General features: G+C 33.2%; 107 protein-coding genes and 1 tRNA gene (2 of these 108 running past the window's edge). 44 read left to right on the top strand and 64 right to left on the bottom strand.

Annotated features, from left to right (window positions below; all coding sequences use genetic code 11):
- From T410_RS04540 to T410_RS04500, 9 genes are all read right to left on the bottom strand, one after another.
- On the bottom strand, positions 1–496 hold the 5' portion of the coding sequence (locus tag T410_RS04540; RefSeq protein ID WP_035669016.1) for a F0F1 ATP synthase subunit B. 5 nt of this gene lie to the left of the window's left edge; 496 of the gene's 501 nt are visible here — the first part of the coding sequence; it begins with the start codon at positions 494–496; its stop codon lies beyond the left edge, outside the window.
- Between the two features lie 86 nt (positions 497–582).
- The gene (gene atpE, locus T410_RS04535; RefSeq protein WP_007136870.1) at positions 583–774 is read right to left on the bottom strand and encodes an ATP synthase F0 subunit C; all 192 of its coding nucleotides are present in this window, start codon (positions 772–774) and stop codon (positions 583–585) included.
- 91 nt (positions 775–865) lie between these two features.
- A complete protein-coding gene (atpB, locus tag T410_RS04530; protein ID WP_035669014.1) occupies positions 866–2002 on the bottom strand; it encodes a F0F1 ATP synthase subunit A in 1137 nt (378 codons plus the stop codon).
- 120 nt (positions 2003–2122) lie between these two features.
- Positions 2123–2515, bottom strand: a complete 393-nt coding sequence (locus tag T410_RS04525; protein WP_035669012.1) for a hypothetical protein — start codon at positions 2513–2515, stop codon at positions 2123–2125.
- Between the two features lie 110 nt (positions 2516–2625).
- Positions 2626–2853 carry an AtpZ/AtpI family protein gene (locus T410_RS04520; protein WP_035669011.1) on the bottom strand — a complete coding sequence of 76 codons (228 nt, stop codon included), beginning with the start codon at positions 2851–2853 and terminating at the stop codon, positions 2626–2628.
- Entirely contained in the window at positions 2822–3229 is a 408-nt protein-coding gene (locus T410_RS04515) for a polymer-forming cytoskeletal protein (protein ID WP_035669009.1), read from the bottom strand. Before T410_RS04515 ends, T410_RS04520 begins: the two co-directional genes overlap by 32 nt.
- 2 nt (positions 3230–3231) lie before the next feature.
- Entirely contained in the window at positions 3232–5859 is a 2628-nt protein-coding gene (locus T410_RS04510; RefSeq protein WP_035669008.1) for a tetratricopeptide repeat protein, read from the bottom strand.
- Between the two features lie 269 nt (positions 5860–6128).
- The gene (locus T410_RS04505) at positions 6129–6824 is read right to left on the bottom strand and encodes an ABC transporter ATP-binding protein (protein ID WP_035669007.1); all 696 of its coding nucleotides are present in this window, start codon (positions 6822–6824) and stop codon (positions 6129–6131) included.
- Between the two features lie 64 nt (positions 6825–6888).
- Positions 6889–8358, bottom strand: a complete 1470-nt coding sequence (locus T410_RS04500; RefSeq protein ID WP_035674092.1) for a DUF5687 family protein — start codon at positions 8356–8358, stop codon at positions 6889–6891.
- A 123-nt stretch (positions 8359–8481) separates the two neighbouring features.
- Here T410_RS04500 and T410_RS04495 point away from each other — a divergent pair, with 123 nt between their 5' ends.
- On the top strand, positions 8482–9534 hold the full coding sequence (locus T410_RS04495; RefSeq protein ID WP_035669006.1) for a ferredoxin--NADP reductase: 1053 nt from the start codon (positions 8482–8484) through the stop codon (positions 9532–9534).
- Between the two features lie 47 nt (positions 9535–9581).
- Here the strand turns inward: T410_RS04495 and T410_RS04490 are convergent, their stop codons facing one another.
- Both T410_RS04490 and T410_RS04485 read right to left on the bottom strand, forming a co-directional pair.
- A complete protein-coding gene (locus T410_RS04490; protein WP_035669005.1) occupies positions 9582–10592 on the bottom strand; it encodes a glycosyltransferase family 9 protein in 1011 nt (336 codons plus the stop codon).
- A 43-nt stretch (positions 10593–10635) separates the two neighbouring features.
- Entirely contained in the window at positions 10636–11241 is a 606-nt protein-coding gene (locus tag T410_RS04485) for a DUF4254 domain-containing protein (protein WP_035669004.1), read from the bottom strand.
- Positions 11242–11327: 86 nt separating this feature from the next.
- Here T410_RS04485 and upp point away from each other — a divergent pair, with 86 nt between their 5' ends.
- Positions 11328–11981 (top strand): uracil phosphoribosyltransferase, encoded by a 654-nt coding sequence (gene upp / locus T410_RS04480; protein WP_035669003.1) that lies wholly within the window; start codon positions 11328–11330, stop codon positions 11979–11981.
- On the opposite strand, the gene T410_RS04475 is transcribed toward upp, so the two are convergent.
- A complete protein-coding gene (locus T410_RS04475) occupies positions 11976–12905 on the bottom strand; it encodes a DUF6427 family protein (RefSeq protein WP_035669002.1) in 930 nt (309 codons plus the stop codon). The two genes, upp and T410_RS04475, sit on opposite strands and share 6 nt — an antisense overlap.
- 145 nt (positions 12906–13050) lie before the next feature.
- Between T410_RS04475 and T410_RS04470 the strand changes: the two genes are divergently transcribed.
- Positions 13051–13281, top strand: coding sequence for a hypothetical protein (locus T410_RS04470; protein ID WP_035669001.1), 231 nt, complete (start codon positions 13051–13053; stop codon positions 13279–13281).
- Positions 13282–13313: 32 nt separating this feature from the next.
- On the opposite strand, the gene purD is transcribed toward T410_RS04470, so the two are convergent.
- Complete coding sequence (gene purD, locus T410_RS04465; protein WP_035669000.1) at positions 13314–14588, bottom strand: phosphoribosylamine--glycine ligase; 1275 nt, start codon at positions 14586–14588, stop codon at positions 13314–13316.
- Positions 14589–14721: 133 nt separating this feature from the next.
- Here purD and T410_RS04460 point away from each other — a divergent pair, with 133 nt between their 5' ends.
- Positions 14722–16029, top strand: coding sequence for a phenylacetate--CoA ligase family protein (locus tag T410_RS04460; RefSeq protein ID WP_035668999.1), 1308 nt, complete (start codon positions 14722–14724; stop codon positions 16027–16029).
- Here the strand turns inward: T410_RS04460 and T410_RS04455 are convergent.
- From T410_RS04455 to T410_RS04385, 14 genes are all read right to left on the bottom strand, one after another.
- Positions 16013–16795: a glycosyltransferase family 2 protein gene (locus tag T410_RS04455; RefSeq protein ID WP_035668998.1), complete on the bottom strand. Its 783-nt coding sequence runs from the start codon at positions 16793–16795 to the stop codon at positions 16013–16015. The genes T410_RS04460 and T410_RS04455 overlap by 17 nt on opposite strands.
- 1 nt (position 16796) lies before the next feature.
- Entirely contained in the window at positions 16797–18290 is a 1494-nt protein-coding gene (locus T410_RS04450) for an undecaprenyl-phosphate glucose phosphotransferase (RefSeq protein WP_369793012.1), read from the bottom strand.
- Between the two features lie 318 nt (positions 18291–18608).
- Positions 18609–19592, bottom strand: a complete 984-nt coding sequence (locus T410_RS04445; RefSeq protein WP_035668997.1) for a UDP-glucuronic acid decarboxylase family protein — start codon at positions 19590–19592, stop codon at positions 18609–18611.
- Positions 19593–19620: 28 nt separating this feature from the next.
- Positions 19621–20769: a glycosyltransferase gene (locus T410_RS04440; protein ID WP_035668995.1), complete on the bottom strand. Its 1149-nt coding sequence runs from the start codon at positions 20767–20769 to the stop codon at positions 19621–19623.
- Positions 20756–21934, bottom strand: a complete 1179-nt coding sequence (locus tag T410_RS04435; protein WP_035668993.1) for an O-antigen ligase family protein — start codon at positions 21932–21934, stop codon at positions 20756–20758. The genes T410_RS04440 and T410_RS04435 overlap by 14 nt, the downstream gene beginning before the upstream one ends.
- Complete coding sequence (locus tag T410_RS04430; RefSeq protein WP_035668991.1) at positions 21931–22728, bottom strand: glycosyltransferase; 798 nt, start codon at positions 22726–22728, stop codon at positions 21931–21933. The genes T410_RS04435 and T410_RS04430 overlap by 4 nt, the downstream gene beginning before the upstream one ends.
- The gene (locus tag T410_RS04425) at positions 22721–24100 is read right to left on the bottom strand and encodes an O-antigen ligase (protein ID WP_152556929.1); all 1380 of its coding nucleotides are present in this window, start codon (positions 24098–24100) and stop codon (positions 22721–22723) included. The genes T410_RS04430 and T410_RS04425 overlap by 8 nt, the downstream gene beginning before the upstream one ends.
- A gap of 10 nt (positions 24101–24110) precedes the next feature.
- Entirely contained in the window at positions 24111–25193 is a 1083-nt protein-coding gene (locus T410_RS04415; RefSeq protein ID WP_051929349.1) for a glycosyltransferase, read from the bottom strand.
- Between the two features lie 8 nt (positions 25194–25201).
- On the bottom strand, positions 25202–26488 hold the full coding sequence (locus T410_RS04410; protein WP_081897802.1) for a flippase: 1287 nt from the start codon (positions 26486–26488) through the stop codon (positions 25202–25204).
- 68 nt (positions 26489–26556) lie between these two features.
- On the bottom strand, positions 26557–27102 hold the full coding sequence (locus T410_RS04405; protein ID WP_035668984.1) for a hypothetical protein: 546 nt from the start codon (positions 27100–27102) through the stop codon (positions 26557–26559).
- 109 nt (positions 27103–27211) lie between these two features.
- Positions 27212–28201 carry a hypothetical protein gene (locus tag T410_RS04400; protein ID WP_035668983.1) on the bottom strand — a complete coding sequence of 330 codons (990 nt, stop codon included), beginning with the start codon at positions 28199–28201 and terminating at the stop codon, positions 27212–27214.
- A 9-nt stretch (positions 28202–28210) separates the two neighbouring features.
- Positions 28211–29890: a hypothetical protein gene (locus tag T410_RS04395; RefSeq protein WP_035668981.1), complete on the bottom strand. Its 1680-nt coding sequence runs from the start codon at positions 29888–29890 to the stop codon at positions 28211–28213.
- 37 nt (positions 29891–29927) lie between these two features.
- On the bottom strand, positions 29928–31412 hold the full coding sequence (locus tag T410_RS04390) for a GH3 auxin-responsive promoter family protein (RefSeq protein WP_035668980.1): 1485 nt from the start codon (positions 31410–31412) through the stop codon (positions 29928–29930).
- Between the two features lie 14 nt (positions 31413–31426).
- On the bottom strand, positions 31427–31942 hold the full coding sequence (locus T410_RS04385) for a hypothetical protein (protein WP_035668979.1): 516 nt from the start codon (positions 31940–31942) through the stop codon (positions 31427–31429).
- A 213-nt stretch (positions 31943–32155) separates the two neighbouring features.
- Between T410_RS04385 and tatA the strand changes: the two genes are divergently transcribed.
- Positions 32156–32332 (top strand): twin-arginine translocase TatA/TatE family subunit, encoded by a 177-nt coding sequence (gene tatA / locus T410_RS04380; RefSeq protein ID WP_035668977.1) that lies wholly within the window; start codon positions 32156–32158, stop codon positions 32330–32332.
- 42 nt (positions 32333–32374) lie between these two features.
- Here tatA and T410_RS04375 read toward each other — a convergent pair whose 3' ends face one another.
- Complete coding sequence (locus T410_RS04375; RefSeq protein WP_035668975.1) at positions 32375–34498, bottom strand: Tex family protein; 2124 nt, start codon at positions 34496–34498, stop codon at positions 32375–32377.
- Positions 34499–34617: 119 nt separating this feature from the next.
- On the opposite strand from T410_RS04375, the gene T410_RS16670 reads away from it, so the two are divergent.
- Positions 34618–34914, top strand: coding sequence for a DUF1294 domain-containing protein (locus T410_RS16670; RefSeq protein WP_081897801.1), 297 nt, complete (start codon positions 34618–34620; stop codon positions 34912–34914).
- On the opposite strand, the gene T410_RS04365 is transcribed toward T410_RS16670, so the two are convergent.
- The 3 genes from T410_RS04365 to T410_RS04355 form a co-directional block, all read right to left on the bottom strand.
- Positions 34893–36035 (bottom strand): ATP-binding protein, encoded by a 1143-nt coding sequence (locus T410_RS04365; RefSeq protein ID WP_035668972.1) that lies wholly within the window; start codon positions 36033–36035, stop codon positions 34893–34895. The genes T410_RS16670 and T410_RS04365 overlap by 22 nt on opposite strands.
- Positions 36036–36164: 129 nt before the next feature.
- Positions 36165–36593: a ribose 5-phosphate isomerase B gene (gene rpiB / locus T410_RS04360; protein ID WP_035668971.1), complete on the bottom strand. Its 429-nt coding sequence runs from the start codon at positions 36591–36593 to the stop codon at positions 36165–36167.
- 724 nt (positions 36594–37317) lie between these two features.
- The gene (locus tag T410_RS04355) at positions 37318–37551 is read right to left on the bottom strand and encodes a hypothetical protein (protein WP_035668970.1); all 234 of its coding nucleotides are present in this window, start codon (positions 37549–37551) and stop codon (positions 37318–37320) included.
- Positions 37552–37670: 119 nt separating this feature from the next.
- On the opposite strand from T410_RS04355, the gene rnr reads away from it, so the two are divergent.
- Genes rnr through T410_RS04340 form a run of 3 tightly spaced genes read left to right on the top strand, consistent with a single transcriptional unit; the run spans position 37671 to position 41234 of the window.
- Positions 37671–39863 carry a ribonuclease R gene (gene rnr, locus T410_RS04350; protein WP_035668968.1) on the top strand — a complete coding sequence of 731 codons (2193 nt, stop codon included), beginning with the start codon at positions 37671–37673 and terminating at the stop codon, positions 39861–39863.
- 5 nt (positions 39864–39868) lie between these two features.
- Positions 39869–40537, top strand: a complete 669-nt coding sequence (locus tag T410_RS04345; protein ID WP_035668967.1) for a head GIN domain-containing protein — start codon at positions 39869–39871, stop codon at positions 40535–40537.
- A 19-nt stretch (positions 40538–40556) separates the two neighbouring features.
- Entirely contained in the window at positions 40557–41234 is a 678-nt protein-coding gene (locus tag T410_RS04340) for a LysE family translocator (RefSeq protein WP_035668966.1), read from the top strand.
- Positions 41235–42142: 908 nt separating this feature from the next.
- Here T410_RS04340 and T410_RS16885 read toward each other — a convergent pair.
- Both T410_RS16885 and folB read right to left on the bottom strand, forming a co-directional pair.
- Positions 42143–42213 (bottom strand) — tRNA-Cys (locus tag T410_RS16885).
- A gap of 104 nt (positions 42214–42317) precedes the next feature.
- A complete protein-coding gene (gene folB, locus T410_RS04335; RefSeq protein WP_035668965.1) occupies positions 42318–42677 on the bottom strand; it encodes a dihydroneopterin aldolase in 360 nt (119 codons plus the stop codon).
- Between the two features lie 105 nt (positions 42678–42782).
- On the opposite strand from folB, the gene T410_RS04330 reads away from it, so the two are divergent.
- The 4 genes from T410_RS04330 (at position 42783) to T410_RS04315 (ending at position 46191) form a co-directional block, all read left to right on the top strand.
- Positions 42783–44885 (top strand): glutamine--tRNA ligase/YqeY domain fusion protein, encoded by a 2103-nt coding sequence (locus T410_RS04330; protein WP_035668964.1) that lies wholly within the window; start codon positions 42783–42785, stop codon positions 44883–44885.
- Between the two features lie 306 nt (positions 44886–45191).
- Positions 45192–45524 carry a YtxH domain-containing protein gene (locus T410_RS04325; RefSeq protein WP_035674084.1) on the top strand — a complete coding sequence of 111 codons (333 nt, stop codon included), beginning with the start codon at positions 45192–45194 and terminating at the stop codon, positions 45522–45524.
- A gap of 39 nt (positions 45525–45563) precedes the next feature.
- The gene (locus T410_RS04320; RefSeq protein WP_035668963.1) at positions 45564–45914 is read left to right on the top strand and encodes a phage holin family protein; all 351 of its coding nucleotides are present in this window, start codon (positions 45564–45566) and stop codon (positions 45912–45914) included.
- 4 nt (positions 45915–45918) lie between these two features.
- Complete coding sequence (locus T410_RS04315; protein ID WP_035668962.1) at positions 45919–46191, top strand: DUF6327 family protein; 273 nt, start codon at positions 45919–45921, stop codon at positions 46189–46191.
- Between the two features lie 30 nt (positions 46192–46221).
- Here the strand turns inward: T410_RS04315 and T410_RS04310 are convergent, their stop codons facing one another.
- The gene (locus T410_RS04310) at positions 46222–47211 is read right to left on the bottom strand and encodes an SPFH domain-containing protein (protein WP_035668961.1); all 990 of its coding nucleotides are present in this window, start codon (positions 47209–47211) and stop codon (positions 46222–46224) included.
- A gap of 77 nt (positions 47212–47288) precedes the next feature.
- On the opposite strand from T410_RS04310, the gene T410_RS04305 reads away from it, so the two are divergent.
- Positions 47289–47930 carry an outer membrane beta-barrel protein gene (locus tag T410_RS04305; RefSeq protein ID WP_035668960.1) on the top strand — a complete coding sequence of 214 codons (642 nt, stop codon included), beginning with the start codon at positions 47289–47291 and terminating at the stop codon, positions 47928–47930.
- A gap of 84 nt (positions 47931–48014) precedes the next feature.
- Here T410_RS04305 and gltX read toward each other — a convergent pair whose 3' ends face one another.
- The gene (gene gltX / locus T410_RS04300; RefSeq protein ID WP_035668959.1) at positions 48015–49526 is read right to left on the bottom strand and encodes a glutamate--tRNA ligase; all 1512 of its coding nucleotides are present in this window, start codon (positions 49524–49526) and stop codon (positions 48015–48017) included.
- A 154-nt stretch (positions 49527–49680) separates the two neighbouring features.
- On the opposite strand from gltX, the gene T410_RS04295 reads away from it, so the two are divergent.
- From T410_RS04295 to T410_RS04270, 6 genes are all read left to right on the top strand, one after another.
- Positions 49681–52983, top strand: coding sequence for a glutamyl-tRNA synthetase (locus tag T410_RS04295; RefSeq protein ID WP_035674081.1), 3303 nt, complete (start codon positions 49681–49683; stop codon positions 52981–52983).
- The gene (gene ybeY / locus T410_RS04290; RefSeq protein ID WP_035668958.1) at positions 52980–53399 is read left to right on the top strand and encodes an rRNA maturation RNase YbeY; all 420 of its coding nucleotides are present in this window, start codon (positions 52980–52982) and stop codon (positions 53397–53399) included. The genes T410_RS04295 and ybeY overlap by 4 nt, the downstream gene beginning before the upstream one ends.
- 152 nt (positions 53400–53551) lie before the next feature.
- Positions 53552–55423: a tRNA uridine-5-carboxymethylaminomethyl(34) synthesis enzyme MnmG gene (gene mnmG / locus T410_RS04285; protein WP_035668957.1), complete on the top strand. Its 1872-nt coding sequence runs from the start codon at positions 53552–53554 to the stop codon at positions 55421–55423.
- A gap of 156 nt (positions 55424–55579) precedes the next feature.
- Positions 55580–56428 carry a bifunctional 2-polyprenyl-6-hydroxyphenol methylase/3-demethylubiquinol 3-O-methyltransferase UbiG gene (locus tag T410_RS04280; RefSeq protein WP_035668956.1) on the top strand — a complete coding sequence of 283 codons (849 nt, stop codon included), beginning with the start codon at positions 55580–55582 and terminating at the stop codon, positions 56426–56428.
- A 289-nt stretch (positions 56429–56717) separates the two neighbouring features.
- Positions 56718–57284 carry an OmpH family outer membrane protein gene (locus T410_RS04275; protein ID WP_035674079.1) on the top strand — a complete coding sequence of 189 codons (567 nt, stop codon included), beginning with the start codon at positions 56718–56720 and terminating at the stop codon, positions 57282–57284.
- 284 nt (positions 57285–57568) lie between these two features.
- Positions 57569–59839: a helix-turn-helix domain-containing protein gene (locus T410_RS04270; protein ID WP_035668955.1), complete on the top strand. Its 2271-nt coding sequence runs from the start codon at positions 57569–57571 to the stop codon at positions 59837–59839.
- Positions 59840–59880: 41 nt separating this feature from the next.
- On the opposite strand, the gene T410_RS04265 is transcribed toward T410_RS04270, so the two are convergent.
- Entirely contained in the window at positions 59881–60828 is a 948-nt protein-coding gene (locus tag T410_RS04265; RefSeq protein ID WP_035668954.1) for an SPOR domain-containing protein, read from the bottom strand.
- Between the two features lie 200 nt (positions 60829–61028).
- Here T410_RS04265 and dprA point away from each other — a divergent pair, with 200 nt between their 5' ends.
- Entirely contained in the window at positions 61029–62129 is a 1101-nt protein-coding gene (dprA, locus tag T410_RS04260) for a DNA-processing protein DprA (protein WP_035668953.1), read from the top strand.
- Positions 62130–62212: 83 nt separating this feature from the next.
- Here the strand turns inward: dprA and trpS are convergent, their stop codons facing one another.
- On the bottom strand, positions 62213–63190 hold the full coding sequence (gene trpS / locus T410_RS04255; protein WP_035668952.1) for a tryptophan--tRNA ligase: 978 nt from the start codon (positions 63188–63190) through the stop codon (positions 62213–62215).
- A gap of 136 nt (positions 63191–63326) precedes the next feature.
- Between trpS and T410_RS04250 the strand changes: the two genes are divergently transcribed.
- On the top strand, positions 63327–64082 hold the full coding sequence (locus T410_RS04250; protein WP_035668951.1) for a 1-acyl-sn-glycerol-3-phosphate acyltransferase: 756 nt from the start codon (positions 63327–63329) through the stop codon (positions 64080–64082).
- On the opposite strand, the gene T410_RS04245 is transcribed toward T410_RS04250, so the two are convergent.
- The 7 genes from T410_RS04245 to T410_RS04215 all read right to left on the bottom strand — a co-directional run bounded on the left by T410_RS04245 (position 64066) and on the right by T410_RS04215 (position 69906).
- Positions 64066–65502 (bottom strand): outer membrane beta-barrel protein, encoded by a 1437-nt coding sequence (locus tag T410_RS04245; RefSeq protein WP_035668950.1) that lies wholly within the window; start codon positions 65500–65502, stop codon positions 64066–64068. The two genes, T410_RS04250 and T410_RS04245, sit on opposite strands and share 17 nt — an antisense overlap.
- Positions 65499–66041, bottom strand: a complete 543-nt coding sequence (locus tag T410_RS04240) for an RNA polymerase sigma factor (RefSeq protein WP_035668949.1) — start codon at positions 66039–66041, stop codon at positions 65499–65501. The genes T410_RS04245 and T410_RS04240 overlap by 4 nt, the downstream gene beginning before the upstream one ends.
- Positions 66042–66058: 17 nt before the next feature.
- Positions 66059–66472, bottom strand: a complete 414-nt coding sequence (locus T410_RS04235; RefSeq protein ID WP_035674076.1) for a hypothetical protein — start codon at positions 66470–66472, stop codon at positions 66059–66061.
- Positions 66473–66604: 132 nt separating this feature from the next.
- Positions 66605–67612 (bottom strand): recombinase RecA, encoded by a 1008-nt coding sequence (gene recA, locus T410_RS04230; protein ID WP_035674074.1) that lies wholly within the window; start codon positions 67610–67612, stop codon positions 66605–66607.
- Positions 67613–67816: 204 nt separating this feature from the next.
- Positions 67817–68326 (bottom strand): acyl-CoA thioesterase, encoded by a 510-nt coding sequence (locus T410_RS04225; protein ID WP_035668948.1) that lies wholly within the window; start codon positions 68324–68326, stop codon positions 67817–67819.
- A gap of 43 nt (positions 68327–68369) precedes the next feature.
- Entirely contained in the window at positions 68370–68753 is a 384-nt protein-coding gene (locus tag T410_RS04220) for a DoxX family membrane protein (protein ID WP_035668947.1), read from the bottom strand.
- A gap of 4 nt (positions 68754–68757) precedes the next feature.
- Positions 68758–69906, bottom strand: a complete 1149-nt coding sequence (locus T410_RS04215) for a DNA polymerase III subunit delta' (protein WP_035668946.1) — start codon at positions 69904–69906, stop codon at positions 68758–68760.
- Between the two features lie 698 nt (positions 69907–70604).
- Between T410_RS04215 and pgk the strand changes: the two genes are divergently transcribed.
- The 4 genes from pgk (at position 70605) to T410_RS04195 (ending at position 75488) form a co-directional block, all read left to right on the top strand.
- Positions 70605–71792 carry a phosphoglycerate kinase gene (gene pgk / locus T410_RS04210; RefSeq protein ID WP_035668945.1) on the top strand — a complete coding sequence of 396 codons (1188 nt, stop codon included), beginning with the start codon at positions 70605–70607 and terminating at the stop codon, positions 71790–71792.
- A 318-nt stretch (positions 71793–72110) separates the two neighbouring features.
- Positions 72111–73967, top strand: coding sequence for a LysM peptidoglycan-binding domain-containing protein (locus T410_RS04205; RefSeq protein ID WP_035668944.1), 1857 nt, complete (start codon positions 72111–72113; stop codon positions 73965–73967).
- Positions 73968–74012: 45 nt separating this feature from the next.
- Positions 74013–74993, top strand: coding sequence for a DUF4837 family protein (locus tag T410_RS04200; RefSeq protein ID WP_369793011.1), 981 nt, complete (start codon positions 74013–74015; stop codon positions 74991–74993).
- A gap of 48 nt (positions 74994–75041) precedes the next feature.
- Positions 75042–75488: a GNAT family N-acetyltransferase gene (locus T410_RS04195; protein WP_035668943.1), complete on the top strand. Its 447-nt coding sequence runs from the start codon at positions 75042–75044 to the stop codon at positions 75486–75488.
- Here the strand turns inward: T410_RS04195 and T410_RS04190 are convergent, their stop codons facing one another.
- The 3 genes from T410_RS04190 to T410_RS04180 all read right to left on the bottom strand — a co-directional run bounded on the left by T410_RS04190 (position 75489) and on the right by T410_RS04180 (position 78475).
- Positions 75489–76295, bottom strand: a complete 807-nt coding sequence (locus tag T410_RS04190; protein ID WP_035668942.1) for an OmpA family protein — start codon at positions 76293–76295, stop codon at positions 75489–75491.
- Positions 76295–77932 carry a S41 family peptidase gene (locus tag T410_RS04185; protein WP_035668941.1) on the bottom strand — a complete coding sequence of 546 codons (1638 nt, stop codon included), beginning with the start codon at positions 77930–77932 and terminating at the stop codon, positions 76295–76297. Before T410_RS04185 ends, T410_RS04190 begins: the two co-directional genes overlap by 1 nt.
- 105 nt (positions 77933–78037) lie before the next feature.
- Positions 78038–78475 (bottom strand): ribonuclease P protein component, encoded by a 438-nt coding sequence (locus tag T410_RS04180; RefSeq protein WP_035668940.1) that lies wholly within the window; start codon positions 78473–78475, stop codon positions 78038–78040.
- A gap of 125 nt (positions 78476–78600) precedes the next feature.
- Between T410_RS04180 and T410_RS04175 the strand changes: the two genes are divergently transcribed.
- The 3 genes from T410_RS04175 (at position 78601) to T410_RS04165 (ending at position 81066) form a co-directional block, all read left to right on the top strand.
- On the top strand, positions 78601–79335 hold the full coding sequence (locus T410_RS04175; protein ID WP_035668939.1) for a 1-acyl-sn-glycerol-3-phosphate acyltransferase: 735 nt from the start codon (positions 78601–78603) through the stop codon (positions 79333–79335).
- Positions 79336–79345: 10 nt separating this feature from the next.
- Entirely contained in the window at positions 79346–80332 is a 987-nt protein-coding gene (locus T410_RS04170; protein WP_035668938.1) for an acyl-ACP desaturase, read from the top strand.
- 80 nt (positions 80333–80412) lie between these two features.
- Complete coding sequence (locus T410_RS04165; protein WP_035668937.1) at positions 80413–81066, top strand: HD domain-containing protein; 654 nt, start codon at positions 80413–80415, stop codon at positions 81064–81066.
- Between the two features lie 93 nt (positions 81067–81159).
- On the opposite strand, the gene T410_RS04160 is transcribed toward T410_RS04165, so the two are convergent.
- The 7 genes from T410_RS04160 to T410_RS04130 all read right to left on the bottom strand — a co-directional run bounded on the left by T410_RS04160 (position 81160) and on the right by T410_RS04130 (position 87819).
- Positions 81160–81564 carry a hypothetical protein gene (locus T410_RS04160; RefSeq protein ID WP_035668936.1) on the bottom strand — a complete coding sequence of 135 codons (405 nt, stop codon included), beginning with the start codon at positions 81562–81564 and terminating at the stop codon, positions 81160–81162.
- A 59-nt stretch (positions 81565–81623) separates the two neighbouring features.
- Positions 81624–82406, bottom strand: coding sequence for an enoyl-CoA hydratase/isomerase family protein (locus T410_RS04155; protein WP_035668935.1), 783 nt, complete (start codon positions 82404–82406; stop codon positions 81624–81626).
- 10 nt (positions 82407–82416) lie between these two features.
- The gene (locus T410_RS04150; RefSeq protein WP_035668934.1) at positions 82417–83889 is read right to left on the bottom strand and encodes an ATP-binding protein; all 1473 of its coding nucleotides are present in this window, start codon (positions 83887–83889) and stop codon (positions 82417–82419) included.
- Between the two features lie 2 nt (positions 83890–83891).
- On the bottom strand, positions 83892–84446 hold the full coding sequence (locus tag T410_RS04145) for a CopD family protein (RefSeq protein WP_035668933.1): 555 nt from the start codon (positions 84444–84446) through the stop codon (positions 83892–83894).
- Positions 84433–85788, bottom strand: a complete 1356-nt coding sequence (locus T410_RS04140) for an MATE family efflux transporter (RefSeq protein ID WP_035668932.1) — start codon at positions 85786–85788, stop codon at positions 84433–84435. The genes T410_RS04145 and T410_RS04140 overlap by 14 nt, the downstream gene beginning before the upstream one ends.
- Positions 85789–85824: 36 nt before the next feature.
- Complete coding sequence (gene hemH / locus T410_RS04135) at positions 85825–86844, bottom strand: ferrochelatase (RefSeq protein WP_035668931.1); 1020 nt, start codon at positions 86842–86844, stop codon at positions 85825–85827.
- A gap of 99 nt (positions 86845–86943) precedes the next feature.
- Positions 86944–87819, bottom strand: coding sequence for a helix-turn-helix transcriptional regulator (locus T410_RS04130; RefSeq protein WP_035668930.1), 876 nt, complete (start codon positions 87817–87819; stop codon positions 86944–86946).
- 228 nt (positions 87820–88047) lie between these two features.
- Between T410_RS04130 and hemA the strand changes: the two genes are divergently transcribed.
- The 11 genes from hemA (at position 88048) to T410_RS04075 (ending at position 97848) form a co-directional block, all read left to right on the top strand.
- Complete coding sequence (hemA, locus tag T410_RS04125; RefSeq protein ID WP_035668929.1) at positions 88048–89304, top strand: glutamyl-tRNA reductase; 1257 nt, start codon at positions 88048–88050, stop codon at positions 89302–89304.
- Positions 89304–90221, top strand: coding sequence for a hydroxymethylbilane synthase (gene hemC, locus T410_RS04120; protein WP_035668928.1), 918 nt, complete (start codon positions 89304–89306; stop codon positions 90219–90221). Before hemA ends, hemC begins: the two co-directional genes overlap by 1 nt.
- Positions 90221–90904: a uroporphyrinogen-III synthase gene (locus tag T410_RS04115; RefSeq protein ID WP_035668927.1), complete on the top strand. Its 684-nt coding sequence runs from the start codon at positions 90221–90223 to the stop codon at positions 90902–90904. The genes hemC and T410_RS04115 overlap by 1 nt, the downstream gene beginning before the upstream one ends.
- A gap of 22 nt (positions 90905–90926) precedes the next feature.
- Positions 90927–91952, top strand: a complete 1026-nt coding sequence (gene hemE / locus T410_RS04110) for a uroporphyrinogen decarboxylase (protein WP_035668926.1) — start codon at positions 90927–90929, stop codon at positions 91950–91952.
- Between the two features lie 12 nt (positions 91953–91964).
- On the top strand, positions 91965–92345 hold the full coding sequence (locus T410_RS04105) for a hypothetical protein (protein ID WP_035668925.1): 381 nt from the start codon (positions 91965–91967) through the stop codon (positions 92343–92345).
- Complete coding sequence (hemF, locus tag T410_RS04100) at positions 92345–93247, top strand: oxygen-dependent coproporphyrinogen oxidase (protein ID WP_035668924.1); 903 nt, start codon at positions 92345–92347, stop codon at positions 93245–93247. Before T410_RS04105 ends, hemF begins: the two co-directional genes overlap by 1 nt.
- Positions 93248–93327: 80 nt before the next feature.
- Positions 93328–94320, top strand: a complete 993-nt coding sequence (gene hemB / locus T410_RS04095) for a porphobilinogen synthase (protein ID WP_035668923.1) — start codon at positions 93328–93330, stop codon at positions 94318–94320.
- 92 nt (positions 94321–94412) lie between these two features.
- Positions 94413–94829: a c-type cytochrome gene (locus T410_RS04090; RefSeq protein ID WP_035668922.1), complete on the top strand. Its 417-nt coding sequence runs from the start codon at positions 94413–94415 to the stop codon at positions 94827–94829.
- Positions 94830–95064: 235 nt separating this feature from the next.
- Complete coding sequence (locus T410_RS04085; RefSeq protein ID WP_035668921.1) at positions 95065–95535, top strand: methylated-DNA--[protein]-cysteine S-methyltransferase; 471 nt, start codon at positions 95065–95067, stop codon at positions 95533–95535.
- A gap of 81 nt (positions 95536–95616) precedes the next feature.
- A complete protein-coding gene (locus T410_RS04080) occupies positions 95617–96330 on the top strand; it encodes a 3'-5' exonuclease (RefSeq protein WP_035668920.1) in 714 nt (237 codons plus the stop codon).
- A gap of 78 nt (positions 96331–96408) precedes the next feature.
- Positions 96409–97848: a nucleoside recognition domain-containing protein gene (locus T410_RS04075; RefSeq protein WP_035668919.1), complete on the top strand. Its 1440-nt coding sequence runs from the start codon at positions 96409–96411 to the stop codon at positions 97846–97848.
- Positions 97849–97981: 133 nt separating this feature from the next.
- Here the strand turns inward: T410_RS04075 and T410_RS04070 are convergent, their stop codons facing one another.
- The 6 genes from T410_RS04070 to T410_RS04045 form a co-directional block, all read right to left on the bottom strand.
- Complete coding sequence (locus T410_RS04070; protein WP_035668918.1) at positions 97982–98641, bottom strand: CoA transferase subunit B; 660 nt, start codon at positions 98639–98641, stop codon at positions 97982–97984.
- Between the two features lie 2 nt (positions 98642–98643).
- A complete protein-coding gene (locus tag T410_RS04065; RefSeq protein WP_035674070.1) occupies positions 98644–99345 on the bottom strand; it encodes a CoA transferase subunit A in 702 nt (233 codons plus the stop codon).
- A 115-nt stretch (positions 99346–99460) separates the two neighbouring features.
- Complete coding sequence (locus T410_RS04060; protein WP_035668917.1) at positions 99461–101773, bottom strand: penicillin-binding protein 1A; 2313 nt, start codon at positions 101771–101773, stop codon at positions 99461–99463.
- 9 nt (positions 101774–101782) lie between these two features.
- On the bottom strand, positions 101783–102262 hold the full coding sequence (locus T410_RS04055; RefSeq protein WP_035668916.1) for a gliding motility lipoprotein GldH: 480 nt from the start codon (positions 102260–102262) through the stop codon (positions 101783–101785).
- On the bottom strand, positions 102246–103577 hold the full coding sequence (locus T410_RS04050; RefSeq protein ID WP_035668915.1) for a regulatory iron-sulfur-containing complex subunit RicT: 1332 nt from the start codon (positions 103575–103577) through the stop codon (positions 102246–102248). The genes T410_RS04055 and T410_RS04050 overlap by 17 nt, the downstream gene beginning before the upstream one ends.
- A 186-nt stretch (positions 103578–103763) precedes the next feature.
- The gene (locus T410_RS04045; protein WP_035668914.1) at positions 103764–105119 is read right to left on the bottom strand and encodes a rhodanese-related sulfurtransferase; all 1356 of its coding nucleotides are present in this window, start codon (positions 105117–105119) and stop codon (positions 103764–103766) included.
- Positions 105120–105552: 433 nt separating this feature from the next.
- Here T410_RS04045 and T410_RS04035 point away from each other — a divergent pair, with 433 nt between their 5' ends.
- Positions 105553–108093 (top strand): PAS domain S-box protein, encoded by a 2541-nt coding sequence (locus T410_RS04035; protein ID WP_193743721.1) that lies wholly within the window; start codon positions 105553–105555, stop codon positions 108091–108093.
- An 80-nt stretch (positions 108094–108173) separates the two neighbouring features.
- On the opposite strand, the gene T410_RS04030 is transcribed toward T410_RS04035, so the two are convergent.
- From T410_RS04030 to T410_RS04020, 3 genes are all read right to left on the bottom strand, one after another.
- A complete protein-coding gene (locus tag T410_RS04030; RefSeq protein ID WP_035668910.1) occupies positions 108174–108584 on the bottom strand; it encodes a BrxA/BrxB family bacilliredoxin in 411 nt (136 codons plus the stop codon).
- A 109-nt stretch (positions 108585–108693) separates the two neighbouring features.
- Positions 108694–109845: a lycopene cyclase family protein gene (locus tag T410_RS04025; RefSeq protein WP_035668909.1), complete on the bottom strand. Its 1152-nt coding sequence runs from the start codon at positions 109843–109845 to the stop codon at positions 108694–108696.
- Positions 109846–109897: 52 nt separating this feature from the next.
- A complete protein-coding gene (locus T410_RS04020) occupies positions 109898–110650 on the bottom strand; it encodes a transporter (RefSeq protein ID WP_035668907.1) in 753 nt (250 codons plus the stop codon).
- Between the two features lie 85 nt (positions 110651–110735).
- Here T410_RS04020 and T410_RS04015 point away from each other — a divergent pair, with 85 nt between their 5' ends.
- The 3 genes from T410_RS04015 (at position 110736) to T410_RS04005 (ending at position 113910) form a co-directional block, all read left to right on the top strand.
- Entirely contained in the window at positions 110736–112607 is a 1872-nt protein-coding gene (locus T410_RS04015; RefSeq protein ID WP_035668906.1) for an Nramp family divalent metal transporter, read from the top strand.
- Between the two features lie 192 nt (positions 112608–112799).
- A complete protein-coding gene (locus T410_RS04010; RefSeq protein WP_035668905.1) occupies positions 112800–113453 on the top strand; it encodes a metal-dependent transcriptional regulator in 654 nt (217 codons plus the stop codon).
- Between the two features lie 40 nt (positions 113454–113493).
- Positions 113494–113910: a hypothetical protein gene (locus T410_RS04005; RefSeq protein ID WP_035668903.1), complete on the top strand. Its 417-nt coding sequence runs from the start codon at positions 113494–113496 to the stop codon at positions 113908–113910.
- A 100-nt stretch (positions 113911–114010) separates the two neighbouring features.
- Here the strand turns inward: T410_RS04005 and T410_RS04000 are convergent, their stop codons facing one another.
- Positions 114011–115343, bottom strand: the 3' portion of a protein-coding gene (locus tag T410_RS04000) for a PAS domain S-box protein (protein ID WP_081897799.1). It continues 1121 nt past the right edge of the window; only the last 1333 of its 2454 coding nucleotides appear in the window; the start codon falls outside the window, past its right edge — the gene reads right to left on this strand; it ends in the stop codon at positions 114011–114013.

Here is a 115343-nt window from a genome sequence, read left to right as displayed (position 1 = left end):
TTAACTTTACGTCGCCTAACATTTTCTCAACTAATTTAGTTTGAGCTTCTTTGTTAGATAATTCGTCTTTCAATATTTTTTCTGCGATACTCAATGATAAAGTTGAAACTTGTAATTTCAATTCAGCCATTGCTGCATTTTTTTCACTTTCAATTGCTGCTTTAGCTTGCTCAATCATTTTTAAACCTTGAGCCTGTGCTTCGTTTTTAGCATCAGCAACCATTTTTTCTTTCATTTCACGAGCGTCTTTAAGCATGTTGTCACGCTCTAATCTTGCCTCTTGTAAAATACGTTGGTTATCTGCCTGAAGGTTTTGCATTTCCTTTCTTGCATTTTCAGCTGAAAGCAATGCGTTTTTAATACCCTCTTCTCTATCATTTACTGCATCAAGAATTGGTTTCCAAGCGAATTTTTTTAATAAGAATATTAATCCAACAAATATAAAAACTTGCCAAATAAACAAACCAAACGAAAAATCATTTATTAACTTATCCATTGTATATAATTATAATTTTTTAATGTTTTAATTTTAAAAACAATAGTCACAACCAACCGTTGTAACTATTGCTTTTTGTGTTTTAATTAAGATGCGAATAACGCAGCGAAACCAATACCCTCAATAAGTGCAGCTGCGATAAGCATAGCTGTTTGGATTTTTCCAGAAGCTTCTGGTTGACGAGCAATAGCGTCCATTGCTGAACCACCAATTCTACCAATACCTAAACCTGCTCCGATTACAATTAATCCTGCTCCTACAATAGTTGGAATTTGCATAATATATATATTAAAAATTAAACATTCTTATTAATAGTCTAATGTCATAAAGTCAAGCTGACTTTTAAACTTTCGACGTTTCACTTTCGACTTAATGGTGAGCCTCTTCGTGATGATGCTCCTCGTTACCTGCTCCAAAATATAGTGCAGATAACATAGTAAAAATATAAGCTTGTAAAAAAGCAACCAATATTTCAAGTATAGAAAGCGCAAACGCTAATCCAAAAGATAACGTGCTTCCAATCCAGCTTTTAAAGATAAACATTAAACCAATGATACTCATCAAAACTACGTGACCAGCTAACATATTAGCGTACAAACGTATCATTAATGAAAATGGTTTGATTACTGTTCCTAACAATTCTATTGGAGCCAAAATAAATTTCATTGGAGTTGGCACACCTGGCATCCAGAAAATGTGTCCCCAATAATTTTTATTAGCTGTTAATGTTGTAATGATATAAGTTAAAATTGCTAACGATACTGTAATAGCGATATTTCCAGTTACATTAAATCCAAGTGGCATCAATCCTAAAATATTAAGAAAAAGAATAAAGAAAAATATCGTAAGCAAATAGCTCATGTATTTTTTGTAATTTTTTTCTCCAATATTTGGAATTGCAATTTCATCACGTACATACAAAACTAGAGGTTCAAAAATACGTCCTACTCCTGAAGCGATTCCATTATTTTTAGCATATGATTTTGCCAAACTTGAAAACAACAAAAACATAAACAAAGAAACTAGCAAAATACCAATAACACTTTTAGTGATTGAGAAATCTATAGGCCTAACATTAGTAGGATGACCGTGTTCTCCTTCTGTTAAAGTCCCAGAAGCGTCCGTTTTGTATATTTTTTCATGGTGCAACACATAGTAATTACCATTATGTTCCGCTGTTTCTTCACCATGATGAAATTTTGAAGAAGAAAAAACTTGAAGACCATTATCCCACAGAATAATTGGTAATGAGAAACCATAATGTTCGCCTGTTTCTTCATCTACATTAAATGTAAAATCATGAGCATCCAAAAGGTGATGATTGATAAATTCCTTGATTTTAGATTTTACATCTGTTGGTTCAGCATGAGCTTCTTCTGATACCTCATGAGCAACTTCTGTTTTTACTTTCACAGTATCCACTTCAGGATTTGCAAAACTAATTAATGGAAGACATGCTACTAAAGCTACTAATATAAATCTAAGTGGTTTGTTTGAAATCACCATAACAGTTAATTATCTTAATTTATTACGTTTCTGAAATTTGGTGCAAATGTACATTTTTTATTAATATTCAAAAGCATATAAAAATTTATTTTTGGAGTATTTGACGCATAAGTAACATTTTTATTGCTTTTCGTTTAATATGCGTATCGTTAGAATGGTTTCAATTGCTAAAAAGAGAATAAACATCACAAAAAAATTCTTTTTCTCTATTGTACCGCTATGATTAGAAACCTGTAATAAAGGTCTTAAAATCAAATAGCAAAAAATCATTTTAATACTAGTGCTCAATAGAAATGACATTCCTATGTTATCAAAACTTCGCTCTTTGACTTTCAACAGAACAATAAAGACTGTTATTGACAGCCCTGAGAACAGTAAATATAGCGTTTCTATCGAATAGTGAAAAGCTTTGTCATTAATGTCAAAAAAATAAAAAACAACTTTGTGAAGGATGTAAGCTAATCCGGCAACTGTAACTAGGTTTAAAAGCGGTTTGTAAATTTGTAATTTCATCGGGTTAATTTTTTGCCGCAAATGCAGGACGCAAAGTTATTTATATATAGTTTATTTAAACCCAAAATTGCCAACTTTTGATTCGCACTACTCTTTAATAGTTAAAAAAATTATTTCGATTTATTGATTTCGTTAACTTGTCTTATCACATTATACAGCGCTAAAAAAACACCAACCATGACTAAAATTTTATTGTAATATACTTTTGGACTGGGATGATTTTCGTCTAACCAATTTCCCAAATAGGAAAACAAAAAGATGATTACTCCCATTTGAATTGGGATATTAATCAAGGCGAGCCATTTACTAGCTTGTTTTTTGTTGGGTTTGTTGTCCATCGTGCGGCATTAGATTTTTTATATTGGTCTTCATTGTACAAGAAGCGCTAAAATCAGCACCGGGTTCTACTGATAGTTTCCCTACCGAAACTTCGCCATGAATACTAGCTTTTGACTTTACATTTAGTATTTCAGCAACATGAATTTTGCCGTTGAACTTTCCTTCAATATCAGCATTCTTACAAACAATATCACCGGTAACGCTTCCAGCTGGTCCTATAACAATTTTTCCACTGGATTGAAAATTACCAATTAATTCTCCATCTAATCTAAAATCAGCCTGAGAAACAATATCACCTTTTATGGTGGTTCCCTCAACTATTCTATTGGTTTTACCCAAAAGATCCGTGTATGATTTTGGCTTTTTATCAAACATGATTATTGGTTTTTAGGTGCTAAATACGCTTCTAAATTTTTCTTGATTTGAATTACTTTATAGTTTTCATCAGAAACCACTATTGCAGGTTCATCAATTTTATATTTGATATTCTCTTTCATTGTTTGTGCAATATCTTTTGCATAAATCTCCGAATTGATTCCGTGAATAGTAATAAAATTTTCCTTTTCGGTATAAATATCAAAGGAATAGGTTAGTTTTTGAATGTTTTCACCAGCAATAAATAGCTTGATTTTTTCTTCGATTGCCTTTGTAGTTTTATCTTCTCTTGATATTGCTTTATAAAGAATTTTCCAGTTTTTATTGTCAACATCACTAAAGTTCTTCTCTTCTAAAAACGGTATTTGAGTTGTTAGAATCTCAACAGCTTTTTTGCCTTCTTCGCTGTTAGGATAATTATCCGCTAATTCCTGTAACCCATTTTTATAAGCTATTAATCCTCTTAGTTTTCCAAGAGTAGTTGCTTTTAACAGTTCAAATTTAGGAGCGATTTCATCCCCTGAAAACTGATTAATCAAATCATCCATTTTTGCTAACACAACAGCATATTGCTCCTCTTGATACAATTTATACCATTTATTATAGACTTTCTCCGGTGATTCATTATCTACAGCTACTGAGTTTGTATTGTTTATTATTTGTGCATAACGAGAATTTGGATACTGAGCCGAAATTCTGTTCTTGATTTCTTCTGCTTTACCAGCATCCGTAATTTGATAAATTTTATATAAATTATAGAGTGCGGGAAGAATGAATTTTTCTTCAGGATTATTTTTTAATAACTGTTCCAGTTTAGCACTAGCCAATTCATATTCTTTGAATTTTTCTTTATAGATAATTCCAAGCTGGTAATAGGCAAAATTACGCTCTTTGGCAATGCTGTCAATTGCGGTTAGCTTTGTAGGAAGCTGTTTTAGGTAAAAGTCCGTAGTGTATTTTTCAACCGGTTTATCAGTTGCTAATTTATCTTCCACTTTTGCTTTGTCTGCTCCAATGGAATCATTTGCAACAAAATCAGTCTTGTTGGCTGATAATCTCCAATTTCCGGTTGAAGATCGGTCTCCCCATGTTTTTTTAAATTCTAATTTTCCAAAAGCAATGGTCGTAGGATTATAAAAATAGAAAACACTGGCTGACTCCTGCCCAGAATTGCTGGCCATAGTAGGTGGAGCTAATGACGATTTCCTTGCCGGTTTTCCTGGTTCCTGATTAGGAGAAGCCGGATCAATTGAAGCCGTTTTACTGTTCCTTTCTATATTTTCTTGTTTATTTTTGAGTGCTTCTTCCACAACTTTTTTGGCCTCATCTTCCTTTTTTAACTTTTCAATATAATTTTCAAAATACAAAACCCGGTCTGTTTCTGACAAAGCTACTACATGTAAAATACTGTCGTTGGTTTTAGCAATTGCTTCGAGTTGTATTACTTCGTCTAAATCTTTTCTGGTTTTTTGAATGTGAATGAATTCTCTGGTTTTAACATCCAACTTCACTAAAGTACTGTCATAATACTTAGCTGCTACTGGATAATCGGCATTTTTAAAATACATATTACCTAAATCCCTGTAGTTTGAAGCTATCAAATATTGGTCTGTTGTTGCTTTTTTTAGCGAAGCATTGTAAAAATTTAAAGCTGTTTTTTGTTTGTTGTTTTTATCATAAAACACTGCCTTTTCTCTATAAATTACATCCAGAAACGGCCTGTTTTCTCTGTCGGCAATTAGTTTGTTAAATGTTTTTAAAAACGCAGTGCTGTCTCCCGTTTTGTAATCAAATAATTGTGCTTTTTTGGCATAAGCATGAATAACATATTTCCTTTCGGATTTTCTATTCATAGCTATCACAGATTCATAGCTTAAAATAGCGCTGTCTTTTTTCCCTAATTCCTCGTACAATTGCCCAAGAATAAAACGATATCTTGCTCTTTCAGTATTTACTTTCGTGTATTTCTGAGCTATTTTTAATTTTGCTAAAGCGCTGTCTTTTTCTTCTAAGTTTAAAAATGCTTCAGACAAAAGGGCATTTGCATCTGCATAAACTTGTTTTTTCAGTTCTTTCTCCTTTAGCATTTTGGTCATGTTTTTCACAACCAAAGCATCGTTTCCAAGTCGCATATTGGTTTTTTCACGCCAAATTTTAGCTTCATAAATTCGGCTGCTGTTGGGATATTTGTATAAAATATAATTGAATGCATCTAGTGCTGGAATGAATCTTTGATCATAATAACGAGATTTACCAAGTAGTAAATATGCTTCGTCTATCTGGCTGTTTTTTTCTCTTCCTCCAATGTTCATGGAGTGTTTTTGAATTGCCTTTGTAGCTTTGGTCTCGGCCAATTCAAAATCAGCATTTTTAGGTTTTCCATCGGGAGAAATATCTTCCTCCATTTGCATCCTTTCGACAGGCAAACGCTTCCAAAAATTATCTTTACTATTTGCTTTTATACCATTAACGCCTTTATCTAAACCTATTTGCCCGTTATATAAAATATTATATTTTGTGCTCAAAGCATGGGATTTTCTGGCCAAAAAAGTGTCCTTTTTAGTAGAACACGCTACCAAAAAAAATAAAAATCCTAGCGTAAATATATGTTTGAATGTATTAGTTTTCAATGGTAAACAGTTTTTATCAATTAACTACTAAAAATACTTTTTAGTATAATGACTTGTAAAAATACGTTTCTTTTTGATATCGTGGAAATTATTAGGTTCCTTTTTGATTACCGGTTTTGCTTTTGCTTGAGATTTGAGATTAAGAGGAAAACAGCCAGTGGCTGTAAGGTATTATTATTGCTATTTGAGGTAAGACCCCTCATTATATTTTATTTGAAACTAAAGTCCTACCCTGAATTTTTCTTTCAGGACCACGACCAAATTAAATTTTAAACTGCAAAAAACAGTTCTAACTCCTGCAGTGTCTCTCTTGATGTTTGAATATCTTTTACAATTTCGCCTTTGTTTAGTGCCACAATTCTATCGCAAACCTCAACAGTATGCATTAAATCGTGACTGGAAACCAGCACTGTAACATTTGGATTTTCGGCTAATTCCTTGATGATTTTTTTTAATCTGTTAACCGTTGTCGGGTCTAGATTAGCAAAGGGTTCGTCAAGAATTACTACTTGGGGGTTACCAATAAGTGTAGCGATAATACCTACTTTCTTCTGGTTTCCTTTGGATAAATCACGTAAATACTTTTTGTTTTTTAGGATTTCACCATTAAAAAACTCCTCGTGTTTGATTAACAAAGCATCAACATCAGCTTTGTTTTGTCCTCGTAAATCACCTATAAAATAAAAATATTCTTCGGGGGTTAAGTAGCCAATTAAAAAGCTTTCGTCCAGAAAAGAGGCGGTGAACGGTTTCCAGTTTTCGCTGGTGTTTACCTGAACGTCATTGTTGATAATATTTCCGGTTGAAGGCTGGATTAAATCCAATAAAAGACTGAAAAAAGTAGTTTTTCCGGCACCATTATTCCCTACTAATCCAAAACTTTGTCCTTTTGGGATTTCCAGATTTTCAATGTTTAGAACTGTGGTTCCGTTATATGTTTTTGAAAGATCGTTTACTTGTATCATTTTTAAAAAAGTTTAATCGGTTATTTGTTGATTTGGTTAATCGCTTTATAAAAATTGACAACTATTAACTCTTTTGTTTGTAAGCTGCAATGGTTTTGTATTTCTCCGTTTTATAAATTTTCTCAATTTGTGTGAAAACTTTATCTCTCAAAGCAAAACCTATTATTCCAGCAATTGCGACCATTGCTAATCCTAAATTAGGACTCATTAAAATAGAACCAATCCAATACAGCCCTACCGGCAATAATAATTTTGGCAACGAAATCAACATGGTATTTACATTAAAGGCTTTTTTATCTCCAAAAGCGCCTTTGCTGGAATCTAAATCTATAGGTGTTTTTGTGTAAGCACCCGCAAGAAGCACCAAATGGGAATTCACTCCAATATTATAAACAGCGCCCACCACAATGGTAAGATACACGTGCCATCCAAAATACAAATAGAATGAAGCTAAAATCGTAGAAATAACGGTTGCAATAACAATAAGCCACCACTTAGAACTCAAATATCCTCGATACGGAATATTTTGTGTCATCATTAACTGGTAATAGGAGCTGTCCCAACTGGGCACAAATTGACCGAAGGTGAATAAAAAACCACCAGAAACAAAAATGCCTGCGAAAATGTGCATTATGGGATTATTGTAGGCTGCGATTTTATTGGTAAAGAATAAGAAACCATAGAATAAAAACACAACGCTCATAATCACTGTAGTTTTAGATCGTTTGTTTCTTTTGATGAGTTTAATGTCATTCTTCAAGAATGTCCCTAAAGTTCCAAACTGGTTCAACCACGTTAAATCCTCGGTTTTGGCGATTTGGTGTTTATTTGAAAGCCCCGAATCAAGGTATAAGTTGTTTTTGAAATAGGTAAACGTAACATAATACAACGCGATTAAAGCCAAAATTGGCAGTAAAAACATCCATTTTGTGTGGAATAAACCCTCAAAGAAAATGGTGGTATAAGTAGTAACATCAAAAACATGATAATACTGACAGCCACCTAAAACAAGAATAATTCCTACGAAAATGGCAAACAAATTGTCTTTATTGTTCAATACGATATTTAGAAAATTGTTAATGTAAATTATCGAAATCATGGCTAAATGCCAAAGCAAAACGCTCACCAAATCATATCCTTCAATAATTAATACAACCGAAAAAGGCAAAAAGAAAAAAGCATGCGCATAATTAAAAAAAGACAACATGGTTTTGCCTAATGAAAAATGAACAATTGTTGGTTTCTTAAACGGTAAAACCAATAAAGGACGAATGTTCATTACCGGAATTTTTTGCAAGAGCAAACGAATAATTAAATCAAATAAAAAGTAGTAAATCAGGAATTTATTAACGGTAACCAATGGTTCCAGATTCATTTTCTTAATAATATAAAAGGCTCCAATTCCCAAAGCCACAAAAACTAAAGCAAAATAAATAGCCACAAAAAGCATCAAGATTTTTAAACCTAAATTTGTTGCGAAGGAAGCTGATCTAGTGAAAGCCTTCCATTCGAGATAGATAAATTTTTTGAACATGGTTCGTAGTTTGATTGTAATAGGTAGTTGAATTCTTGAAATGTTACATCTAATATAAAAAAAATAGGCAATTATAATCTTCATTTATTTGTCGTTTCCTACTTTTGTAAAAAAAATAATCACATGCCTTCATTCAAAAAACTTGTCATCAAAGAAGTAAAACGGGAAACCAAAGATGCGGTTTCCATACTTTTTAATGTTCCCGAGGAATTAAAACCAAACTATACTTTTGTTGCGGGTCAATATATTAATCTTAGACTTACTTTAGACAATCAGGAAATTCGCAGAGCGTATTCAATTTGTTCTGCTCCGGAAAGCGGTGAATTACGAATTGCAGTAAAAGCGGTGAAAAATGGACTTTTTTCGCAGTTTGCCAATGTAAAACTGAAAGCCGGTGATGTGCTTGAAGTAGGAAAACCAGAAGGAAAATTCACTTTTGAACCACAAGCTGACCGACAAAAAAATTATGTGGCTTTTGTAGCCGGTAGCGGAATCACACCTGTACTTTCTATCCTGAAATCAGTATTGAAAAGTGAACCTAAAAGTTCTTTTGTCCTTGTTTACGGCAACAAATCTCCCGAAGAAACGATCTTTCACCAAGAATTGCATGATTTGCAATTGCAATATGTAGGCCGTCTTTTTGTACATTATGTTTTCAGTCAAGCCAAAGCAGAAAATGCATTATTTGGTCGAATAGACAAATCAGCGGTGAATTTTGTTTTGAATAACAAACATGCGGCATTAGAATTTGATAAGTTCTACTTGTGTGGACCAGAGGAAATGATTACTACCGTTTCGGGTGTTTTGGCAGCAAAAAACATCAAAGAATCAGCTATAAAATTTGAATTGTTTACAACTTCTTCCAAAGAACATAAAATCGAAAAATCATTAGAAGGCCATTCGAAAATTACTGTTATGGTAGATGATGATGAAACGACTTTTGAAATGTCACAAAAACAAACCATCCTTGAAGCAGCTTTAAAACAAGGCATAGATGCGCCCTATTCTTGTCAAGGCGGAATATGCAGCAGTTGTCTGGCTCGTGTTACCTCAGGAACTGCCGAAATGACCAAAAACTCTATTCTTACTGATAAAGAAATCGCCGATGGATTGATCTTAACCTGTCAAGCACACCCAACATCAGAAACTATTTATGTAGATTATGATGACGTTTAGAAAACGTTTCAATTATAATGAAAACTTCTCTGAAAAGGGAAGTTTTTTTATTTTAGGGAGGTTTTGATTTTTTCTACTATTTTTTCCGCTGAAATCGTTCGCATGGCATCTTCATACCCTTCGACTATTTTATTTCCATACACCGAAGTGGGTAATTTTGGAAACTGATTTCTATCTGAAACCAAAGCATTTTCTATAGGCTGATTGAAAGGTGAAAATCCAGCATAAGGATGTGTTGCGCCCCAAAGCGTAATAACTTTCACGCCAAGCATTGCTGCAATATGTGCATTCCCTGAATCCATCGAAAGCATAACATCAAGATTACTGATGAGTTGTAATTCCTGCTGAAATTTGAGTTGCCCCGCCATAGTAATGACATTTTCTTTGTTGGCTGAAAGTGAATTTAAGAGTTCTATTTCTTTTTTTCCTCCACCAAAAAGCAGTATTTTACAGTCTGGATTTTTGGATAATTGATTGATGACTTCCTGCATCAGATCCAACGGATACACTTTGGAATCATATTGCGCAAAAGGAGCAATTCCTATCCATTTTTGGGTTTTTTGTCCAGTAATTTTTATGATTTCAGCATTTAAAACTGCTTTTTCAGGAAAATCTGGTTGCGCTAAATCAACTGCAAAACCAAGTTGTTCAAATACTTTGCTATGTCTTTCAAACATCGTTGGCAGTTGTTTGAAAACTTTATTTTCGGATTGGGTTAATGCTTTTTTCTCTGCTCTTCCTTTATCTACCGATGCCACTTTTTTTCCGCTTAAAGCAAAAAGATTTCTGACGATTTTAGACCGCAAAACATTATGCAAATCGGCGAAAGCATCAATATTAAGTGCTTTTAAATCATGGAACAAACTCAACAATCCCATGAATCCTTTGTGTCGTTCCTTTTCATCGAAAACAAAAAAAGAAACGTTGGGGATGGAATCAAAAAAAGGTTTGAAAAACGGTCTGGAAACGACAGTGATTTTAACTTGAGGATGCTGGTTTACAAAAGCGCGTAAAACAGGAACCGTCATGGCGACATCTCCCATTGCAGAAAGTCTCATGACGGCTATATGTTTGATTTTTTGGGTCAATTAAAAAAGAGAATTACTTCTTGTTTTGGTACAAAACAGGATTCAAATCATCATCATTGTACATTTTCATCTGCTTGTAGACTTTCATGAATTTATCTCCATTTTCAATGTCTTTTAACAAGTCGCCAATTGCTGTTGACAAATCAGTTCTTTGCTCTAAAAGAATATTTAATTTTGTCTGGCATTTATCTCTGTGATCTTGTGAAGCTTCAGCACGAGTGGCTTCTTCTTTCATGTGATAAATTTTCAAGGCTAATATAGACAGTCTGTCAAAAGCCCAAGCAGGACTTTCTGAGTTAATTTTTGCGTTGTCTTTTACTACAACATGGCTGTATTTTTGAAGAAAATAACTGTCAATATATTCCACCATATCCGTGCGTTCTTGATTAGAGGCATCGATTCTTCTCTTCAAAGTCAAAGCTGCAACCGGGTCAATATTTGGATCTCGGATAATATCTTCAAAATGCCATTGCACCGTATCAATCCAGTTTTTATGATACAATAAATGTTCAAATTTATCCTTTGGGAAAGGATTATTTATAGGCTGATCTACATTATCAAATTGATGATAATCTTTAATACTTTGTTCGAAAACTGAATAAGCTAATTTTGAAAACATATCTTTATATATTAAAAGGCAAAGATACTTTTTTATACTTTTATAGATAAAAAAAACTTTAGAAGTTTAATTCCAAAAATAAAACCATGCAAATCCATATTTTATCAGAAAACAATAGTGTTCTGAACCATTTTTTAGGACAAATTCGAAATGTGAATGTTCATAACGACAGCATGCGTTTTAGAAGAAATATTGAACGTATTGGTGAAATAATGGCTTATGAATTAAGTAAAGAATTGCACTATAAAAACATCGAAATTCAAACGCCACTTGGCATCAAGAAAACTACCGAAATTGAAGATCAATTGGTTTTGTGCTCGATTTTACGTGCAGGATTGCCTTTGCATTTGGGTTTTTTGAATTATTATGACAATGCCGAAAACGGTTTTATTTCGGCCTTCAGACACCATCCTAATACTGATGATTATTTTGAAATTGTGGTTCAATACCAAGCAATTGCCGATATTAATGGCAAAAATGTGCTGTTAATTGATCCCATGCTTGCTACCGGACAATCGATTGTTGCAGTTTTTAAAAAATTAATGGAAAGAGGAACTCCAAAGGAAATTCACATTGCAGTTGTAATAGCTGCGCCAGAAGGAATTGAACATCTTAAACAGCATTTACCCGATACATGTCATCTTTGGATTGCTGCATTAGACGAAAAACTTAATGAACATAGTTACATTATTCCTGGGCTTGGCGATGCAGGAGATTTAGCTTTTGGGGAAAAATTATAGTTGTGAGAAAAAGGCAAAAAGACTGCATAAAATAAAAACAAACAATACGATTTCCTGTTTCAGTTTTAGCTGCACAATTTCAATATGACTTGTCGCCATAATTGCTAACGGTGCAAAGGTAAATACTAACAAGTCATTACTTTTATTAGATGAAATCAAGAAGATTACTATCCCAATAAAGAATGAAGCGATAATTTTTTTGAAAGAAACGTGTAAAAGCTGAGGCCTGCTTGACAATGTTGCAAACATAGAAATAACGAAAAACAAAGCGATTGTAGCATATATCGAAAAAGCGGCGTTTTGATAATTATTAGTAAAATAATCAATCCTAAAATCCATCCTTACACTCGTAGTTATGTATTCTATAACGTTCACATTGAATATTGCAGCATATAACAAGAAAATAATTGCTGTGGTAAAAAAGGCAATAAACGGCAAAAACCAGTTTCTATAATCTCTGGAAACGTGGAAGATTATTGATATGAAAACCAATATTATAAAAATAATACTCCAAAAATGAAATAACGAAGCTAAAAAAATCCATAAGGAGGCATCAAATATTTTTTCTTTGGAAGCTTTGAGAGATTGTAATGAAATCAATCGGCGAAGTGCTAATAGTATAAAGAAATTTGAAACAATTAAATTGATATTATTTAAAACTGAAGGAAAAAATAGCAACAATAAAAAATAGAAAAAAACGGTGTAGGTACTGTCTTTACTGAGTCCGTTTTTCTTTACAACAAAATTTGTAATAAAAACAGAAGCCAGTAAAATACAGAACAATGCTACTTTTTTTAAAATCAAAAAAAGGGAATCAGTCCAGGAAAAATCCTGAAATTGGTATATTAAAAAGAAAACCAGCATTAAAATTACGACCAATGAAAAATTTAATGGTGTAGATTTTTTAAAAACACTTGTTATCATAAGGATATTTTATACTTTTGTGTTTGTAAATATAATACTTGTTTAAAAAGGAAACCCTGCAAGTTCAAAAAGATTCTTACTAAATAAGACCTTTTACTATTTAAGAGCCTTTTAAAAACAACTAATAAAATTAATTTTATACATTATGAAAGCATTTTTCGAAGGAATACAATACTTATTTGTAAACATTTTATTTGCTCCTCTAGACTTTTTACGCTCTTTAGAGCTTAAGTCATGGTTTGCAGCTAATACTATCAACTGGATTTTCATGATTATTTGTGCATCTGCAATGGTATATTGGATCAAACAATTGAGAATTTTTGACGCAAACGGAACAGAAAATCAAGATACTACCGCTCACTCTTTCTTAAAATAATATTTTAAAAAAAAGTGAACGATAATTAGAAACTATTTTAAATCGTTTCCAATATCTTTTCTAAAATACATCTTATCAAAATTTAGTTTATCTATGTTTTGGTAAGATTTTTTTATGGCCTCTTCGAAATCATTACCATAAGAAGTTACGGTTAAAACCCTTCCTCCATTTGAAACTACATTTCCATTATCTAGTTTAGTTCCTGCGTGAAAAACAATCGAATCCTCAATAGTATCTAATCCTGATATTATTTTTCCCTTTTCAAAATCTTCAGGATAACCACCAGAAACTACCATAATTGTAGTAGCACTTCTTTCATCAACTTCCAATGTTATTTCATCGAGTTTTTCATTGGCAACAGCCAAAAACAATTCGACTAAATCCGTTTTCAATCTTGGAACAACCACTTCCGTTTCTGGATCGCCCATTCTTACATTGTATTCAATTACGATTGGTTCATTATTCACATTAATCAATCCTATAAAAACAAATCCTTTGTACGGAATTCCATCTTTCTGGAAACCATCAATGGTTGGTTTTACGATGCGTGTTTCGATTTTCTCCATCAAAACGGCGTCAACATACGGAACTGGGGAAACTGCTCCCATTCCGCCTGTATTTAATCCCGTATCCCCTTCGCCAATGCGTTTGTAATCTTTGGCTGTTGGTAAAATTTTATAGCTTTTTCCATCCGTAAGAACAAAACAACTTAATTCTATACCGTCAAGGAATTCTTCGATCACCACTTTAGAACTGGCATCACCAAATTTTTGGTGTACTAACATGTTTCTTAATTCTTCTTTGGCTTCCGCCAAATCGTGAATAATCAAAACACCTTTACCTGCTGCTAATCCGTCTGCTTTCAAAACATAAGGCGGTTGCAGTGTTTCTAGAAATTCACATCCTTTTTCAACAGTTTCGGCAGTAAAACTATCGTAAGCAGCTGTTGGGATATTATGTTTAATCAAAAATTCTTTGGCAAATTCTTTACTTCCTTCTAATTGGGCACCAATTTTTGATGGTCCAATAACTGGAATCTGTTTTAACTCGGCATCATTTAAAAAGAAATCGTAGATGCCTTTTACTAATGGATCTTCTGGTCCTACAACAACCATTTCTACTTTTTCCTGGAGAACAAAAGCTTTTATAGCATCAAAATCAGTTGGACTTATATCAATATTGTTAGCTATTGCTGCTGTTCCTGCATTTCCTGGTGCTACAAAAAGTGTGTCGCAAAGCGGACTTTGAATCATTTTCCATGCAAATGCATGCTCTCTTCCGCCTGAACCTAGTAGTAAAATTGTCATGGTGTAGTTATTAGTTGTAAACCGCAAAAATAATTGCTTTTGAACTTAAAAAATAATTAATTTTCAAAAAGTTGTTGGTTCATGGTCATTAGTTCTACGTAAATATTATTTTTGATGAAATATCCCCTTAAAAATGTTTCCACTTTTCGACTTAACGCTGCAAATAAATGGTTTCCCAATGAAGGAAGCTAAAGCCGAATTGCAAAAAATTGTTTCTTTATCTGAAAAAGAACACGAAGATTTTATTGAAAATAAAAAATTAGAAATTGTTGATTTTCATTTGCAAAACAATCCTTTCTATAAAGAATTAATTGGTTCAAATGCTTCCAATTGGGATGATTTACCCATTTTGAATAAAAAAAACTTACAAAAACCATTACTGCAAAGACTTTCAAAAGGGTATTCTCCAAAAAATAGTTACATCAATAAAACCTCCGGTTCCAGTGGCGATCCGTTTATTTTTGCCAAAGACAAATACAGTCATGCTTTGACTTGGGCTTCTAATATCTATCGTTTTGGTTGGTATGGAATTGATTTCAATAGTTCCTATCAAGCGCGTTTTTATGGGATTCCGATGGATTTTATTGGACACAAAAAAGAACGCTTCAAGGATTTATTGAGCCATCGGTTTCGGTTCTCTATTTTTGATTTATCGGATGTGGTATTAGAAAAAATTCTGAAGAAGTTTCAGCATAAAAAATTCGATTATATCAATGGATATACGAGTTCGATTGTTTTGTTTGCTAAATTTTTACAGAAGAGAAATATTGTTTTATCAGCCATTTGTCCTACTTTAAAAGTATGTATGGTAACTTCAGAAATGCTTTTTGAGGATGATAAAATTCTTTTAGAACAACAATTTGGAATACCAATTGTCAATGAATACGGTGCTTCAGAATTGGATTTAATCGCTTTTCAAAACACAAATGGCGAGTGGCAGCTAAATTCAGAAACGTTATTTGTTGAGATTTTGGATGACAATAATCAAGCCGTTCCAAATGGTACTTCGGGCCGAATTGTGATTACTTCCTTATTCAATAAAGCGCATCCGTTTATACGCTATGATATTGGTGATATTGGAATTTTGGACGAAAAAAGCACATTGAAAAAGCCCATTCTCAAGAAGTTAATCGGTAGAACAAATGATGTGGCACTCTTACCAAGCGGAAAAAAATCGCCTGGATTAACGTTTTATTACGTCACCAAAAGCTTTATCGAAGACGATGGAAACGTAAAAGAGTTTATTATTAAACAAACAAAGATTGATTCTTTTGAAATTGAATATGTCAGTGAAAATGAATTAAATTCGGCACAAATTAAAAAAATAGAAGCTGCAATTGCTTTGTATCTGGAACCCAATTTGAACTTTAAATTTACAAGAAAAGAAACATTAGAACGAAGCAATCGTGGAAAATTAAAGCAGTTTAAATCGATGCTTTAATTTTTTTAATACAAAGTCGTTTAATGATTAATTGCGTGAATAAAAACCCTGCCATACACAATATTGAAACAATTGTATTAAACCCGTGAAAGGTTCGATAAACTGCAAAATTATGCTTCAATAAATCAAGTTTAGAAGCTGAAATCGAATTTTCTCTGATTCTATAAAAAGCAAGACTTTCAGGAATAGGTTGTGCCGTTTTTATTTTTTTTAGAATTGTAAGCCATAGCATCCAATCCTGGCGTTTACGGATGGAAGAAATAGCAATTTTCCCAAAATAATCCACATCATAAATGCCGGTAAGATTCCCAACATAATTGCAAAAAAACAGTTGCCGATAGGAAAGATTTCTCGGTGCTTCCACAGTTCTATTTAATGATTTCCCCTCTTCATTGATACAATCATAGAAAGAGAAGGTAAACGGTAAATTATTGGTTTTAAGAAAATCAATTTGTCTCTCCAGTTTTTGTGATTTCCACAAATCATCGGCATCCAAAAAAGAAATATACTTTCCCTTACATTTAGTTACTGCTGTGTTTCGTGCAATACCGGTTCCTAAATTTTTTTTGGATTGAAAAAGTTGGATTCGATTATCTAAAAGCGCCATTTTTGTAACAATAGATACTGTTGCATCTGATGAACAATCATCTACTATAATAAGTTCCCAGTTTTTGTAAGTTTGATTCTGAACAGATTGAATGGTTTCAGCAATGAATTTTTCAGAGTTAAAAGAAGGGGTTATAATTGAGACTAATGGTGTTTCCATTTTAATATGCTTTTTCTTCTCCCTTGAAAATATTAACTACCGTTTGAGAAATTATTTTTAAATCTAATATTAGTGACCAATTTTCAATATAAAAAATATCAAATTTTATTCTATTAATCATATCATTATCCGTCTCTATTTCACCTCGAAAACCACTCACTTGAGCTAATCCTGTAATTCCGGGTTTAACAGAATGACGCACCATATATTTTTTAACTTTATTTCCATAGACTTTATTTTGTGCCCAGAGATGAGGCCTCGGACCTACAACTGACATTTCACCAAGTAAAACATTTATAAATTGAGGCATTTCGTCTAAACTTGTCTTTCTCATAAATTTACCTATTCTGGTAACACGAGGATCATTTTTTGATGCTTCTATTTCAGTTGTTTTATTGATTCTCATAGAACGAAGTTTATAGCAATAAAATTCATTCTCATCAATTCCAGGTCTTCCTTGTTTAAAAAAAACGGGGCCTGAAGATTCTAATTTTATTAAAATAGCTAATAAAGGAATCAACCAAGATAGAAGTAATACAATAATTATAATAGCAAAAACAATATCAAATGTCCTTTTGAATACTTTGATTGCTGGATCATGCAGAATTGTTTTTTTTAAAGATAGTACAGGGAAAAATTCGTAATAATCTATTTTTAATTTTTTTGAAAAAATTTCTTTAGTATCAGGAATGAATTTTATTGTTTTATTATTTTCATCAGCAAAATCTATTAAATCTTTCAAATGCTCATTGGAGATTTCATTCAATGAACAATAAATTTCATCGACACAATTTTCAATTACAAAAGGTTTCAAATCTGCCAATTTTCCTTTAATATTTTGATTTGATTTCTTATCTGAAAAATATCCCAAAAAACGATAACCATAATCATTTCTTGTTTCGAAAAGATCTTTTAATCGAATTGCTTCGGGAGTATAACCAATGATTACAGCACTTCGATAATTGCTTCCCGTTATTATTCTGTATTCCTTTAAATAATAAAACAATAAAAATTTCGAAACAGTAATCAATACTATTACTGCTGAAATAAAAAGAGCAATCACTGTTGCGTTAAAAACAACATGTTTTGAAAACGGAAAAAAAGCAATGATTATTAAAAGAAATAAAATCCCCTGTTTGACTATTTTCGAAATAATTTCAATTGGTTTTGTAAAGCGATAAACATCGTAAAACTTGATTGAAAAAGCAGCTGTAGTCCATCCAATTGTTTGATAAATAAGATAATGCTCAATATTTAAATTGAGGTCTTCAAGAAAGAATAAGCCTAATATTGAAATAACGATCAAATCAATTAAAACACTAATAGGCCTTATGTATTTTGAATATCTTCCTGTTTGAGATGCCGTCATAATTAACGAATATAACCAGTTTGGTTTTCTATCGGTCTTTTTAAAAAAATTACTATCACTATTAAATTGAAATAGTCGCAGGTAATATTCATCATTTCTAATTGGTTTACTTTGGCTATCCAACATATCATCTGTTTTTACTTTTGGTTAGCCGCTTGTAATTGAAAAAAATAACAAACAGACAAAACGGATAAAATTTACTTTATTGTTCTTACTGTAGGTTTGTTTTTAACTACTCAATAGCCGTACAAAATCTATTGCAGTAAATGTGTTACTATTTTTTTATTCTTTATTAAATTGAAAGTATATTAAAACTATACAATCCCTTATAAACCCCAAATTAATTCCTAATCCATTAATCTTTATGCTCTTTATAAGAAAAATATAGAATTTATAGCTATTAATCCTGTAATACGAACATAAAAAACGAAAAGGAAAATTTCTCTACTTTATATAACCCGAAAAATCTTTATGTTCTTCTTTAGAAAGTTCTTCTTTAGATAATGATTTAAAATAGTCGTAAGTGATTTTCATTCCTTCGGCACGATTTACTTTAGCTTCCCAACCCAGCAATTTTTTTGCTTTTGTAGTATCTGGCTGACGTTGCAAGGGATCATTTATTGGTAAAGGGAAATAAACCACTTTCTGATTGGTTCCTGTCAGTTTTATGATTTCTTCAGCAAAATCTTTAATGGTGATTTCATCCGGATTCCCAATATTTACCGGTAAAACATAATCAGAATGCAATAATCTGAAAATACCTTCCACCTGATCATCTACATAACAAAAAGAACGTGTTTGCATACCGTCACCAAAAATAGTTAGGTCTTCACCACGAAGCGCCTGACCTATAAATGCTGGAATAACGCGACCGTCATTGAGTCTCATTCGTGGACCGTACGTATTGAAAATTCTAACAATTCTGGTTTCTACACCATGAAAAGTATGATACGCCATAGTGATGGATTCCTGAAAACGTTTGGCTTCGTCATAAACACCTCTTGGGCCTATTGTATTTACATTTCCGTAATATTCTTCAGTTTGTGGGTGTACCAATGGATCTCCATAGACTTCAGAAGTGGATGCAATAAGAATTCTGGCTTTTTTTACTCGCGCCAAACCTAAAAGGTTGTGTGTCCCAAGTGACCCTACTTTTAATGTTTGTATTGGGATTTTCAAATAATCTATTGGACTTGCAGGCGAAGCAAAATGCAAAATATAATCTAATTGACCTGGAACATGAACAAATTTGGTGATATCATGATGATAAAATTCAAAATTTTCCAATTTGAATAAATGTTCTATGTTTTTTAAATCTCCAGTGATAAGATTATCCATTCCTATAACAAAATAGCCTTCTTTAATAAAACGGTCACAAAGATGTGATCCTAAAAATCCAGCAGCACCAGTGATAAGTATTCTTTTCATAAACGTTGTTTGTTTGGGCAAAATAAGACTATTTATGCGACTTTTTATATTTTAAATTTGATTGTTTTAGATAAATAGTTTCCAGATCCACGATTTTTTTTAAAATATTATAATCTTGTTCGAATGAATTTTTGGCGTTTTTTGAAAATGTTGCATGTAATTCCTCTTCGTTCAATAATTTAATACATTTTGCCGAAAAATCTGCTATATCATTTTCTTTAACTAAATAGCCATTAAAATTATTTGTTATCAAATCTCTATTGCCATCGCAATCCGAAACTATGCACGGAGTTCCTAATGTCATGCTTTCGATTATAGAGTAAGGCAATCCTTCATATCGCGCAGTTGAAATATAAAATTTTGCATCATTAATGATATTAAAAACATCGGTTCTCTTTGTCCAGTTTAAAAGGGTGATATCAGTTGACATATCAAGCTCGATTATAAGATTTTTAACAGAATCCAAATTATCCGAAACTGGGCCTACTCCCATTATAACTAAATGAATATTTGTAGTTTTCTTTATTTCGTATAGAACTCTTATCATGAATTCAATATTTTTTTGATAAGACGGACGCCCAACGGTACAAATATAATTATCAGGCCACGTTTTTTTTATGGATAGTGAATCGATTTTATCAATAGGTCTTATTGCATTATTGAAAAGCAATACGTTTTCTTCTTTAAATCCTACTTCTTCAATTGCTCGCTTCATTTCAGACTTGGAACAAGCTAAAAGAGTTACGTTGCCTTTGGACAATAATTTTTCAATAAACAGAAAAACTGATCTTTTAAAGGTATCATCTGTACTTAAATAAGAGAATGCCTGCGGAGTATACAGAACCGGAGTTCCTGTTAAAATTGCAACTATCCTACCAATTACACCTCCTTTTGCACTGTGGCAGTGAATTACATCCGGTTTTTCATTTTTTAGTATTTGGTATGTTTTTATTATTGAAATAAGATCATTTAAAAATGTTATTTCTCTGGATATTGGTAATTTAAACTCCTTGATAATGACTTTATTTTTATCATAAAAGCTTTCCGTTGTGTCAACAATTCCATGGATTACTATATTTTCAAATTGTGATGGATTGCTGTTTTCAAGAATGAGTCGCAAGGAAACATCAACACCTCCTACAGAATGGAGAACGTGGGCAATTTTAATTTTTTTCATCTCTATATTTTGCGGTTATAGAAAACACGATTGCCGTTAAATAACAACCAAATTGCCTGTGCAATACATTTTCCATCAAAAAAAATAATGTTAAAGAAACAACAATCGAAAAAAAGTAAAAATTTCCCAAAGAATTTTTCATCATTGAAAAAATAAAAAATAGAAACAGTCCCAATCCTAAAAAACCGCCAATTAGAAATAAATCAATAAATTGGTTATGAGAATTATATTTTATAGCTAAAAACCATGCTTTTTTACTTTCATTTGTAATAGAATCAGCATAACATTGAACATATTGTTCCTCCATCCAATTGAAACTTTTACTTCCAAAAATGAAATTAAAATCAGAGGAACGAATTATCTCAGATGCACAACTCCAAATTACAACTCTTGGTTCATAATCTTTCATCGTTTGAAAACTATCGGTAACAAAAAACCTATTTGACAAATTCTTATAACTCAATAAAGCGGTAAATACGGCTATAAAACAAACTGCAATAATGATTGCTTTTTTTATAACTGAAAAACCCGAATAGAATAAAAGATAAATTATAGCGACTCCAATTAAAGTGATTAAAGACAACCTTGCCGCAATAAAAAAGATAAAAATTCCAAAAAACAAACCCAAAGCAAATAATGCTTTTTTAAATTTAGGATATTCTTTTGCCATGAATAGGCATAAAATTAATGCTACAAGACATATAAATCCCATATAAGGCCTTTCTACTATCAAAATCCTATTGACATCTTCTCCAGTATTGAACGGAAGTATTTTATTGTGTAAATAATAAATGGAAGTATGAATTAAGGCAATACTAACGGCGATAAAAACCGATGCTATAAAACCCCAAATTATTTTATTTTTTGGAACGGGAATAAATAATATGGGAAGTATAATTACAACTAAAAATCGACTGAATACATTTATTTCGTTACCAATCGATGAATTAAAAAAAGACTTAATCAGGAGATACAGGAAAAGTATACCAAATGCATAAAAATAATGTCTTTTAGGGAAAACTATTTTTTTCTGATAAAACAATACAGCATAAAATAACAGAGCAACCCCTAAAATAATATTGGGGATTGATTTTGAAAAAGACAACGCCAATATTAATAAAAGAATAATATTGCTATAGCTTTCTTTCTTTGAAAATATATTCATTCTTTGAGCCTTTTTATTTTTTGAATGATTGAATGGGGTAAAACATACAAAATCAAATTTCTTGTAATTCCATAAACTGGCCAAAAACCAAAATAAAAATTATCCTTAATAACCCTTATTCTGCTCCAGACTTGTTCTTTCCTTTTTGAAAAGGAAATCCCTGATGGATTAATTTCATATTGCAGCAAAAATTCTGGCAGATTAGCCGTTTCGAATTTATTTACAATTTTAAAGAAAAAAGCATAATCCTCAGCTGCCTTATAATTTGTGGGATACTTCCCCACAATAGCTATAATTTCTTCTGCAAACATAACCGTTGGATGAAGAAACATAGCATTATTAAACATTTTATTCTTTATTACTTGGTTCTTTTCTGGAAATAAAGTCTTGTATAAAAAAGTACCCTTTGGGTCCACCGCAATAGCATTCGAACCCACTAATTTTATTTCAGGATTTTCAACCAGAAATTTTTCTTGTATTTCAAATCGCTTTCCAATGCAAGTGTCCCCACAATCCAATCGAGCAATAAAGTGATATTGATTTGTTTTAACAATATAATCTAAGCCATGGTTCAGCGCAGATTCAATGCCTTCGTTTTTTTTTAAATAAATATACTTGATTTTTCCTGTTGCTTTGAAAGCCTGGTTTGTGGTTATTTCGTTAATTCTTTCCGTGATGCTCCCATCATCCACGATGAGGATATCCAATGTTTCTGAAGCTTCTATTGATGCCACAGATGCCATTAGTCCAAGCGGATTATTATAGTGCGGAATTAATAGAACGACCTTATTCATTTGTAATCATTTTTTCTTGAGACAATCGCATCAAAATAGCTAACGAAAGCCAAATCCCATAAATCCTAAAAGTATCTATTTGCAACCAATTAATAAATAGCCCTGACAACGAAATTAATAGTATATAAGACAAAATTTTCTTCTCACCAGTACTGTTCTTTATGAATATTTTTGTTTGCTTTATAGAATAATAAATTAATGCCAATAGAATCAAAAACCCTATTATACCTGTTTCAGCCAATAATCTGGTATAAAGATTATAGCCTGGAGGGAAGGATTTTACATTCTTATTCTTATACATTAAATCAAACTCATAATTATCTTTTGTAGCCCAAGTTGGATAATGCGTTCTACTGTGATAAGTCTGTTGTCCAAAACCAACCCCAACAATAGGATTTTCCTTGAAAACTTGTAACGAAGCATATTGCAACCCAAGCCGAGATTGATTAGACTTATTGCTTTTTAAATTTCCTATAAAATCGAATGAGATTATTTTTTCTGAAATGGCGTTTACTGTTTTTTGTCCATTAAAAATAAGCAATACCGCAAATAAAATTAAAATTCCATAAAAGGATTTTACAAAATAATTTCTATTTTTTTTGTCTTTATAAACTATCGTCGCAAAAACAATTAATTGAAAAAGAACAACCATTAAACCTGTTCTTGATCCTGAAAAAAAGGTAAGTACTAAAACCAAAATGGCAGGTAGAAATTTCCAACTTTTTTTTTCAGTCAAAATATAACTAAACATCCAACCGGCAATAGTGATTAAGTAAATTGCAAAAAATGGTGGTTCATAAGCAATGGAAGAAATACGTCCTTTTTCATGTATGGAAACTTCTAAAAAAGGAAAATAATCAAATAATTTTAAAATTGGATACAAGAATAAATAACCAAAATAAGAGACTAAAATTTCCAAAAAACCATAGATAGAAGCCACTATTAAAGACCAGAAAAACACTTTTCTTATTTTAAAAAGAAGGTCTTTTAATTCCATTTTTCGGATAACATTATAGTAAAAAAGGAAGAAAATAATACTCGAAAGTAACAAGGCAAAATACTGTCTGATAAATCTGTTTATACCTCCAGTATGCTTAAAATAATTAGATTCAACAGTTTCAATGTTTAATACTGTAGTAATGAAACACCAAAATAGAAAACTCAACATGATTTGAAAAATGGGGTTTTTCAAAGGAATCACAATTTTTTTGGTAAAACCAGATTCAAAAATCAATAGTAAAAAGCCCAATAAAAAGAAAACTGCACCCGCCTCACTTTTAAACTCTCCAAGTATTGGCAGACCTTCATATTCGTTAAACGAAAAAAAGAAAAGGCCTAGAAAAAAAAGGATCGTATATAATTTTCTGAGCAATTTTTTATTTTTAAGTGTTTTGAATTCTTGGATTATTTAAAAACCTAATAATTTCTGAAATTTTAGGATGATAAACCGTTTTAATTGATAAAACTAATAAATATAAACCAACAATCGTCTTGTTTTTTATAATTTTCAAAACAAGAAATTCGTATTTCCCTCTATTATACAGTATCTCATCCTTATATTTATTTGATATAGAAAAAACTGTTGGGTGAAAAACCATGTTTTTAATATAGCCCATTTTTTTGTCGAAAGAAGTTTCAGCCGTGGCACATTTATATACTAAATAACACACTCTCCTTATGAAACGAATGGCTTTTAACTTTTCTAATTCTTGATAGGTAATGGAAAGATCATATTCCTTTTTATAATCAAAATTGAATTTTTGCAGTGCCTTATCAAAATAATCGTTTTCAATCGTTTTTCTGGATTCACTCGAACCTACTTCTCGGTAGAAATAACCGCTATAGTCTATAAAAATCACTTTAGTAGCCTTATTAAACGCTTGAATGTTAAACATATTGTCCTCTTCAATAACCCTTGTTTTTGGGAATCGAACTTGCTGCTGAAACACTAAACTACGTTTGTAAATTTTATTCCAAACGGCAAATAAATCTTCCTCACGCAATAAACTTGGAATAATATTTTTCTGGATAAACTCCTGCTCATATATATTTTCAACAGGAAAAACAGCTTGTTTAATAATATACTTATTATCTCTACCTAAAATCGTTTTTGAAACTACAATATCAAGATCATTTATTATGGCATTGTTATATAACGTTTCAAATAGGGTTTCTTTTACATAATCATCATTATCAACAAACCCAATATAGGTCCCTTTTGAGGCTTCAATTCCTGTATTTCTGGCCCCACTAATGCCTTTATTCTCCTGATTAATTAGGATAATCCTATTGTCTTTTTCCTGGAATTGCGCTATAATTTGTTGGCTGGAATCTGAGGAACCGTCGTTGACAAAAATAAACTCACATTCCTGTAATGTTTGACTTATCAACGATTGAATACAATCAACCAAAAATCCTTCTGCATTGTATACAGGAATAATGACGCTTACTTTAATTTGTGTCATGGCTCTTTTTATTGACAGAATTTATCCGTTTCTTTTTTTGCATAAAACCACATTCCTAATACGATAAAAATTTGCGTAATAATAAGTGCAATAGCTGTTCCAAGCTCTTTATAAAAATAGGTTAATCCTAAATTTATACTGATATTTAAAATTGTTGCCCATAAAATGACACGAAAATACAAATTATCTTTCCCTAAATTTAATAAAATTTGTTTACCAAACATTGTATCTAAAAATGATGCAAGGGGAATAATGATTAATATTTTAAATAAAACGATGGTTGGATTCATAGCTTCTCCATAAACTAATGTTATAATTTCTTTCGAAAAAAAGAATCCTAACAGCACTAAAATCGAAAAAAATAATGCGCCAATTATTGTAATCTTATTTATCTTCTTAATCGTCTGAATTTTATTTGAAATCATTTCATTGGCCAAAAAAGGAAATAAGGCATTCGAAATTGGTGTTTGCAAATTTCCAATTGCTCTGGCTAATTTTTCTGCAGCACTAAAGTAACCAACTGCTTGATTGCCTACAAAAATCCCTAATATCAATGTATTGGTATTGGTAAATAAAGAAATTTTTAATTCGGATAAAAACACATACTTCCCTTTAACTAATTGGTTTTTAATTCTTTCAAAGGATTGCAATTTTAATTGTAAATCAAAGTGCTTCTTCACAAAATAAAAGGATAGAATTCCAGCTGTTATAAACCCTAAAGCATTGAAAATAGGGACTAAAAAATAATCTTCTCGTTGTTTAACAAAAACAAAAATTGCGATTGTGAAAATGATTTTTGTAAATAGATTCAGATAAGTAATATACCGCATCTTTTGCATTCCTTGGAAAAACCAAACTGGAAAAATAGCCTGACCAAGAACGGATCCAAAAGAGAAAAAATAAATTTCCCAATGATTCCTGAATATTTCAAAACTAAAAACGATAATTGACATCAAAAGGAAACACAAAACAAGCAAAAATAATTTTGTAGACATTACGTCATTAAAAATATCTTGTTGCCTTTTTTTATCATCGATTGCAACCGAAATATCTCTGGTAGCGATTGAGTTGAATCCAAAATCAGTAATAATCTGAAAATAAGTAATTAATGCCAATGAAAAAGACAATAATCCAAAGTTTTCTATGCCCAAAACTCTTACTAAATAAGGGAAGGTAATTAAGGGTAAAAGTAAATTTAAAGCTTGGAGTATAGCAAGGTAAACAAAATTAGAAACTAATGTTTTGTGCTTTTTATCGTATAGAACTTTATTTAAAAAACTAAACATGTATTTCATGTATTTTTTATAAAAATAAGGCTACACCTTATTAGGAATAGCCTTTTGAAAATTTAGTTTATTATGAACTATAATTTAACTCCTCTAACTTTTTCTAACTCTACGTAAACTGCTGGTTTTGTATTAAAAATTGGGTCGTATTGATCTCCTTTTGGAATAAAAGTCGCTGTCGACGAAGCTTCATCAAATGTTATAAATTCATTCGGTGTAAAATATTTCAGTAAATCTTTTTGATCAACTCTGAATGTCCTTCCTTCAAAACTTAAAGTTATGGAGTTAATTTTTACCGGTTCTTGATCTTTTTTCGAACTTATATCAAAACGAATATCATTTGGTAAAACTCCTTCAGGAATGCTGAATGTTATAGTTTGAGGCTCTTGTTTGCCTTTTATACCATAATAAACGGTATTTTTTTCGTCAAAATAATTAATCGACGGATCTTTATAAAAAAGAATTAATTCGTCATCTTTTTTAATCACCAAATCAACAATAACATCAAATGTATTTGCTTTTACTTCTTCAACTGGGGCAGCTACTTCTTTCTTATCTTCTTTTTTACAAGAAACTAATGCCAATGTTAAAAATAAACTTGCTGCTATTAATTTAATTTTCATCTCTGTTTTTTTTTACAAAAATATATTTTATTTCTTAAAAATATATTTGTTTATATGTTTATCTGCTCTTAAACTCTTTTTTATTTTACAATCGTTTTTACCCAAATAATTATCTGTTTTGCAATGCTTTTAAAGATTGTTTTCTATAAAAAGCAATAAACATTTGAAGTAGAATAAAGCATAGAATAAATAAAATTGGCAAAACAAATTTTAATTTTCCATTGACTGAACTGCTATTTTTAATATTTAATGTTGAACTATTCTCTTTTATAATTTTATCTAAACTAATGAGGCTAAGTCTATTGGTTCCTTGTTCATTAATTAGCCCCTCTTTAGTCTTTATAATATCATTTAATTGTGTATTTTCATTATAATAAACCAGTTTATCACTTTTTGTCGCACCATTCATCCTGTTAGAAAATCCGTTTAAAACTGCATTTATTTGTGAAATTATGGAGTCATTTTGAACCATCTTAATTTGAATATTGTTCACTACTCCTTTCTGAATTTTCTTGTAATAATCAGTATTGTTCAAAAAGTTTAATAAAGGCTCAACTGTTTCATTATTGCTGGTTAATTTTCCTGTGATAAATGATAACTTATGGAACGTATAATTTTTACTGGTCAAATTATCCTCGACGGTCTTTTTAATATCTCCATCTTCTGCTATCAACTTAATTAGTTCAAAATTTTCTGGCTTATTTTCAATAAATTTATAAACATCCACTATTGGATTGATTTCTATTTTCGTAATTTGTTTCGGCTTTTTTATCCCGACAACTTCTTTTAAAAAAACAGTGTCTCCTTCCTTAATTTTAGATTCAATTAATTCAATTTTTGAATATAAATAATCCGTGCTTCCAAAATTTGGCATTACTATAATTTGATGATTATAGGCTTTTTGTGTATGGTCTAAAAATATTCCTAGTGAAACTCCAACTAGTGCCAAAATTGAAACCACAATTGCATTTTTTACAAAAAACTGAATACATCTAAATAAAAAAGTATTAAATTCCTGAAAAAGAATTCTAATTTTCTTAGAAATTTGTGATAAATCAATTTCCTGATCCTCTTGATTATTGGGTTCGTTTTTATTCATGCTATTCTTTTATTTTACGTTGAAAATTTGTTCCAATATTTTAATGGTAATCAAATACGTTGGTTTTACTCCTGTTGTTCCCAATCCTCCTGAAGCTAATGTGCTTCCTGTTTCCAATGGATTATCCGAAGCATAATACGCATATCTTACTTTGATGTCCAAAGGAACGCTTTTTCTGATTTTGGAGGCAGATTGAATGGCTTTTTGATAATAAGAACCTTCCATTTCTAATCCAATTACACCCCAAGTCGATTCGTGAAAAAACTTTAATAAATCCCGGTTTTGCAATGATGTTCCCAGTACAGTAACCATTGGGCCGGCAAAAACTGCAATATCATTCCCTTCAAACATATCAGGCGTAAGTTCGTTATGGAAAAAATAATTATCAGCTGTTCCCTCATTGATGTGCGCATTCGGAATCATAATATCTCCTTTTCCACCTTCCAAGATTCCCGCTTTTCCCATGATCGAAACTGATTCCACATTCAATAAAGTCTCTTTTTTGTACGGTTTCAATAATTCGTCAATTGTTTCATACGCTTGCTCGCCAAAAGCGTAATCCATCACGATTATTACCGGTTTTATATCTCCTGTATTTGCTTTTGGAAACGAGGTTTTAGCCCAGTCAATTTTTGCAGTATCAAAAATTTGCACGTCAATATTGGTTCCTGAAGTATCCGGCAACGAAATCATTCCGTATTTCAAAGCCACGTCTTCCACTTGATTGCGAACTTCATTGGCACCAGACTTACTTAATTCTTCATAAATAAAGAAATCAGATTTGTCTTTGAACTTTGTTTTTAAAACTGGCGTTGCAAAAATAGAGTTCATTACACTATGCATATTGGCACTAATCACATGAATAGGTCGGTCTAGAAGCTGATTCTCTTTCAAAACCTCCTTGATGTTCGTAGCCCAAATTTCGCCATGAATATGATGTCCTAATCGTTCTCTTAGAATTGGGCTGAATGTGATGGTTCTTTTATTATTCTCAACCACTTCCTCAATGGCTAATTTCCCCAACCAAAAAATAACATGCAAGAAACGATCTGGCGATGTTACGGAACCAAAAGCATCATAAATCTCTAAAACTTCCTCAAATGTTCTTCCCAGAATGTTTGAAGCATGCGAAATTGCTTTCTCTTTTTCAACCAGAGTTAGTTTTTTATTTTGGGAAACCGCTTGTTCCAGTTTGAACCAATCCCGCGAAACTTCGCCTGCATCATCCAGTAAAACCCTGTTTCTTATTTTATGGGATTCGATGAAAATGAACGTCAAATGCGTCAAAATATCATAAATATCCGAACGTCCACGTGTAATCTCCACATTCATTTGTTCTTCGTCAATTCGATAACAGTTACGGCGTCTTTTTGGTGGAACAATCGCTTGAAAGTGGGATTTAGAATACCCTTCATCCGAAGTTAAATTAATGAATCTACATTCTTCAATTCCTACAGGCAAACGCTCAATAACATACAAAAGACCATTCAATTCGACTTTTTCTTCGCCAATATTACCGTAAATTTCCGGGCGTAAAGCCAATAGAGCTTCTCTCAAAGTATCACCGGAAATTCCCATTGGTTTATAAAATCCTCTATTGAATAAATGACGCATCGTAATGTACATTTTTTCAATAGCTGCCGATGATTCCTGTGCTCTGGAGCGTGATATGTGTTTAGTATCTTTCATTATTTTTATTTTCTAAAACTCAAATGTAACCCTTTTGTTATTTGTTTAATAAATCTACAATGGCTCTGTCATTAGAAAGTCTGGGGATTTTGTTTTGTCCACCCAGCTTGCCTATCGATTTCATATACTCCTGAAAACCGTTTTTGGCCACTTTTGTAATCACAACTTTTCGCAATACGTGTCCGACAATCAAATCGTCGTAATATACGTTTTGCTTTCTCATGGCATTGTCTATCGCTTCCGCAAAAGTGACGCTGTCTTCTGGTTCGTTCTCAAATTCAATGAACCATTCGTGATACGGTAGTCCTTCCGTCGGGGTGATTTGTGGTGCTACAGTAAATTCATTAATCCGAATAGCTGTTCCAATTATCGCTTCCTGCAACGCACTTTCTACTTCTTTTCCAATGACATGTTCTCCAAAAGCCGAAATATAATGCTTGATTCTGCCTGAAACAATCACTCTATACGGTTTTAATGAAGTAAACTGAACAGTATCACCAATATTATAACTCCAAAGTCCTGCATTGGTAGAAATAATCAACACATAATTTATTCCAAGTTCCACTTCACCTATCGTATAACGTCTTGGATTTTCCGTATAAAATTCGTCACTTTTTATAAATTCATAGAAAATACCCGAGTTCAAAAGCAGTAACATTCCTTTCTCCTTTTGAGAATCCTGATACGCAAAAAACCCTTCCGAAGCTGGGAAAAGTTCAATGCTGTCTACTTTTCGACCAATTAAATTTTCGAATTTAGCGCGATACGGCTCATAATTCACCCCTCCGTAGATAAATAAATTGAAGTTTTTGAAGATTTCTCCCACTGGCTTCCCTCCTTTTTGCTGCAGTTTTTCAAAGTACATTTGCACCCAAGATGGAATTCCTGAAATCACCGTCATATTTTCGTTGAATGTCTCTTCGACAATCGCATTTACTTTGGTTTCCCAATCTTCAATACAATTCGTTTCCCAAGAAGGCATTCGGTTTTTCTGTAAATATTTTGGAACAAAATGAGCTACAATTCCGGATAACCTACCCAACTTAATCCCATACTTTTCTTCCAAAATTGGGCTTCCTTGCAGGAAAATCATTTTTCCGTCAATAAAATCAGCTTTACCGGTTTCGTGAATATAATGCAAGATCGCGTTTCGAGCCGCTTCAATATGAAAAGGCATGGATTCCTTGGTCAACGGAATATATTTAGCCCCAGATGTTGTTCCCGATGTTTTGGCAAAATACAATGGTTTTCCTTTCCAAAGAATATTTTCGGCTCCTTTTACCACCTTATCAACATACGGTTTTAAAGCTTCATAATCCCGAACGGGTACATTTTTTGCAAAATCAGCACTTGATTTTATGGTATTAAAATGATGGTCGATTCCAAATTGAGTTTCCTTAGCTTCTTTTATTAATTCTTGTAAAACTTTATTTTGGGTTGCAACAGGATTATTGGCCCAAGCCTGAGTCTTTTTATAAATTTTAAGTGCAAATAGCTTTGCAGCAATTGATTTTATTGACATTATTAATTATTATTTTACTTTTTTGATTTTATTTTTCTTTCCTTCGGAGAGGCAGGAACAGATTTTTGTTCTTCTTTCGCTACTTGTTCCCTTAATTCTATTTCCTTTTTTGAAGCTGATAAATTTACTGGGGACGGAACTTCTTCAATTGCTGCAAGAATCGAATCTTTATTGAATTTTGCATATTCCAATTCTCCCGTTAAGACTTTTTGAATGGATTTAATATAGGCTTCATTTTTCTTTAAGGCAAACGACAAAGAATCGGCTTTTAAAGCCAGTTGCGTGGCATCTTTTTTAAGTTTAGAAGATGAATATCCCGGTATAAATTCCCGTAAAGGTGTAAAAGCAATGATAAAAGTGGTAACTGTGATAATAATAATAGTACTCAAACTGACAAATACAAAAACATTCATCAAAGTAAGTTTTAATGAAAATGTTTCTTCAAAAGTATCTTCGTTTAAAATTATTAAACGTCTTTTATTGAATAAATTTTCCTTAAGTTTTTTTCGTTTCTGTCTTTTCTTGGACATACAATTTGATTATTGAACAAATATAATCAATTTATAGTAGGGATAGTATTCCCTTCTATTCGACACTTTTTAATGATTGTAAATATGTTTTAATAAATTTTTAACGTTATTGAAACCAAATAATTGCCTTAAAAAGAGTTTCTGTTAAGTTATTCTAATTACCTTTGTAGACAGTTTTATTACAAATTTGCTTCGGCAATAAATTATTCAATCATGGGAAGATTAGGTGTTACAGAAATCCTTGTTATATTGGCCGTTGTTTTATTACTTTTTGGAGGTAAAAAAATTCCGGAATTAATGAAAGGTTTAGGAAGCGGGATCAAAGAATTCAAAAACGCTGCCAAAGATGACAGTCAGCCAGCTGATAAGAAAGAAGAAGAAACAAAATAAAAAAAAGGCTTTTCATAGTTTGAAAAGCCTTTTTTTTGGGAATTAAATAACCATCGTCAACTGAATTCTCTTTCTGTCTTCATCTACTTCCGTCACTTTGACTTGAACATGTTGGTGCAGTTTCACCACTTCGTTTACATCGCTTACAAAACCTGCTTTGAGTTGCGAGATGTGAACCAATCCGCTTTCTTTTACTCCAATATCAACAAAACAACCAAAATTAGTAATGTTGTTGACAATTCCAGGCAAAATCATTCCTGATTTTACATCTTTTATGGTTTTTACGTTGGGGTCAAATTCAAATACTTTTGCTGATTTTCTAGGATCTAATCCAGGTTTTTCGAGTTCTTTGATAATGTCTTTTAAACCTAGTAACCCTATTTCCGGCGTAATGTAATTTTCTGGTTTTATTAAGGCTGTTTTTTCTTTGTTGGCAATCAAATCATTCACTGTCAGTTTCAAATCTTTAGCCATTTTTTCCACAATTCCATAGGCTTCAGGATGCACTGCTGAATTATCTAATGGATTTTTTGCATTCGAAATTCGGATAAAAGCAACTCCTTGTTGGTATGCTTTTTCACCTAATCTCGGCACTTTTTTGAGTTGTTTTCTATCTTGAAAAGGACCGTTTTCAGAACGGTATTGTACAATATTTTCAGCTAGCTTCTCTCCTATTCCACTCACATAACTCAACAAATGTTTACTCGCCGTGTTGATATTTATCCCAACGGAATTCACGCAGCGAATCACTGTATTATCTAATTCTTCTTTTAACTTGTTTTGATCCACATCATGTTGGTATTGGCCTACGCCAATGGCTTTCGGGTCAATTTTCACTAATTCAGCCAATGGATCACTCAATCGTCTCCCAATAGAAACCGAACCACGAACCGTAACATCATAATCCGGAAATTCCTCTCTCGCAATTTTCGATGCAGAATAAACCGATGCTCCAGCTTCTGAAACGATGAAAACCTGAACCGGTTTATCAAACGCTATTTTCTTGATGAAGAATTCCGTTTCACGAGATGCCGTTCCGTTTCCTATTGAAATTGCATCAATTTTATACGAATTCACCATCGAACGGATTTTTTTCATCGCCATGGCTTCCTCTTTTTGAGGCGCGTGTGGATAAATGGTTTCATTGTATAGTAAATCTCCTTTTTCGTCCAAACAAACGATTTTACAACCACTTCTAAAGCCCGGATCAATCGCCAAAATTCGTTTTTCACCCAAAGGCGGCGCCAACAATAATTGCCCTAAATTATTGGCAAAAACCTGAATCGAATTGGCATCAGCCTTAGCTTTGGCTTCTTGCAACGCTTCATTTGAAATTGCCGGATTCAACAATCGTTTGAAACTGTCTTCAATAGCTAATTGTACATGTGGCGTAGTTTTATTTTGACCTTTTAGAACTAAAGTATCAATAATATCATAGGCTTCGTCAATATCTACTTCAACTTTAAACTTGATAAAACCTTCATTTTCGGCACGAAGCATCGCCAATAATCTGTGCGAAGGTGCTTTTGTCAACGGTTCTGACCATTCAAAATATTGATTAAATTTTTGTGCCGCTTCTTCGTCTTTTTTAGCTTTTACTACTTTGGTAGTTATGGTTGCTTTGCGTTCGTACAATCGTCGGAGTTGTTTTCGAACATAAATATTTTCATTAATCCATTCGGCAATAATATCTCTGGCGCCTTGTAAAGCAGCGTCTTCATTGATAACATTTTCGTTCAAATATTGACTTGAAATAAAATCGATATCATCATTATTTTGTGCCATGATAATTTTTGCCAAAGGCTCTAATCCATTTTCACGAGCGACATCAGCTTTCGTTTTTTTCTTCTTTTTGAATGGTAGATAAAAATCTTCTAATTCCTGCAAATCGAAACTTAGCTGTATTTTTTTTTCTAATTCTGGACTAAGTGCATTTTGTTCGGCAATGGATTTTAAAATAGCTTCTTTGCGTTTTACAATCACTTCGTATTCTTTTTGAAGCTTTGCAATTTGTTCTATTTGCACTTCATCTAGATTTCCTGTTGTATCTTTTCGATACCGGGAAATAAATGGAATGGTACAATCTTCTTGTAATAATTTGACTGTATTTTGAATATTAATTACTGCTGTTGCTACGGATTTAGCTATAAATTGTATATTAGTCATCTTTTAATTAGGTAATTTTAAATGTGTTAAACCAAAAAAAATTTAATTAGAAAAAAATGAAATCAACTAATTAATTTTTAGCTAAAATAATAGCTTTAAACTTGAAATTTATATCATTTATGACTTTATTATATTGTTTTTTTACCTTGAATATTTTATCTTTTATAATTACAGCGTACGATAAACGATTGGCGGTTACCCATAAAAAAAGGATTTCCGAAGAAACCCTTTTATCATTTGCTGCCATTGGTGGCACAATTGGTTCAGCATTGGCCATGTACCTTTTTAAGCATAAAACTTCTAAGAAATACTATCTTTTTAAATTCTACAGAATTGTATTTATCCAAATTGTAATTGCTACTGGATTATTTTATTTTGGATTTTTTGATGAAAATTACATTATAAAATCTAAATAATTACTCTTATTGATTACTTTAAAAGTAGCTTCCGGATAGGCTTTTGCAAAAGCAGTTGGAATTTTTGCCTTTTTATTTTCATTCCATTTAAACTCAAAACCAGCCAAAGCGGTCGCTTTTTCCTCTAACCAATCTAATTCCTGTTGATCGTAAGTACGCCAGAAGTAATTATTTGTTTTCGTTTTTTGATAATTTTGCTTTTTTATCCGCTCCGAAGCGAGATAATTTTCCCATAAATCTCCAACATCATTTCTTGAATCCAAGCGGTTAAAATTATTGATAATGCCGTTTCTAATACCATTATCATAAAAATACCACCGACTGGATTTAACAATTTCCTTTCGAAGATTGCGACTAAAGCCTTCTACTTTAAAGATAATAAAAACTTTTGAAAGTAAATCTAAATAATTAGCAACCGTATTTTTAGACATTTGTAACTGATTTGCTAATTCCTGCAACGAAACTTCTTTTCCTAATTGATACGCTATCAAACGCAGCAAATCATAAATTTTATCAGAATGTTTAATACCTTCAAAAACCAAAATATCTTTCAGTAAATAGGAATTAATAATTTCATACAAATACTCTTTTTTATTCTCCCAATCTGAATATTGTATTAGTTCCGGATAACTTCCAAAAAGTAATCTTTCCTCTAATTTTTCAGTAGTTTGCTTGTAATTTTCGTATTGGGAATATTCCATTTGTGCTAATGGAAAAAGATATAAAGTGTTTTTTCGTCCCACTAATGGTTCACCAAGATTATTGTTTAAATCAAATATAGAGGAACCTGTCGCAATGATTTTGATTCCTTCTATAGAATCCACAATTAGTTTTAGAATAAGTCCAATATCAGGAATAGTTTGCGCTTCGTCAATTACTAATAAATCTATATTTGACAATAATCGTTTGTAATTAGCTACGGAACGTTCTTTAAGTAAATTAGCGTCATTGATATCTTCTCCGTTCAGTTGCAAATAACTTCCGTCAGGAATCGTTTGAAGGTAATTTTTTATTAATTCGGTTTTTCCAACGCGACGAGCGCCCAGTAAAATCAATACTTTGTTAGGAAGTACTTTTTTACTAAAATCTTGAAAAAGTGCTCTTTTTAAATAATTTTCCATTCTATTTGATTTAGAAATCTAAACCAAATATAATCAAAAAATAGTAATTCGGTCAATGCACTGACTGAATTTACATTAATTCAGTCAGTGCATTGACCGAATTAATGTAAATTCAGTCATAAAAAGTTTCTAACAAGAAATTTTGTCCACTCTTGTTTGGTGTCTTCCACCTTCAAATTCAGTATTTAAAAAAGCATCTACCATTTCAACCGCTTGAGGAATTGAAGTATAACGGGCAGGGATACTAATTATGTTTGCATCATTGTGTTGACGTGCTAATATTGCTATTTCTTTAATCCAGCATAAAGCAGCACGTACTTTTGGATGTTTATTAACCGTCATAGAAATTCCGTTTCCGCTTCCGCAAATAACAATTCCTAAATCAGCTTTTCCTTCAGAAACATCATTTGCTACTGGATGGCCAAAATCAGGATAATCTACGCTATCTGCTGAATCCGTTCCGTAATTAGTTACTTCGTGTCCTTTTGCTTTAAGCATTTCAACAATTGCTTTTTTGTATTCTGGTCCAGCGTGATCGTTTCCTATGGATATTTTCATTTTTACTATATTAAGTTGTATGCTGCAAATTTAAATAAAGAAATTTAGTTTTGTAGAATTTAAATTTCGCTTTCTTTAATAGATTAATTCAATCCTTAGTAACGATAAAAAACCGACGTAAATCATAGCTTCTATAACTATCAGATTACTATTTGATTAACGGTTATCAACAATTTTAATAAATCTATAAATTGCTGTAAATCAATGTCTATTTTATATTTAAAATGTTAATTTTTTACATTGTTAATAGCAAAACGCAATTGCTTGATATTCAGTTAACTTTAAATTAACATAACTTGTTCATAACTTTGGATAGAAAATTAGAAGTTTTTTTTGGTTGTGAGCAAAAAATAAGTAATCCAAAACCCACATTAGAAATCCAAATATTGTTTGGTGAATTTTTAGAATAGTTATTAATATTAAAAAGGGGTTTATTAACAAATTTTAAAAAAGTACTTATTTACAAAATCAATTCCATTTCAATTATTAACCATTGTTAATTAAAATTCAAAAACTCTTTAAAACTAATCTTTTACCTTAAAATAGCATTGTTAATAAGTCGGTATAACAACTTTAAACTTCATTTCAATACCTTTTAAAATAAATTTATTGCGGCTATTAACACACTATAATAACAACCAAGAAAGAATTTAAATTTAATTTTTCTTTTTGTTTATTTAAATATATGTTGACAACTTTGAAAAAATAAAAAATAAAAATTGAATTAAACGATGGTTAGATTGTTGTTCAAATGATCTAAAATTTGCTGAACCTTTTCAAAATCGTTAAAGTGTACTTTTAACTTAATTCCGCCTAAAGCATTTGAGTAAAAAGGAACAACAGCTAATGTTATTTCATTTTCAAAAAAATAAGGAATTTCTTCTTGATCTAAAATGTGCTTCAGAACAACAATTTCATGCGAGTAATTGAAAATAGCAATAGTTTGAAAATCTTCCATTTTAATTGTTTTTATAAAGATACAACTATTCTATAAAGTTATATTTTGTTTAAAACTGCTAGCCATTTATTGATAACGATTAACTATTTCGTAATTTTATGCGCTATAAGAAAAGATGTATGAGTAAAAGATTAAGAAAGCCGATAAAAAAAGAGAAAGATTTCTCCGATAAAATAATAAAAATATTGTCGCAAAGTGCTAATAAAGCATTCAACTATAAACAAATAGGGGCTAAGTTAGAACTCGATGATACCCAAAGCAGAAATCAAATTATAAAAGATTTGAAAATTCTGGCTTCCCAAAATAAAATTATAGAATCAGAACCTGGAAAATATTTAATAAAAGCAATAAGCAAAGATTATTACGAAGGTAAGATTGATATGACCGGTCGTAAAACGGCTTATTTTGTATGTAAGGAATTAGAAGAAGATGTCTTCATTCCCACCAATAATTTAAATCATGCCCTAGATAAAGATATTGTAAAAGTCTATGTTTACAATCGAAGAAAAGGGAAAAGACCTGAAGGTGAAGTAATTGAAGTAATTGAAAGAAATAAAACGGATTTTGTGGGTGTTATTGATATCCAAAAAAATTTCTCTTTTGTTTCTACTGCCAATCCAAAAATGTATACCGATATTTTTATTCCAAAGGACAAAATAGGAGAAGCGGAGCAAGGTGACGTAGTTTTAGTTCATATTGAAGATTGGCCAGACAGAGCTGATAGCCCTTTTGGAAAAGTAATCAAAGTTTTAGGGAAACCTGGAGAACACGATACTGAAATACACGCTATTCTTGCTGAATATGGTTTACCGTCAGAGTTTCCTATTGAAGTAGAAACCTTTGCACAAAAAATTGATACATCGATAGAAGCAAGTGAAATTGCAAAGCGTCGGGATATGCGGGATACGTTGACTTTTACAATTGATCCAAAAGATGCTAAAGATTTTGATGATGCCCTCTCATTCAAAAAATTAGAAAATGGCAATTACGAAATTGGTATTCATATTGCCGATGTTTCGTATTATCTTGAAGAAGGAACAATTCTAGATGATGAAGCGTATCAAAGAGCAACATCCGTTTATTTAGTGGATAGAGTAGTGCCAATGCTACCGGAAGTATTATCAAATTTTGCTTGTTCGTTACGACCAAATGAAGAAAAATATACATTTTCGGCAATATTCGAAATTACTGAAAAATCACAGGTTGTCAATCAATGGTTTGGTAGAACTGTAATTTTCTCTGATCAAAGGTTTTCTTATGAGGAAGCGCAATACATCATAGAAACAAAAGACGATGTGATTCCGGAAGAAATTTCTATAACTGGAAGTTCGTATCAAGTTTCATCAGCAATTGTCGCTGCGACGCTTAAACTGGATGAATTAGCTAAAATTTTTAGAAAAAAGAGAATGGCTGAAGGCGCAATTTCTTTTGATAAAGTAGAAGTGAAATTTAATTTAGATGAAGCCGGAGAACCACAAGGCGTTTATTTTAAAGTTTCTAAAGATGCCAATCATCTGATTGAAGAATTTATGCTTTTGGCCAATAGAAAAGTTGCTGAATATATTGGAAAACAAAAGAAAACCTTCATTTACAGGATTCATGATGAGCCAAATGAAGATAAATTAATTGCCATGCAAACGGTAATTGCCAAGTTTGGTTATAAAATTGATTTCCGTAATAAAGGTGATATTTCTAAATCATTGAATGCCTTAATGGAAGAAGTAAACGGTAAAAAAGAACAAAACTTAATTGATACTCTTGCGATTAGAAGTATGAGTAAAGCCAAATATTCTACAGATAACATAGGACATTACGGTTTAGCTTTTGATTATTATTCGCATTTTACCTCACCAATTCGTCGTTATCCGGATGTAATGGTGCATCGATTGTTGCAACATTACCTTGATGGAGGAAAATCAGTAGATGAAGAAACGTATGAAACAAAATGTTTGCATTCGTCAACAATGGAAGGTTTAGCAACGAATGCGGAACGAGATTCTATCAAATATATGCAGGTAAAATATATGCAGGATCATCAGGATCAGGAATTTTTAGGAGTAATTTCTGGTGTGACAGAGTGGGGAATTTATGTAGAAATTATCGAGAATAAATGTGAAGGAATGTGTAGAATTCGAGATATAAAAGACGATTATTACACCTTTGATGAAAAACAATACGCACTAACCGGCGCAACTTCAGGTAAATTATTACAATTAGGAGATGAAATTTACGTTAAAGTAAAAAATGCCGATTTAGTTAAAAAACAACTGGATTTTAATTTTTTAAGAAGAATTGAAGAACCAATAAAATAAAAAAAATGAATAAAATAGTTATTATTGCAGCAGTTTTATTAGCACAAGTTGGTTTTTCTCAAGTCACAAAAAATGTGGGAGATTTTGATAAAGTTACTGGTTTCGACAAAATTGAGATTAAATTAGTAGCAGCAAATGAAAATAAAGTAGAACTAAAAGGTAAATTTGAAGCTGAAGCAGAGGTTATTAATAATAATGGCGAGCTTAAAATAAGACTTCCTTTAGGTAAATTTTTGGATGGAGATGATCTTTTAGCAACTGTTTATTTTAAAAAAATAGATGCAATAGAAGCTAATGAAGGCTCTTTTATTTCAAGTGATACTGATTTAAAAGCCTTAGATTTTAAACTTATTGCTAAAGAAGGATCTAAAATTGAAGCAACAATTAATGCTAAAAAAATCACAGTTATTAGTTCGAGTGGAGCTGTAATTAATTTGTCTGGAAAAACACAAAATTTAGATGTTGTGACTAATTCTGGAGGAAAATTTGAAGGTAAAAATTGTATCTCTTCACAAGTAGCAGTATCGGTAAATGCGGGTGGATTTGCAGATGTTTATGCAACTGATTTAGTAGATGCAAAAACTAGAGCAGGTGGAACTATAACCATTTACGGGAAACCAAAACAAATTAATCAGAAGACAGTTTTAGGCGGAACAATTAAAGAAAAGGAATAAAGAAACAATTATATTTTTAATGATAAACGATATTTTATCCGGTATTCCTTGGGGAATTTTTTTGAGTTTTATGGTTGGTCCTGTGTTTTTTATATTACTTGAAACGAGTATTATAAAGGGATTTAGAGCTGCTTTAGTTTTTGATTTAGGGGTTGTTTTAGGTGATATTGTATTCATAGGAATAGCTTATTTAGGCAGTTACAGATTAATTCAAAGTTTAAAAGATAAACCTGCTCTTTTTATTTTTGGTGGAATTTTGATGTTAGTTTATGGTCTAATTTCTTTTGTCAGATTAAAAAAAGAAGAGAAAATTAACACTGAAGTGATAGATAATGAGATTATAAAAAAGAATTATTTAAGTCTTTTCATAAAAGGATTTTTCTTAAATATTATCAATATTGGAGTTTTAGGATTTTGGTTAGCTATTATTATTTCGATAGGACCAAAACTGGAAATGCAAACATCCAGAATGTTAACTTTTTTTACAACTGTAATTCTTTCGTATTTATTCATTGATTGTATTAAAATACTATTAGCGAAACAGTTAAAAACTAAAATGACTCCAACAAATATTCTTAAAATTAAAAAAGGAATTAGTGTTGTTTTGATGATTTTCGGAATAGTTTTAATCACTCAAGGATGGTTTCCAAAAGAAAAAGAAATGGTTAAAAAAGCATTTGAAAAGATTGATAAATAAGTAAATACGTTTTTTATTTTTGAAATAAAAAAGTCTAAATCTGTTAGTAATATTCAGATTTAGACTTTTTTTTATTCTAAAAAATGGAATAATTAGAGTATTTCTTACTATTTTGAAAATTATAAACCAGTTAAGGATTATAAGTTCATTTAAGTTTTAATGAATTAAGTTTAATTAAAAAAAATCTGTGTCAATCCGTTTAATCTGTATTATCTGTGTGCTATTTTAGCCTTAATGTAGCATTAAATTAAGCCATAAAAACTTCTAAATTACTTTGAAAGTTTCAGCCGAATTATCCGGATTCGAACTATAATTTTAATTAATTTTTCTTAAAAATTAGGCATAAAAAACCTCTAAATTGTTTTGAAGGTTTCAGCCGAATCGTCCGGATTCGAACTGTAACTTTAATTAATTTTTCTTAAAAATTAGGTATAAAAAAACCTCCAAATTGTTTTGAAGGTTTCTGCCGCATCGTCCGGATTCGAACTATAATTTTATTTAATTTTTCTTAAAAATTAGACATAAAAAAACCTCCAAATTGCTTTGAAGGATATGATTTCCGTCCGGATTCGAACCATAACTTTATTTAATTTTTCTTAAAAATTAGACATAAAAAAACCTCCAAATTGCTTTGAAGGATATGATTTCCGTCTGGATTCGAACCATAACTTTATTTAATTTTTCTTAAAAATTAGACATAAAAAAACCTCCAAATTGCTTTGAAGGATATGATTTCCGTCCGGATTCGAACTGTAACTTTAATTAATTTTTCTAAAAATTTAGGCATAAAAAAACCTCCAAATTGCTTTGAAGGATATGATTTCCGTCCGGATTCGAACCATAACTTTATTTAATTTTTCTTAAAAATTAGTCATAAAAAAACCTCCAAGTTTCCTTGAAGGTTTTAGAGGCATCGTCCGGATTCGAACCGGAGTAGGAGCTTTTGCAGAGCCCAGCCTAGCCGCTCGGCCACGACGCCGTAGTTGAACGGATGGCAAAAGTAACTAAAAAGTTTAATGTTTAAAAGTATAAAGTTTAAAAATTTTAAAAAATATTTATTAAACCCTTTGAAATATTTTTAATTTAACTTCTATATTCTTCCATTTCTATTGTAACCGCTTCAACGTCACCACCAATAGGAGGATTTAATTTTGAAACTCCCAAAATAACTCTTGAAATGGTTGGAACTTCTTTCATAATTCTGGTAATGATACGTTGTGCAACATGCTCTAATAAGTTGGCTCTGATAGCCATTTCTTCTACTACAATTTGGTTCAACAACACATAATCAACCGTGTCAACCAGGTTATCAGTAACAGATGATTTTCGCAAATCTGTTTTTACTTTTAAATCAACTGAATAATCTGAACCAATTTTTCCTTCTTCAATCAAACAACCGTGGTAGGAGTAGGTTCTGATATTTTTTAGTTTTATAAATCCCATTTTTTAATTTTTTGTTCAAAGTTTTTTAGGTTTAAAGCCATCTCTTTAACTTTAAACAGTAAACTTTAAACCATTTATTTATCTTTGCTAAAATTAAACAAAAAAATGTCAACCGAAGAAAAATCACTCCATTTTATAGAACAAATCATTGAAGACAGTTTAACCAATGGTTTTCCACAAGATAAATTACGTTTTCGTTTTCCGCCAGAACCAAATGGGTATTTACACATTGGTCACGCCAAATCCATTTGCTTAAATTTTGGTTTAGGATTAAAGTACAATGCGCCAGTTAACTTGCGTTTTGATGATACCAATCCAGCCAAAGAAGAACAGGAATATGTAGATGCAATCAAAGAAGATTTGAAATGGTTGGGTTTTAATTGGACCGAAGAATTATACTCTTCTGATTATTTTCAGCAGTTATATGAATGGGCGGTTGCCATGATTAAAAACGGTAAAGCCTATGTTGACAGTCAATCTTCTGAAGATATGGCAATTCAAAAAGGAACGCCAACACAACCTGGAGTTGATGGACCTTATAGAAACCGTTCTATTGAAGAAAATCTTACTTTATTCGAAGGAATGAAAAATGGTGATTTCCCGGAAGGAAGCCATGTTTTACGTGCAAAAATTGATATGACTTCAAAAAACATGTTGATGCGTGATCCATTGATGTACCGTATTTTACTTCGTCATCATCACAGAACAGGAAATGATTGGAATATTTATCCAATGTATGATTATGCACACGGAGAAAGTGATTATTTAGAGCAAATTTCGCATTCTATTTGTACACTTGAATTTGTGATGCACCGTGAATTATACGATTGGTTTTTAGACCAAATTTATGATCCAAATACAGTAAGACCACATCAATATGAATTCGCTCGTTTGAACTTGAATTACACCGTAATGAGCAAGCGAAAACTATTGCAATTGGTTCAGGAAAATATAGTAAATGGTTGGGATGATCCTAGAATGCCAACTATTTCAGGATTAAGAAGAAGAGGATATACAGCTGCTTCAATTCGTAAGTTTTGTGATATAATTGGTGTTGCCAAAAGAGAAAATATAATTGATTTTTCACTTTTGGAATTTTGTTTGCGTGAAGATTTAAACAAAACAGCGCCCAGAGTTATGGCAGTTTTGGACCCAATAAAATTGATTATCACCAATTATCCAGAAGATAAAGAAGAATGGCTTGAAGCCGAAAATAATCAGGAAGATGAAAGTGCTGGATTTAGAAAAGTTCCTTTTTCAAAAGAATTATACATTGAAAGAGAAGACTTTTTAGAAGAAGCTCCAGCTAAATTTTTCCGATTGAGTTTAGGAAGAGAAGTGCGTCTTAAAAATGCTTATATCATTAAAGGAGAAAGTGTTGTAAAAGATGCTGCAGGAACTATTACTGAAATTCACGTGACTTATGATGAAGACAGCCGAAGCGGAAGTGGGAGTGAAGCCAGTCAAAGAAAAGTGGCAGGAACCTTGCATTGGGTTTCTATACAGCATGCTTTAGAAGCAGAAGTTCGTTTGTATGATCGTTTGTTTATTGATGAAGCACCAGACAGTCATAAGGAGAAAAATTTCTTAGAATTTATGAATCCTAATTCGTTACAAATTGTAAAAGGATTTGTAGAACCAAGTTTAGCAACTGTAAAATCAGATGAAAAATTCCAGTTTCAACGTTTAGGATATTTCAATGTTGATAAAGACACAACCGAAGATAAAATTGTCTTTAATAAAACCGTTGGATTAAAAGATGCTTGGGAAGAAAAAGGCAAAAAAGAAGAAAATTTATTGATGAATACCCAAAAAGAAATCAATAAATACGTGAAGGAAAAGGATGAAAATAATGCTGTTTTGATTCTAAATAACATTGTTGATAACATAAAAAGTATTGATAACTATAGTTTAATTATTCAGACAATTGTCAAAAACATTAAAAATGATAATAACTCGTTGTTATTTTCTAATTTGATTTTGCATTATTCTGATAAAGTACAAGTAAAAGATATCGAAGAAGAGTCATTGACAAAATTGTATACGATGTCATTAAAAAGTCAAATGGTTGCTGTTCGAATTTTGGCTATTCAAAATTTACAAAATGATTTAAATAATTTCAGTCTTTTTGAAACACAGCTTTCAGAATTAATAAAGAATGAAAAAAACGAAAAAGTTTTAGAATTATTAAAGGAACTGAAATTTTAGAACTAAATCTTTAGTATAGATTTTATTGATTAAAAGCGCCTTTTATAAGGCGCTTTTTTTATTATAGTATATTGATATTGTAATTTAACTTTTGATAAGATTTACTAATTAAAAACGACTTATATAAACTTGATTTAAAGCCTTTTTTTTAATTTTATGAGTTCTATTATACCTAGGTTTTATTTATTTAAATAGCGTGTTTTATATTGATTTTTAGCCTTGTTTAAAATAAATTAACGGCTTGTTAACAGCGATATGTTAATAAAATCCGTAATTTTAATAAATAACATTAAAAAATTAAAAATCATGTCGAATAACTCAGGAAACACAATATTGGCTTTATTAACTGGTGCAGCAATTGGAGCAGGGATAGGAATTTTATTTGCTCCGGATAAAGGTACGAGAACAAGAGAAAAATTTAAAGACGGTTATGATGATGCCATAAAAGATTTAAAACATAAATTTGAAACAGCATCTGATGAATTGAAAAGTAAATTTTTGGACAGTAAAAAACAAAATCTGCAAGAAACATACGAAGACTTAATTTCTAATGTAAGTCATAAAACGGAAGATGTGATTTCTTTTTTAGAATCAAAGTTGGCTGATTTGAAAGAACAAAATGCTAAACTTCAAAAATAATATTGGTTACTTACTAATTGATATTAAAAACAAATAAATATGGCTTTTGAAGAATTAAAAGAAAACACCGAAGATATTCAGGATCAAATCCAGGAATATTTAAAAACCAATAAGGCTTATTATAAATTATGGGGTTTCAAGGTAGCAATGAAATCAACCACGATGATTCTTAAGTTTTCATTGATTTTTTTATGTTTCAGCATGGTTTTATTATTTTGCTCTGTAGCTGCTGCTATGGCAATAGGCAATTCTTTAAATAGTTATCCACTTGGATTTTTAATTATTGGAGGAATCTATCTTGTAGCAACCGTTCTTTTGTTTTTAATTAAAGACAAAATAGTTGAAGGCCCAATATTAGAGAAATTTTCAGAAATATTTTTTAACGACTAGAATTATGGAAACTAAAAAATATTCGTCCTATGCTCAAATCGAAAGGGAACTTGAAATACTAAAGATTGAAAAAGAAATCAGTTATCAAAAATTGGTTTATGGCATTAAAAAAACCAAAGAAAGCTTTACGCCGCAAAACATAGTAAGTGATTTAATAGGTAATTATGGTTCTGCTTTACCCTATGGAAGTATTGTATCAACGGCAGTTCCATTTTTAATAAATAAAGCAATTCCTTTTATAAAAAATTGGTTATCTAAAAGAAAAAGAGGCAATTAAGCCTCTTTTTTTATTTAAAAAATTATAGAATTATATTTCTATTTCAGGATTTTCTGGTGGTTGTGGCGCTTGATAATCAGTGTGATGTTCCTCTGTTTTTGTTTTTAACTTCTTGTTGTTTTTCTTCATCATTTCACCCACTTGATTAGATGCACTAAATGAGGCCACCATATTATTCAGCATATCACTTCCGGCTTGAGGAGAATTAGGTAATAAAATTAAATTAGAGTTAGCGTCTGCGCCAATGGCTTGTAGCGTATCATAATGTTGTGTAACCACAATTAATGCCGAAGCTTCTTGCGAATTGATTCCCACACGATTTAAAACTTCTACACTTTCTACTAATCCTCGGGCAATTTCACGTCTTTGATCAGCAATTCCTTGTCCCTGTAAGCGCTTACTTTCTGCTTCTGCTTTGGCTTTAGCCACAATTCTGATTCTGGAACTTTCCGCTTCAAATTCGGCTGCTGTCTTTTCTCTGTCGGCAGCATTGATTCTATTCATAGCGTTTTTTACTTGAATATCTGGATCAATATCGGTTACTAATGTATTGATGATATCATACCCATACGTAGTCATCGCTTCATTTAATTCTCTTTTTACAGCAATTGCAATATCATCTTTTCTTTCGAAAACATCATCCAGTTTTAATTTTGGAACTTCGGCACGAACTACATCAAATACATAAGCTGTAATCTGATCGTGTGGATATTCCAGTTTATAAAAGGCATCGTACACTTTCTCCTGAATCACTTTGAACTGAACAGAAACTTTCATTTTTACAAACACATTGTCTTTGGTTTTAGTTTCAATGATAACGTCTAATTGTTGAATTTTTAGATTGACACGTCCTGCAATTCGGTCAATCAATGGAATTTTTAATTGCAAGCCTGAATTTCGTACACTTAAGAATTTACCAAACCGCTCAATAATAACTGAGGATTGTTGTTTTACAGTAAAGAAGGAAGAAAGAAAAATAAATAACCCAAATACAAGAAAAATAATCAATGGAATGTCCATAGTATGAATAATTTAGTTAAAAAATTAACGTTAAATTACAAAAAAACTTTAGGTTTGTCTTCGTTTAATTTAATTTTATGAAAAGGATATATTTTACTTCGGTTTTTATTTTAATTACTCTAACTGCTTTTGCCCAATATGGATATAGGGATTCTAACAGAATCGGTATCAGTTTAGGTGTTAACCAATTTACATTGAACACTACTAATTTCCACACCAAACCTTCCACAGGCTGGAATGCCGGACTTTCGATGCGAGGAAATTTCTATGACAATTGGGATATGGTTTACGCAATGCAGTTTAGTGAAAACAATTTTTCAGTAGCTACAAAAACTCTTTTTTTAGGAAATAAAGATGTAAATTATACATTATCATCTGCTCAAATATCGTTGCAGTTGAGTTATAAATTTATCGAAAATCATTTAAGTGTTGAGTTTGGTCCATTAGTTCAAGTAAATGGAAAATTGAAAGTGGATAATCAAAACGAAAATAACATCATTTCAGGAACTACTTTATTAGCAAAAGACATAGTAGACATTTCTAAATTTAATTTTTATCCTACGGTAGGGATAACTGCCGGAGTACGTCATTTTAGACTTAATGTTTCCTATCAATATGGACTTAACAATATGCTGGGTAACTTGAACACGAAGAATTTAGGCGTAAATTTCAAAGGAAATCCAGGAATTATCAATGGAGATTTGATTCTTTATTTATAAAAAAAGCTTCTAATCCAGATTCCGGATTAGAAGCTTTTTATTATTAAACCCTTTCAGACTTTTAAATTTTGAAAGGGTTCTTTTTTACAAAGTAGCTATTGCTTTTTGAAGTCTTTTGATTGTTTCTTCTTTTCCAAGTACTTCAACAATATCAAATAGGTGAGGGCCTTTGAGTGCGCCAACCAAACTCAAACGGAAAGGCTGCATTACTTTACCCATTCCAATTTCGTTTTTCGTCATCCAATCTTTTACAATAGTTTCAATAGTAAGGGAAGTAAAGTCGGTTATTTCTTCTATAACAGAAATTAATTCTTCCATCAATGTTGGCGTTTCTTCTTTCCAGTTTTTCCTTGCTTTTTCATCATAGGTTGTTGGTACCATAAAAAAGAAATCACTTAATTCCCAAAATTCAGAAACAAAATGCGCACGTTCCTTGATTAATGAAACAATCTTTGTCAGTTCTACTAAAGAGTAATATCGGTTAACATTTTTACATTCAACAATAGGTGCAAAGGATTTTGCTAAATCGACATCTTTTTGTTTTACTAAATATTGGTGATTGAACCATTTGTTTTTTTCTGGATCAAATTTAGCTCCGGATTTATGAACTCTGCTCAAATCAAAAGCTTCAACTAATTCTTGCAGTGTGAATAATTCTTTTTCGGTTCCGTCATTCCAGCCTAATAAAGCTAGGAAGTTAACAACTGCTTCTGGAAAAAATCCTTTTTCTCTGTAACCTGATGAAACGCCTTCTTCGGTTTTCCAATCCAATGGAAATACTGGAAATCCCATTTTGTCACCGTCACGTTTGGATAATTTTCCGTTTCCAACAGGTTTCATAATCAATGGCAAATGTGCAAATTGGGGTGCTTCCCAACCAAATGCTCTGTATAATAAAACGTGTAAAGGCATTGACGGCAACCATTCTTCACCACGAATTACGTGTGAAGTTTCCATTAAATGATCATCTACAATATTGGCCAAATGATAGGTTGGCATTCCGTCACTTTTGAACAATACTTTATCATCTAAAAGACTCGTTTCAAACTTTACGTCTCCACGAATGATGTCATGCAAATGTAAGGTTTCGTTTACTGGAGTTTTAAAACGGATTACATAATGTTCTCCATCAGCGATTCTTCTTGTGGTTTCCTCATCAGAAATTACCAAAGAAGTGTCAAGTTTTTCTCGGTTATGGTGATTGTATATAAAGGTTTTTCCTTGTTCTTCTTCCTGTTTTCTTGCTGCGTCCAAAGATTTAGCGGTGTCAAAAGCATAATACGCATTCCCGGAATTGATTAATGCATCAGCATATTCTTTGTACAAATCTTTTCTTTCGCTTTGACGGTAGGGACCAAATTTTTCATTCTTTCCAATGGTTTCATCAGGAGCAATTCCTAGCCATTCCAGTGCTTCCATAATATATTCTTCAGCACCGGGAACATAACGGTTTTGGTCAGTGTCTTCAATTCTTAGAAAGAAAACTCCATTGTTTTTTTTGGCAAACAAATAATTGAATAATGCGGTACGTACTCCGCCAATATGTAAAGGTCCTGTTGGACTTGGTGCAAAACGCACTCGAACTTGTTTAGACATTGCTGTAAATTTTTTGCAAAGATACAAATTCGATTACTCAATTGGATTATTTGAAAATGAGTTAATGTAAGATTAATCAGTTTGATGATTTTTAACATTTCTTTGTTCATATAAATTATTACTTTTATTGGTTACAACAAACAAAGTTTACGTTTTGGAAAATCAAAATTTTATTTATCAGAAACTGGAAGCTTTTATCCGAAAGTTTTATACCAATGAATTGATACGAGGAATCATTTTCTTTATTGGTTTAGGATTGTTGTATTTTCTATTCACGCTTTTTGTCGAATATTTTCTTTGGCTTAAGCCAATGGGAAGAACGATTTTATTTTGGGTTTTTGTGGGAGTAGAAGTGTACTTGTTGTCCCGATTTATTTTATTTCCAATATTTAAATTATTCAAACTCAAAAAAGGTATTGATTACAATCAGGCTTCGGCTATTATTGGAAATCATTTCACGGAAGTGAGCGACAAGCTGACGAATTTTCTGCAACTGGCGGATTCTGATAACCATCAGAATAAATCTGAATTGTTACTCGCATCAATTGCACAAAAAGCCAATGCGTTACAACCAATCCCTTTTGGCAATGCTATAAACTTTAATACAAACCAAAAATATTTACCGTTAGCATTTATTCCTATTTTGTTTTTTGCTGTCTTTTATTTTTCCGGTAACAGCAATGTGATTTCGCAAAGTTTTAATAGAGTAGTGCATTTCAATTCGGCTTTCTTACCGCCGGCTCCTTTTAAGTTTGTGGTTTTAAATTCAAACCTGCAAACCGAACAAGGAAAAGATTTTATACTTCGAGTTAAAACAGTAGGTAAAGTTGTTCCTGAGAATGCCATGATTTTCATTGGTGACGAAAGTTATTTTATGGAAAACACGAAAGCAGGGGAGTTTGAATTTAAAATTTTAAAGCCTTCTGCAGCTGTTTTGTTCCACGTGGAGGGAAATACTGTTTCTTCATCGGATTATGAATTGAAAGTAATTACGGTGCCGGCGATTGCTAATTTCGAAATGCAATTGAACTTTCCTTCCTACTTGAATAAAAAATCGGAAACAATCAAAGGAAGTGGTAACGCCATTATTCCCGAAGGAACTCGTGTAACTTGGAAAATGGATACCCAAGCAACACAAAAAGTAGATTGGATGGACGGAAAGTCTAATATTCCCTTTTCGAAAACTGAAAATAGCTTCACTTTATCTAAAAATATACTTCAAAATACAGATTATCAAATTCTTACTTCGAATGATAAGGTAAAAAACTACGAAAAACTGAATTATCAGCTTACAATTGTCAAAGATCAGTTTCCAGCAATTACTGTAAACAATGTGCCAGACAGTTTGAAGGCAGTAAGAAACTATGTTTTAGGCCAAATCTCTGATGATTATGGATTGTCTAAACTTCAGATTGTCTATTACGAAAGAAACAAACCACAATCTGCTAAACGTGGAACAATTGCTGTTAAAAAAGCAGCAGTCGATCAATTTGTATTTTCGTTCCCAAGTAATCTTCCAGTTGAGCAAGGAGTGTCGTATGATTATTATTTTGAAGTGTATGACAACGATGCCATTCATTATTTTAAAAGCACAAAATCTTCCGTTTTCTCGAATCGTGTTTCTACGGACGAAGAGAAAGAAGATGAAGTTTTACAACAGCAAAATGATAATATTAATGGTTTAGAGAAGTCCTTAAAAAATCAAGACAAGCAAATAGCCGAAATTGAAAAAATACAAAAAACAGGAAAAGAAAAAGACAACCTTGAATTTAAAGATCAACAAAAAGTAAATGATTTTATCAAACGCCAAAAGCAACAAGATGAAATGATGAAACAGTTTTCGGAGAAAATGAAAGATAATTTAGATAAATTCAAAACGGATGAAAAGGATAAGCTAAAAGAAGAATTGCAAAAACGAATTGATAAAGCCGATAAAGATTTGAATAAGAACCAAAAATTATTGGATGAATTAAAAGAATTGAACGATAAAATTAAAAACGAAGAACTACTTTCTAAGTTAGATAAATTTAAACAAAACAGTAAAAATCAAATTAAAAATTTAGAACAATTAGTTGAGTTGACTAAGAAGTATTATGTAGAAAAGAAAGCGGAACAATTAGGTGATAAGTTGGACAAACTTTCTGAAAAGCAAGATATATTATCCGATGATGAAAAGGAAAACAAATCGGATAAACAAGAAAACATCAATTCAGATTTTGACAAGATTCAAGAAGATTTAAAAGATTTAGAAAAGGAAAATAATGAATTAAAATCACCGATGGATCTTCCTAAAGATGCTGCTAAAGAAAAAAGTATCGATGAAGATTTAAAGAAGGCTTCTGAAGAATTGAAGAAAGACAATAAAGCGAAGGCTAAGCAAAATCAAAAAAGCGCCTCGAAAAAAATGAAAGAGATGGCGGCGAAAATGGCACAAACTTTGGAAGGAAATGAGAAGGAAGAACTGCAAGAGGATGTTGCTATGTTGCGACAGATTCTGGATAATTTATTAGCGTTTTCTTTGTCACAAGAAGATTTAATGAATCAGTTTATAGGGCATAAAGCAGGTTCTCCCGGCTATAATAAAAACATAAAAATCCAGCAGGATTTAAAACAGCACTTCAAACATGTTGATGACAGTTTATTTGTAATGTCCTTAAGAAACCCTAAAATTGCTGAAGAGGTGACTAAAGAAATCGGTAATGTACATTACAATATAGATAAATCGTTAGAGAGTTTATCTGATGCTCAAGTTCCAAAAGGATTATCTCATCAGCAATATTCGATAGCTGCTGCAAATAAATTGGCAGACATGCTTAGCGATATGTTTAACACGATGCAAATGTCATTGTCTGGTATGGGTTCTGGAAAGCCGAAACCGGGTCAAGGACAGGGAATGCAATTGCAAGATATTATTAAAAAGCATGAAGGATTGGGGGAGAAGATGAAAGAAGGAATTAAAAAAGGCCCAAAACCTGGTGATGGCTCAAAAGGGGAAAGCGGTAAAGACGGAAAATCTAGTAAAGGGGAAAGTCAGGATGGAGATGGAGAAGGTGATGCCCAATCTATAATGGAAATTTACAAAGAGCAAAAACAGCTGCGAGAGTCTTTGCAAAATGAACTTAACAAGCAGGGTTTCGGTGGTAATGGGCAAAGTGCTTTGGAACAAATGAAGCAAATCGAAAAGCAATTGTTAAACAAAGGGTTTAAAAACGAAACGCTCCAAAAGATTCTAAATGTGAAGCAGGAATTATTAAAATTGAATACGGCTTTGCAGCAACAAGGGGAAGAAAATAAACGCCAATCAGAAACCAATAAAAAGGAGTTTAATAATCAATCTAATGCACTGCCAGCTGCTTTATTAGATTATTTAAATAGCATAGAAATATTAAATAGACAATCCTTACCTTTGCGCTCGAATTTTAATCAAAAGGTTCAAGAATATTTTAATAAAAAATGATCAATTTTAATTACGAAACCGACTTTACTTTAGACAATGAAGAAGCTGTTGCTTTGTGGCTGTCTAATGTTATTACTTCAGAAAACAAGAAAGAGGGAGAGATAAACTACATCTTTTGCGACGATGAGTATTTGCATAAAATCAATCTGGAATATCTTAATCACGACACATTAACTGATATTATTAGTTTTGACTACACGATGGGGAATGAGTTAAGCGGCGATGTTTTTGTTTCTATCGAAAGGGTAAAAGACAATGCCGTTGATTTTAACGTGCCTTTTGAAGAGGAATTGAAGCGTGTATTAGTTCACGGTGTTTTGCACTACTGTGGATACAAAGACAAAGGTGAGACCGACGAACTTTTAATGCGCAGTAAAGAAGACGAAAAATTAGCACTGTTCCACGTGGAACAGTAAGTCTGTTTTTAATATCAAAAGCCAAAGTGTTTCACGTGGAACATTTTTATATTTAGCAGAATTGACAATGCAATGTTTCACGTGGAACAAAATAAAATAGATTTCAAAATTACAATCCGGAACACAAGTGAAGGATTAAATCATACAAGAAGATGTTTCTAGATGAATATGATGTGATAGTTGTTGGCGCAGGACATGCAGGTTCTGAGGCTGCTGCCGCTGCTGCAAATTTGGGTTCGAAAACTTTATTGGTAACAATGAGTTTGCAGAACATTGCCCAGATGTCATGCAACCCTGCGATGGGCGGAATTGCCAAAGGGCAAATTGTGCGCGAGATTGATGCGTTGGGTGGATATTCTGGAATTGTTTCAGACAGAACTGCTATTCAGTTCAAGATGCTGAACAAGTCCAAAGGACCTGCAATGTGGTCGCCGCGTGTTCAAAGTGACCGTATGCGTTTTGCTGAGGAATGGAGAATGATGCTGGAAGGAACTCCAAACCTTGATTTTTATCAAGAGATGGTAAAGGGGTTGATTATTGAAAACGGAAAAATAAAAGGGATTCGCACTTCGTTAGGAGTGGAGATTCGTTCAAAAGCTGTTGTGTTAACCAATGGAACTTTTCTAAACGGGTTGATTCATATTGGCGAAAAACAATTTGGTGGAGGAAGAGCAGGCGAGAGTGCTGCTTATGGAATTACCGAAGATTTAGTGAATGCCGGTTTTCAAGCAGGAAGAATGAAAACAGGAACGCCCCCGAGAGTCGATGGACGTTCTTTAGATTATTCGAAAATGAACGAAGAAAAAGGAGATGCTAAGCCAGATAAGTTTTCGTATTCAGATGTAACGTCACCGTTGGTTATTCAAAAATCGTGTCACATGACGTATACGTCTCTCGATGTTCACGACATTTTGAGAGAAGGTTTTGATCGGTCTCCGATGTTTAACGGCAGAATAAAAAGTCTTGGTCCAAGATATTGTCCTTCAATTGAAGATAAAATTAACCGTTTTGCTGATAAAGAAAGACACCAATTATTTGTAGAACCAGAAGGATGGAATACGTGCGAGGTTTATGTAAATGGTTTTTCTACATCTCTTCCTGAGGATATTCAATTCAAAGCGCTGCGTTCTGTAGTAGGTTTTGAAAATGTAAAATTTTTTAGACCAGGTTATGCAATCGAATATGATTATTTCCCACCGACACAATTGAAACATACTTTGGAAACAAAGCTTGTTGAAGGATTGTATTTCGCTGGACAAATAAACGGAACAACCGGATATGAAGAAGCAGCTTCTCAAGGATTGATGGCTGGAATAAATGCGCATTTAAAAGTACATGAAAAAGCACCGTTAATTTTAAAAAGAGACGAAGCGTATATTGGAGTTTTAATTGATGACTTAATTACTAAAGGAACAGAAGAGCCTTATAGAATGTTCACTTCTCGTGCAGAATACAGAACGTTGCTTCGTCAGGATAATGCTGATTTTAGATTAACGCCAATGTCGCATGAAATTGGTTTGGCTTCTGAAGCACGTTTGCGCAGAATGGAGCACAAACTAAATGAATCCGAAAAAATGGTGGCTTTCTTCAAAGAAACGAGTGTTTCGATTGCGGAAGCAAATCCTATTTTAGAATCAAAAGATACGGCGCTGATTACTCAGGGAGATAAGATGTTCAAAGTTTTTTCTCGTCCGCAAATTGATTTGGAAGACATCATGAAATTCGAAAAGGTAGCAGCTTATGTTGCGGAGAACAACTTGGATCAGGAGATTTTGGAACAAGCCGAGATTCAAGTAAAGTATTCGGGTTATATTGAAAAAGAAAGAAACAACGCAGATAAATTGACACGCTTGGAAGATGTAAAAATCCCTGAGAATTTTGATTATAATAAAATTAAATCAATGTCAATTGAAGCAAAACAAAAATTAAGCAAGATTCGTCCCGTAACTATTTCTCAAGCATCAAGGATTAGCGGTGTTTCACCAAGTGATGTGTCGGTGTTGTTGATTTATATGGGACGATAAGATCTATAATCTTAAATCAATTTGTTCCACGTGAAACTATGGTGTGAAGCCTAGCTATACTTGAAGAATCACAAAATAAAGAATTTCAACCCTGAAAGTATCAAAGTTTACTTTCAGGGTTTAGTTTAAAAATAAAATTTAAAGCAGCATTAATTGATGGATATTTCAAACAAAAAGCATTTTTTAAACGTTAAAGATTATTCCGTTTCTCAAGAAACATTTGATTTATATCATGACGAAGAATTGGATATGTTAATCACGTATCCACAACCTAGTTTAGAAAACTTAGGGAAGTATTACGAAAGTGTGGATTATATTTCCCATACAGACAGTAAACGTTCTTTGTTTGAAAAAGCGTATCATTTTGTGAAAAGTATTGCACTGAAAAACAAATTGAATTTAATTAATTCTTTGCAACCCAGTAAAGGCAGCATTTTAGATATTGGTGCAGGAACAGGGGATTTTTTATCAGTCGCCAAAGAAAACGGTTGGCATGCTATAGGAGTAGAACCAAGCGATAAAGCTAAAGCGATTGCAAAACAGAAAGGAGTTTCATTTGTTGGAGAAACCAGCGAATTAGAAAGTCATTCTTTTGACATCATTTCGATGTGGCATGTTCTAGAACACGTTCCGGATCTTGACGAGCAACTAAAAGAATTAAAACGATTATTAAAACCAGGCGGAACTTTAATAATAGCGGTTCCAAATTTCAAATCTTTCGATGCTAAATATTACGGAAAGTTTTGGGCAGCATATGATGTGCCGATTCATTTTTGGCATTTTTCGAAAAAGGCAATAAAAATGCTTTTCGAAAAAAAAGAAATGAAATTGGTAAAAGTACTTCCCATGAAATTTGACTCTTTTTATGTAAGTCTACTTTCCGAAAAATACAAAACTGGGAAAATGAATTTTTTTAAAGCCTTTTTTATTGGATTGCAATCTAATTGGGAGGCAACGAGTAAATTTGAGTATTCTTCACACATTTACATCCTAAAAAACAGTTAAAAACTATTTTAAGCTTATTTAAGCAGTCTTTTTAAGGTAATTTGATGTGTTTGTCAGGTTTTAAAATTAATTAGCTTAAATAAAAGATATGAAGCTTGTTTTTAATAGTAACAAATTATACATTTATCAATCATAATAATAAAATCTTATAGCATAAATATTTTGCATTTTTAAAACTTTATGTCAATGCTATCTATTTTTTTATATTTTTGTCAACCATACATAAAACTAGAAATACAACAAAATGAAATCGAAGATTAACCTATACCAAAAAATAAATATTAAAAATATGAGTAAAAAAGCATTAGTAATTATCGCACTTTCAATTTCAATTTCATTTGTATCTTGTAACAAACCAGCAACGGAAGTTAAGGAAGTAAAAACAGCTTACGTAGATACTTCAGTATTGATGAAAGAATATACAGAAGCAAAAGATTTAGAAGCAAAATATAAAGCAAAAACAGAAGAGAAAGGAAGACAACTGGAAGCTGAAATTAATCGTTTCAAACAAGAAGCAGCAAGTTTTCAGGCACAAGCGCAGGCTAACGGTCAAGCATGGGCACAACAAAAAGGAGCTGAATTGCAAAAAAGAGAACAACAATTGGGTGCTGCACAACAACAATTAGCTCAAGAATTGCAACAGGAAAGCGGTAAAGAAATGGATTCGTTGGTTAGCGGTGTAAAAAAATTCATCAAAAATTACGGTAAAGAAAAAGGGTATTCTTATATCTACGGAACAGGCGATGCAGCTTCAATTTTGTATGCTGAAGATAAATATGATATTACAAAAGAGATCATTAAAGAATTGAACGACAAATACAAATCAGCAACTCCGAAAGAAGAAGCTAAAAAATAATTTTTATATTAATTCAAATGAATGCCTTCGTCTAAAGTTTAGATTGGAGGCATTTTTTTTTGAAGCAAATTCCCAGTATTTGCTGTAAACATCGTTCACTGAACTCCAATTAATATAAAAGTATAGTGAAGTAATCCCTCGTTTAGAAAAAATCACTTTCTAAATCTCGAGAATTTCAGCTGCTATCAGAGCTAAAAAACATTGAAATTACGACATAAATTATCTTCCCAAAATTATAATATTAAACCTATTTTCAATACTTTAGCTTTATATATACACGCCTAATGCAAACCATTTCTGAAGCCGCTGCCTACACCTTACGATTCATCAATCAAACCCACCGATCTGTTTTCCTTACCGGAAAAGCAGGAACTGGAAAAACCACCCTTTTACGCGAAATTATCCAAACTACGCACAAGAATACCGTTGTTGTTGCGCCTACGGGAATTGCCGCGTTAAATGCGGGCGGTGTAACGATACATTCCATGTTTCAGTTGCCGTTTGGAGGATTTATTCCCGATAATTCTTCCCCTCAGTTTTCAGAAAGTACGAAATTTGAAACCAAAGCTACTTTGCGCAGGCATTTCAAAATGAGCGGTTTGAAGAAATCTGTGATTCGGAATATGGAGTTGTTGATAATTGATGAAGTCAGTATGCTTCGCGCGGATTTATTGGACGCCATGGATTATATGATGCAAACCGTCCGTAAAAAAAACACTCCTTTTGGTGGCGTTCAAGTATTGTTTATTGGTGATTTATTACAGTTACCTCCTGTAATTCGGGATGAAGAATGGAGAACTTTGAAAACGTATTACAAAGGAAAATTCTTTTTCCATTCCCATGTCGTACAGCAAAATCCACCGTTATATATTGAGTTATCCAAGATTTTTCGCCAGACCGATGATACTTTTATTGCTGTTTTAAACAACCTGCGAAACAACCAAATTTCTCAAGAAGACATACAAACTTTAAATCAATACGTAAAACCGGATTTTGATTTAAAAGCCAATAAAGGATACATTACTTTAACCACGCATAACAACAAAGCGGATTCAATGAATGCACAAGCTTTGCAAGATTTAGAGGGAAAGTTGGTGATTTATAAGCCGGAAATTGTAGGTGATTTTCCTGATAAAATTTTCCCGGTGGAAGAACAGTTGCAGTTGAAGGTAGGCGCACAAATCATGTTTGTCAAAAATGATTTGTCCTTTGATAAAAACTATTTCAACGGAAAAATGGGGATTGTAAAATCACTTTCCAGTCATGAAATTCTGGTTCATTTTCCGGAAGAAAATAAAACGATTGAAGTCGAAAAGTACGAATGGCAAAACATTCGGTATAAAGTAGACGAAATGACCAAAGAAATTGAAGAGGAGGTTTTAGGGACTTTTGTACATTATCCGATAAAATTAGCTTGGGCGATAACAGTTCATAAAAGCCAGGGATTGACTTTTGACAAAGCTGCGCTCGATGTTTCGCAAGTTTTTCTTCCAGGACAAGCATATGTAGCATTATCCCGATTACGCTCGTTAAATGGGCTTATTTTGCTTTCTCCGTTACGTATGAATGGAATTTCTAATGATCAGGATGTGATGGATTATTCACTCAACAAAGCATCGGATTCATTTTTAGAAAATGCGCTGCACTTTGAAACCAAAAATTTCATCCATAATTATCTGATTAACACTTTCGATTGGGGTGATTTGGCTCAGGAATGGCGCAATCATAGATTTAGTTATTCAGAGAAATCAGAAAGTTCAGAGAAATCCAAACATGCGGTCTGGGCCAAAAAGCAAACGGAGGTCATCGAACAACTTTTAGATCCATCCAAAAAATTCATATCTCAATTGAATAAATTATTTAGTCAGGAAACGGCCGATTTAAACCATATTTCAGAAAGAATTCAAGCGGCATTTGGTTATTTTCTGGAGCCAATGGATGATTTAGTTTTTGAAATCCTTTGGAAATTGGAAGAGGTAAAGCGCATCAAGAAAGTAAAAGCGTTTTATGATGAGTTAATCGTTCTGGAAGAATTGCAAACCAAAGCCGTTTTGCGATTAATGAAAGCCAAATTATTGATAGAAACCGTTGTTGCAGGTGAAACCATCTCGAAAGAGAAACTGACTTCATCAGAAATTAAAAACTACATCAGCCGAAAAACGGAAGCCATTCAAAATCAGTTCAAGAAATTAAATATCACTTTGATTGATGATGATAAAGATATTGAGCGTTATACTTCAAAAAAGAAATCAGATACAAAAGAGCCTAAGAAATCTACCGTGCAGGAAACCTATGAATTGTGGTTGGAGAAGAACTCAGTTGCCGAAATCGCTGCCATCAGAAAACTGACGATACAAACTATCGACGGACATTTAGTTAGGCTTATTCAAGCAGGAACCATTGCCATTAAAGATGTTTTACCCGAAGACAAACTACGAGAACTCGCAGAAGCTTTTAGAGGCTATAAAGAGGAATCTTTGAATAATTTGAAGGAACAAGTAGGCGAGAAGTTTACTTGGGATGAATTGAAAATGTTTAAAGCTAGTTTGAATTAAAAGCTAAAAAAAACCTATTCGTTTAAGAATAGGTTTTTAAATTATAGTGATTCAATCAATATCCAAGCTTCGGGATTATGATTTTTTTGAATTTCAGATTGTGCTTTTTGCGCTTCCGAATAAGTAGAATAGCTTCCGTAAAGTACAGGAAATAATCCGTGTTTGTTAGGCGCAATGCGACGGGCTTTGTATCCTAAATGAATTAACTGATTATATGTTTTATTTGCATTTTTCTCTTCTCTGTAAACCCCAGCCATAATGTGGTATGGCATTTTTACTTCCTTAACGGCTGACTTAACGGATAATGTTACTGCAGGAACAGGACTTTTGATAAAAAAAGTAGCTTCTTGAATTTTATTTTGTACTTGTTTTTGAACAGCAGTTTCAACGATAAGAGTTTGTGTTTCTATTTGATTTTGGTAAATAGAATAGCCAATACTTCCTGTAAGACCTAATCCTAGTACTAAAATTGCGGCATATTTCAAATACGGACTTCCTGTTCTTATTTCAGGAATAAATTGAATTGTTTCTTTTTCTTCGATTGCTTCTACTTGTTTTTCGAAGATTTCTCTTTTTACAAGTGGAGAAACAAAAGGTGCTAAACCAAAAGAACTTGCTAAATAATTAGTTTGATCGTAAGGTGTGAATACCAAATTATTATCTGCATTCAAACAAAGATCACCTATGTTTTTTATTGAAAATACGTTGTTTTCTTCTAATGTTTTTTTCCAAGTAAAAACTTCATATTGAATAGCGCTTACGGCATATTCATAAGATGTTTTTTCAGCTTGAGCAATATGATTGGCTAATAATCCATCATTATTCTTTAGATTAGCATTGAAAGAAATCATTTTTTTGGGTGGAGAAAATGAATTCTTGCTTTCATTGAGTTGAGCCGACTGAGTTTCGGTCAAAAAAGCTCCGAATCCAGGAACGGTTACACATTGATAACGGTATAAAAGTTGTGCGATGTAAAGTTCGATTTTCATACTTACAAAGTTATACAACGAAAATAGTTATCAAAATTTTATTCACAATTTTTATTAACAATCCGCTTTATATTTTATACATTTCACTCACAAATGATTAGCATGAAATAGCCATGTTTAATCGTTAGACAAACATAAATAAAGTTTTTTTTTAAACTGGTGTATTCCATATTCCAATAAAAAACAAGTATTATCTGCATATGAAAGAACAAGATTTATTTTATTTATTGGCATTGCAAAGAGTAGAAGGAGTGGGTGATATTATGTCCAAAAAACTGATTACGCATTGCGGAAGTGCCGAAGAAGTGTTCCATACAAAAACTGGACAACTCTCTGCCATTGATGGTGTGGGTTCTATGTTGCTGAAAAATTTTAAGGAGAAATCGGTTTTCGAAAAAGCCAATCAAGAGCTTGAATACATAAAATCCAATGACATTAATGCTGTTTATTTTCAAGATGAAGAATATCCGGAACGGTTGAAACATTGTATCGACGGACCACTTTTGTTATTTACTTCGGGAAATATCAACTTAAAAAACAAAAAGATAATCAGCATCGTTGGAACGCGCCAAATTACATCTTACGGTATAGAATTCTGTAGGAAACTGATAGAAGATTTGGCACCGCTGGATCCCATAATCGTGAGTGGCTTTGCTTACGGCGTTGATATCGTGGCGCATCAACTGGCAATGGAAAACAATTTGCAAACGATAGGCGTTGTTGCGCACGGTTTGAACCAAATTTACCCCAAAACCCATAAAAAGTACGTCGCCAAAGTAGAACAAAACGGTGGTTTTATGACCGAGTTTTGGAGCAGCTCGAATCCAGATAAAGAAAATTTTGTTCGAAGAAACAGAATCGTTGCCGGCATGACCGAAGCCACTATCGTAATTGAGTCAGCCGATAGAGGTGGTTCGTTGATAACGGCTAACATGGCCAATGATTATAACCGTGATGTTTTTGCTGTTCCGGGCCGTGTTACGGACAAATATAGTCAAGGTTGCAACAACCTCATAAAAACCCAAAAGGCAAATGTGCTCACCAGTGCGGCTGATTTGATTTATATCTTGAATTGGGACCTTCAAAAAGAAATTAAACCGGTACAAAAACAATTGTTTGTAACTTTGGAAGAAGATGAACAAAAAGTATATGATTATCTCTTAAAAACAGGAAAAGAGTTAATGGATATTATTGCCTTGCGTTGTGATTTTCCCATTTATAAAATTTCAGGAATGCTTTTGAATATGGAACTCAAAGGGGTAATTAGACCTTTGCCGGGGAAATTGTTTGAGGCGATTTAGTAAAAACCGCAGATACACGGATTAATTAAAATCTACTAATCTGCGGTTGTCATTTTATAAGTTTAAGAATTAAAACTAAAGTCTTAATTAACCTCAAACCCCAATTTTTCTCTCACTCTGTTCAAAACACCATTGGCAACAACGGTCGCTTTTTCTGCTCCTTTTTTGAGTAAAGCGTCTACTTCATCAAGGTTATTGATGTAGTAATTGTATTTTTCTCTTTCGGTTTTGAATGTCTCTGTTATCAATTCAAATAAGGCTTGTTTGGCGTGACCGTAACCGTAATTTCCACCCAAATAATTGGCTCTCATAATGGCTAGTTGTTCTTCATTTGCTAATAAAGAATAAATAGCAAAAGCATTACAGGTATCTGGATTCTTAGGTTCTTCAAGCGGGGTGCTATCCGTTTCAATACTCATCACTTGTTTACGTAAGGCTTTGTCGTCCAAGAAAATATTGATAATATTATTGGCAGATTTACTCATTTTTCCACCATTGGTTCCAGGAATAAGCATGCTGTCTTCTTGAATTTTGGCTTCAGGAAGTACAAAAGTTTCTCCCATTTGGTGGTTGAAACGAGACGCTACATCGCGTGTAATTTCAAGGTGTTGCAATTGGTCTTTTCCTACGGGAACAAACTCGGCATCGTATAATAAAATATCGGCAGCCATCAACATTGGATAGGAGAACAAACCGGCATTTACATCTTCCAGCCTGTCTGCTTTGTCTTTGAAAGAATGCGCTAATGTCAAGCGTTGAAAAGGGAAAAAACAACTCAAATACCATGATAATTCCGCCGTTTGTGGCACATCAGATTGTCTGTAGAAAACTACGTTATCCACATTCAAACCACAAGCCAACCAAGCGGCAGCCGTACTGTAGGTATTTGTTCTTAAAGTTTCCCCGTTTTTTATTTGTGTAATCGAATGTAAATCGGCAATGAAAAGAAACGATTCATTTTCGGGATTATTGGATAATGCTATTGCTGGAATGATTGCGCCAAGTAAGTTGCCTAAATGTGGTGTTCCTGTGCTTTGAACACCTGTAAGTATTTTTGCCATTATGATTTTATTTACCGCAAAGGTTGCAAAGTTTTTCGCAAAGTTCACAAGGTTTTTTAAGTTTTTATAGTATTAAATCGTTTTCAAATTTAATTTTTTTAATAATAGTATCATATGATTCCTTATTTTTGATCTTATGAGAGGAATAAAAATTATTTTTTGGTCGTTATGGCGCGTTTGGTTTTATGTTTTGATGGCCATTCCAATAATCGTAATGTTTCCTTTTTTAGTACTATCAATCTTGACGGAAAGCGGGTATCCCTATTTTTTTAAGATGGCTCGTATTTGGGCAAAATTTATTCTTTTTGGAATGGGTTTTTATTATAAAATAGATAAAAACCAAGCATTAGAATCTCATAAAAGTTATATGATTGTTGCCAATCATACCTCAATGGCCGATATTATGCTGATGCTTGCCACAATTAAAAACCCTTTTGTTTTTGTTGGCAAAAAAGAATTATCAAAAATTCCTTTGTTTGGATTTTTCTATAAAAGAACCTGTATTTTGGTGGATAGAAGTTGTTCTAAAAGTAAAATGGAAGTTTTTAATCGGGCACAAAAAAGAATCAATCAAGGACTGAGCATCTGTATTTTCCCCGAAGGTGGCATTCCGGACGATGAATCTGTTTTGTTGGACTCTTTTAAAGATGGCGCTTTTAGATTGGCAATTGAACATGAAATTCCAATTGTTCCCGTTACTTTTGCAGACAATAAAAAAAGATTTTCCTATACCTTTTTCAGTGGAGGTCCGGGACTTATGCGAGTAAAAGTTCATTCGCATGTGGACACTTTAGGCAAAACGGGATTGGATAGAAAAGAAATTCGTGAGGAAGTACGAGAAATAATTTATAACCAATTAATCGCTTTCGATTCCATTAAAAATTATAAATAATCCCGGAATACAGTCCAATAAAAACGGGTTTGTAATCTCCATAGTCTTTGGAATAAGTATTCAATTGATACTTTACCATGGGTTCAAAATTAATTTGAAATGCTTTCACCAATTGGTACTTAAATCCCATCCCAAGATTGGTACTAAAATGAATTTCGTTCAAATTTGTAGCTTCTCCTAATTTCAAATTAGTGTCTGAGGAAACTAATGATATTTTATTCTGATTTAGAAATAACGTACTAATTCCTCCGATTATGTTAATACCAAATTTCTTGTCTAAAAGGGCGTATGAAAGTTCCAGTGGTACTTCATAATAGCCCATTTTTTGATTTAATGAACCTGTATTTGTTTTTTGTATGCCTTTTTCAAAATTGATTAATGTATTCAGGGAGGTTTCGGTTTTAATTTCGATTAATTGGTTTGAACTATAACTAATATACGTCAAACTCTTGTTTAACAATCCGGCTGAATAGACGACGTTATTAGTGTTGTATCCTAACGTAAGTTTGTTAATCCCTGATCGTAAGGCAATTTTTTTCGAAACAGCATAATTTACCCCGATACCAAAACTTAGGTTGTTATCGGCCGTTTTTTGATTTTTTGTGAATTGAGGATCAATAGCTGACCCAACTGAACTTGAGTTCAGATACACTGCGCCTACATTAGGGACGATTTGCCATTTGTTGTTGTTAAGAACTACCGTTTGTTTTTCGGTCGCTTTCTTTTTTAGAATTTCCTCTAATTCGTTTGGAGATTCCAGAATAATTGAAGGCTGTTTTTTAGATTCGGTTACCACCGTTTTAGCTTCCTGATACGCTTGTGGAACTTTTTTTTCTAAAACCTGATTTTGGATGTTCTCAAACGTGTTAGGGTTTACTACACTTTTTTTATCCGCAATTAATGAGCTGTAATTGCTTGCCTCTTTCTCTGTTTTTGGTCGTTTTAGCGGTGAATGATTTTTTGAGAAATAAAGGTTAGTATTATTTTGATTTTTCTTTTTGTCAGCAATGGTTTTTGATGGAGTAAAAGTTGTAGTTTCTTTTTCATGGTTTATAACGATTTTGGGGTTAGTTATTACTATTTGTTGACTATTTTTTATCTCGAATGGTTTTCTCTCTTTTTCAATTTTATTTGGAATTAACTTATTTTGATTGGATTTTTTGTCTAAAGTTTTTGTGTCTAAAACGATACTGTTTTTAGTTTCAGTATTCGTTTTGAAGACCATCTTTAAAGCAAATAAGCCTAAAATAAAGGCAGCAGCAATTCCTGAAAACTGCATCCAAAACGGAATTATTTTTCGTTTTTTTTCCTTTTCCTTCAAGGCCGCTTGTATGTTGATCCAAACCTCATTGTTTGGTTCTCCTTCAAAATCCTTGAATCTTTCTTGAAACAGTCGGTCTATATTTTTTTTATCGTTCATTTTGCCAATGACTTTATTTCAATTCTTGTATATGCTTCTATTTTCTCTTTTAAAATCAACCGTGCCCTGGCAAGATTGGATTTTGTGGTCCCTGTTGTTATTTTAAGCATTTCTGCAACCTCTTTATGAGAATAACCATCGAGAACATAGAGACTGAATACTAATCTATATTGATCAGGTAATTCTTGGATAATTCGCATTAAATATTCAATTGGAATATTCTCGTCGTCAATTTCAATAATTGTATCAGGAATATTTTCATTGATAATCTCCATATACCGTACCCCTTTGTATTTTTGGAGTGCATTGTTTATCATTATTCTTTTGGCCCAGCCTTCAAAAGACCCTTTGCCGCTAAACTGTTCTATTTTTTTGAAAATAATTAAAAAACCATCTTGTAAATTGTCTTGGGCATCAGCATAATTGCTGGAATACTTCAAGCATACTCCAAAAAACTTTTTAGAAAACAATTGATACAATTGTTCTTGAGCTTTGGAGCAATTTTTTTTACAGTCATTAATTATTTGATCTAATCCCACAGAATTTGTTCTATTTGTTAGTTGACTACAGGAATTTCTACTTCTTTAAAAAGTTCTGTACCAGCGGCATCTTTTCCTTTATAAAATTTAAAAATATAAGAACCAGTATTTGTTACATAAAAATTAAAAGATACCTCTGATGGCACCGGTATTGATTGCGTGCAAACTTGATTGTTGTTTAGAGCTGTTTGGATCGCTATGGTTCGTATATTGAGGTCTTTATTATAATAAATACCTTGAAAAAGATGACATTCAGTAGGTTTTGTGTATTTTAATTTTATCTCATACGTATTTCCCAAGATAAATTTTTCGGGTAGGGTATAACTATCAACAGGAAGGACTTCATAAGTGTAGGAATCTTGATTGTCATCCTCAAGGGTACATCCTGTCAGGGTTGTAATTAACAGAATAAACAGGGCAAATTTTTTCATTTTTTTCATTTTTTAAATTTAAAACAATCAGCTTCATCAAATGAAGTTGAGGTTGTTTTTTAATAGATATAAATTTTTGAAAAAGGTTGCGTGTAAAAATAAAAAAACCCGAAATTATTCGGGTTTTAGTTTTTATGCTTCTGCTAATTCTTTTATTCTGGCTTTAATTTTTTCTTCTAATTCATCCGCTAATTCCGGATTGTCTTTTATTAAAGACTTAACAGCATCACGGCCTTGCCCTAATTTAGTTTCACCATAACTGAACCAAGATCCCGCTTTTTTGATGATTTCAAATTCTACTGCAAGATCTAAAATTTCTCCTGTTTTTGAAATTCCTTCGCCATACATGATGTCAAATTCGGCGATTTTAAATGGCGGAGCGACTTTGTTTTTCACCACTTTTACTTTGGTTCTGTTTCCAAGTACGTTATCACCATCTTTTATTTGGGTTGAACGACGGATGTCTAAACGAACCGAAGCGTAAAACTTCAATGCATTTCCTCCCGTTGTAGTTTCCGGATTACCGAACATTACTCCAATTTTCTCTCTTAACTGGTTAATAAAGAAAACGGTACAATGCGTTTTGCTGATGGTTCCTGTTAATTTACGCAATGCTTGAGACATCAAACGTGCATGAAGCCCCATTTTAGAATCTCCCATTTCACCTTCGATTTCACTTTTTGGAGTCAAAGCAGCGACCGAGTCAATAACAACAATATCAATAGCTCCTGAACGAATCAAGTTTTCGGCAATTTCTAGTGCTTGTTCCCCATTATCTGGCTGAGAAATGATTAGGTTTTCAATATCTACACCTAATTTCTCTGCATAATTTCTATCGAAAGCGTGTTCTGCATCAATAAAAGCAGCTATTCCACCTGCTTTTTGAGCCTCAGCAATAGCATGAAGCGTCAAAGTTGTTTTTCCAGAAGATTCTGGACCGTATATTTCAATGATTCTTCCTCTTGGGTATCCTCCAACCCCTAATGCTAAATCGATTCCTAAAGACCCTGAAGAAATAGTTTCTACTTCCTCAATGGCTTTATCCCCCATTTTCATTACGGTTCCTTTTCCGTAGGTTTTGTCTAGTTTGTCAAGCGTAAGTTGTAGCGCTTTTAATTTAGATTCTTTCTCTGTACTCATCTTCTCTTTTACCTTTTCTTTCATCTATTTGTATTATTTTATAACTGTAAGAAACTGACAGAATGACTAATTATCCTGAAAATTTCGTTTATGTAAGAACATTTATTTTCGTAAAAATACTTCTTTTTTCAATGTAAATTTTCTCTTTCAAGAATATTTTCAAATCTAAATTTTAATAAAAAATAACAAGCTAATATAAGATTGTTACGCGAACAATGCCTTCAATTCTGTAGCGTCGTGAGGGTTCATTTTCCCGGCTAAAACTAAACTCAGCTGTTTGCGTCGTAATGCTGCATCAAAACGTTGTTTTTCCAGATCAGTTTCTGGGACTATTTGGGGCACTTCAACAGGTCTTCCGGTATCATCAACGGCTACAAAAGTATAAATGGCTTCATTGGCTTTGGTACGGTTTCCTGATTGTCTGTCTTCTACCCAAACATCAATAAATATTTCCATTGAACTTTTGAAAGCTCTGGAGACTTTGGCCTCCACATTTACCACACTTCCCAGTGGAATAGCTCTGTTAAACGCCACGTGATTTACGGATGCGGTCACAGTTATTCTTCGGGAATGTCTTCCGGCTGCAATACTCGCTGCGCGATCCATACGGGCTAACAATTCGCCACCAAAAAGATTATTCAAAGGATTGGTTTCGCTCGGTAAAACCAAATCGGTTAATATCGTCAGGGATTCTGAAGGATGTTTTGGAGTCATTTTTTTGTATAAAAAGTAAGTGTTTTTTTTAAGTAATGCAGTTCTAGTTTAACCAGTAAACGGCTAATATGGCGGGTATGAAATAGATAACAATCGTTCTGGCACCGTCATAATCTTTGGCTAACCGTTGTCCGAAAAGCAGCATCAATAAAGTGATACAGGAGAAAACCGCTCCGTAAAACCCAAAGATTCTTCCATTGTTTACCAATAATTCGATACAGCCAACCACGCATAAAATACCGGAGATTAATTCTAAAACTAAAATATTCAGTAATGCCAGAGGCACTTGATTTTTTAATTGTGTTTTAGCAAAATGACCTTTTAACCAATCTACATTATCTTTCCAATAAAAGAGTTTGTCGTAACCGGATTGCAGAAAAGTAATTGCCAGAAAAATCAAAATTAAAATAGAAGTAATGTTGTTCATGTTTTTATTTTTTGTGAATTAAACGGGTAAGTTTTATAGATAAATCGGTTAAAATAATTTTTGCGTTTCCGTTGCGTTCAATGTGATACATGGCATCCGAAAGTTCTTTAAAAATATCATTTATATTGTTGCCATTTACAAAAGGTGCAAAATTCTCCAGTTTGAATTTCTCCACTTGTGGTTCCATGTAAACCAAACTTGCGGTTTGATAATTCAATAACAAGGCTTGACGAAACATATCGATACAAAAGTGTAAAAATTTCTTTTGGGTTTCTCTTCCTAAACTGGCAATTTGCTCGCTCCATTGAATCAAATCTTGAATGGCCGCTGCATTTCCTTTGGCTCTAAAAGCGGCTCGAACCCAGTCAACAAACCATTTTTCAAAAAAAACAGATTCACTGTCCGGTTGCAATAATTGTAGTGCTTTGTTATAATTCCCTTGTGCTTGATGCGCTATTTTTATAGCCGTTTTAGATTCTATATTTTCTCTTGATACTAAAGCTTCTGAGATGACTTTTTCGCTCAAACCGTTAAAATGTAACACTTGGCATCGGGAACGAATGGTTTGAATTATATCTTCTTCATTTTCTGAAATCAAGATAAAAACCGTTCTGTCCGTAGGTTCTTCGAGTAATTTCAATAATTTATTTGAAGCGGCAATATTCAATTTATCCGCCATCCAAATAATCATTATTTTGTATCCACCTTCGTAGGATTTTAAAGCAAGCGATTTTAAGATTTCCTGGGCATCGTCAACCCTTATTTCTCCTTGTTTGTTTTTAACGCCCAACATTTGATACCAATCAAACAAACTTCCGTATGGATTTTGGGTTAAAAACTCCCGCCATTCCGTGATAAAATCAATACTTTTTGGTTTTGTTTTTACATCTTCAGTACTTACGGTAGGATAGATAAAATGCAAATCCGGATGGGACGTTTTTTGGAATTTGATATTACACGCTTCGTTTGAACCCGTGTTTTCTGAGCTTTGATTGCTGCAGATAATGTATTGTGCATAAGCAATCGCCATGGGCAAAGTACCACATCCTTCTGGACCAACAAATAATTGTGCATGGGGAATTCTACCCAAATCAGCACTTTTTGTCAAATGACTTTTAATGTGTTCTTGTCCTAAAATTTCTGAAAATTGCATGAAGCAAAGATAGCAGAAAATGGTTTAGTCTAAAATTTTAGGATGCAAAGTTTCATCTTAGAAAGTTTGCAAAATGATTCTTAAAAAGGTGTTGAATTTTATAATCAAATACCATATTTGTTTAAGATAATTTGAAATTACCTCAGTAATTAACGTTTTCACCGTAATAATTTGAACGGTTAAGTTTGATTTATGAAAAAAGATATTTCCTTTTATGTGTTGCATTTTTGCTTGTGCTTAGCTTTTCTGCTTTTACCATATGCATTTACTTCGTCAGGAAGTGTTTTTAGTTTACCTAATTTAGCAAGTAATGGTCACGATAGAATTTATTTTCTGATCTATTTTCTGTTATTGCTTTTCTTTTACTTCAATTAACTCGTTGGGTGTAATTATGGTGCTTTCGAAGTCGAAAATCGGTTGTTAGAATCAAAAGACGGATTAAGTTTATCTGGAATTGATTCCTTTGAATGGGAAGCGTTATCTCAAAATGCACTATTGCTTGTTTTAGAAATTCCGTAAAGTAAAGATTTTAGTGAAGACTGTTCTTTAAAATTAATCCTAAAAAACAAATAAATTGATACAATTACAACGTTTTCGTTAGTGGATTTCCCTAATTTTCAAACTATTCTTATTTTTTAGTTCCTGAAAAGTTCTATATTTGTTATTCTTTCAAAAAAAACAAACTAAAAATATACTTAATGAAAACTTTAAACGATTTTAATTTTAAAAATAAGAAAGCAATTATTCGTGTTGATTTCAACGTGCCTTTGGACGAAAATTTCAATGTAACGGATACCACTCGTATTGATGCAGCAAAACCTACAATCGATAAAATTCTTGCTGACGGCGGAAGCGTAATTTTGATGTCACATTTAGGCAGACCAAAGGGTGTTGAAGAAAAATATTCGTTGAAACATATCCTGAAAACTACTTCAGAAATTCTTGGAGTACCAGTTCAGTTTGCTTCAAACTGTGTTGGTGAAGAAGCTACAACTGCTGCTGGAAAATTACAAGCTGGAGAAGTTTTATTATTGGAAAATTTACGTTTTCACGCTGAAGAAGAAGCGGGAGATGTTGCTTTTGCAAAAGAATTAGCGTCACTTGGTGATATTTATGTAAATGATGCTTTTGGAACGGCTCACAGAGCACATGCTTCGACTACAATTATTGCTCAGTTTTTTCCGAATGAAAAATGTTTTGGTTTATTATTAGCTAAAGAAATAGAAAGCTTAAATAAAGTTTTGAAAAACAGTGAAAAACCAGTAACAGCTGTTCTTGGCGGATCTAAAGTGTCTTCTAAAATTACTGTTATCGAGAATATTCTTGATAAAGTAGACCACATGATTATTGGTGGGGGAATGACATTTACTTTCGTGAAAGCATTGGGAGGTAAAGTTGGAAATTCTATTTGTGAAGATGACAAACAAGAATTGGCATTGGAAATATTGAGATTGGCTAAAGAAAAAGGGGTTCAAATTCATATTCCTGTTGATGTGGTTGCTGCAGATGATTTTTCAAATACTGCAAACACTCAAATCGTTGATGTAAGAGAAATTCCTGATGGATGGGAAGGACTTGATGCTGGACCAAAATCATTGGAAAACTTCAAAAAAGTAATTTTGGAATCTAAAACAATACTTTGGAATGGTCCATTGGGGGTTTTTGAAATGGAGAGTTTTGCAAATGGAACGATTCAATTGGGTAATTTTATTGCTGAAGCTACTGCAAACGGAGCATTCTCACTTGTAGGTGGTGGAGATTCAGTAGCAGCGGTAAAACAATTTGGATTTGAAGATAAAGTAAGTTACGTTTCAACTGGCGGAGGTGCTATGTTAGAAATGCTTGAAGGAAGAGTATTGCCGGGAATTGCTGCAATACTTGATTAATACATTGCTTTGAATTGCTTTGAATTGCTTTGAATTGCTTTGATTTTAAGCTGTAATCCAGTTTAAAAAAAGACTTAACTATACTAATTAAGAAACCTTAGTGATAAACTTTTTGTTGCTAAGGTTTTTTTAATTTTTAAAATTTGATGAATTGTATTTTAAAAGAAGTTTTTACAATGAAACCACGGAAAATTCTTCATAATTCAACAAAATATTGCATTTTTAACAATATTTAAAGAAATTTTTAGTTTCAACCTATTAAGTTTGTAAAAATTAGATTTGTAATCATTTGTAATATAGGTCGTTGATCATAAAAATATGAATATAAAAAATACCGCCTTATCGTTTTTTCTATTGCTGTCAATAACTGCGTTTTCGCAAGAACTTGTTGAAAATAAAGATATTGTAAAAATCGAACCAAAATTATCCTATTTAGATTCTATCAAGAAAACTTTCGTGAAAGATGATATGGCCACTTGCGTTGATAGCTTGTGGATGAAGGAATTGACCAATTTAGATTTATACAACAATATAACCGACGATATAAAAAACATTAATATTGACGAAAAAGTGGATTATGAATTACCTACAGCTCTTTTAAAAGAAAGACTGGCGGCAATGGATGCAAAATCACCTTTCAATATTGAGTATAATCAAGGTCTGGAAAATATCATCAAATCATTCTTGAAATATAGAAAGAAATCTTTTGAACGATTGATGGCAATTTCAGAGTATTACTTCCCGCTTTTTGAAGAAGCGCTGGCCAAACAAAATGTTCCTTTAGAAATAAAATACTTAGCAGTTGTAGAATCTGCGTTAAATCCAAAAGCAGTTTCAAGAGTTGGCGCAACAGGTCTTTGGCAATTTATGTATCAAACCGGAAAGCAATATGGTTTGAAAATCGATTCCTATATTGATGAACGAAGCGATGCGCTTAAAGCTTCTGAATCGGCAGCACAATACATGTCTAATATGTACAAGATATTTGGCGATTGGGACTTGGTTTTAGCCTCATATAATTCTGGACCTGGAAATGTTTCTAAGGCGATCAGACGTTCTGGCGGTCAGCAAAATTATTGGAATATCAGAAAAAATCTTCCAAAAGAAACGCAAGGCTATGTTCCTGCTTTTTTAGCAACAATGTACATTTATGAATACCACACAGCACACGGTATCAAACCGGACAGAGCGATAATTAAGAATTTTGCAACGGATACAATCCTGATTAAAAAGCAAATGTCGTTCAAACAAATATCTGATTTATTGGATGTTCCAATGGCGCAATTGCAGTTGTTAAATCCGTCGTATAAACTAAATGTGATTCCATTTTATCATGATGAAAACCATTTCTTGAGATTACCACAAGAAAAAGCAGCCGTTTTTGTTTCTAATGAAGACCGAATTTATGCATACGCGGACCACGAATTAAATCTTCGGGAAAAACCATTTCAGGTTACAAAACCTATTTTTAAAAGAGATACTGTTAATTATGCTGTACAGCAATTAAAACTTCCTAAAACTTCCTATTATAAAGTGTTACGCGGAGATAACCTGAGTGAAATTGCTGATAAATATGATGTTGCTGTTTCTGATTTGAAAAAGTGGAATAAACTCCGAAGCAATTCAGTCCCATATGGTAAAAGTTTAAAAATCATTACGGAACAAAGTATTGTAAGAACGGTTAAGAAAGAACCTAAAGTAGAGGAGGTCCCTACTGAAGCTGTTTCGGAAAATCAAAGAGTTGCAACTTCTGAAGTTAAAGTTAATAAAGAAGAAGAATTAGCATCTAATCCAGAGCGAAAAGACATAGAATATGTCGTTCAAAAAGGGGATAATCTAGGGAATATCGCTAAGAAATTTGGAGCTACTTTAACGGATTTACAACAATGGAATAATTTACCGAACCATACTATAGCTTTAGGAGCTACTTTGATTGTAGCTAAGAATGAAATAGCAATTGCAACTGATAATGCAACATCTGATTCCTTCAAGAAAAAATCAAATTTGGCGGCAATAGCCAAAAAAGAGTCAGCAGAATATTATGTCAAAAAAGGAGACTCTTTATTTAGCATTGCCAAAAAATATCCTGGAGTATCTATCTCGGATATTAAAAAATGGAACGATATTCGCGGGGAAGGTATTAAACCCGGAATGAAGTTAAAAATAAACGGATAATACGATAAACTTCTATAAATTTGGGTTTTATTTCAGAATTAAATTATGATGAATAAAACCCATTTTTTATTGCTTCTAGTTTCCCTTTTAGTTTTTTCTTGCGAAAAGAAGAATGATGATTTGCATCGTAAAACGACCGGAAAAATCAATACCATTTCCGTTATTATTGATGATCAGTTGTGGAATGGTGAAATAGGGGACAGCATTCGAAATAAGTTTGCATCACCAGTCATTGGATTGCCGCAGGAAGAACCACTTTTTACCATAAATCAATACCCGGTTAAGCTTCTGGAAGGCTTCATGACGGATACCAGAGCCATTATTGTGGTAAAGAAAGAACAGCAAAATAAATTCGAAATAAAGAAAAATCAATATGCATCACCTCAAAATGTGTTTCATATTTCAGGAAAGACCGGTGCCGATATTATTGCATGTCTGGAAAAAAATGCACCACAGATGATCCAATTGATTAAGCAGATGGAAATTGCCGAAAGCCAGAAAATTAACAATCAATCATTACTGAATCCCCAAGTAATCGACAATAAATTTCACATCTCCATAAAGATTCCTACCGGTTATACGTATGTACTTCACAAAAGTAAATTTATGTGGTTAAAAAAGGAAATCAACGGTGGAAATACAAGTTTGTTAATTTATCAGGTTCCTTTAAATTACATTAAAAAAAATCCAAGCCTTATTTCCAATATCATAAAAATGCGGGATTCAATAGGTAATTTATATATTAGCGGGACAGAACCCAATACTAATATGATTACTGAAGAAGCCTATGCGCCCTACCTTTCAAAGATTACCCTTGACGGAAAAGATACTTATGAGACTAAAGGAACTTGGGAATTAAAAAATGATTTTATGGCAGGCCCGTTTATCAATTATGCAATTATAGACAAGGAATACAGTAGAATTTTGGTTTTGGAGGGTTTTTGTTATGCACCGTCAAAGGAAAAACGAGACCTGATGCATGAATTGGAATCTATTATAAAATCAGTTGCAATTGAAAGAAGGTAATATCTAAATTACTTTAAATTAAAAATTAATATAAAAAAGGAATAATCTATGGCATTAGAATGGAAAATAAAGCCCTTTGAGGCGCTTACGGTTCATGAACTATATGATATACTCAAACTAAGAAGCGAGATCTTTGTAGTGGAACAAAATTGTGTTTACCTTGATCTTGACGGAAAGGACAAAGTCGCTTTGCATCTCTTTGGAGAATTTGAAGGTGAAATTGTGGCTCATGCCCGACTTTTCAAAGCAGGAATCAGTTTTGATAACGCTTCAATTGGCCGCGTAACCGTTGCCACAAATTACCGTGACAGGAAATGGGGACATGACTTAATGCGGGAAGCTATTGCAGGTATTTTATTTCATTTTGGCGAAAGCAAAATTACCATCGGAGCTCAATTGTACTTAAAAAAATTCTACGAAAGCCATGGTTTTGTGCAAACCAGCGAAATGTATTTAGAAGATGATATTCCACATATTGAGATGCAGAAAGTATAGTTATATTTTTAAAATAAGAAACTCAACCCTTCGATCCAGCGCATCGCCTTTTCCTAAAGGAAATCTATTTCCGCAACCTTTGTAAGACATTCGTTGCGGATTTATTTTTTTTGACATAAGGTAACGATAGACGTTTCGGGCACGATTCAATGAAAGTTTTCTTTCATGACTGGCTTCATCTATTGCATCCTCATAATAACTTGGAGTACAGCATACGTGTCCTCTAACTTCAAATTCTAGCTTTTCGTTTTTCAGGAGTATTGCTGCAATTTTGTCTAATTCTTTTTTAGATTCTAATGGCAAGTTGCTGCTCCCAAATGCAAATAAGATGTTTTCTAGATAAACACGATCGCCAACTTTATGTTTTTCCTGAAACGAATTGTAAATGCCATTTCCAAAACTATTTTTTGGAACTATAAATAAATCGACACGCCTGTTTTTAGAACGTATTTCGGTTATGTTTTCTTCATTCTCGTTGGTCAAAATAATACGTCCTTTTCCTTCGATAATTACAATTTTATTTTTACTGAAACCATTTGCAGTAAGAATATCCTGAACTGTTTGTACACGATTTTTTGATAATTCATAATTATAATCATTATCGCCTCTGTCATCACAATAGCCATAAATTTGAATTGATTCAATTTTTGTAGTGTCTGCTTTTTTTGCAAAATCGATTACACTCTTGATTTGCGCCTCATTAAGTGCATATTTGTCAAAATTAAAATAGACAGTTTGTATTGGTTTTTTTTGTGCAGAAAGGTATCCGAAAAACAAAAAAAGAACGATTTTAAAATAATTTTTCATTACAGCTTTAAAATGGATTTGTATTCTGGAGTATTGTTTAAAATACTTATTGCTTTCTTAATTTCAGAATTGTTTTTTATGTAATATTGATACAAACCTTCTTGGTATTGGTAACGTTTGATGATTTCTTCTAAAATTAAATTCTTGATTTCTTTTTGATTTTTATCCAATAAAGCATCTTCACTTTTTTGTAAAGCTGAAAGCAGTTGTTGGTATTCGTCAGTGATTGAACCATCTATTTTTTCTTTTTTGGCAATAGCCAAAGTGTTTTTTAAAGCTAACTCTGTATCCGTGTCAAAAGAGAATTTTTGTGCTTTTAAAAACTGTTTAAAGTCTAAATAGTCCGCATCAGAAATCGTTGGGATAGTATTGCCTAAAGTTGGATTTTTGTAATAATAACGCGTCACATAATTAAAAATCCCATCATTTTTGACCAATGCATTGGTTATTGGACTTAATTTTGTTTCCTCAAGCTCCACATCCGGCTGAATGCCTCCGCCGTCATAAACCGTTCTTCCTTTTCGGGTTTTAAAAGCATTGTAATTCTTCTCTTCAGTTTTTATAGCCAAACCATTTTTGTCTTTATGGGCATAATCCAAAGCTTGAATGCATCTTCCAGAAGGCGTATAATAACGAGAAATAGTAACTTTTAGTTGCGTTCCGTACGTTAAATCTATAGGGCGTTGTACCAATCCTTTTCCAAAACTTCTACTTCCCAAAACTACAGCGCGATCTAAATCCTGCAAAGCTCCTGAAACAATTTCTGAAGCCGAAGCACTTTTTCCATTTACGATAATAATCAAAGGAATTTCAGTATCAACGGGTTCTTTGGTCGTTTTATAGGTATTGTTGTATTTTTCAATCTTTGATTTTGTAGTAACTATAATTTCATTTTTTGGTACAAAGAGATTGCAAATATTTACGGCTTCGTTCAAAAGTCCTCCAGGATTGCCTCTTAAATCCAAAACAATTCTTTTGGCACCTTCGTTTTTTAATTGTTCCAATGCCATTTTGGTTTCTACAGAAGCCTTGTTATTGAAATGGGACAAAACGATATAACCGGTTTCGGCATCTATTTTACCAAAGAAAGGAACCGATTTTATTTCTACTTCATCACGAACGATTTGTGTAGTATACGGTTTTCCCTGACGAATGTATTTGATGTCAATTTTAGTGTTTTTTGCACCTTTGAATAATTCTGATGCATCATCTTTAAAATCAGATAAAAGAATATCGCCCACTTGAGTGATTTCATCACCGGCTTTAAGTCCCGCTTTATCAGCCGGAAAATTTTTGTATTGCTCTTTTACGATCAGTTTGCCTTCTTTTCTAGTTAATAAAGCGCCTATTCCAGTATATTCGCCCGTATTGTTTATTTTAAAACTGACCACATCTTGCTCGTTAAAATAAACAGTGTAAGGATCTAAACTGGCTAGCATGCCTTTAATAGCTTTATCCATTAAGTCACCAGGATTGGTTTCATCGACATAATTCTTGTTCAATTCCTTGAAAAGGGTGGTGAAAATCTCTATTTGTTTAGCGATTTCAAAAAAATCATCTTTGAAACTCACACCAACATACAGAAATGCCGAAGCGACAATAGGAATTATGATTTTTTTTCGGAAAAAGGAATTCATGGCTTTTAGGACTAAATTTGAGATTACTAAATTAAGAATAAATCACCAAATAATTATATAGGATAAAGTGTAAACGCAATTCTAAGGTATTTAGTAAATTAGTAATTATTTGTTTTCTAAATTTGAGTCGCTTTCAGGTAAAGGCTTTTTAATATTTTGTGCAATAAACTTCTCAAACAGTTGAATGGTTTTGGTATTGATTTCTTCATAACTCAACCGATCCTTACTTTGGTAAAAAAACATAAAAGCATGAGGCTGTTCCAGATTATCGATCAATAAGTGTTTATTAAGACGGTAGGTTTCGCGCAACACACGTTTAAAATAATTGCGGTCAACGGCTTTCTTAAAGTGTTTTTTAGAAACGGAAACACCCATTTTAATTTTTTCGTCAGTCTCTAAGTTTCGGGATTCAGGATTGCCCAAAGCATTAGAATAATAAACCAATCGCAACGGATATTTTGAAACTGATTTTCCTTCAGAAAACAATAATCCAATGGTAATTTTACTTTTTAGTTTTTCGGTTTTTGGATAAGTAAAGCTCATTTATAGAAAAAAAGACAAGGGTTTTGACCCGCAAAGTTACAATTAAACGTTGAGTCCATAGATTGTTTCGGATTTAAAATCGAGCTAAAAATATATTTCTTACTTTTGTCGCAAATTTTTAAAGCATGCAAAAACTAATTTCGTATCCCATATCCATAATTTATTATTTATGTTTTGGTCTTACCTTGGTTATTTTTCACCCAATCCAATGGGTTTGCTTTCATGTTTTTGGCTATCAAGCGCATAAAATAAGCGTTGATTACCTGAATTTTTTCTTGTTAAAATGTACCAACCTTTTAGGAACAACCTATAAAGTTGAAAATATGGAAAGTATTCCTAAAAATGTTCCTTTGATTTTTGTTTCTAATCATCAAAGTATGTACGATATTATTGCTATGATTTGGTTTTTTCGCCGATTTCATTGTAAATTTGTTAGTAAGAAAGAATTAGGAAGTGGCATTCCTAGTGTCTCTTTTAATTTACGTCACGGTGGTTCTGTTCTTATTGATAGAAAAGATCCAAAACAAGCTATTCCGGCCATCAAAGGATTGTCAGAATATGTTGAAAAGCACAACCGTACGGCAGTTATCTTTCCGGAAGGAACGAGAAGTAAAACAGGGAAGCCAAAAGAATTTGCTCAAAGCGGATTTAAAATTTTGTGTAAATATGCGCCATCGGCATATGTGGTTCCAATAAGTATAAACAACTCTTGGAAAATGGTTAAATACGGATTTTTTCCTTTAGGTTTAGGAAATCATCTTACCTTTGTAGTACACAAACCTTTAGCCGTTAAAGAGTATGGTTTTGCTGAATTAATGGAAAAAACAGAAACAGCAGTTGTTCAAGGAATAAAAATTTAATTTATATATAATGTCAATAAAAAATATTCGATTAGAAGTAATGCAATTTTTAGAAAATAAGGTTGACGGTTTTGTTGATCAATATCTAATACCTGTAGAACAAATATGGCAACCTTCTGATTTTTTACCAAATTCAGAAAGCGATAATTTTTTAGAGGAAGTTAAAGAATTACGTGAAATATCTAAAGATCTACCATATGATTTTTGGGTAGCAATGGTAGGTGATATGATTACCGAAGAAGCTTTACCAACCTATGAAAATTGGTTAATGGAAGTGGAAGGAGTAGATAATCTTGAAAGAAACGGTTGGTCAAAATGGGTACGTCAATGGACTGGTGAAGAAAATCGTCACGGAGACTTATTGAACAAATACTTATATTTATCAGGTCGTGTGAACATGCGTGAAATCGAAATGACAACGCAACACCTTATCAATGACGGTTTTGATATTGGCACAGGCAGAGATCCTTATAAGAACTTTGTATATACCAGTTTTCAAGAATTAGCAACATATGTTTCTCACAACAGAGTTTCGCAATTAGCCAAAAGTTACGGAGATAAGAAATTATCAAAAATGTGCAAAATGATTGCCGGGGATGAAATGCGTCATCATCATGCTTATAGCGAGTTTGTGACTCAAATTTTTAAAGTTGATCCAAGTGAAATGATGCTTGCTTTTCAATATATGATGAAAGCTAAAATTGTTATGCCAGCGCATTTCTTGAGAGAATCTGGAGGGAAAATTAGCAGTGCTTTTGAACATTTTTCTGATTCAGCGCAACGTATTGGTGTTTATACTGCAAATGATTATGTGGATATCATGCAAAAACTGATTGACAAATGGGAAATTGACAAAATTTCTGGATTGACCGATGAAGCAGAAAAAGCTAGAGATTATTTGATGAAATTACCAGCTAGAATGGCTAAGATTTCTGAGCGATTGGTGATTCCTAAAGAATCATTTCAATTTAAATGGGTAGAACCTGCCAGACTTTAAAATTTTTGATTTAAGATTAATTGATGTTGATTTTTAAAGCTCGTCTTTGAAAATCAACATTTTTTTTACAAAATATAACAATGAACAACGCCGATTTAATTAGTAAAACTATTCTTTTTGTAAAAACAAAACTAGAAAATGCCGAAGGCGGACACGACTGGTTTCATATCGAGAGAGTGTATAAAAACTCCCTTTTAATTGCTAAAAATGAAATTTGCGATACTACTGTAGTTCAATTAGGCGCTTTGCTGCATGACATTGCTGACAGTAAGTTTCACGACGGTGACGAAACGATTGGTCCAAGAATAGCAAGGGAATTCTTAGAATCTGAAAAGGTTGACCAAGAAATCATTCTTCATGTTAGGAATATCATTGAAAATATATCTTACAAAGGGGGGAATTTCGAAAAGAAATTTTCTTCAATAGAACTCGATGTCGTTCAGGATGCGGATCGTTTGGATGCGATTGGTGCCATTGGAATCGCTAGAGCATTCAATTATGGCGGATTTAAAAATAGAACGCTGTATGACCCTGAAATTGCCCCAAATTCAAACATGACAAAAGAGGAGTACAAGAAGAACGATTCGCCAACTTTGAATCATTTTTACGAAAAATTACTACTTTTAAAAGATAAAATGAATACCCAAACCGGAAAACAAATTGCACAGGAAAGACACCGTTACATGGAAGGTTTTCTCGCTCAGTTTTATGCGGAATGGGAAGGAGAGAAATGAGATTTTTGATTGCAGATTAACGATTTTAAATTTCAGATGTTTATTGATTGCTGGTTTTTTAATTCAAAAATCAGCAATCGTTAATCAAAAATCTTAAATAGAAATTCCTTTTTCTTTCATTTCCAGAATTACATCCGAAGCATTCTTGAAAGTTGGTGCTTGTTCTATAATGCTTCCTACTCTTTTTTTGTTAAGTTTAAAGGTGACATCGTTCTCTGTTGTAAACAGTAAAGCGGTTAAAAACGGGTTATTCATATAAGGAGCCAAAACAAAAAAAGCTTCTTCCAAGGAATGGAAACTTTCAATTTCTTCGGTTTTGTAACGCGCCGTAACTGAAAGACTGAAAACGTCATTTTCTAATAAAACAGGACGCACATAAATGTTTTTCAATTCAGTGTCGCCTATGGTTTTTGCCAAAGTTAATTTGGCGTAGGTTTTATTTTCGATACTTTCTTTTACTTTTCCCCAAAATTGGGCAAATACAGGCTGGAAGGACATAATTATATTTTAGATGTTGTATTGAATTTTTAAAATTCTGCAAATTTGCTTATTTTTTCTTATTTTCCGGTAAAAACTGCTTTTCTTTTCTCTAGAAATGCGGTTGTCCCTTCTTTAAAATCTTGGGTTCCAAAACATTTTCCAAAAGCTTTTATTTCGGTTTCATAGCCATTTTTGCCTTCTTTAAAACTGGCATTAACTGCTTTTACAGCTTTGCCAATAGCGTAAGGCGAATTCTTTATTATTTTATTTGCTACACTTATACAGTAATCTAAAAGTTCTGCTTCAGGTACGACGTGATTCACCAATCCTGTTCTGTAGGCATCTTGTGCAGTTACCATTCCTGCGGTCAGGATCATTTCCATGGCGCGTCCTTTTCCTATCAATTGTGGTAAACGTTGCGTTCCGCCATAACCAGGAATAAGTCCTAGAGAAACTTCAGGCAAACCCATTTTTGCATTTTCTGAAGCGACTCTGAAATGACATGCCATTGCCAATTCTAGTCCGCCACCCAATGCAAAACCATTGATTGCTGCAATTACAGGAGTTTTAAGGTTTTCGATAAAATCAAATAATTTTTCCTGTCCTTCAGCGGCTAACTGCATTCCTTCTTCGATAGAAAAATTAGCAAATTCAGCAATATCAGCTCCGGCTACAAAAGCTTTTTCGCCACTTCCAGTTAGAATAATAGCACGAATTTCATTGTTTTTACCTAACGTTTTGAATGCTTTGTACAAATCAGTAATAGTAGCTTTGTTTAAGGCATTGAGTTTTGTTGGACGATTTATGGTAATCGTTGCAGTATTATTCTCTGTTGTAATTAAAATAGTATCGTAATTCATGATTTTAATTTTAGGAATTAATTATTGGAAGTGAAACCGTGAAAGTGGTTCCTTTTCCATATTCAGTATCAAAGGTAATCGTTCCTTTATAATTTTCGATAATGTTTTTAATAATACCAAGACCAAGACCCATTCCGCTACTTTTGGTGGTGAATTTAGGTTCAAATATGCGGTCAATATCTTTAGTTTGAATACCAATTCCATTATCGGCAAAAGTAATCAAGACATTATCTGATACTTTTTTTATAGAAACAAGTATTGATTTTTCTTCTTGATTTTCAGGAATGGACTGAATAGCATTTTTAGCTAAATTTGTAATAATTCGAATGAGTTGTGTTCGGTCAATTTTCGAAATAATTTCAGGCGAATCACTTTGGAACACAATATAGTCTTCATTAAAAATATCCATGGCAAGTTCTACAACTTCCACCACATTCAACGTTTCATTTTGTTGTGCGGGCATAGAAGCAAAATTCGAAAAAGCCGAAGCGACGGCACTCATCGTATCAATTTGTTGTATTAAAGTCTCTGAGTAGTCCTTCATTTTTTGTTTGACATCAACATCATTTGGGTCAAATTTTCTTTGAAAACTTTGTACCGTCAGTCGCATTGGCGTAAGTGGATTCTTGATTTCATGTGCCACTTGTTTTGCCATTTCGCGCCAAGCTTCTTCTCTTTCGCTTTGGGCTAATTTTATGGCACTTTTCTCTAATTCGTCCACCATTCCGTTGTATGCCTTTATCAATAAATTGATTTCTTTACTGCTGGCTTCTAATAGGATTTTTTCGTTTTTTTGATTTAAACTCGTTTCACTAAGTTTATCAGAAATTGTTTTTAAAGATTTTGTGATGTAAGTAGATAGGAAATAGGCCAATGCGAATGCAACAATCAACATAAATGAATATACTTGTCCCAGGCGGATGAGGAAACTGTTTAATTCATTTTCATAAAAACCGTCATCTTCTACATAAGGTAAATTTAAAACACCTAAAGGCTTGAATTTATCATCTTTAATTTGGCTGTAGGAAGAACGGTTCTTGATTCCATCGATAGTTTTAATATCAACGTATCTTTTTTCTATGGAAGATCGTACCAGTTTAAGAATGTATTTTGGTATCGGTGGGGAGACTTTGTCTACTGAAAAGGATTCTTTGGATGATTTTAGCAGTTTCCCGTCAAGACTGTAAATATTGATTTCAATATTGTGAATTTGCGCTAATTCGTGAATTTTGTCTTTGAAGATTAAACCTAAATTCTTCGTTGTTAATGGATATGTTGTAGTAGAAAGTACATAATTGATATGTTCTTTTATAGCATCTTCTTTTCGTTCTAAACGTTCTTGATGGTATTCTTTAGCTTCATTTTTAAATTGAATAATAGAAATAGACGCTAGTAATATAGATGCCATAACTATCAATACAATCATCGAAAGGAAAATCCTGATTCGTAAAGAAAGCATCGATATTTTGAAGTTTTTGAACATAATTAAGATTGATTTCGCTCCCGAATTCGTTTATAAAATCTAAATCCAAGCATGATCAATACAGAGAATAGAATAATTCCTATTACCCCATAAATCCAGTTAAAGGCATTTTTTAGAATAACTAAAAAAACCACCGAAAAAAGTATTATAGTTGCTCCTTCATTCCATAAACGCATGAAATTTGTCGTGTATTTTATTTCGTCGTTCTGCAATTGTTTGAATATTTGCTGGCATTTTCCATGATACAAATACAGTACAAATACGAAGCCAAGTTTTACGTGCATCCAAGGCATTTGCAACCAAGCATGACCTAAATCAGTAAATAACAACATCCAAAAAGCAAATATACTTGCTAAAACTGCCGATGGCCAAGTAATGATATACCACAGGCGATAGCTCATTATTTTGTATTGTTTTTGCAGAATTTCCTTCTCTGGAGATGGTTTTTGAGCCGCTTCTATTTGGTAAACAAATAAACGAACAATGTAAAAAAGTCCTGCAAACCATGTGATTACAAAGATGAGGTGTAAAGATTTCAGGTAATTATAGTATTCCATCGTTTTTTTGAATCAATTTTGTGTTCATTTCTTTTTTTAGAAAATAACCAGTGAGTATTGTTGAAAGTACATCGGCAATTGGGAATGCAATCCAGACTCCAAAAATACCTAAAAAATTTGGTAGAATCAGCACTAACGGAATCAGGAAAAATCCTTGCTTACTCAAAGTCAATAGTAAGGCTTTTTTAGCTTTTCCAGCAGCTTGAAAATAAGCTGCACCAATGAGTTGAACGGCAATAATTGGCGAAGCTGCAAAAACCCAACGTAAAGCTTCAGGAGTTTGAGCAATTACGAGTGTGTCTGTAGTAAAAATAGCGACTATAGGTTTGGCAAAAATTAAAATAACCACAAAAATCAGCGAGGCTAAAACTGCAGCGTATTTTATCGAAAGTAGTACGCTTTCTTTAACTCTTTCATAATTCATTGCTCCATAATTGAATCCAGCAATAGGTAGAAAACCTTGCGTAATTCCTAATATTGGAAACAAAGCAAACATCAGCATTCGGCTGATAATTCCATAAATTGCAACAGAATGTTCGCCTCCGTAGGTATATAAAGTATGATTTAAAATTATGGATAAAATACTCACCACTCCTTGTCTGGAAAAGGTGACGAAACTTAATTCCGTGATTTCTTTTACAATTGGAAGTTTAAACTTAAAATGTCGCGCTCGGAGTTTTAATTCGCTTTTAAAAACAAAAAACCAAAGGACAAACAAAAAGCACATGAAATAGGAAATCGCCGTTGCCATTGCCGAACCGAACATTCCTAAATTCATCACTTTTATAAAAAGAATATCGAGTGCAATATTGACAAAAGCAGGTATAATCATGGCAATCATGGCAAATTTAGCTTTGCCTTCTGCACGGATAATATTGTTGCCCATCATGCAAAGTGCAAGAAATGGAACTGATAGAATAATGGGAAAGAAAAAGTCCTTGGCAGGTTTCATTATTTCGCCTTTGGCGCCAAAAAGTAGTAGCATTTCATCACTAAAAAATACACCAAAAATCACAAAAACAGAGGACAATAAAAACGTCATCATGATTTGATTTCCAAAAGTGTGCAATGCTTTTTCTTTATGATTGGATCCTAAAGCTCTAGAAAGAACAGAACCTCCGCCCACACCAATTGCCATTCCCAATGATGAAATCAAGAAAGTAATGGGCAATACAACGGTTACCGCCGCAATAGCTAAAGAACCAATCCATTGTCCAACAAAAATGGTGTCAATCAAGATGTTGACTGACATGAATAAGATCCCAATAGAAGACGGAACTGCTTGTTTTATCAAGAGTTTTTTGATGTCCTGAGTTCCTAGTTCATCGGCGGTAACAGCCATTTAAGCCTTTATTTTTTCAGAGTCAACTTTAACAGATTAAGATGCGTTTGACCAATTCGTAATCCAATTGCTTACTGTTTTACACCAATCGTCGCTGTCGTTCAAACAAGGAATTGCTAAAAATTCCTCACCACCATGAGCTTTGAATTCATGATTGGCTTCCATGGCAATTTCTTCCAAAGTTTCCAAACAATCAGATACAAAGGCAGGCGTTACAACGGCCAATTTTTTAATTCCTTTTTCGGGCATTTTATTCACTTCAACGTCCGTGTATGGTGTCAACCATTTATCTCCCGCTAATCGAGATTGAAAAGTCTGGCTGTATTTTCCTTCTGGAATTCCCAGTAATTTCACCACTTGTTTTGTGGTTTCGTAACATTGATGGCGGTAACAAAATTCATGCGCCGGTGAAGGCGTGTTGCAACAAGAACCGTCAATTTTACAATGTGATTTGGTGATATCCGTCTTACGAATGTGACGCTCCGGAATTCCGTGGTAGGAGAATAACAAATGATCGTAATCAAAACCTTTTAAATGACCTTTGATAGAATCGGCTAGGTTTTTTAAATAATCGGGTTTGTTATAAAATGCGGGAACGATCGTAAATTTCATTTCCGGAAAGTGCTTTTTACGCAAGTCTTCGGCTAATTCCAGAATGGTAGTCGTAGAAGCCATCGCATGTTGTGGATACAATGGAAAAAGCAATACTTCATTTACCCCTTTATCATGTAATTCTTGTAAACCAGACAATAAAGATGGATTTCCGTAACGCATTGCTAAGGAAACAGGAATGTCAACAAGTTGTTTTACTTTGGCGTGCATTCTTTTCGAAATCACGACAAGCGGAGAACCTTCGTCCCACCATATTTTTGCGTAAGCGGCAGCTGATTTTTTAGGTCTTGTTTGTAAAATTATTCCACGAACCAATAGGGCTCGTAACAAAAACGGAACGTCAATTACGTATTTGTCCATTAAAAATTCATCTAAATATGGTTTTACATCTTTAGGAGTTGGACTTTCCGGAGAACCTAAATTAACTAATAATACACCTTTCATGTTGTCTTTTTTTGTTGGTACAAAAGTAATTAAACTTACTTTTTTATAAATTGCGATTAACTATTTTTTATTTATTGTTTAATATACGAAATCAATTGTTTACTCCATATTTGGGTTTATTGACATCAAATATTTCTTTGGCGTAGTGGCAAATTTCTTTTTGAATGCTGCGATGAAATGGCTTCCGGTACTATACCCAATTTTTAATCCCACTTCGTTTACGTTATAAGAGCCGCTGTCGAGTAATTTTCGCGCAAAATCCATTTTGTAGTCAAATAGAAAACCATAAACCGTATCGCCATAAATTTGTTTGAAACCCATTTTTAGTTTCTTTAAATTCAAACCTATTTCATCCGCTAATTCCTGTAAACCGGGTGGTTCAGCCATATTGGCAATGATAATTTCTTTGGCTTTTTTTATTTTTATCACATTATCTTCATCAATTAAAAACGGACATTGTTCCGCGTTTGGATCTTCAGTTCGGTTAAAATACAAACTCAATAATTCGTATCCTTTTCCTTTGTAATAAAGGTTTTTTATAGAAGGATGCAAACTGTAATGGAACAATTGGGATAAGACAATTGCCATAGACGGACTGATATTTCCTTCGTTATAATATTTTTTGTCTTTGTTATCGGCACTTAAAAAAGTAATATAATCGGCTTCGGTCGAAAATAAAGCGTGAAACTTTTTAATTGAAATAATTACTGAAATTACCCAGGAATTTGGCGCAAGTTCTAAATTTAAAGGTAATTCTTTCTGAGGGTTGTATAAAAGCAATGATTTCTCTTCTTTTAGTTCCAAAGCATAATTCCCTTGATTGAAAATGAATTTAGCACTTCCTTTTAATCCAAAATGAAACTGAATCAGCCCACTACCTACTTCGCGTTGTGCATGAAAAAGCTCTGAACTATCATTTTGAAAACGAAGTAGGGTAAAATCATCTTCGATTGTTATAGTTTCGTGTGAACTCATAGCGATATTTTTTTAATATGAAAATGATAATTATCAGACCTTTTTATTTAGAATAGCTCTAAATAGAGCGATTCAAACAACTTGATTTCACTACAAAAATAGAATTTTTTACAATAAAATAAGCAATTAGAATTAAAAAATCCCTTAGCGATACAAAAAGAACTTCTAGCGTTACTTTTATAAATACTATAGTGATAATTTTGTTCCACTTTCTTGAAAAGTGCAAATATGGAAAACAACAATACATCAAAGCATCACTATTTTTACTCCGTTGGATTGAGTTATAAAAAAGCAGATGCTGAGATTAGAGGTAAGTTTAGTTTAGATGCCGCTGCAAAAACGCGTTTACTGGAACAAGCTAAAACCGAAGGAATAGAGAGTTTAATAGTTACATCTACCTGCAACCGTACTGAGATTTATGGTTATGCGGAACATCCATTTCAATTAATCAAATTAATTTGTGAGAATAGTCAAGGATCCGTTGAAGCATTTCAAAGGGTTGGTTTTGTGTATAAAAATCAAGAAGCAATCAGTCATTTGTTTCGAGTAGGAACGGGTTTAGATAGTCAGATCCTGGGTGATTTTGAAATTATTGCACAAATAAAATCAAGTTTTTCACAGTCGAAATCTTTGGGTTTATCCAATGCTTTTATGGAAAGATTGGTTAATGCCGTTATACAAGCCAGCAAAAAAATAAAAACGGATACGGAAATTAGCTCTGGAGCTACGTCGGTTTCATTTGCTGCTGTTCAATATATCATTAAGAATGTAGAAGAGATAGGAAACAAAAATATTCTATTATTTGGTACAGGAAAAATAGGTAGAAATACCTGCGAAAATTTAGTAAAACATACTAAAAACGAACATATTACTTTAATCAACAGAACGAAAGCTAAAGCGGAAAAATTAGCCGGAAAGTTGAACTTAATTGTAAAAGATTATTCAGAATTGCATCTTGAATTGCAAAAAGCAGATGTTGTTGTAGTGGCTACAGGTGCTCAAAATCCTACTGTCGATAAAGCCATTCTGAATTTGAAAAAACCATTATTGATTCTGGATTTATCCATTCCGAAAAATGTGAATGAAGATGTGGAAGAAATGGAAGGCGTTACGCTAATTCATATGGATTATTTGTCTCAAATTACAGACGAGACTTTAGAAAATAGAAAAAAACATATTCCTGCTGCCGAAGCTATCATTGAAGAAATAAAAGAAGAATTTATTACTTGGACCAAAGGCAGAAAATTTGCCCCTACAATCAATGCCTTGAAAGCAAAATTGAACGCGATAAAAACATCCGAATTGGATTTTCAAAGCAAGAAAATTTCGAATTTCAATGAAGAACAAGCTGAAATTATCAGCAATAGAATTATCCAAAAAATAACCACACATTTTGCAAACCATTTGAAAGATGATGATACTATGGTAGATGAAAGTATTGAATGGATTGAGAAAGTTTTCAAAATAGGAGCGACTACAAAATAATGAGCAAAATTATACGCATAGGAACCCGCGACAGTGAACTCGCACTTTGGCAAGCCCACACCGTCGAAAAAAAACTAAATGATTTAGGTTATAAAACCGAAATTACTGCAGTAAAATCACAAGGAGATATTATCCTTGACAAACCACTCTACGAATTAGGAATCACAGGAATTTTTACTAAAACCCTCGATATCGCCATGATAAATGGTCAGGTTGATATTGCAGTGCATTCCATGAAAGATGTTCCTACGGCTTTGCCAATAGGAATTGTACAGGCGGCCGTTCTGGAAAGAGCGAATACGTTGGATATTTTGGTACATAAAGGAAACCTTGATTTTCTTGATGGAGAAGGCACAATTGCCACTGGAAGTTTGCGTCGTCAGGCACAATGGTTAAATAAATATCCCAATCATAAAGTAGTTGATTTACGCGGAAACGTGAATACCAGAATGCAAAAATTGCAGGAAAGCGATTGGAACGGAGCTGTTTTTGCGGCAGCAGGATTGGAAAGAATCAACTTGAAACCTTCTAATTATATCGATTTGGACTGGATGATTCCGGCGCCGGCTCAAGGTGCAATGGTAGTTGTTGCCATGGCAAATGATGAATTTTGTAGAGAGGCGGTTTCTGAATTGAATGATATTGATACCGAAGTTTGTACACATATCGAAAGACAGTTTTTAAAAACACTCGAAGGCGGTTGTACGGCACCAATTGGCGCTTTAGCAGTTTTTGTAGAAGATGATATTTTGTTTAAAGGTGTTTTGTTTTCTATCGATGGAAAGCAAAAAATCGAAATTGAAAAAACCGTTGCGATGCAAGAATGGAAGAAATTAGGCTTTTATTGTGCCAAAGAAATTCTAGAAAATGGCGGAGTAGAATTGATGACAGAAATTAAAAATAATTTGAAGAAATAATGAGCCAAACAAGCATTTTATCCACCAAAACATTGTCGGCAGAACAAAGGCAAGTATTTCTTGATGCTAATTTTGATCTTTTAGAACAGGATTTCATCGAAATTAAAAACAACCTTTTTGAACTGAAAACAATCAACAACAACTTGATTTTTAGCAGCCAAAATGCTGTTTTAAGTTTGATAGAACAAAACGGTTGGGAAGTTTTAAAGACTAAACCAGTTTTTTGTGTAGGCATCAAAACCAAGGAATTACTGGAGTCACATGGATTTACAGTTGATGTTTATTTGGATTACGCATCTGAATTAGCTGAAATAATCACTTTAATTTACAATAAGGAAAGTTATACTTTTTTTAGTGGAAATTTGCGTAAAGAAACATTACCTGAAGCTTTAAAAAGCGCAGGAATAACTTTTAATGAAATCGAAGTGTATCAAACAACACTTGCGCCTTTTAAAATATCAGATCAAGAAAATTTTGACGGAATTCTATTTTTTAGCCCATCTGCCGTTGAAAGTTATCTGACAAACAATAAAATAAAGAATGAAGTTTGTTTTTGCATAGGTACCACTACAGCTTCAGCATTAGAAACAAAGAAAATTAAAAACATAGTAATTGCCGAAACACCAACTATCGAAGAGGTGATTGAGGAAGTTATTGAATATTATAAAACGGAAAGCATCTAGCAATCTGCTAAAATTTAAATACATGATTAAGAACGACCTATTTTTAAGAGCACTAAAAGGAGAAACTGTACAACGTCCACCAGTTTGGATGATGCGTCAAGCCGGAAGATATTTACCGGAATTCATCGCTTTGCGTGATAAATATGATTTTTTCACCCGTTGTCAAACGCCAGAATTAGCTGCTGAAATAACAGTACAACCAATAAGAAGAATTGCTCCAGATGCTGCCATTTTGTTCTCAGACATTTTAGTAATTCCACAAGCAATGGGAATTGAAGTGGAGATGAAACCTAATTTTGGTCCGTATTTACCAAATCCTATTCGTACGATTCAAGATGTGGAGAAAGTAATCGTTCCAAATGTAAATGAAACTTTAGGTTACGTTTTTGATGCTATCAAATTGACTAAAGAAATGCTGAATGATGAGGTGCCATTAATTGGTTTCGCAGGTTCACCTTGGACAATTATGTGTTATGCAGTAGAAGGGAAAGGTTCTAAAAGTTTTGATATGGCCAAAGGATTCTGTTTCCAATATCCAGAAGCAGCTCATGTTTTATTGCAAAAAATTACCGATACCACTATTTTATATTTAAAAGAAAAAGTAAAAGCAGGAGTAAATGCAGTTCAAATTTTTGACTCTTGGGGCGGAATGTTGTCTCCAGTAGATTACCAGGAATTTTCTTGGAAATACATCAACCAAATCATTGAAGCTTTAGCTGATGATGCACCGGTAATTGTTTTTGGAAAAGGATGTTGGTTTGCATTAGGCGAAATGGGGAAAAGTAGAGCATCAGCATTAGGAGTGGATTGGACTTGTTCGCCGCGAAATGCAAGATACTTGTCAGGTGGAAATATCACTTTACAAGGGAATTTTGATCCATCAAGATTATTATCTCCAATTCCGGTTATCAAGAAAATGGTGCACGAAATGATCGACGAATTCGGAAAAGACAAATATATAGTGAATTTAGGTCACGGAATTTTACCAAATATTCCTGTGGATCACGCGAAAGCATTTATCGATGCAGTAAAAGAGTACAATCAATAAGATTTCATAGAAATGCTAAACAAAGGATTACGAGATCAGGAAAATATTCGAATAGACAATGTATTGAAAACATTGCTTTCCATCGTCTTTGTGCCTAAGTTTTGGGATTTAGAAGATAAAATAAACATAGAAGAGCAATTAAAAGACTTTGGATTGAACATTCAAAGTCTGATTGATTCAAATGAAAAGGATTTAATTACGCATTTGTTGCGTTGCCATTTGGATTGGAATCAGCTAGAGCAATTTGCCGATTTTTTAGTGATTGCTTCGAAAGACAATCCGTTTAATTTTTCTGAAAAAGCGATTGCGATTTACAATTACATTCAGCAGGAAAGTAAAGTGTTTTCATTTGGAATCAATAGTAAAATAGCTTCTGCAAAAACAAATTTATAGTGAAAAATAAATTTTACACTTACATACAAAACCTTCAAGACCAAATCTGTAAAGGATTGGAAGCAGTTGAAGGTGAAGCTAAATTCCGTGAAGACCTTTGGGAACGTCCGGAAGGTGGTGGCGGAAGAACACGCGTGATAGAAAACGGAAAAGTTTTCGAAAAAGGCGGCGTTAATATTTCGGCAGTTCACGGGAAATTACCCGAAGCGATGCAAAAGATGTTCAACGTGGGTGAAGCTGATTTTTTTGCCTGTGGATTGAGTTTGGTTTTGCACCCAAAAAACCCAATGACTCCAACTGTTCATGCCAATTGGCGTTATTTCGAAATGTACGATGATAATGGAAACGTGATTCAGCAATGGTTCGGAGGCGGACAAGATTTAACACCGTATTATTTGTTTGAAGAAGATGCGATTCATTTTCATCAAACCTGTAAAACCGCTTGCGACAAACATAATTCGGAGTTTTATCCAAAATACAAGAAACAATGTGATGCCTATTTTTGGAATGCACATCGTAATGAAGCACGAGGAATTGGCGGATTGTTTTTCGATTATTGTAAAGCAACAGATGACATGAGTATGCAGGATTGGTACAACTTTGTAACTGAAGTTGGAAATAGTTTCCTCGAAGCGTATGTTCCAATTGTAGAAAAAAGAAAAGATTTGCCATATACTCCAGAACAAAGAACCTGGCAGGAAATCCGTCGTGGGCGTTATGTAGAGTTTAATTTGGTTCACGATAAAGGCACTTTATTTGGACTAAAAACCAACGGAAGAATCGAAAGTATCCTAATGAGTTTACCGCCGCACGTGCAATGGGTATATGACCATCACGCAGAAGCGGGAAGCGAAGAAGAAAAATTAGTAAACGTATTAGAGAGTCCAAGAGATTGGCTTTAGATTTATTTTAAATTCTGAATTTTAAATTTTAAATGGGTTTAACTTTAAACTTTTAAACCTGAAACTTTAAACAAAAATAGATGTTCCCATTACAACGAGGCAGAAGATTAAGAACAAACGAATCGATTAGAAGTTTAGTTCGTGAAACTAGTTTAAGTCCGGCGGACTTTATGTTTCCTATGTTTATTACAGAAGGTGAAAATATAAAGGTAGAAATTCCTTCTATGGTTGGAATTTACCGTCGTTCGATAGATTTAACCGTAGAAGAAGTCAAAGAAATATTTGCATTGGGAATTCGTGCGGTGAATCTTTATGTAAAAGTAAGTGAAAATTTAAAAGACAATACCGGACTGGAAGCATGGAACCCAAACGGATTGATGCAAAATGCCATTCGTGCCATCAAAGCCGCTTGTCCGGAAATGATTGTAATGCCTGACGTAGCTTTAGATCCTTATTCTATTTATGGTCATGACGGAATTATTGCAAACGGTGATATAGAAAACGATTCGACGAATGATGCTTTGGTGAAAATGGCCGTTTCTCATGCGCAAGCCGGCGCCGATTTTGTTGCACCATCTGACATGATGGACGGACGCGTGTTGCGTTTGCGCGAAGGTCTGGATGCTGCGGGTTTTCATAACGTAGGTATCATGAGTTATTCGGCAAAATACGCTTCTGCATTTTACGGACCTTTCCGTGATGCATTAGACAGCGCTCCTGTTGACGCCACTGAAATTCCAAAAGACAAAAAAACTTACCAAATGGATTATGCCAATCGTATCGAAGCTATCAAAGAAGCGTTGTGGGACGTAGAAGAAGGCGCTGATATGGTCATGGTAAAACCAGGGATAGCTTATTTAGACATTGTTCGTGAAGTCAAAAATGCGGTAAATGTTCCAGTAACCGTATATCATGTTTCGGGAGAATACGCGATGATTAAAGCTGCTGCCGAAAGAGGCTGGCTAGATCACGATAAAATCATGATGGAACAATTAATGTGTATCAAGAGAGCAGGAGCAAGTTTGATTTCGACTTATTTTGCTAAAGAAGCTGCTATACTTTTAAACAAATAAGATCTAGATTTTTGATTCTAATAATTTTAATTCTGTTTTTTGATTTTAATTTCAAAAAATAAATTATTTTTGAGAAAACTAAAAAAACTAAAATGAAAAGAGTATTAATAATTGCAGTCGCATTTTTAGCTTTTTCTTGTAAAAAGCAAGAAGGGGAATCAGCTGAAAAACAAACAGAACCAACAACAACAGAAGCGGCACCTTCTGAAGGAATGCCAGTAGAAGTTCAAACGCCGGAACAATTAGGAGAGTCAATTTTTAAAGGAAAAGGAACTTGCGTTTCTTGCCATAAAACGGATTCAAAGCTAATAGGGCCAAGCTTACAAGACATTGCCAAAATGTACAAAGAGAAAAATGGTAACATTATTACTTTCTTGAAAGGAGAAAGCAAACCTATTGTAGATCCAGCTCAATATGCATTAATGCAACCAAATATTGTCCTTACAAAAACAATGACTGACGAAGAGTTAAAAGGATTAGAAGCGTATGTGTATTCAAATCTGAAATAGATTTTTATTCTTATAATAATCAAAATAAGGAGCTAATCCCGCTATCATTCCAATCTTTCTAGTCCTGAACTTGTTTCGGGATCCTGAAACAAGTTCAGGACTAGAAAGGATTTTCCCTTCTATCGGGGCTAAAATACAAGAACCATTCGTATAATCGGATGGTTTTTTATTTTTAATGAACGTCCATTTTTTACTTCTTCATGAACATGGTGGTTAATTTTTTTATCTTTAAAACATGGAAACAGCTTACATCAAAACGCCTTTAGGAATCGCTACAATCATTGGGGATGAAGATGGAATTTCAGTAATTTCAGTTTCTGATGAAGGCGAAATTTCAAATGAGATCCCAACAATTTTGCAGGATGCCGTTTCGCAACTCACTGCGTATTTCGATGGGAAAAGAAACGATTTCGATTTTAAATTAAATCCAAAAGGCACTGATTTTCAACAGAAAGTGTGGAAAGGATTACTGGAAATACCATTTGGAAAAACCATGTCGTATATGGATTTATCTAAAAAATTAGGTGATGTCAAAGCCATTCGAGCTGTCGCTTCAGCTAATGGGAAAAATCCCCTTTGGATAGTTGTTCCTTGTCATAGAGTCATTGGGACAGATGGTTCATTAACGGGATATGCAGGCGGATTATGGCGCAAAAAATGGTTGTTGGAACATGAAAATCCAACCACGCAACAAAGTTTGTTTTAGTTGTTTATGAATAAATTTCTTATATTCGTTTAAGAAAGTTCGTGCAAATCTGTAAAATCCGCGTCATCTGCGTGCCATAAAATGATAGATAAAATAAACCTTAATAACATTCTATTCCTTGATATAGAAACGGTTCCGGAAGCCGAAGATTTCAATGCGTTAGATTCTGAAATGAAAGACCTTTGGGAGAACAAAACCCAATACCAGCGCAAAGATGAATACACTCCGGAAGATTTTTATGATCGTGCCGGAATTTGGGCTGAATTTGGTAAAATAGTTTGTATTTCGGTAGGGTATTTTACCATCAAAGGAGATATTCGGAATTTTAGGGTGACTTCTTTTTTTGGAGAAGAAAAGAAAATTTTGCTTGATTTCAATAATTTGTTGAACAATCATTTCAATCAGCCGCAACATGCGTTATGTGGCCACAATGCCAAGGAATTTGATATTCCGTTCCTTGCGCGACGTATGATTATCAATCAAATTGCAATTCCAAACAAGCTGAATTTATTTGGAAAAAAACCGTGGGAAATTCCGCATTTAGATACGTTGGAATTATGGAAATTTGGCGACTATAAACATTACACATCTTTAAAGTTAATGTGTAAAGTACTTGGAATCCCTTCTCCAAAAGGTGATATTGACGGCAGTCAGGTGGGACATGTTTTTTATGTAGAAAAAGACATTGACCGCATTGTAACGTATTGTGAAAAAGACACCATTGCCGTGGCGCAAATTTTCCTCCGCTTGCGAAGAGAAGATTTGTTGATTGAGGAGGAAATTATTCATGTGTAACTTGTCGTAATCCTGTCAGAGTTTGCAACCTTGATAGCGTTTGCTAATAAATTTTTATATTTACAAAAATTATAGATTATGGTATTGAGTAGATTTTGGTTGGCTATTTTTATTTCTTCAATTGTATTTGTGGTTATTAGTTTGTTTTCGGGAAATAGTTATACTATTGATTATATTTTGAACGGAAAAAAAGACGATCCTGTTTTACTTTCCGAAAAATACATAGAGCAAGTACCCGCTTTTATCCGCGACAGTATCAAAAAAGCGCCAGATCAGACCATGATTATCAATAGAGACACTATCAATGCCGATACTACTTATGTTTATAAAAGTAAGACGGTAAAAATATACAGCGGTGTTCAAAAATCAGATGGTTTATTGCCTACTTGCAAAAACAGTTTGCTTGACATAATCATTCCGTTAATTGCTTATTTGGCTTTTTTCTGTGGATTGATGCAATTGCTGATTGACTCTGGTGCAGCCGAAAAATTGGCTAAAATGCTAAGTCCTGTTTTTGTGAAAGTATTCCCGACCGTTCCAAAAAATCACGAATCGATTTCCTATATGACTCTTAATTTTGCGGCTAATTTTCTTGGACTAGACTCGGCTGCAACTCCTTTTGGATTAAAAGCCATGGAGAGTTTGCAAACCCTTAATCCAGATAAGGATAGAGCCAGCGATGCCCAAATCATGTTTATGTGTTTGCATGCAGCAGGGTTGACTTTGATACCAACTTCTATTATCGGGTACCGCGCAGCCGAAAACGCCGCGAATCCTGCCGATGTAATGTTGCCTTGTATTTTAACTTCGTTCATAGGAACAATTGCTGCGTTCTTAATTGTAGGGATCAGACAAAAAATTAACTTCAAAAGCGCTTCTATAGTGGTTGCATTAATCACAATAATTGCAGCGATTGCAGGATTGTTGTTTTATATCAATGGATTGGATTTAATAGGTAAAAATTTTTTTACTTCTAATCTTTCAGGATTGATGTTAGTAGGGATTATAGGTTTTACGTTAGTGTTTTCATTCGTACATGAGAAAAAATTCACGGCATTAAACACCACTATTTTTGATGCTTTTATTATTGGAGCAAACAATGGAATTAAGACTGGAGTTACCATTTTTCCTTATGTTTTGACCATGTTAGTTGCGATTTCATTTTTTAGAAACAGTGGTTTATTTGAAATCATCAGTAACGGAATTTCTTTTGTTTTCTCAAATATTGGCGTAAGCAAAGAAATCACGGATTCTTTACCGGTGGCTATGCTTAGACCTTTTAGTTCTGGTGGTTCAAGAGGTTTTATGATTGACTCGATGCGTACATTTGGACCAGATTCATTTACGGGTAGATTGAGTTCTATTTTTCAATGCAGTGCCGAAACTACGTTTTATGTGATTGCCGTTTACTTTGGATCTATTAAAATTAAAAATACCCGTTACACGCTTGGTACAATGCTTTTGGTTGATTTAGTTTGTGTGATTACAGCTATTTTAGTGGCGAGTTGGTTTTTCTAAATGGAAAATATATTTTGGAGAGCGTTCAAAATTGAAATATGTTTTTGTTGAAAGCCGTTAATGAACATATAAAAAGGCACAATTTGAATAGTAATTCAGATTGTGCCTTTTTATTTATTTAAATAAATTTAGTTTAATCAATCACCATTTCAGGGATTTCACCTTCAATGATTAAATCAGCTTCAGTAGAAGCAATGATGTGTTCTACAGTTACCCCTGGTGCGCGTTCCAATAGTTTGAAACCTTTTGGAGTTATTTCAAGAACAGCTAGTTCAGTAACTATTTTTTTAACACATCCTACACCTGTTAAGGGTAAAGTACATTTTTTAAGAATTTTTGATTCTCCTGCTTTGTTAACGTGCATCATAGCCACAATAATATTTTCGGCAGAAGCCACTAAATCCATTGCGCCTCCCATGCCTTTGACCATTTTACCTGGAATTTTCCAGTTAGCAATATCACCATTTTCAGCAACTTCCATAGCGCCAAGAATTGTCAAATCAACATGCTGCCCACGTATCATTCCAAAACTCAAAGCCGAATCAAAGAAGGATGCGCCCGATAAGGTGGTAATGGTTTGTTTTCCGGCATTAATGATATCTGCGTCTTCTTCTCCTTCAAATGGGAATGGGCCCATGCCCAGAACGCCGTTTTCACTTTGAAATTCGACATCAATTCCTTTTGGGATATAGTTTGCCACTAATGTTGGAATTCCGATTCCAAGATTAACGAAATAACGGTCTTTTAATTCTTGTGCGATTCGTTTTGCGATTCCTATTTTATCTAATGCCATGATTAGTCTCTTTTTCTGGTTGTACGTTGCTCAATTCTCTTTTCGTATTGCTCTCCTTGAAAGATGCGTTGTACAAATATTCCAGGTATATGTATTTGATTAGGATCTAAAGTTCCTGCTTCGACAAGTTCTTCTACTTCTGCAATAGTAATTTTTGCTGCTCCGGCCATACATGGATTGAAATTTCTGGCAGTTCCTTTGAAGATTAAGTTTCCTGCAGTATCGCCTTTCCACGCTTTTACAATGGCGAAATCAGCATTGAAAGCGAGTTCCATGATATGCATTTTTCCGTTAAATTCATGTGCTTCTTTACCTTCGGCCACTTCAGTTCCATAACCTGCCGGGGTGAAAAAAGCTGGGATTCCTGCTTGTGCAGCACGACAACGTTCCGCAAGTGTTCCTTGAGGAATAAGGTCTACTTCAAGTTCTCCAGAAAGCATTTGACGTTCAAATTCAGCATTTTCTCCTACATAGGAAGAAATCATTTTTTTGATTTGACGTTTTTGCAAAAGTAATCCAAGGCCAAAATCATCTACGCCTGCATTGTTGGAAATACAGGTCAAGTTTTTGTTTTCTTTTTTAACTAATTCGTTTATGGAGTTTTCTGGGATTCCGCATAGTCCAAAACCACCTAGCATAATGGTCATTCCGTCTTGAATACCTTGAAGAGCATCTTGGACGGTATTTACTTTTTTGTTGATCATGATGTTTTTTTTTAGCCCAGATGGAAACGGCATCCTTTTTATCCAGTATCGTTTTTGAAACGAGGCTGGATAAAAAGATATAGTGTACAGCTGGAAATAGCTTCAAATAAAAATTTTACAATTCGAATTCTTCGGTATCTTGTTGGATGTCAGTCGTGTCTTTTACTACAGCTCTGTGAGTGTAGCAATCTACTTTGATGGAAAGATTTGCGGGTCTGTCAAAATCACTTTTGGATACATGAAGACCTGGGTCATCGTAGCAAAGTTTCATGAAATAACCCCAAACAGGAAGAGCCGCTGTAGCTCCTTGACCATAAGTGATGCTTTTGAAACGAGCTGAACGATCCTCGCAACCTACCCAAACGCCGGTTACAAGATTAGGAACCATTCCCATGAACCATCCATCAGACTGGTTTTGAGTTGTACCTGTTTTTCCTGCTATTGGGTTTCTGAACGAGTAAGGATAGCCTGTCCATCGATTGTCTCCGTTACCACCGCCGGTTGTACGTAAGCGTTCTCCAGATCCGCCTTCAGTAACACCCTCTAGTAATTTAATTACTGCAAAAGCAATGTCTTTATTTAAAACGTCATGTGATTCAGGTATTGGTTCATAGATTACAACACCACTTTTATCTTCGATTCTAGTTATAAATTGCGGTTTCATATAGACACCTTGATTAGCAAAAGTGCTGTAAGCAGCTACCATGTCCTGAACGGTAATTTCTACAGCTCCAAGAGCAATGGATGGTTGTACAGGAATTTCGGATTTAACTCCTAATTTATGAGTCAATTCTACCACGGCTTCTGGACCGGTTTTATCAATTAATTTTGCCGATACCGTATTTATAGAGTTTGCCAAACCTTGTTTTAAAGTTACCATTCCGCGGTATCTATTGTCAGAGTTTTTTGGTTCCCAGTCTTCGGTAACGTGATGACGTCCTTTGTGAATCATAAACGGACCATCTAAAATAGAATCACAAGGAGACATATTCAATTGCTCAATAGCAGTTGCATAAACAAATGGTTTGAAAGTAGAACCTACTTGTCTGGCACCTTGCCCTACGTGATCGTATTGAAAATATTTGTAGTTGATACCGCCAACCCATGCTTTGATATTTCCTGTTTGTGGTTCCATTGCCATCAATCCAGATTGTAAAAAATGCTTGTAATAACGGATAGAATCTAGTGGTGTCATGATAGTATCTCTTTCTCCTTTCCAGGTAAAGACTTTCATTTTTGTTTTTTCTTTAAATGAAGCTAGTATTTCTTCGTCACTTTTATCCATTGATTTCATAACTTCCCAACGGTGAGAAGATTTCATCGCCTGATTTAAAATTCGTTGCGTTTCTACTTCAGAAATATTAACAAAAGGTGCGTTTTTATTGTCTTTAGATTGAATAAAAAATTCTTCTTGAAGGTTTGCCATGTGAGCGGAAACTGCTTCCTCTGCATGCAACTGCATTCTTGAATCTATAGTAGTGTAGATTTTTAATCCATCTTTATAGATATCATAATCAGAACCATCCAGTTTTTTATTTTCCTCAACCCATTTTTTCATGTAATCACGTAAGTATTCTCTAAAATAAGTTGCGGTACCATCTTTATGCGTTTCTAATTTAAAATGTAAAGTAATTGGTAAACTTTGTAATTGTAATTTTTGAGGATCAGTGATTATACCCGCTTTTTCCATTTGCAAAAGCACTACATTTCTGCGGTTTTTTACACCTTGCGGATTTCTTACCGGATTGTACAATCCAGAATTTTTGAACATACCCACTAATATTGCTGACTCGTCAATGGTTAAATCTTTGGGTTCTTTTGAAAAATAAGTTTTAGCAGCAGAGCTCACACCAACAGAATTATTTCCAAAATCATACACGTTGCAATACATAGCAATGATTTCATTTTTAGTGTATTGTCTTTCTAGACGAATGGCAATAATCCACTCTTTGACTTTTTGAACAATTCTAAAAGGCAAAAATTTAGAACCTTCACCGTGAAATAATTGTTTGGCTAATTGCTGTGTTAATGTACTCGCTCCTCCACTTGTTCCTAAACTGGCAATAGCTCTCAAAGTACCTCTACCGTCAATTCCTGAATGCTCATAAAAACGGGCGTCTTCAGTAGCTACTAATGCCTGGACAAGATTTTTTGGTAAGTCAGAATACTTTAATTGTGACCTGTTTTTTTCAAAATATTTACCCAAAACCACTCCGTCAGCTGAGATAATTTCTGTAGCTAAATTAGAATCTGGATTTTCTAAATCTTCAAAAGAAGGCATTGAGCCAAAAAGTCCCCATGAAGCAAATAAGAAAAACAGAGCGATAATTCCCATTCCATAAAAGAAAATTTTCCAAAATTTCTTTTTGTAGTAAGTGACATCCTTATCAATGTTTTTTGTCTGATTGTTGTTTTTTTTGATAGCCATAATACGTTCTTAATCTTTTTTTTCTATTCTAAAACCTACGTCTGTAATTCCATCTAAAAGAGTTATACCAGGAACTTTACCAGTTTCTCTGACGGCTTGTTTTATATGGATTTTGTATTTTCCATTAAAGGTTACATTTTCTTTATAGAACAATTTACTTTCTTTTATATCAGAAAATCCATCGCCAAGTAATGTTCCGTCTGGATTTGCCATTTGGTATTCTAATGTATCTACTTTAGTGAAGCCATTCGGTTTCTCCATAGCAACAATTAAAAATATATTGTTGTATTGATAGTTGTTATTATCTCTCAGGTTAATATACAAATTATAATGTTTAGTAGTGTCCAATTCTGGCAAATTGAAAGTTACAATACTGTCTTTATGCCAAGCACTACCAACTGATTTATATTCATCAAACACTCTTTTTTTATCACAAGAGAAAAAAAGAATTGCCACCAAAAGAAGTAAAGCGCTATTTTTTAGCCTCATTTTTAGTAATAATTATAGGTTTTCTTGGTTCAGTAGGTTTTGCAGCTACTGGCTTTTTTTCATTTGGAGCCTGACGGTTATTATTGTTGTTTGCAGGTTTATTACTGCTTACAGGTTTATTATTGTTTGCAGGTTTATTGTTGCTTACAAGTTTGTTATTGTTTGCTACAATAGCATTTTCACCAGAAATTTTGCGTTTTTTATTTGGTTTTTTCTTTGATTTTGGTTGGTCAAAACGCGTCAAACTTTCTTGACCCATAGCGTTATTGAAATTTTTCTCCGGTTCAACTATAATTTCAATTGCGTAATCTTCAAGTGAAGAAACTTTGTTTTTTAATTTGTTTTCGGCAACAATTTCTTTGACCTGGTCTATTTTTAAAACATGCCAATTAGCAAAATTATTGGTGTAAGCAAACCACATTAAACCTTTGAAAATATCTTGTTTTTGACAAATAGCATCTCCTTTTTCGGTAACTAATTTTGTTTCAAAATCTGGAAAATCTTTCAACGCATCCATGTACGTATCTAACTCATAGTTCAAGCAGCATTTTAATTTTCCGCATTGTCCGGCAAGTTTTTGAGGATTCAAAGATAGTTGTTGGTAACGCGCTGCAGAGGTATTTACACTTCTAAAATCAGTTAACCAAGTAGAACAACACAATTCTCTTCCGCAGGAACCAATTCCTCCTAATCGCGCTGCTTCCTGACGGAAACCTACTTGTTTCATCTCGATTCGGGTACTGAATTCTTTAGCGAAATCTTTAATTAAAGCACGAAAATCGATACGCTCATTTGCTGTGTAATAAAAAGTAGCTTTTGATCCGTCACCTTGAAATTCAATATCCGAAATTTTCATTTCCAGTTTTTGGGTAATTGCTAGTTCACGGGCGCGAACCTTCATAGGTTCTTCACGATCCCTTGCTGTTGACCAAATATCAATATCTTTTTGGGATGCTTTTCTATAAATTTTAGGAACATCATTGCTTAAATGATTGACTCCTTTTTTCTTCATTTGAATTTTGACTAATTCACCTGTCAAAGTTACAATTCCTATGTCGTGTCCAGGTGAAGCAACGGTGGCAACTATGTCGCCTATGCTTAATGTTATTTTCTCGGTATTGCGGTAAAACTCTTTTCTTCCATTTTTGAAACGTACTTCAACACAGTCAAAGGGAGCATCGCCATTAGGTAAACTCATATTAGAAAGCCAATCGAAAACCGTTAATTTATTGCAGCTATCGGTGCCGCAAGTCCCATTACTTTTACAACCCTTAGGTGCGCCACCATCAGAAGTTGAACAACTTGTACATGCCATAATCTTATATGTAGTGTTGTGACTTGCACAACTTAAGTTCTTAAAACGTTTAATGTGTAAAGATAGTATTTTTTAGTTTTAAGTCGCAACGCATAAAAGCACCAATAATTCATAAATATTTAATAAAAAAACCCATTACAATTTGGTTTGTAATGGGTTAATTTCATGGTGCTTTTATGCTAATTTTTACTCTAAAATTTTATATAATTTATCTGACAATCTAATTCTGAATGGCAGTTTAAAAGTACAAGTGTCTCCAGAAACAGCTGTATCTTGAGCCAAATCGTTAACAAGCATTTCTTTGATTACTATTTTTTGTTCGCCAGTTGTTGCTCCTTTGATCAGAATGGTATCGCCAATTTTGATTTCGTTGTCTTCGATTAAAAACTGTCCTATGCTTGGTTTTGGAAAAAAATGTGTTCCTTTTCCAATGTACATTTTCTTAATTTTCGGCTCTTTCTTGATGGCAGTTTTTGGTTTTTCAGCAACAAAAATACCATGTGTTTCTTCGTTATTTTTGAAAGTCAAAACGTCTGATTTTCCTTTTTTGAAAATCTTATTCCCGTTTTTAATTCCTCTGCGAATGGCTTTTTGTTCTTCTTCAGGCAAATGAATCACACTCACACATTCAGTTGAACAACAGCCTTCCATTTTTTCCTTGCAAGACTCACATTGAATAAAAAGTAAATGGCAGCCTTCGTTCACACAATTTGTATGCACATCACATGGCGTTCCACATTGATGGCATTGTGAGACGATATCATCTGTAATTCTTTCGCCTAAGCGGTGATCAAATACAAAGTTTTTACCTATGAATTTACTCTCTAGATTTTCTTCCTTAATTTGTTTGGCATAATTAATTATACCACCTTCTAACTGGTACACATTTTTAAATCCTTGGTGTTTAAAATAGGCAGAAGCTTTTTCGCAACGGATTCCTCCAGTGCAGTACATTACTAAGTTTTTATCTTCCTTAAAATCTTGTAATTGTTCGTTGATAATAGGCAATGATTCGCGAAAAGTATCTACATCAGGAGTAATAGCGCCTTTAAAATAGCCTATTTCACTTTCGTAATGGTTTCTAAAATCGACAACAATTGTATTTGGGTTTTCTAAAATTTCGTTGAATTCTTTTGCTTTTAGGTGAACCCCAATGTTGGTTACATCAAAAGTGTCATCATTCAATCCGTCAGCAACAATCTTATCGCGCACTTTTACGGTCAGTTTTAAGAAAGAGTGATCATCATGCTCCACGGCTATATTCAATCGGATTCCTTTCATGAAATCATAAACTTCTATGGTGTCTTTAAATGCATAGAAATTATCAGCCGGAAGTGATAACTGAGCGTTAATTCCTTCATGAGCTACATAGATTCGGCCAAGGACTTCCAGGGAGTTCCAAGCTAGGAATAAATTGTTACGAAATTGTGTTGGATCTTGAATTTGCGCATAAGCATAGAAAGACAAAGTAAGTCTTTGTTTTCCGGCATCATCAATCATGATGGCTCTTTCTTCTGCGCTTAAGGTGTTATACAGTTGCATGCTATAAACGGTTTAAGTTGAGAAATTTATTTTCGATAAAATATTCAAGTCAATTTTCTTGAACGCTGCAAAAGTAAGTATTAATTTGGAAATGAAATAATTTCTTAATCCCAAATGCCTAGCCCCGATAGAAGAGGAAATCCCATCTCGTTTTTTTACGAGATGGATTGTAATGGATAGCGGGAAATTGTTCCAAACAAAAAAAGGACAGATTTTAACGTTTCTTATGGTGAGTATTACTTTTATTTCCAGTGGTATATTTGTTCGGTTTAGGAGACAAATGACTCTTTTGCGATGTAGTGCGTCGTTCAGTGTGGAGATGTTAAAATCGTTTTTGCTAATTGAATATAATTCACTAACTTTCATGTGTATAAGTAAATGATTATTCGGTTTTTTGCCGTTGATGAATGTTAAATTTAACGCCATTTTTACTATGAAAATTTCCTTTGAAAAAAAAATACTACTAGGGTTTATTGTCAATTTATTAGTGGTCATTGCTTCAGGATGGGTTTTTATTTCTCGGTTTGATAAGCAAAGAGATCAAACAAATGATTCCCTATTTAATTGGATCGAACTTTCCTTGTTTGTACTTTCCATTGTTTTACTGACCATCGTCTATTTTATAATCAAGGGGCAATTACGTGCTAAAAATATTTCGCAAAATCTACTTTTAGAAAACAAACAGTTGCTTCAGTCTATCATTGATAACACTTCGAATCCCATCTTTATAAAAAAAATAAATGGGGAGTATTTATTGATTAATAAACAATTTGGATCTTTATTTCAAATTCCGAATGAGGAAATAATAGGGAAAACAGATCATGATTTTTTACCAAAAGAAGTGGCTGATGTGTATCGAAATTCTGATCTTGAAGTGGCAAAAGCATTAAGAGAACTAAAAACAGAAGAAATCATCCAACAACCAGATGGTCCTCATACCTATCTCGCGGTAAAATTTCCTTTGTATGATTCAACCGGAAGGATTTATGCTATTGGCGGAATTTCGACAGATATCTCTGAAAGAAAAAAACTGGAAGAGTCATTCAAAGTAACGGATAAGTTTTTTAATATGTCTTCGGATTTGATGATTATTGGAACCAAAGAAAAATTTGGTAAAGTTAACCCTGCCGTTATTAAGATTTTGGGTTACTCAGAAGAGGAATTGTTGAATAAACCCTACACTTTTTTTGTATATCCGGATGACCTAGAGATCACAAAAAGAGAAGTTGCTAAACTGCAAACGGGTGCTTTAATGATTCAGTTTAAAAATAGATTTGTTTGTAAAGACGGTTCAATAAAATGGCTTGTATGGTCCATTTCACCTGAACTTTCGACAGGTTTATTATATGCTGTGGCGCGGGATGTTACCGCACAAAAAGTAACGGAAGACTCTCTGGTTGTTGCCGATAAATTTTTCAATATGTCCAATAACTTACTTGTCGTTGCAAAAGGGGAGTATTTTATAAAAATAAACCCGGCTTTTACCAAAACATTGGGTTATACCCAAGAGGATATGAATACCTTAAAATTTATGGAATTAACGCATCCCGATGATAAAAATATAGCCGATGAAGTGCTAGCTAAACTACTACGAGGGGATGAAGTTGTAAATTTTGAAGATCGTGTTCGCTGTAAAGATGGTACCTATAAATGGCTGAACTGGCATAGTACTATCGATGTAGAACAAGGCATACTGTATTCAGTTGCACGGGATATAACCGAAAAGATTAAAAATGAAGAGTCGCTAAAATTAGTCAACAATTTTTTTGAGATGTCATTTGATGCTTTTTTTGTTGAAAAAGGTAATAAAATCATAAAAATCAACCCTGCTTTCACTAAAATTTTAGGCTATGATCAAAAAGATTTAGAGAAAATATCACTTTTGGATCTGTTGCATCCAGATTATGTGAAAATTGTCAGTGAAAGAAGAGAAAAAAGGTTGAAAGGAGAGCAGGTAGAATCAGATGTTATTTTTCCATTATTATGCAAAGACGGTTCCTATAAATGGACGGAATCAGTTGTAGCAACAGATATTAAAGAAGGAATGATATATGCAGTTTTACGAGATATTACCCAAAAAAGGCTTGATGATGAAATGTTAACTAATTACACCCAGAAATTAAAAGATAATGAACAACAGATACAAACCATTTTTGATGGCGCTCCTGATCCGGTAATTGTAATTGATAGTGAAAGCAATGTTTTAAGATGGAATGCAAAGGCAGAATTTGTTTTTGGATGGACAACAACCGAAATTATAGGGAAACCGTTGTATGAATTTATTATTCCAACGCAGCATCGCGAATCCCATAAAAAAGGCATGGAACACTTTTTAACCACTGGTGAAGGAAATATCATAAATAAAACATATGAGATAGAAGCTGTAAATAAAGCGGGCGCTGAATTTCCTGTGTCTATAAGTGTTTCGCCTATTAAAAGGGGTGAAAAATATCTTTTTATTGGTTTTGTAAGAGATATTACTGAAAGTAAAAAAGCCGTTGATGAATTGTATGAGAATGAAGAAAAGTTACGTTTAATTTTAGAGAATATTAGCGAGGGCGTTATTGTCGCTAATGCCGATAAAAAAGTAGTAATGGCGAATTATATGGCCAATGAAATTTTTGGAATTGAAGAGGATGATAAAATATCATCTGATTTAACAGATCATTTTGAACTGTATTTTCCTGATGAAAAAACGGTTTTTCCTTCTCAAAAATTACCCATGGAACTAGCGCTGGACGGAGAGGAAACAAATGATATCGATTTGGTCCTTTGGAATCCTGTTGCTCAGCAAAAGAGACGGGTTCTCATTAGTGGCAGGCCATTAGTTGATCAGGACAATAATGTTGTTGCAGCTGTTGTAACCATAAAGGACATCAGTAAATACAAACAAATGGAAGAGGAATTGAAAGAAACGGAATTAAAATACCGAAAGTTAATCGGTTTTAGAAAAGGAGGAGATACCGTTATTTAATTTTTTATAAAATAAAACAGGAACTGATATAATCAAAAAAACCACGAATGAACGTGGTTTTTTGTCTTTTGTATTGAATTTTAGCAATACTCGTTGAAAGCATCTTTTAAGTTTTCAGCAATTAATTCAGCTGGACGACCTTCAATATGATGACGCTCTAACATATGGACTAATTCTCCGTTTTTGAATAAAGCCATACTTGGCGATGATGGAGGAAAAGGGAACATATGTTGTCTTGCAGCATCAACTGCTTCTTTGTCAACTCCTGCAAAAACAGTGATTAAATGGTCTGGTTTTTTTGCTCCATCTAAGCTCATTTTTGCTCCCGGACGTGCATTTCTTGCAGCACAACCACAAACTGAATTCACAATCACTAATGTTGTACCTTCAGCTTTCATTGCGTTTTCAACTGCTTCAGCACTATGTAAATCTTGAAAACCTGCAGCTGTTAATTCAGCTTGCATTGGTTTTACCATTTCTTCTGGATACATATTTTTTATTTTAAAAAGTTTAAAATTACCTTTGTTTAATCATGCAAAGTTACAAAGTTTAAATCCAACAGGTTTATTTGTAGTATAAAGTTTTGTTATAGTTTGATTGTTATTTTATTTGTTTTAAAATAACATGAAATAGAGCTTTGATAAATAGCATTTTAGGACATTTTAATATCACTTGTATGTCTTCTGGAAAAGAAGTTTCTTCGTCTAAGAATTTAAAAATTAGCGTTGGATTTCCTTTTTTGAACATGGAAGAAAATATAGTGCTTCCCAATTCATTTTTACGGTCTAAAATATCCAAAAGCAACAAATCATAAAACCAGAATTTACTCTTTTTATGGAACTTCGTGAAATTAGTTTCCGTATGCAAAAAAGAAACCAATTCAGTAGATTTTTTATCGGAATTTTTAAAAGTATAGCCTGTGCTGGCTTTAGTCCAGCCACCTGAAGTGCCTATATTAATAACATTTTTTGTGTTTAATTTCCAAAAAGGATAGCACGTCATAGGAATACTTCCTTGCTCTTTTTCTATGATTTCGTAATTTATTATGCCAAGATTTTGTATGTATTTTTTGATTTCAGTTTCATATTCCTCTTTCTTTAAATGTTGATGAGAAAATAAAGTGTATTCCAGTAAAGCTTCGGTTCTGGAAGTGGGCAATACGTACATAAAGCGCGTATTTCCTCTTTGTTCTACCGAAAAATCCATGAATATGGCTTGTTCCGGGTTAAAAACAGCTTGCTCACTTTTGATAAACCAACCAATAAAGTGTTGCTGTAAAACAGGGTATTTTGATTGATTTTCTACTTTTTGGTTGTTGTAAATGCTATTAAAAAGCTTAGAACAGGAGAAACTTTCAGAATCAGTTTGTAGCAGAATTATATTTTCGGATTCTTCAATTTCCAATACTTTTTGATTGACGAAAGTGATATTTCTTTGTTTCGAAATCAAATCAAATACGTGCTTGTAAAAATCCGAACCTTTCACCATGTTGTAGTGATAGGGTTTTAGATCTAGATTGCGGCGAAAGTCTTTGTTGGCAAACAATGCCGAATTCCATTTTTTTGAAATTGATTGTTCCCAAATTATTTCTTGCTTTTCCCAAAAACACCAGGTTCTATCGTTGGTTTTTTTAGTGTTTTCATCAATAAGCAAAATACTTTTATGCTTAAATTTTCCCGAAAGTACCATTTTATTAACGGTCATCAAAGCCGATAAGCCAGTTCCAGTAAAGATGTAATCGAAGTGTTTCATTTATATTGATGACAATTTTTATCAAAAATAGTGAATTTTGAAGGAATCGAAATCAAATTTTAAATCGAAACGAATAACCTAAAGCGGCAAAATATTTTGGGGAAGATTTAGATAAACCCAGTCCGCCAGAAATGTCTAATTGATGGTTTGGATTAAATAAGCAGGTTAATCCAGCATCAAATCGATGGTCTGGTTTTTCTAGTTGAGGAATATATCCATAGAATTCAATATATCCACCTATTTTTTCAGTGATGGAATATCCTGTTGTGAAAGTATAAATAAATGTAGGTTCAGCTGTTTCTCCATTCCATTCGGCGCCAAGATTGTAGCTTAATGATTGTTTATCTGAGATGGTGTGTTGCATTGTGAATCTAAATTCAGGCGTATAGAATTGGCTTTTAAAATTTTCAGAACCGACTTTAGGAATTGAAATGTGTGCAATAAAGGACGCAGCTGGAATTATTCCTGTTTCTTCCAAAAGTCGGGTTTTGAATCCTATCAGTATTGGATTAAATCCTGATATTTTGTCAGAACTATTTTTTTCAATCACATATTCGGTGATTAAACGTAACTCTAAATGATCATTTATTCCAAAACGGGTCAAAATTGTAGGCACAACAATTTCGGTTGAATTGGTGTTATTTTTTTCATAAATGAAACCATTTTCTAGTTGAAAATAATTCTTAGGTGTAATGAAAGGACACTCCGTCTGGTCTGGTCTGTCGGTTTGAATGGACGGATAATTTTGCGAAAATAGCAGGTTGGAAAATGGCAACATTATAAGTACTAAAATATTTTTTTTCATTATTTCTAAATAAAAATTTAGACAAAACTAAAAAATATATTTTGTATATAAAAATTTATTATATTTGCTGATATAACTTTAAAAAATGGGAAAATCTTTAGAAGATGTACACCAGTCAGTTTCTACTCAAAATAAAAAATCGGCCTTTAGAAAAATAGTAGCCTTTTTTGGTCCAGCCTATTTAATCAGTGTTGGTTATATGGACCCGGGAAATTGGGCGACTGACATTGCCGGCGGAAGCCAGTTTGGTTATTCCTTGCTTTGGGTTTTATTGATGAGTAACCTGATGGCGCTTTTATTACAAAGTTTAAGCGCACGATTGGGAATTGTAACCCAACGCGATTTGGCGCAAGCCTCACGGGAAACCTATTCGCCGTTTATCAATTATATTCTTTATTTTCTTGCCGAAATTGCAATTGCCGCCTGTGACCTTGCCGAAGTTTTGGGAATGGCAATTGGTATCAATTTATTATTTGACATTCCGCTTATTGAAGGCGTGATTATAACCGTTTTAGATACTTTTTTACTACTGTTCTTAATCAATAAGGGCATCCGAAAAATGGAAGCTTTTATCATTGTATTGGTTGCAATCATTGGGTTCTCGTTTATTTTTGAAATGTTTTTTGCCCAGCCGGAAATAGGGAAAGTTATTTATGGACTAATTCCTTCGATGCCTAATGAAGCAGCACTTTACATTGCCATAGGGATTATTGGTGCAACGGTTATGCCGCACAATTTGTACCTGCATTCCTCATTGGTGCAAACCAGAAATTTCGACCGAAGCAATGCTGGTATTAAGCAGGCTTTAAAATACAATTTCATAGATTCTACCATTGCATTAAATCTGGCCTTTTTTGTAAATGCCGCTATTTTAATATTGGCAGCAGCCACATTTTATAAAAACGGCATGTATGAAGTTGCCGAAATTCAAGATGCACACAAATTTTTAGCACCACTTTTAGGCAATAAATGGGCACCAATATTATTTGCCGTGGCCTTGATTGCTGCAGGACAAAGCTCAACCGTTACCGGAACATTAGCCGGGCAAATTATTATGGAAGGCTATTTGAATTTACGAATCCAACCTTGGGTTCGAAGAATAATCACCCGATTAATCGCCATTGTTCCTGCCGTAATTGTAATTTCCATTTTTGGCGAAGGCATCACAGGAAAATTATTGATTTTAAGCCAGGTAATTTTAAGTTTGCAATTGGGTTTTGCAATTATTCCGCTAATTCATTTTGTCAGCGATAAATCAAAAATGAAAGGATTTCATATTGGTACAATTACCCAAATTGCTTCTTGGATTATAGCAACAATTATCGTTTCACTAAATGCCAAATTAGTTTTTGATGAAATAAACGGTTGGCTCGAAACCTCTGATAACCCAATTGTATTATGGTTTACCGTGGTTCCTTTAGCATTTGGTTTCTTGATTTTGTTGCTTTACATCGTAGTGAAACCATTTATTGCCAAAACCAAAACTAGGATTCTAAACCATTCACCACACAATTTAAAACTGCAATTTTCTAAAACTGCGATCTACACTAAAAAGAATATTGCCGTTTCAGTAGATTTTTCAAGCGCGGATGAAGTAGCATTAAACAACGCATTTCAATTAGGAGGAATAGATGCAAAATACACCTTAATTCACGTAGTAGAAACGGTAGGAGCACTCGTTTATGGAGAAAAAATTGACGATCATGAAACTTTAATTGACGAAAAACTATTGAACGAATACAAAGAAATGCTGTCAGAAAAAGGATTTATAGTCGAAATACAATTGGGTTTTGGAAAACCAAATACAGTGATTCCTACAATTATCAATGAAGGAAATTTTGATGTCTTGGTCATGGGAACTCACGGGCATACCGGGTTCAAAGATTTAATCTTTGGAACTACTGTTGACAAATTAAGGCACAAAATTAAAATTCCATTACTTGTCGTAAAGAATTAAATGCTGAAGCTGAATTTGGTTTAGTATCAGCAACTATTCCCGCTGTACGTTACAAACAAAGTTCACTGAACTCCAATGAAAATAAAAGTATAGTGAAGTAATCTTTATTGTTTTTAAAGAAAAAAAATAAAGGATTTCCACTGCTATCGGGGCTAAAAAATCAAAAATCAATAATCTTCAATCTCAAATCAAATGACTTTCTCCGAAGAAAATTACCTTAAAACCATATTTCATCTAACGATTCTTTCTGATTCAGAAATAAGTACTAATGCCATTGCAGAAATGATGGAAACCAAAGCTTCATCCGTAACCGATATGCTCAAGAAATTAGCCGAAAAGGATTTGGTTCATTATAAGAAATACCAAGGGGTTTCTTTAACCGAAAAGGGTAAATTATCTGCAAAAATGATTGTAAGGAAACACCGTTTATGGGAAGTTTTTCTAGTTGAAAAATTGAATTTTTCCTGGGATGAGGTTCATGATATTGCTGAACAATTAGAACATATTAAATCAGAAAAGCTAATCAACAAACTTGATGATTTTCTAGGAAACCCAACCGAAGATCCGCATGGTGATCCCATTCCGGATGTTAATGGCCGCATGATTAAAATTGAAAAACAATTGCTTTCAGAATTGCATGAAAATCAAATGGGAATATGTGTAGGAGTAAAAGACACTTCATCTGAATTCCTTAAATATTTAGACAAGCAAGGAATCGCATTAGGTTCTAAAATTGAAATTATAAGTAAGGAAAGTTTTGATTTGTCTCTGAAAATAAAAGTAGACCAAAAGGATTTAACCATTTCGAATAAAATTGCCACTAATCTTTTTGTAAAAACTACGTAACCAAAAGGACTATATTTGGTATAATTAAAAGAAAAATCAAATGAAAAATAGTCTCTTAGCCTTTTTACTGATTTTTTGTACTTCCGTTTTTGCTCAAAATGCACAAAAGGAAAATATAAAATACGTAAAGATCACTCAAAAAATATGCCTTAAAAAAATAGGGTATCAATTGGTTTTGAAGGAAGTTATTTCTGATTCCCGTTGTCCGGATGGTGTTATTTGTGTTTGGGCTGGTGAAGCTTCAGCAGTTATTTCCGTTTATAAAGATTCAAAATTAGTGGAAGATAAAACCATCGTTTTTTCTCCAAAAAATGAGGAAGCAAACCAGCAATTGTTTGCTGAATATTTGCCGAAAAAACAAAGAAAAATAAAAACTGCCAGTGTTTTTCCGTATCCAAAACAAGGTATAACTATTACTAAAAAAGACTATTATATCAAAATTGGGTATATAAAATAAGCTTTGTGCCAACAGTAATTATAGCGATGTTTTACTCTTATTTAAGTTTAAAAAACAGTTCAGTATTCTATGTTTAATTGGATAGTGTGATTCTGGTTTTTTATCCTTTTTTAAAACCAATTAATTTTCGGTATTTCTGCTCGCTTTCTTCTAGAGCGACCTCAAGTTCTTTGTAATAGGTTATGTCTTTTATATTAGCAACGGCGGCTATAACATAGTTGTTTTCATCAATTATTGGTCTGCCACTAATGATAACCCGTTTTTTGGCTTTAGTTTCTGAATCTTCAATTATTATCTCAACATCATCCGTTGATTCTCCTTTTAATGCTTTTTCGAGTGGAAGATTTTGTGCCGGGAAAATGGTTTTTTCGTCAGGATAATACAATTCATATTTTGTAGACCAATCAAGGGTTGTTGGGGCTGTGGCATCTTGCTTTATTCCTATTATTTCTTCTGCCATGTGATTGGATAAAACAATTCGTTTGTGATTATCAGTTACAATAATGCCCTCACCAATATTTTCCAGAATTAATTTTAATTTGAGTTCATTAAGACGCACTAATTTATCAGCTTCTATTTTCTCGTTTTCAAGTTTTTTGCTTATCGAAATGTCTTTAATAAATGCAATGAAGATATATTTTCCTAAAATAGTAGCTTGTGATACTGTTAGCTCAATATCAAATTCGACATTTTGTTTGTTTAGCGCTGTGGTTTCAAATGTTTTATTAAGAATAGGTCCTTCGCTAGTATCTATAAAATGTTGAAGTCCTTTTAAATGATTCTCTCTATGCTGTTTTGGCATAATTAATTCGTGCATTCGTTTGCCTAAGGCTTCTATAATTGTCCAGCCAAATATTTTTTCAGCTTGAGGATTCCATCTTATGATGATTCCTTGGTCATTTATTACAATTAAAGCATCTGGAGCCTCATTAAATATGGTTTGTAATTGACCTTCGCTTTCTTTAAGTTTTTGTTCTGCTGCTTTTCGTTCCGTAATATCCCTAAGAATGGATTTATGCCCGGTTATCGTATTTCCTTCTCTTAACTGCATCACCGTTTGTTCTACCCATTTTTGTTCTCTTGATTTGGTTAGTATGGGAAATGTAAATTCCGTTTCATCTATTTTATTTTTAAATTGATTTAAGTAGAACTCCGCCACGCGGTCTTTCCACTCTGGAGCGACTAGTTCTGAAAAATGTTTTCCTATAAGTTCCTCCTGAGAGTAACCTGTAAGTTTTTTACAAGCAGGATTGATATAGGTAAAATACCCTTTGTAATCAGAAGTATGGACGACATCACTTATATTTTCTACAATTTCACGGTATTTTTCTTCGCTTTTGCGAAGAGTTTCTATAGCTTCTGCTAATTGTGCAGTACGTTCTGTTACTTTGCGTTCCAGTTCTTCATTCAATTTTTTGATCTCATTTTCTGAA

Source organism: Flavobacterium sp. 83 (assembly GCF_000744835.1).
Classification (GTDB): Bacteria; Bacteroidota; Bacteroidia; order Flavobacteriales; family Flavobacteriaceae; genus Flavobacterium.
The sequence above is the reverse complement of the archived record's forward strand: the minus strand, read 5'-3'. Positions and strand labels throughout refer to the sequence as shown.

Excerpts from the sequence above, each read along its gene's own strand:
- dprA (WP_035668953.1), top strand. The coding sequence starts at position 61,029 with ATGAAAGAACAAGATTTATTTTATTTATTGGCATTGCAAAGAGTAGAA.
- recA (WP_035674074.1), bottom strand. The coding sequence starts at position 67,612 with ATGAGTACAGAGAAAGAATCTAAATTAAAAGCGCTACAACTTACGCTT.
- T410_RS04330 (WP_035668964.1), top strand. The coding sequence starts at position 42,783 with ATGTCAACCGAAGAAAAATCACTCCATTTTATAGAACAAATCATTGAA.
- T410_RS04085 (WP_035668921.1), top strand. The coding sequence starts at position 95,065 with ATGGAAACAGCTTACATCAAAACGCCTTTAGGAATCGCTACAATCATT.
- T410_RS04220 (WP_035668947.1), bottom strand. The coding sequence starts at position 68,753 with ATGAACAACATTACTTCTATTTTAATTTTGATTTTTCTGGCAATTACT.
- T410_RS04415 (WP_051929349.1), bottom strand. The coding sequence starts at position 25,193 with ATGACACAAATTAAAGTAAGCGTCATTATTCCTGTATACAATGCAGAA.
- atpE (WP_007136870.1), bottom strand. The coding sequence starts at position 774 with ATGCAAATTCCAACTATTGTAGGAGCAGGATTAATTGTAATCGGAGCA.
- mnmG (WP_035668957.1), top strand. The coding sequence starts at position 53,552 with ATGTTTCTAGATGAATATGATGTGATAGTTGTTGGCGCAGGACATGCA.
- T410_RS04475 (WP_035669002.1), bottom strand. The coding sequence starts at position 12,905 with ATGATAACAAGTGTTTTTAAAAAATCTACACCATTAAATTTTTCATTG.
- T410_RS04185 (WP_035668941.1), bottom strand. The coding sequence starts at position 77,932 with ATGAATTCCTTTTTCCGAAAAAAAATCATAATTCCTATTGTCGCTTCG.
- T410_RS04460 (WP_035668999.1), top strand. The coding sequence starts at position 14,722 with ATGTTTCCACTTTTCGACTTAACGCTGCAAATAAATGGTTTCCCAATG.
- tatA (WP_035668977.1), top strand. The coding sequence starts at position 32,156 with ATGGGAAGATTAGGTGTTACAGAAATCCTTGTTATATTGGCCGTTGTT.
- T410_RS04105 (WP_035668925.1), top strand. The coding sequence starts at position 91,965 with ATGCTAAACAAAGGATTACGAGATCAGGAAAATATTCGAATAGACAAT.
- T410_RS04495 (WP_035669006.1), top strand. The coding sequence starts at position 8,482 with ATGCCTTCATTCAAAAAACTTGTCATCAAAGAAGTAAAACGGGAAACC.
- T410_RS04405 (WP_035668984.1), bottom strand. The coding sequence starts at position 27,102 with ATGAAAATTAAATTAATAGCAGCAAGTTTATTTTTAACATTGGCATTA.
- T410_RS04155 (WP_035668935.1), bottom strand. The coding sequence starts at position 82,406 with ATGAATTACGATACTATTTTAATTACAACAGAGAATAATACTGCAACG.
- T410_RS04080 (WP_035668920.1), top strand. The coding sequence starts at position 95,617 with ATGATAGATAAAATAAACCTTAATAACATTCTATTCCTTGATATAGAA.
- T410_RS04400 (WP_035668983.1), bottom strand. The coding sequence starts at position 28,201 with ATGAATAAAAACGAACCCAATAATCAAGAGGATCAGGAAATTGATTTA.
- T410_RS04140 (WP_035668932.1), bottom strand. The coding sequence starts at position 85,788 with ATGGCTGTTACCGCCGATGAACTAGGAACTCAGGACATCAAAAAACTC.
- T410_RS04165 (WP_035668937.1), top strand. The coding sequence starts at position 80,413 with ATGAACAACGCCGATTTAATTAGTAAAACTATTCTTTTTGTAAAAACA.
- T410_RS04485 (WP_035669004.1), bottom strand. The coding sequence starts at position 11,241 with ATGTTTTCAAAATTAGCTTATTCAGTTTTCGAACAAAGTATTAAAGAT.
- T410_RS04430 (WP_035668991.1), bottom strand. The coding sequence starts at position 22,728 with ATGAATAAGGTCGTTCTATTAATTCCGCACTATAATAATCCGCTTGGA.
- T410_RS04020 (WP_035668907.1), bottom strand. The coding sequence starts at position 110,650 with ATGAAAAAAAATATTTTAGTACTTATAATGTTGCCATTTTCCAACCTG.
- T410_RS04310 (WP_035668961.1), bottom strand. The coding sequence starts at position 47,211 with ATGGACATTCCATTGATTATTTTTCTTGTATTTGGGTTATTTATTTTT.
- pgk (WP_035668945.1), top strand. The coding sequence starts at position 70,605 with ATGAAAACTTTAAACGATTTTAATTTTAAAAATAAGAAAGCAATTATT.
- T410_RS04325 (WP_035674084.1), top strand. The coding sequence starts at position 45,192 with ATGTCGAATAACTCAGGAAACACAATATTGGCTTTATTAACTGGTGCA.
- T410_RS04175 (WP_035668939.1), top strand. The coding sequence starts at position 78,601 with ATGCAAAAACTAATTTCGTATCCCATATCCATAATTTATTATTTATGT.
- T410_RS04090 (WP_035668922.1), top strand. The coding sequence starts at position 94,413 with ATGAAAAGAGTATTAATAATTGCAGTCGCATTTTTAGCTTTTTCTTGT.
- T410_RS04305 (WP_035668960.1), top strand. The coding sequence starts at position 47,289 with ATGAAAAGGATATATTTTACTTCGGTTTTTATTTTAATTACTCTAACT.
- T410_RS04025 (WP_035668909.1), bottom strand. The coding sequence starts at position 109,845 with ATGAAACACTTCGATTACATCTTTACTGGAACTGGCTTATCGGCTTTG.
- T410_RS04215 (WP_035668946.1), bottom strand. The coding sequence starts at position 69,906 with ATGCAATTTTCAGAAATTTTAGGACAAGAACACATTAAAAGTCATTTG.
- hemE (WP_035668926.1), top strand. The coding sequence starts at position 90,927 with ATGATTAAGAACGACCTATTTTTAAGAGCACTAAAAGGAGAAACTGTA.
- ybeY (WP_035668958.1), top strand. The coding sequence starts at position 52,980 with ATGATCAATTTTAATTACGAAACCGACTTTACTTTAGACAATGAAGAA.
- T410_RS04205 (WP_035668944.1), top strand. The coding sequence starts at position 72,111 with ATGAATATAAAAAATACCGCCTTATCGTTTTTTCTATTGCTGTCAATA.
- folB (WP_035668965.1), bottom strand. The coding sequence starts at position 42,677 with ATGGGATTTATAAAACTAAAAAATATCAGAACCTACTCCTACCACGGT.
- trpS (WP_035668952.1), bottom strand. The coding sequence starts at position 63,190 with ATGGCAAAAATACTTACAGGTGTTCAAAGCACAGGAACACCACATTTA.
- T410_RS04035 (WP_193743721.1), top strand. The coding sequence starts at position 105,553 with ATGAAAATTTCCTTTGAAAAAAAAATACTACTAGGGTTTATTGTCAAT.
- hemH (WP_035668931.1), bottom strand. The coding sequence starts at position 86,844 with ATGAAAGGTGTATTATTAGTTAATTTAGGTTCTCCGGAAAGTCCAACT.
- T410_RS04010 (WP_035668905.1), top strand. The coding sequence starts at position 112,800 with ATGACTTTCTCCGAAGAAAATTACCTTAAAACCATATTTCATCTAACG.
- T410_RS04150 (WP_035668934.1), bottom strand. The coding sequence starts at position 83,889 with ATGTTCAAAAACTTCAAAATATCGATGCTTTCTTTACGAATCAGGATT.
- T410_RS04245 (WP_035668950.1), bottom strand. The coding sequence starts at position 65,502 with ATGAACGATAAAAAAAATATAGACCGACTGTTTCAAGAAAGATTCAAG.
- T410_RS04455 (WP_035668998.1), bottom strand. The coding sequence starts at position 16,795 with ATGGAAACACCATTAGTCTCAATTATAACCCCTTCTTTTAACTCTGAA.
- T410_RS04130 (WP_035668930.1), bottom strand. The coding sequence starts at position 87,819 with ATGAGTTCACACGAAACTATAACAATCGAAGATGATTTTACCCTACTT.
- gltX (WP_035668959.1), bottom strand. The coding sequence starts at position 49,526 with ATGTCTAAACAAGTTCGAGTGCGTTTTGCACCAAGTCCAACAGGACCT.
- T410_RS04490 (WP_035669005.1), bottom strand. The coding sequence starts at position 10,592 with ATGAGACTTTCTGCAATGGGAGATGTCGCCATGACGGTTCCTGTTTTA.
- T410_RS04280 (WP_035668956.1), top strand. The coding sequence starts at position 55,580 with ATGGATATTTCAAACAAAAAGCATTTTTTAAACGTTAAAGATTATTCC.
- T410_RS04195 (WP_035668943.1), top strand. The coding sequence starts at position 75,042 with ATGGCATTAGAATGGAAAATAAAGCCCTTTGAGGCGCTTACGGTTCAT.
- T410_RS04470 (WP_035669001.1), top strand. The coding sequence starts at position 13,051 with ATGAAAGCATTTTTCGAAGGAATACAATACTTATTTGTAAACATTTTA.
- T410_RS04180 (WP_035668940.1), bottom strand. The coding sequence starts at position 78,475 with ATGAGCTTTACTTATCCAAAAACCGAAAAACTAAAAAGTAAAATTACC.
- hemC (WP_035668928.1), top strand. The coding sequence starts at position 89,304 with ATGAGCAAAATTATACGCATAGGAACCCGCGACAGTGAACTCGCACTT.
- T410_RS04225 (WP_035668948.1), bottom strand. The coding sequence starts at position 68,326 with ATGACTCCAAAACATCCTTCAGAATCCCTGACGATATTAACCGATTTG.
- atpB (WP_035669014.1), bottom strand. The coding sequence starts at position 2,002 with ATGGTGATTTCAAACAAACCACTTAGATTTATATTAGTAGCTTTAGTA.
- T410_RS04200 (WP_369793011.1), top strand. The coding sequence starts at position 74,013 with ATGATGAATAAAACCCATTTTTTATTGCTTCTAGTTTCCCTTTTAGTT.
- T410_RS04375 (WP_035668975.1), bottom strand. The coding sequence starts at position 34,498 with ATGACTAATATACAATTTATAGCTAAATCCGTAGCAACAGCAGTAATT.
- T410_RS04445 (WP_035668997.1), bottom strand. The coding sequence starts at position 19,592 with ATGAAAAGAATACTTATCACTGGTGCTGCTGGATTTTTAGGATCACAT.
- T410_RS04365 (WP_035668972.1), bottom strand. The coding sequence starts at position 36,035 with ATGGAAAATTATTTAAAAAGAGCACTTTTTCAAGATTTTAGTAAAAAA.
- T410_RS04340 (WP_035668966.1), top strand. The coding sequence starts at position 40,557 with ATGATAAACGATATTTTATCCGGTATTCCTTGGGGAATTTTTTTGAGT.
- T410_RS04170 (WP_035668938.1), top strand. The coding sequence starts at position 79,346 with ATGTCAATAAAAAATATTCGATTAGAAGTAATGCAATTTTTAGAAAAT.
- T410_RS04075 (WP_035668919.1), top strand. The coding sequence starts at position 96,409 with ATGGTATTGAGTAGATTTTGGTTGGCTATTTTTATTTCTTCAATTGTA.
- T410_RS04015 (WP_035668906.1), top strand. The coding sequence starts at position 110,736 with ATGGGAAAATCTTTAGAAGATGTACACCAGTCAGTTTCTACTCAAAAT.
- rpiB (WP_035668971.1), bottom strand. The coding sequence starts at position 36,593 with ATGAAAATATCCATAGGAAACGATCACGCTGGACCAGAATACAAAAAA.
- T410_RS04005 (WP_035668903.1), top strand. The coding sequence starts at position 113,494 with ATGAAAAATAGTCTCTTAGCCTTTTTACTGATTTTTTGTACTTCCGTT.
- T410_RS04275 (WP_035674079.1), top strand. The coding sequence starts at position 56,718 with ATGAGTAAAAAAGCATTAGTAATTATCGCACTTTCAATTTCAATTTCA.
- T410_RS04515 (WP_035669009.1), bottom strand. The coding sequence starts at position 3,229 with ATGTTTGATAAAAAGCCAAAATCATACACGGATCTTTTGGGTAAAACC.
- T410_RS04315 (WP_035668962.1), top strand. The coding sequence starts at position 45,919 with ATGGAAACTAAAAAATATTCGTCCTATGCTCAAATCGAAAGGGAACTT.
- T410_RS04160 (WP_035668936.1), bottom strand. The coding sequence starts at position 81,564 with ATGTCCTTCCAGCCTGTATTTGCCCAATTTTGGGGAAAAGTAAAAGAA.
- upp (WP_035669003.1), top strand. The coding sequence starts at position 11,328 with ATGCAAATCCATATTTTATCAGAAAACAATAGTGTTCTGAACCATTTT.
- T410_RS04190 (WP_035668942.1), bottom strand. The coding sequence starts at position 76,295 with ATGAAAAATTATTTTAAAATCGTTCTTTTTTTGTTTTTCGGATACCTT.
- T410_RS04070 (WP_035668918.1), bottom strand. The coding sequence starts at position 98,641 with ATGGCATTAGATAAAATAGGAATCGCAAAACGAATCGCACAAGAATTA.
- T410_RS04145 (WP_035668933.1), bottom strand. The coding sequence starts at position 84,446 with ATGGAATACTATAATTACCTGAAATCTTTACACCTCATCTTTGTAATC.
- purD (WP_035669000.1), bottom strand. The coding sequence starts at position 14,588 with ATGACAATTTTACTACTAGGTTCAGGCGGAAGAGAGCATGCATTTGCA.
- T410_RS04065 (WP_035674070.1), bottom strand. The coding sequence starts at position 99,345 with ATGATCAACAAAAAAGTAAATACCGTCCAAGATGCTCTTCAAGGTATT.
- T410_RS04410 (WP_081897802.1), bottom strand. The coding sequence starts at position 26,488 with ATGAAATACATGTTTAGTTTTTTAAATAAAGTTCTATACGATAAAAAG.
- T410_RS16670 (WP_081897801.1), top strand. The coding sequence starts at position 34,618 with ATGACTTTATTATATTGTTTTTTTACCTTGAATATTTTATCTTTTATA.
- T410_RS04265 (WP_035668954.1), bottom strand. The coding sequence starts at position 60,828 with ATGAAAATCGAACTTTACATCGCACAACTTTTATACCGTTATCAATGT.
- T410_RS04030 (WP_035668910.1), bottom strand. The coding sequence starts at position 108,584 with ATGTATCCAGAAGAAATGGTAAAACCAATGCAAGCTGAATTAACAGCT.
- T410_RS04055 (WP_035668916.1), bottom strand. The coding sequence starts at position 102,262 with ATGAGGCTAAAAAATAGCGCTTTACTTCTTTTGGTGGCAATTCTTTTT.
- T410_RS04050 (WP_035668915.1), bottom strand. The coding sequence starts at position 103,577 with ATGGCATGTACAAGTTGTTCAACTTCTGATGGTGGCGCACCTAAGGGT.
- T410_RS04355 (WP_035668970.1), bottom strand. The coding sequence starts at position 37,551 with ATGGAAGATTTTCAAACTATTGCTATTTTCAATTACTCGCATGAAATT.
- hemA (WP_035668929.1), top strand. The coding sequence starts at position 88,048 with ATGGAAAACAACAATACATCAAAGCATCACTATTTTTACTCCGTTGGA.
- T410_RS04235 (WP_035674076.1), bottom strand. The coding sequence starts at position 66,472 with ATGAAAAAATTTGCCCTGTTTATTCTGTTAATTACAACCCTGACAGGA.
- T410_RS04385 (WP_035668979.1), bottom strand. The coding sequence starts at position 31,942 with ATGTCCAAGAAAAGACAGAAACGAAAAAAACTTAAGGAAAATTTATTC.
- T410_RS04505 (WP_035669007.1), bottom strand. The coding sequence starts at position 6,824 with ATGATACAAGTAAACGATCTTTCAAAAACATATAACGGAACCACAGTT.
- T410_RS04390 (WP_035668980.1), bottom strand. The coding sequence starts at position 31,412 with ATGTCAATAAAATCAATTGCTGCAAAGCTATTTGCACTTAAAATTTAT.
- T410_RS04440 (WP_035668995.1), bottom strand. The coding sequence starts at position 20,769 with ATGAAAAAAATTAAAATTGCCCACGTTCTCCATTCTGTAGGAGGTGTT.
- T410_RS04395 (WP_035668981.1), bottom strand. The coding sequence starts at position 29,890 with ATGAAAGATACTAAACACATATCACGCTCCAGAGCACAGGAATCATCG.
- rnr (WP_035668968.1), top strand. The coding sequence starts at position 37,671 with ATGAGTAAAAGATTAAGAAAGCCGATAAAAAAAGAGAAAGATTTCTCC.
- T410_RS04520 (WP_035669011.1), bottom strand. The coding sequence starts at position 2,853 with ATGGACAACAAACCCAACAAAAAACAAGCTAGTAAATGGCTCGCCTTG.
- T410_RS04525 (WP_035669012.1), bottom strand. The coding sequence starts at position 2,515 with ATGAAATTACAAATTTACAAACCGCTTTTAAACCTAGTTACAGTTGCC.
- T410_RS04435 (WP_035668993.1), bottom strand. The coding sequence starts at position 21,934 with ATGAATATATTTTCAAAGAAAGAAAGCTATAGCAATATTATTCTTTTA.
- T410_RS04270 (WP_035668955.1), top strand. The coding sequence starts at position 57,569 with ATGCAAACCATTTCTGAAGCCGCTGCCTACACCTTACGATTCATCAAT.
- T410_RS04115 (WP_035668927.1), top strand. The coding sequence starts at position 90,221 with ATGAGCCAAACAAGCATTTTATCCACCAAAACATTGTCGGCAGAACAA.
- T410_RS04450 (WP_369793012.1), bottom strand. The coding sequence starts at position 18,290 with ATGTTGGATAGCCAAAGTAAACCAATTAGAAATGATGAATATTACCTG.
- hemB (WP_035668923.1), top strand. The coding sequence starts at position 93,328 with ATGTTCCCATTACAACGAGGCAGAAGATTAAGAACAAACGAATCGATT.
- T410_RS04500 (WP_035674092.1), bottom strand. The coding sequence starts at position 8,358 with ATGTTCAAAAAATTTATCTATCTCGAATGGAAGGCTTTCACTAGATCA.
- T410_RS04320 (WP_035668963.1), top strand. The coding sequence starts at position 45,564 with ATGGCTTTTGAAGAATTAAAAGAAAACACCGAAGATATTCAGGATCAA.
- T410_RS04060 (WP_035668917.1), bottom strand. The coding sequence starts at position 101,773 with ATGGCTATCAAAAAAAACAACAATCAGACAAAAAACATTGATAAGGAT.
- T410_RS04345 (WP_035668967.1), top strand. The coding sequence starts at position 39,869 with ATGAATAAAATAGTTATTATTGCAGCAGTTTTATTAGCACAAGTTGGT.
- T410_RS04045 (WP_035668914.1), bottom strand. The coding sequence starts at position 105,119 with ATGCAACTGTATAACACCTTAAGCGCAGAAGAAAGAGCCATCATGATT.
- T410_RS04250 (WP_035668951.1), top strand. The coding sequence starts at position 63,327 with ATGAGAGGAATAAAAATTATTTTTTGGTCGTTATGGCGCGTTTGGTTT.